The organism is Halobellus clavatus (assembly GCF_900107195.1).
Lineage (GTDB): Archaea > Halobacteriota > Halobacteria > Halobacteriales > Haloferacaceae > Haloquadratum > Haloquadratum clavatum.
Genome location: NZ_FNPB01000010.1, coordinates 1 through 111,705 on the forward strand (window position 1 = coordinate 1; position 111,705 = coordinate 111,705).

Annotated in this window: 116 protein-coding genes and 1 tRNA gene (1 of these 117 only partly in view); 57 read left to right on the top strand and 60 right to left on the bottom strand. The window is 65.7% G+C overall.

Annotation, left to right across the window (positions count from 1 at the left end; translation table 11 throughout):
• Positions 1-927 (top strand): iron-containing alcohol dehydrogenase (locus tag BLU74_RS13440; protein ID WP_139175777.1); only part of this gene is annotated, 927 nt, incomplete at its 5' end.
• 69 nt (positions 928-996) lie between these two features.
• Here BLU74_RS13440 and BLU74_RS13445 read toward each other — a convergent pair.
• Positions 997-1,311: a hypothetical protein gene (locus BLU74_RS13445; RefSeq protein WP_089768194.1), complete on the bottom strand. Its 315-nt coding sequence runs from the start codon at positions 1,309-1,311 to the stop codon at positions 997-999.
• 162 nt (positions 1,312-1,473) lie between these two features.
• Here BLU74_RS13445 and BLU74_RS13450 point away from each other — a divergent pair, with 162 nt between their 5' ends.
• From BLU74_RS13450 to BLU74_RS13485, 8 genes are all read left to right on the top strand, one after another.
• Entirely contained in the window at positions 1,474-2,547 is a 1,074-nt protein-coding gene (locus BLU74_RS13450) for an amidohydrolase family protein (protein WP_089768197.1), read from the top strand.
• A 19-nt stretch (positions 2,548-2,566) separates the two neighbouring features.
• Positions 2,567-2,932: a Rieske (2Fe-2S) protein gene (locus BLU74_RS13455; RefSeq protein WP_089768200.1), complete on the top strand. Its 366-nt coding sequence runs from the start codon at positions 2,567-2,569 to the stop codon at positions 2,930-2,932.
• 138 nt (positions 2,933-3,070) lie between these two features.
• On the top strand, positions 3,071-4,024 hold the full coding sequence (locus tag BLU74_RS13460; RefSeq protein WP_089768202.1) for a glycine betaine ABC transporter substrate-binding protein: 954 nt from the start codon (positions 3,071-3,073) through the stop codon (positions 4,022-4,024).
• A gap of 3 nt (positions 4,025-4,027) precedes the next feature.
• Positions 4,028-4,744 carry an ABC transporter permease gene (locus BLU74_RS13465; RefSeq protein ID WP_089768205.1) on the top strand — a complete coding sequence of 239 codons (717 nt, stop codon included), beginning with the start codon at positions 4,028-4,030 and terminating at the stop codon, positions 4,742-4,744.
• A complete protein-coding gene (locus tag BLU74_RS13470) occupies positions 4,744-5,727 on the top strand; it encodes an ABC transporter ATP-binding protein (protein WP_089768207.1) in 984 nt (327 codons plus the stop codon). Before BLU74_RS13465 ends, BLU74_RS13470 begins: the two co-directional genes overlap by 1 nt.
• Before the next feature lies 1 nt (position 5,728).
• Positions 5,729-6,403 carry an ABC transporter permease gene (locus tag BLU74_RS13475; RefSeq protein WP_089768209.1) on the top strand — a complete coding sequence of 225 codons (675 nt, stop codon included), beginning with the start codon at positions 5,729-5,731 and terminating at the stop codon, positions 6,401-6,403.
• Between the two features lie 816 nt (positions 6,404-7,219).
• Positions 7,220-8,065, top strand: coding sequence for a hypothetical protein (locus BLU74_RS13480; RefSeq protein WP_089768212.1), 846 nt, complete (start codon positions 7,220-7,222; stop codon positions 8,063-8,065).
• A gap of 269 nt (positions 8,066-8,334) precedes the next feature.
• Complete coding sequence (locus tag BLU74_RS13485; RefSeq protein WP_175454656.1) at positions 8,335-9,873, top strand: ATP-binding protein; 1,539 nt, start codon at positions 8,335-8,337, stop codon at positions 9,871-9,873.
• 213 nt (positions 9,874-10,086) lie between these two features.
• Here BLU74_RS13485 and BLU74_RS13490 read toward each other — a convergent pair whose 3' ends face one another.
• Both BLU74_RS13490 and BLU74_RS13495 read right to left on the bottom strand, forming a co-directional pair.
• On the bottom strand, positions 10,087-10,791 hold the full coding sequence (locus tag BLU74_RS13490; protein WP_089768217.1) for a methyltransferase domain-containing protein: 705 nt from the start codon (positions 10,789-10,791) through the stop codon (positions 10,087-10,089).
• On the bottom strand, positions 10,791-12,278 hold the full coding sequence (locus BLU74_RS13495; protein WP_245705805.1) for a radical SAM protein: 1,488 nt from the start codon (positions 12,276-12,278) through the stop codon (positions 10,791-10,793). The genes BLU74_RS13490 and BLU74_RS13495 overlap by 1 nt, the downstream gene beginning before the upstream one ends.
• A 133-nt stretch (positions 12,279-12,411) precedes the next feature.
• Between BLU74_RS13495 and BLU74_RS13500 the strand changes: the two genes are divergently transcribed.
• Both BLU74_RS13500 and BLU74_RS13505 read left to right on the top strand, forming a co-directional pair.
• Complete coding sequence (locus BLU74_RS13500; RefSeq protein WP_089768429.1) at positions 12,412-13,158, top strand: DUF547 domain-containing protein; 747 nt, start codon at positions 12,412-12,414, stop codon at positions 13,156-13,158.
• Positions 13,159-13,199: 41 nt separating this feature from the next.
• Positions 13,200-13,697, top strand: a complete 498-nt coding sequence (locus BLU74_RS13505) for a peroxiredoxin family protein (protein ID WP_089768219.1) — start codon at positions 13,200-13,202, stop codon at positions 13,695-13,697.
• A gap of 173 nt (positions 13,698-13,870) precedes the next feature.
• Here the strand turns inward: BLU74_RS13505 and BLU74_RS13510 are convergent, their stop codons facing one another.
• Entirely contained in the window at positions 13,871-14,134 is a 264-nt protein-coding gene (locus BLU74_RS13510) for a MarR family winged helix-turn-helix transcriptional regulator (RefSeq protein ID WP_245705806.1), read from the bottom strand.
• A 276-nt stretch (positions 14,135-14,410) separates the two neighbouring features.
• On the opposite strand from BLU74_RS13510, the gene BLU74_RS13515 reads away from it, so the two are divergent.
• The 3 genes from BLU74_RS13515 to BLU74_RS13525 all read left to right on the top strand — a co-directional run bounded on the left by BLU74_RS13515 (position 14,411) and on the right by BLU74_RS13525 (position 17,003).
• Positions 14,411-14,818 carry a hypothetical protein gene (locus tag BLU74_RS13515; RefSeq protein ID WP_089768224.1) on the top strand — a complete coding sequence of 136 codons (408 nt, stop codon included), beginning with the start codon at positions 14,411-14,413 and terminating at the stop codon, positions 14,816-14,818.
• Between the two features lie 307 nt (positions 14,819-15,125).
• Positions 15,126-15,449 carry a hypothetical protein gene (locus BLU74_RS13520; RefSeq protein ID WP_089768227.1) on the top strand — a complete coding sequence of 108 codons (324 nt, stop codon included), beginning with the start codon at positions 15,126-15,128 and terminating at the stop codon, positions 15,447-15,449.
• Positions 15,450-15,452: 3 nt separating this feature from the next.
• A complete protein-coding gene (locus tag BLU74_RS13525) occupies positions 15,453-17,003 on the top strand; it encodes a methyl-accepting chemotaxis protein (protein WP_089768229.1) in 1,551 nt (516 codons plus the stop codon).
• A gap of 179 nt (positions 17,004-17,182) precedes the next feature.
• Here the strand turns inward: BLU74_RS13525 and BLU74_RS13530 are convergent, their stop codons facing one another.
• Positions 17,183-17,557 (bottom strand): ArsR/SmtB family transcription factor, encoded by a 375-nt coding sequence (locus tag BLU74_RS13530; RefSeq protein WP_089768231.1) that lies wholly within the window; start codon positions 17,555-17,557, stop codon positions 17,183-17,185.
• Between the two features lie 136 nt (positions 17,558-17,693).
• Between BLU74_RS13530 and BLU74_RS13535 the strand changes: the two genes are divergently transcribed.
• The gene (locus BLU74_RS13535; RefSeq protein WP_089768234.1) at positions 17,694-18,200 is read left to right on the top strand and encodes a GbsR/MarR family transcriptional regulator; all 507 of its coding nucleotides are present in this window, start codon (positions 17,694-17,696) and stop codon (positions 18,198-18,200) included.
• A gap of 55 nt (positions 18,201-18,255) precedes the next feature.
• On the opposite strand, the gene BLU74_RS13540 is transcribed toward BLU74_RS13535, so the two are convergent.
• Both BLU74_RS13540 and BLU74_RS13545 read right to left on the bottom strand, forming a co-directional pair.
• A complete protein-coding gene (locus tag BLU74_RS13540; protein WP_089768236.1) occupies positions 18,256-18,807 on the bottom strand; it encodes a hypothetical protein in 552 nt (183 codons plus the stop codon).
• A gap of 390 nt (positions 18,808-19,197) precedes the next feature.
• Positions 19,198-19,647, bottom strand: coding sequence for a DUF5518 domain-containing protein (locus BLU74_RS13545; protein WP_089768239.1), 450 nt, complete (start codon positions 19,645-19,647; stop codon positions 19,198-19,200).
• 235 nt (positions 19,648-19,882) lie between these two features.
• Between BLU74_RS13545 and BLU74_RS13550 the strand changes: the two genes are divergently transcribed.
• From BLU74_RS13550 to BLU74_RS13585, 8 genes are all read left to right on the top strand, one after another.
• Positions 19,883-20,206 (top strand): hypothetical protein, encoded by a 324-nt coding sequence (locus tag BLU74_RS13550; RefSeq protein ID WP_245705807.1) that lies wholly within the window; start codon positions 19,883-19,885, stop codon positions 20,204-20,206.
• A gap of 380 nt (positions 20,207-20,586) precedes the next feature.
• Positions 20,587-21,240 carry a helix-turn-helix domain-containing protein gene (locus tag BLU74_RS13555; RefSeq protein WP_139175779.1) on the top strand — a complete coding sequence of 218 codons (654 nt, stop codon included), beginning with the start codon at positions 20,587-20,589 and terminating at the stop codon, positions 21,238-21,240.
• 267 nt (positions 21,241-21,507) lie between these two features.
• Positions 21,508-22,089 carry a response regulator transcription factor gene (locus BLU74_RS13560; protein WP_089768244.1) on the top strand — a complete coding sequence of 194 codons (582 nt, stop codon included), beginning with the start codon at positions 21,508-21,510 and terminating at the stop codon, positions 22,087-22,089.
• Between the two features lie 172 nt (positions 22,090-22,261).
• Positions 22,262-22,849, top strand: a complete 588-nt coding sequence (locus BLU74_RS13565; protein ID WP_089768246.1) for a thymidine kinase — start codon at positions 22,262-22,264, stop codon at positions 22,847-22,849.
• A gap of 12 nt (positions 22,850-22,861) precedes the next feature.
• The gene (locus tag BLU74_RS13570) at positions 22,862-23,464 is read left to right on the top strand and encodes a YIP1 family protein (RefSeq protein ID WP_089768248.1); all 603 of its coding nucleotides are present in this window, start codon (positions 22,862-22,864) and stop codon (positions 23,462-23,464) included.
• 142 nt (positions 23,465-23,606) lie between these two features.
• Entirely contained in the window at positions 23,607-25,793 is a 2,187-nt protein-coding gene (locus BLU74_RS13575; RefSeq protein ID WP_089768250.1) for an OB-fold nucleic acid binding domain-containing protein, read from the top strand.
• A gap of 158 nt (positions 25,794-25,951) precedes the next feature.
• Positions 25,952-27,640 (top strand): tRNA uridine(34) 5-carboxymethylaminomethyl modification radical SAM/GNAT enzyme Elp3, encoded by a 1,689-nt coding sequence (locus BLU74_RS13580; RefSeq protein ID WP_089768252.1) that lies wholly within the window; start codon positions 25,952-25,954, stop codon positions 27,638-27,640.
• A 111-nt stretch (positions 27,641-27,751) separates the two neighbouring features.
• Positions 27,752-28,867, top strand: coding sequence for a hypothetical protein (locus BLU74_RS13585; RefSeq protein WP_089768254.1), 1,116 nt, complete (start codon positions 27,752-27,754; stop codon positions 28,865-28,867).
• Between the two features lie 213 nt (positions 28,868-29,080).
• Here BLU74_RS13585 and BLU74_RS13590 read toward each other — a convergent pair whose 3' ends face one another.
• The 3 genes from BLU74_RS13590 to sod form a co-directional block, all read right to left on the bottom strand.
• Positions 29,081-29,617 carry a GNAT family N-acetyltransferase gene (locus BLU74_RS13590; RefSeq protein ID WP_089768431.1) on the bottom strand — a complete coding sequence of 179 codons (537 nt, stop codon included), beginning with the start codon at positions 29,615-29,617 and terminating at the stop codon, positions 29,081-29,083.
• 68 nt (positions 29,618-29,685) lie between these two features.
• Positions 29,686-30,471 carry a DUF7847 domain-containing protein gene (locus BLU74_RS13595; protein WP_089768256.1) on the bottom strand — a complete coding sequence of 262 codons (786 nt, stop codon included), beginning with the start codon at positions 30,469-30,471 and terminating at the stop codon, positions 29,686-29,688.
• A gap of 113 nt (positions 30,472-30,584) precedes the next feature.
• The gene (gene sod, locus BLU74_RS13600; RefSeq protein ID WP_089768258.1) at positions 30,585-31,184 is read right to left on the bottom strand and encodes a superoxide dismutase; all 600 of its coding nucleotides are present in this window, start codon (positions 31,182-31,184) and stop codon (positions 30,585-30,587) included.
• Between the two features lie 148 nt (positions 31,185-31,332).
• On the opposite strand from sod, the gene BLU74_RS13605 reads away from it, so the two are divergent.
• Positions 31,333-31,731 (top strand): DUF2237 family protein, encoded by a 399-nt coding sequence (locus BLU74_RS13605; protein WP_089768260.1) that lies wholly within the window; start codon positions 31,333-31,335, stop codon positions 31,729-31,731.
• Between the two features lie 43 nt (positions 31,732-31,774).
• On the opposite strand, the gene BLU74_RS13610 is transcribed toward BLU74_RS13605, so the two are convergent.
• The 3 genes from BLU74_RS13610 to folP form a co-directional block, all read right to left on the bottom strand.
• Positions 31,775-33,229: a cryptochrome/photolyase family protein gene (locus BLU74_RS13610; RefSeq protein ID WP_089768261.1), complete on the bottom strand. Its 1,455-nt coding sequence runs from the start codon at positions 33,227-33,229 to the stop codon at positions 31,775-31,777.
• Positions 33,230-33,346: 117 nt separating this feature from the next.
• Positions 33,347-34,030 (bottom strand): 6-hydroxymethylpterin diphosphokinase MptE-like protein, encoded by a 684-nt coding sequence (locus tag BLU74_RS13615; RefSeq protein ID WP_089768264.1) that lies wholly within the window; start codon positions 34,028-34,030, stop codon positions 33,347-33,349.
• Between the two features lie 240 nt (positions 34,031-34,270).
• Positions 34,271-35,497, bottom strand: coding sequence for a dihydropteroate synthase (gene folP / locus BLU74_RS13620; protein WP_089768266.1), 1,227 nt, complete (start codon positions 35,495-35,497; stop codon positions 34,271-34,273).
• A gap of 118 nt (positions 35,498-35,615) precedes the next feature.
• On the opposite strand from folP, the gene BLU74_RS13625 reads away from it, so the two are divergent.
• On the top strand, positions 35,616-35,921 hold the full coding sequence (locus BLU74_RS13625; protein WP_089768267.1) for a DUF5827 family protein: 306 nt from the start codon (positions 35,616-35,618) through the stop codon (positions 35,919-35,921).
• Positions 35,922-35,993: 72 nt separating this feature from the next.
• Here BLU74_RS13625 and BLU74_RS13630 read toward each other — a convergent pair whose 3' ends face one another.
• Entirely contained in the window at positions 35,994-36,572 is a 579-nt protein-coding gene (locus tag BLU74_RS13630; protein ID WP_089768433.1) for an MBL fold metallo-hydrolase, read from the bottom strand.
• Between the two features lie 114 nt (positions 36,573-36,686).
• On the opposite strand from BLU74_RS13630, the gene BLU74_RS13635 reads away from it, so the two are divergent.
• Together BLU74_RS13635 and BLU74_RS13640 are read left to right on the top strand one after the other, a co-directional pair.
• Positions 36,687-37,196 (top strand): metal-dependent hydrolase, encoded by a 510-nt coding sequence (locus tag BLU74_RS13635; RefSeq protein ID WP_089768436.1) that lies wholly within the window; start codon positions 36,687-36,689, stop codon positions 37,194-37,196.
• Between the two features lie 63 nt (positions 37,197-37,259).
• On the top strand, positions 37,260-37,454 hold the full coding sequence (locus BLU74_RS13640; RefSeq protein WP_011571141.1) for a cold-shock protein: 195 nt from the start codon (positions 37,260-37,262) through the stop codon (positions 37,452-37,454).
• 99 nt (positions 37,455-37,553) lie between these two features.
• On the opposite strand, the gene BLU74_RS13645 is transcribed toward BLU74_RS13640, so the two are convergent.
• Entirely contained in the window at positions 37,554-39,080 is a 1,527-nt protein-coding gene (locus BLU74_RS13645) for a cryptochrome/photolyase family protein (protein ID WP_089768269.1), read from the bottom strand.
• A 240-nt stretch (positions 39,081-39,320) separates the two neighbouring features.
• Here BLU74_RS13645 and BLU74_RS13650 point away from each other — a divergent pair, with 240 nt between their 5' ends.
• A complete protein-coding gene (locus BLU74_RS13650; protein ID WP_089768271.1) occupies positions 39,321-39,932 on the top strand; it encodes a HalX domain-containing protein in 612 nt (203 codons plus the stop codon).
• Positions 39,933-40,001: 69 nt separating this feature from the next.
• On the opposite strand, the gene BLU74_RS13655 is transcribed toward BLU74_RS13650, so the two are convergent.
• Complete coding sequence (locus BLU74_RS13655; protein WP_089768273.1) at positions 40,002-40,799, bottom strand: creatininase family protein; 798 nt, start codon at positions 40,797-40,799, stop codon at positions 40,002-40,004.
• A 145-nt stretch (positions 40,800-40,944) separates the two neighbouring features.
• A complete protein-coding gene (locus tag BLU74_RS13660; RefSeq protein ID WP_089768275.1) occupies positions 40,945-42,075 on the bottom strand; it encodes a bactofilin family protein in 1,131 nt (376 codons plus the stop codon).
• A gap of 154 nt (positions 42,076-42,229) precedes the next feature.
• Here BLU74_RS13660 and BLU74_RS13665 point away from each other — a divergent pair, with 154 nt between their 5' ends.
• Positions 42,230-43,207, top strand: coding sequence for an aldo/keto reductase (locus BLU74_RS13665; protein ID WP_089768277.1), 978 nt, complete (start codon positions 42,230-42,232; stop codon positions 43,205-43,207).
• 60 nt (positions 43,208-43,267) lie between these two features.
• Here BLU74_RS13665 and BLU74_RS13670 read toward each other — a convergent pair whose 3' ends face one another.
• Complete coding sequence (locus BLU74_RS13670) at positions 43,268-44,485, bottom strand: MFS transporter (protein ID WP_394327877.1); 1,218 nt, start codon at positions 44,483-44,485, stop codon at positions 43,268-43,270.
• 160 nt (positions 44,486-44,645) lie between these two features.
• Between BLU74_RS13670 and BLU74_RS13675 the strand changes: the two genes are divergently transcribed.
• Positions 44,646-45,947 (top strand): DUF7405 family protein, encoded by a 1,302-nt coding sequence (locus tag BLU74_RS13675; protein WP_089768281.1) that lies wholly within the window; start codon positions 44,646-44,648, stop codon positions 45,945-45,947.
• 60 nt (positions 45,948-46,007) lie between these two features.
• Here the strand turns inward: BLU74_RS13675 and BLU74_RS13680 are convergent, their stop codons facing one another.
• The gene (locus BLU74_RS13680) at positions 46,008-46,694 is read right to left on the bottom strand and encodes a DsbA family protein (protein ID WP_089768283.1); all 687 of its coding nucleotides are present in this window, start codon (positions 46,692-46,694) and stop codon (positions 46,008-46,010) included.
• Positions 46,695-46,789: 95 nt separating this feature from the next.
• Here BLU74_RS13680 and BLU74_RS13685 point away from each other — a divergent pair, with 95 nt between their 5' ends.
• From BLU74_RS13685 to BLU74_RS13695, 3 genes are all read left to right on the top strand, one after another.
• Positions 46,790-46,996 (top strand): DUF1918 domain-containing protein, encoded by a 207-nt coding sequence (locus BLU74_RS13685; RefSeq protein WP_089768285.1) that lies wholly within the window; start codon positions 46,790-46,792, stop codon positions 46,994-46,996.
• A gap of 36 nt (positions 46,997-47,032) precedes the next feature.
• Positions 47,033-47,482, top strand: coding sequence for an RNA-binding protein (locus BLU74_RS13690; RefSeq protein WP_089768287.1), 450 nt, complete (start codon positions 47,033-47,035; stop codon positions 47,480-47,482).
• A 125-nt stretch (positions 47,483-47,607) separates the two neighbouring features.
• Positions 47,608-48,261: a hypothetical protein gene (locus BLU74_RS13695; RefSeq protein ID WP_089768289.1), complete on the top strand. Its 654-nt coding sequence runs from the start codon at positions 47,608-47,610 to the stop codon at positions 48,259-48,261.
• 8 nt (positions 48,262-48,269) lie between these two features.
• Here BLU74_RS13695 and BLU74_RS13700 read toward each other — a convergent pair whose 3' ends face one another.
• The 10 genes from BLU74_RS13700 to BLU74_RS13745 form a co-directional block, all read right to left on the bottom strand.
• Positions 48,270-50,582, bottom strand: coding sequence for a methyl-accepting chemotaxis protein (locus BLU74_RS13700; protein WP_175454657.1), 2,313 nt, complete (start codon positions 50,580-50,582; stop codon positions 48,270-48,272).
• 238 nt (positions 50,583-50,820) lie between these two features.
• Positions 50,821-51,228 (bottom strand): DUF7522 family protein, encoded by a 408-nt coding sequence (locus BLU74_RS13705; RefSeq protein WP_089768292.1) that lies wholly within the window; start codon positions 51,226-51,228, stop codon positions 50,821-50,823.
• Positions 51,229-51,345: 117 nt separating this feature from the next.
• The gene (locus tag BLU74_RS13710; protein WP_089768294.1) at positions 51,346-51,909 is read right to left on the bottom strand and encodes a thioredoxin family protein; all 564 of its coding nucleotides are present in this window, start codon (positions 51,907-51,909) and stop codon (positions 51,346-51,348) included.
• A 98-nt stretch (positions 51,910-52,007) separates the two neighbouring features.
• The gene (locus tag BLU74_RS13715; protein WP_245705808.1) at positions 52,008-53,261 is read right to left on the bottom strand and encodes an MFS transporter; all 1,254 of its coding nucleotides are present in this window, start codon (positions 53,259-53,261) and stop codon (positions 52,008-52,010) included.
• Positions 53,262-53,378: 117 nt separating this feature from the next.
• Positions 53,379-54,272 carry a DUF58 domain-containing protein gene (locus BLU74_RS13720; protein WP_089768296.1) on the bottom strand — a complete coding sequence of 298 codons (894 nt, stop codon included), beginning with the start codon at positions 54,270-54,272 and terminating at the stop codon, positions 53,379-53,381.
• Positions 54,262-55,215, bottom strand: coding sequence for an AAA family ATPase (locus BLU74_RS13725; RefSeq protein WP_089768298.1), 954 nt, complete (start codon positions 55,213-55,215; stop codon positions 54,262-54,264). The genes BLU74_RS13720 and BLU74_RS13725 overlap by 11 nt, the downstream gene beginning before the upstream one ends.
• Positions 55,216-55,227: 12 nt before the next feature.
• Positions 55,228-56,199 (bottom strand): DUF7502 family protein, encoded by a 972-nt coding sequence (locus tag BLU74_RS13730; RefSeq protein WP_089768299.1) that lies wholly within the window; start codon positions 56,197-56,199, stop codon positions 55,228-55,230.
• Positions 56,189-56,548: a hypothetical protein gene (locus BLU74_RS13735; protein WP_089768301.1), complete on the bottom strand. Its 360-nt coding sequence runs from the start codon at positions 56,546-56,548 to the stop codon at positions 56,189-56,191. Before BLU74_RS13735 ends, BLU74_RS13730 begins: the two co-directional genes overlap by 11 nt.
• A complete protein-coding gene (locus tag BLU74_RS13740) occupies positions 56,545-58,902 on the bottom strand; it encodes a vWA domain-containing protein (RefSeq protein WP_089768303.1) in 2,358 nt (785 codons plus the stop codon). Before BLU74_RS13740 ends, BLU74_RS13735 begins: the two co-directional genes overlap by 4 nt.
• Positions 58,902-60,719, bottom strand: a complete 1,818-nt coding sequence (locus BLU74_RS13745) for a vWA domain-containing protein (protein ID WP_089768305.1) — start codon at positions 60,717-60,719, stop codon at positions 58,902-58,904. Before BLU74_RS13745 ends, BLU74_RS13740 begins: the two co-directional genes overlap by 1 nt.
• Positions 60,720-60,851: 132 nt before the next feature.
• Here BLU74_RS13745 and BLU74_RS13750 point away from each other — a divergent pair, with 132 nt between their 5' ends.
• Genes BLU74_RS13750 through BLU74_RS13765 form a run of 4 tightly spaced genes read left to right on the top strand, consistent with a single transcriptional unit; the run spans position 60,852 to position 65,613 of the window.
• A complete protein-coding gene (locus BLU74_RS13750; protein WP_089768307.1) occupies positions 60,852-61,340 on the top strand; it encodes an Lrp/AsnC family transcriptional regulator in 489 nt (162 codons plus the stop codon).
• Entirely contained in the window at positions 61,337-62,503 is a 1,167-nt protein-coding gene (locus BLU74_RS13755) for a pyridoxal phosphate-dependent aminotransferase (protein WP_089768309.1), read from the top strand. Before BLU74_RS13750 ends, BLU74_RS13755 begins: the two co-directional genes overlap by 4 nt.
• 56 nt (positions 62,504-62,559) lie before the next feature.
• Positions 62,560-63,342, top strand: coding sequence for a DUF7504 family protein (locus BLU74_RS13760; RefSeq protein WP_089768311.1), 783 nt, complete (start codon positions 62,560-62,562; stop codon positions 63,340-63,342).
• Positions 63,343-63,399: 57 nt separating this feature from the next.
• On the top strand, positions 63,400-65,613 hold the full coding sequence (locus BLU74_RS13765; RefSeq protein ID WP_245705809.1) for a hypothetical protein: 2,214 nt from the start codon (positions 63,400-63,402) through the stop codon (positions 65,611-65,613).
• A 1-nt stretch (position 65,614) separates the two neighbouring features.
• Here BLU74_RS13765 and BLU74_RS19010 read toward each other — a convergent pair whose 3' ends face one another.
• From BLU74_RS19010 to guaB, 3 genes are all read right to left on the bottom strand, one after another.
• Positions 65,615-65,758 (bottom strand): DUF7503 family protein, encoded by a 144-nt coding sequence (locus BLU74_RS19010; RefSeq protein ID WP_175454658.1) that lies wholly within the window; start codon positions 65,756-65,758, stop codon positions 65,615-65,617.
• A gap of 185 nt (positions 65,759-65,943) precedes the next feature.
• Positions 65,944-66,543 carry a HalX domain-containing protein gene (locus BLU74_RS13770; protein WP_089768313.1) on the bottom strand — a complete coding sequence of 200 codons (600 nt, stop codon included), beginning with the start codon at positions 66,541-66,543 and terminating at the stop codon, positions 65,944-65,946.
• A 192-nt stretch (positions 66,544-66,735) separates the two neighbouring features.
• Positions 66,736-68,235, bottom strand: a complete 1,500-nt coding sequence (guaB, locus tag BLU74_RS13775) for an IMP dehydrogenase (RefSeq protein WP_089768315.1) — start codon at positions 68,233-68,235, stop codon at positions 66,736-66,738.
• 365 nt (positions 68,236-68,600) lie between these two features.
• Between guaB and BLU74_RS13780 the strand changes: the two genes are divergently transcribed.
• The 7 genes from BLU74_RS13780 (at position 68,601) to BLU74_RS13815 (ending at position 74,390) form a co-directional block, all read left to right on the top strand.
• Positions 68,601-68,813 (top strand): DUF8099 family protein, encoded by a 213-nt coding sequence (locus BLU74_RS13780; protein ID WP_089768317.1) that lies wholly within the window; start codon positions 68,601-68,603, stop codon positions 68,811-68,813.
• 6 nt (positions 68,814-68,819) lie between these two features.
• Positions 68,820-69,770: a DUF5794 domain-containing protein gene (locus tag BLU74_RS13785; protein ID WP_089768319.1), complete on the top strand. Its 951-nt coding sequence runs from the start codon at positions 68,820-68,822 to the stop codon at positions 69,768-69,770.
• 60 nt (positions 69,771-69,830) lie between these two features.
• Positions 69,831-70,052: a DUF5795 family protein gene (locus BLU74_RS13790; RefSeq protein ID WP_089768322.1), complete on the top strand. Its 222-nt coding sequence runs from the start codon at positions 69,831-69,833 to the stop codon at positions 70,050-70,052.
• Between the two features lie 91 nt (positions 70,053-70,143).
• Positions 70,144-70,322, top strand: a tRNA-Trp gene (locus BLU74_RS19015).
• An 869-nt stretch (positions 70,323-71,191) separates the two neighbouring features.
• The gene (locus tag BLU74_RS13800; RefSeq protein WP_089768324.1) at positions 71,192-71,422 is read left to right on the top strand and encodes a DUF8028 family protein; all 231 of its coding nucleotides are present in this window, start codon (positions 71,192-71,194) and stop codon (positions 71,420-71,422) included.
• A gap of 791 nt (positions 71,423-72,213) precedes the next feature.
• Entirely contained in the window at positions 72,214-72,450 is a 237-nt protein-coding gene (locus BLU74_RS13810) for a PRC-barrel domain-containing protein (protein WP_089768328.1), read from the top strand.
• Between the two features lie 545 nt (positions 72,451-72,995).
• On the top strand, positions 72,996-74,390 hold the full coding sequence (locus BLU74_RS13815; RefSeq protein WP_089768330.1) for a sensor histidine kinase: 1,395 nt from the start codon (positions 72,996-72,998) through the stop codon (positions 74,388-74,390).
• 65 nt (positions 74,391-74,455) lie between these two features.
• Here the strand turns inward: BLU74_RS13815 and BLU74_RS13820 are convergent, their stop codons facing one another.
• Complete coding sequence (locus tag BLU74_RS13820) at positions 74,456-75,682, bottom strand: outer membrane lipoprotein-sorting protein (RefSeq protein WP_089768332.1); 1,227 nt, start codon at positions 75,680-75,682, stop codon at positions 74,456-74,458.
• Positions 75,683-75,992: 310 nt separating this feature from the next.
• On the opposite strand from BLU74_RS13820, the gene BLU74_RS13825 reads away from it, so the two are divergent.
• Entirely contained in the window at positions 75,993-76,289 is a 297-nt protein-coding gene (locus BLU74_RS13825) for a hypothetical protein (protein ID WP_089768334.1), read from the top strand.
• A 278-nt stretch (positions 76,290-76,567) separates the two neighbouring features.
• Here BLU74_RS13825 and BLU74_RS18530 read toward each other — a convergent pair whose 3' ends face one another.
• The 17 genes from BLU74_RS18530 to BLU74_RS13900 all read right to left on the bottom strand — a co-directional run bounded on the left by BLU74_RS18530 (position 76,568) and on the right by BLU74_RS13900 (position 92,014).
• Positions 76,568-76,948: a hypothetical protein gene (locus tag BLU74_RS18530; RefSeq protein WP_139175783.1), complete on the bottom strand. Its 381-nt coding sequence runs from the start codon at positions 76,946-76,948 to the stop codon at positions 76,568-76,570.
• 117 nt (positions 76,949-77,065) lie between these two features.
• Positions 77,066-77,269 (bottom strand): hypothetical protein, encoded by a 204-nt coding sequence (locus BLU74_RS13830; protein ID WP_089768336.1) that lies wholly within the window; start codon positions 77,267-77,269, stop codon positions 77,066-77,068.
• A complete protein-coding gene (locus BLU74_RS19020; RefSeq protein WP_175454659.1) occupies positions 77,266-77,439 on the bottom strand; it encodes a hypothetical protein in 174 nt (57 codons plus the stop codon). Before BLU74_RS19020 ends, BLU74_RS13830 begins: the two co-directional genes overlap by 4 nt.
• Positions 77,440-77,531: 92 nt before the next feature.
• Positions 77,532-79,052, bottom strand: coding sequence for an NADH-quinone oxidoreductase subunit N (locus BLU74_RS13835; RefSeq protein ID WP_089768338.1), 1,521 nt, complete (start codon positions 79,050-79,052; stop codon positions 77,532-77,534).
• Positions 79,052-80,578, bottom strand: a complete 1,527-nt coding sequence (locus tag BLU74_RS13840) for a complex I subunit 4 family protein (protein WP_089768340.1) — start codon at positions 80,576-80,578, stop codon at positions 79,052-79,054. Before BLU74_RS13840 ends, BLU74_RS13835 begins: the two co-directional genes overlap by 1 nt.
• Complete coding sequence (nuoL, locus tag BLU74_RS13845; protein ID WP_089768342.1) at positions 80,575-82,596, bottom strand: NADH-quinone oxidoreductase subunit L; 2,022 nt, start codon at positions 82,594-82,596, stop codon at positions 80,575-80,577. Before nuoL ends, BLU74_RS13840 begins: the two co-directional genes overlap by 4 nt.
• 1 nt (position 82,597) lies before the next feature.
• Positions 82,598-82,900: an NADH-quinone oxidoreductase subunit NuoK gene (gene nuoK / locus BLU74_RS13850; RefSeq protein WP_089768344.1), complete on the bottom strand. Its 303-nt coding sequence runs from the start codon at positions 82,898-82,900 to the stop codon at positions 82,598-82,600.
• On the bottom strand, positions 82,900-83,253 hold the full coding sequence (locus tag BLU74_RS13855) for a proton-conducting membrane transporter (RefSeq protein WP_089768346.1): 354 nt from the start codon (positions 83,251-83,253) through the stop codon (positions 82,900-82,902). Before BLU74_RS13855 ends, nuoK begins: the two co-directional genes overlap by 1 nt.
• The gene (locus BLU74_RS13860; protein ID WP_089768442.1) at positions 83,250-83,510 is read right to left on the bottom strand and encodes an NADH-quinone oxidoreductase subunit J; all 261 of its coding nucleotides are present in this window, start codon (positions 83,508-83,510) and stop codon (positions 83,250-83,252) included. The genes BLU74_RS13855 and BLU74_RS13860 overlap by 4 nt, the downstream gene beginning before the upstream one ends.
• Positions 83,511-83,617: 107 nt before the next feature.
• Positions 83,618-84,079: a NuoI/complex I 23 kDa subunit family protein gene (locus BLU74_RS13865; RefSeq protein WP_089768348.1), complete on the bottom strand. Its 462-nt coding sequence runs from the start codon at positions 84,077-84,079 to the stop codon at positions 83,618-83,620.
• Entirely contained in the window at positions 84,076-85,137 is a 1,062-nt protein-coding gene (locus tag BLU74_RS13870) for a complex I subunit 1/NuoH family protein (RefSeq protein WP_089768350.1), read from the bottom strand. Before BLU74_RS13870 ends, BLU74_RS13865 begins: the two co-directional genes overlap by 4 nt.
• Positions 85,137-86,807 carry an NADH-quinone oxidoreductase subunit D gene (locus BLU74_RS13875; protein ID WP_089768352.1) on the bottom strand — a complete coding sequence of 557 codons (1,671 nt, stop codon included), beginning with the start codon at positions 86,805-86,807 and terminating at the stop codon, positions 85,137-85,139. Before BLU74_RS13875 ends, BLU74_RS13870 begins: the two co-directional genes overlap by 1 nt.
• Entirely contained in the window at positions 86,804-87,514 is a 711-nt protein-coding gene (locus BLU74_RS13880) for an NADH-quinone oxidoreductase subunit B (protein ID WP_089768353.1), read from the bottom strand. The genes BLU74_RS13875 and BLU74_RS13880 overlap by 4 nt, the downstream gene beginning before the upstream one ends.
• On the bottom strand, positions 87,511-87,924 hold the full coding sequence (locus tag BLU74_RS13885; protein ID WP_089768355.1) for an NADH-quinone oxidoreductase subunit A: 414 nt from the start codon (positions 87,922-87,924) through the stop codon (positions 87,511-87,513). Before BLU74_RS13885 ends, BLU74_RS13880 begins: the two co-directional genes overlap by 4 nt.
• A 154-nt stretch (positions 87,925-88,078) precedes the next feature.
• On the bottom strand, positions 88,079-88,729 hold the full coding sequence (gene purE / locus BLU74_RS13890) for a 5-(carboxyamino)imidazole ribonucleotide mutase (protein WP_089768444.1): 651 nt from the start codon (positions 88,727-88,729) through the stop codon (positions 88,079-88,081).
• 27 nt (positions 88,730-88,756) lie between these two features.
• Positions 88,757-89,908, bottom strand: a complete 1,152-nt coding sequence (locus tag BLU74_RS13895; RefSeq protein WP_089768357.1) for a 5-(carboxyamino)imidazole ribonucleotide synthase — start codon at positions 89,906-89,908, stop codon at positions 88,757-88,759.
• A gap of 132 nt (positions 89,909-90,040) precedes the next feature.
• Positions 90,041-92,014, bottom strand: coding sequence for a flippase activity-associated protein Agl23 (locus tag BLU74_RS13900; protein WP_089768359.1), 1,974 nt, complete (start codon positions 92,012-92,014; stop codon positions 90,041-90,043).
• 150 nt (positions 92,015-92,164) lie between these two features.
• Here BLU74_RS13900 and ribH point away from each other — a divergent pair, with 150 nt between their 5' ends.
• Positions 92,165-92,569 carry a 6,7-dimethyl-8-ribityllumazine synthase gene (gene ribH / locus BLU74_RS13905; RefSeq protein ID WP_089768361.1) on the top strand — a complete coding sequence of 135 codons (405 nt, stop codon included), beginning with the start codon at positions 92,165-92,167 and terminating at the stop codon, positions 92,567-92,569.
• A complete protein-coding gene (locus tag BLU74_RS13910; RefSeq protein ID WP_089768362.1) occupies positions 92,566-93,714 on the top strand; it encodes a pyridoxal phosphate-dependent aminotransferase in 1,149 nt (382 codons plus the stop codon). Before ribH ends, BLU74_RS13910 begins: the two co-directional genes overlap by 4 nt.
• Positions 93,715-93,848: 134 nt before the next feature.
• On the opposite strand, the gene BLU74_RS13915 is transcribed toward BLU74_RS13910, so the two are convergent.
• A complete protein-coding gene (locus tag BLU74_RS13915) occupies positions 93,849-95,528 on the bottom strand; it encodes an aldehyde ferredoxin oxidoreductase family protein (protein ID WP_089768364.1) in 1,680 nt (559 codons plus the stop codon).
• Positions 95,529-95,583: 55 nt separating this feature from the next.
• Positions 95,584-96,216, bottom strand: coding sequence for a cyclase family protein (locus BLU74_RS13920; RefSeq protein ID WP_089768366.1), 633 nt, complete (start codon positions 96,214-96,216; stop codon positions 95,584-95,586).
• Between the two features lie 148 nt (positions 96,217-96,364).
• Between BLU74_RS13920 and BLU74_RS13925 the strand changes: the two genes are divergently transcribed.
• Positions 96,365-97,873 (top strand): sodium:solute symporter family protein, encoded by a 1,509-nt coding sequence (locus BLU74_RS13925; protein ID WP_089768368.1) that lies wholly within the window; start codon positions 96,365-96,367, stop codon positions 97,871-97,873.
• Entirely contained in the window at positions 97,873-98,100 is a 228-nt protein-coding gene (locus BLU74_RS13930; protein WP_089768370.1) for a hypothetical protein, read from the top strand. The genes BLU74_RS13925 and BLU74_RS13930 overlap by 1 nt, the downstream gene beginning before the upstream one ends.
• On the opposite strand, the gene BLU74_RS13935 is transcribed toward BLU74_RS13930, so the two are convergent.
• Positions 98,101-99,063: an NrpR regulatory domain-containing protein gene (locus BLU74_RS13935; RefSeq protein WP_089768372.1), complete on the bottom strand. Its 963-nt coding sequence runs from the start codon at positions 99,061-99,063 to the stop codon at positions 98,101-98,103.
• Between the two features lie 212 nt (positions 99,064-99,275).
• On the opposite strand from BLU74_RS13935, the gene BLU74_RS13940 reads away from it, so the two are divergent.
• From BLU74_RS13940 to rbcL, 4 genes are all read left to right on the top strand, one after another.
• Positions 99,276-100,610 carry an aspartate aminotransferase family protein gene (locus tag BLU74_RS13940; RefSeq protein ID WP_089768374.1) on the top strand — a complete coding sequence of 445 codons (1,335 nt, stop codon included), beginning with the start codon at positions 99,276-99,278 and terminating at the stop codon, positions 100,608-100,610.
• 1 nt (position 100,611) lies between these two features.
• Positions 100,612-101,628 (top strand): agmatinase, encoded by a 1,017-nt coding sequence (gene speB / locus BLU74_RS13945; RefSeq protein WP_089768376.1) that lies wholly within the window; start codon positions 100,612-100,614, stop codon positions 101,626-101,628.
• 204 nt (positions 101,629-101,832) lie between these two features.
• Positions 101,833-103,833 (top strand): DEAD/DEAH box helicase, encoded by a 2,001-nt coding sequence (locus BLU74_RS13950; protein ID WP_089768378.1) that lies wholly within the window; start codon positions 101,833-101,835, stop codon positions 103,831-103,833.
• Positions 103,834-103,919: 86 nt separating this feature from the next.
• On the top strand, positions 103,920-105,197 hold the full coding sequence (rbcL, locus tag BLU74_RS13955) for a type III ribulose-bisphosphate carboxylase (protein ID WP_089768380.1): 1,278 nt from the start codon (positions 103,920-103,922) through the stop codon (positions 105,195-105,197).
• Between the two features lie 72 nt (positions 105,198-105,269).
• On the opposite strand, the gene BLU74_RS13960 is transcribed toward rbcL, so the two are convergent.
• The 7 genes from BLU74_RS13960 to BLU74_RS13990 all read right to left on the bottom strand — a co-directional run bounded on the left by BLU74_RS13960 (position 105,270) and on the right by BLU74_RS13990 (position 109,081).
• Entirely contained in the window at positions 105,270-105,938 is a 669-nt protein-coding gene (locus tag BLU74_RS13960) for a DUF2238 domain-containing protein (RefSeq protein WP_175454660.1), read from the bottom strand.
• A 52-nt stretch (positions 105,939-105,990) separates the two neighbouring features.
• Positions 105,991-106,956, bottom strand: a complete 966-nt coding sequence (locus BLU74_RS13965) for a ribose 1,5-bisphosphate isomerase (protein WP_089768382.1) — start codon at positions 106,954-106,956, stop codon at positions 105,991-105,993.
• 129 nt (positions 106,957-107,085) lie between these two features.
• Positions 107,086-107,511: a thioredoxin gene (gene trxA, locus BLU74_RS13970; protein WP_089768447.1), complete on the bottom strand. Its 426-nt coding sequence runs from the start codon at positions 107,509-107,511 to the stop codon at positions 107,086-107,088.
• 70 nt (positions 107,512-107,581) lie between these two features.
• Complete coding sequence (locus BLU74_RS13975) at positions 107,582-107,875, bottom strand: DUF7521 family protein (protein WP_089768384.1); 294 nt, start codon at positions 107,873-107,875, stop codon at positions 107,582-107,584.
• Positions 107,875-108,249 (bottom strand): winged helix-turn-helix domain-containing protein, encoded by a 375-nt coding sequence (locus BLU74_RS13980; protein WP_089768385.1) that lies wholly within the window; start codon positions 108,247-108,249, stop codon positions 107,875-107,877. Before BLU74_RS13980 ends, BLU74_RS13975 begins: the two co-directional genes overlap by 1 nt.
• 99 nt (positions 108,250-108,348) lie before the next feature.
• Positions 108,349-108,576 (bottom strand): DUF8145 family protein, encoded by a 228-nt coding sequence (locus tag BLU74_RS13985; RefSeq protein ID WP_245705810.1) that lies wholly within the window; start codon positions 108,574-108,576, stop codon positions 108,349-108,351.
• Positions 108,566-109,081: a macro domain-containing protein gene (locus tag BLU74_RS13990; protein WP_089768387.1), complete on the bottom strand. Its 516-nt coding sequence runs from the start codon at positions 109,079-109,081 to the stop codon at positions 108,566-108,568. Before BLU74_RS13990 ends, BLU74_RS13985 begins: the two co-directional genes overlap by 11 nt.
• Positions 109,082-109,189: 108 nt before the next feature.
• Here BLU74_RS13990 and BLU74_RS13995 point away from each other — a divergent pair, with 108 nt between their 5' ends.
• The 4 genes from BLU74_RS13995 to BLU74_RS14010 all read left to right on the top strand — a co-directional run.
• Positions 109,190-110,014, top strand: a complete 825-nt coding sequence (locus BLU74_RS13995; RefSeq protein WP_089768389.1) for an inositol monophosphatase family protein — start codon at positions 109,190-109,192, stop codon at positions 110,012-110,014.
• A gap of 73 nt (positions 110,015-110,087) precedes the next feature.
• On the top strand, positions 110,088-110,783 hold the full coding sequence (locus BLU74_RS14000; protein ID WP_089768392.1) for a YqjF family protein: 696 nt from the start codon (positions 110,088-110,090) through the stop codon (positions 110,781-110,783).
• Positions 110,784-110,869: 86 nt separating this feature from the next.
• The gene (locus tag BLU74_RS14005; protein ID WP_089768394.1) at positions 110,870-111,328 is read left to right on the top strand and encodes a CopD family protein; all 459 of its coding nucleotides are present in this window, start codon (positions 110,870-110,872) and stop codon (positions 111,326-111,328) included.
• 6 nt (positions 111,329-111,334) lie between these two features.
• Positions 111,335-111,705: the 5' portion of a PH domain-containing protein gene (locus BLU74_RS14010; protein ID WP_089768395.1), read on the top strand. Its footprint extends 97 nt past the window's final position; 371 of the gene's 468 nt are visible here — the first part of the coding sequence; its start codon is at positions 111,335-111,337; its stop codon lies off the right edge, out of view.

Genomic DNA, 111,705 nt, shown 5'->3' on the forward strand with positions numbered 1-111,705 from the left:
GACGTCGTCGTCGCGGTCGGCGGGGGCAGCGTCATCGACACGGCGAAGTGCGCGACGCTGCTGAAGACGAACGACGGGCCCCTTCCGGAGTACGAGGTGAACACGCCTGAAGACGTGACAGCCGGCAGTATCGAGAACCACACCCATCCGCTGATCACGATTCCGACGACGGCCGGGACCGGGAGCGAGGTGGACTACTGGGCGGTGATCACCGCTCCGGACCGTGAGTTCAAGATGGCGATCGGCCAACCGCCCCTGTACCCGGACGGCCCGTATCTCGGTGCCGACGTATCGCTCGTCGATCCGGAACTGACGGCGTCGCTCCCGCCGCGACAGACCGCCGCCACGGGATTCGACGCGTTCTCACACGCCCTGGAAAACCACGTCGCGGCGGGCGCGCCCGAACTGGTCAAGCCCTACACGCGGCACGTGATGGGGCTCGTCCCGGAGCACCTCCCAGACGCCTACGAAACGGGCGCGATGGAGGCCCGCGAACAGCTCCTGTTCGGGTCGCATATGGCGGGCTTCTGTGAGAACTTCGCCGGATTCGGAGCGATCCACTCGCTGGCGGAGGTGACCGGGGGAATGTATCCGGAGATTCCGCACGGCGAGGCGATCGCCGTGTTCACGCCGCCGGTGATGCGGTACAACCTCGAAGAATACCCCGCTCGGCACGCGGAGGTGGCCGAGGCGATGGGCGTCGACGTGTCTGGACGCTCCGACGTCGAGGCCGCGCACGCGGCGGTCGAGGCCGTCGAGGCCCTCATCGACGAGGTCGATCTCCCGACGAGCCTCGAAGAACTCGGCGTCGATCGGGGCGACCTCCCCGCGATCGCCGAAAAATCACTCGACACGATCGAGATCCACGACAACCCGCGTGCGGCTGACGCCGAGGACCTCCTCGAAGTCGCAGAGGACGCGTACTGACCGGCTCTCGCACCAGGGTGTCCGTCTTGGCACCCGGTTCGGCTGCCGACTCCCGGTGCACACCCGTGGTCAGGCGAGCTCGCTGTCGATCTGCTGCCGAAGTTCCTCGGCGGTAATCTGATACACGTTGTTCCCGCGGTCGTCACGACGGCGAATCGCACTCGCACACTCGACCCCGTCGATCACGAACGCCCACGTGCTGGGATGACTCGGCTCCTCGCTGACCAGTTCCACCGTCACGCCGTACTCGGACTCGACCGCGGCGAGGACTTCGTGAACGTACGTCCCGTCCAGAAGGCGCGACGGCTCGTACTCCGGCAGCCCCAGTTCGTCCCGGAGTTCGGCGTTTTTTTGCCACCAGTCGGGTCTCTCGGAGGAACCCATACGCCGCGATTACGGATCCGGTCAGGTAGTCTTTACGACGGTGGGGGACCCACTCGCGCCAGCGAAGCGGACCCGACGAGAGTGAAGCAGCCTGCCGCAGCGGCGAATCGTCACCAGTGCAGAAAAAGCGTTATATAATCCCTCGTCGAAACGTGCAACTGGATGTCACAGAGAGCCGCCCACGCGTTAGCGGAGACCACGGTCGTGGACACAGACGTTCACATCACTGTCCCCGAAGAAACGATCGCAACGTACCTCGAGGAGCCGTACCGTTCGAGCATCACCGACTCGCCGCACCCGATGTTCCCCTCAAGCAGTTGGGATCAACGGATGGGCGGCAAGATCGACGACTACTTCTCGACGTTCACTGGGCCCGAAGACGTCAGAGAGTTCCAGGCGGACTTCGAGATCGAGTATCCGATCATCAACACCTTCGAACCGCTCGGAAAGTTCTCCCAGCCAGACTTGGCGATGAGTCTGATGCGGGCGTACAACGACCTCCTGCTCGACAAGTTCCTCGACGACTACGACTTTCTCGGGTTGGCGGCCGTGGCGACACAGCGGCCGAGAGAGGCCGCCGAGGAGATCGAACGGATCGGTGACAACGACCAGATCGTCGGTCTCTATCTCGGGACGAGCGGCGAGTACCCGCCCCTCGGCGATCCGTCGAACGATCCCATTTACAGAGCCGCCGAAGACCACGACCTGCCCATCGTGTTCCACGGGAACGGGGAAGAGTTCATGTTCGACTTCCCGTTGCACAACAAGGGGTTCAACAACTACTTTGAGGTCCAGTCGCTCGGCCACCCGTGGCAGCAGATGGCGACGATGGCCAGCGTTATCGGCGAAGGCGTCCCGGCGAAGTTCCCCGATCTCAACTTCGTCTTCCTGGAGGCGGGGATCGGGTGGGTGCCGTATATGATGCATCGGATGAACAAGATCTATCGGATGCGTCGGAGCGAGGTCCCGCTCCTCGAGCAGTCCCCCGAGGAGTACATCCGCGATCAGTTCTACATCGGGTCACAGCCGCTCGGTGAGCCCAACCGGTCCGAGGATATGAAACGCATCATCGAGACGCTCGGAGCGGATATGCTGATGTTCGCGACCGATTACCCACACTGGGACTTCGATCACCTCGAAGAGCTAGATAAGTACTTACAGCACTACTTCACCGAAACGGAACGGCAGCAGATCCTCTACGAGACGCCGGCCGAAGCGTTCGGGCTGTCGATCTAATCAGCAGGGGAGACACTATATGAGTGAACACACCGTCGCAACGGTCGGTGAACTGAACGATGGCGACAGAAAACTGGTCGAAGTCGAGGGACGAGAGATCGCCCTGTTTCGGACTGATGGCGAGTTCCGAGCCTACACCAACTGGTGTATCCACCAAGGAGGGCCTGCTTGTGAGGGCAGCGTCACGGGGACTAGCGACGCGGAGTTCGATCGCGAGGAACTGGAAACCGAACTCCAGTGGTGTAAGGAAGGAGAGGTGCTGAACTGTCCGTGGCACGGCTGGGAGTACGACATACCGACGGGCGAGTGCCTCTCGAAGGAGGGAGCGAAACTTCCCGCACATCCGGTACGAGTCGAAGACGAGGAAGTCGTCGTCTCACTGTAGCGGAACGAAGGGTATCGGATTCGCGGCAGCGGTTCCGCAGCAACTCGATTCGCTGTCCGGCACACGACTGGTGCTCAGCCCCCAATCATCAGCCATATAGAAAAAGAATTAAATAGTGTTATCAGTATTTCCGAGTGTATGGCTAACACACGCCGAGATGTCCTCAAGCGAGGCCTTGCCGCGTCCGGAGCGACCGTCCTTGGATCCCTGGCCGGGTGTACAGGAACGCTCACCGGCGGGGGGTCGACCACGACTGTGACCGCCGCATCGATGCAGTGGACCGAAGCCGAACTGATGGGATATCTCGGGTTCGAGTCGATCAAAGCGAACACCGAGGCAGAGATCGAAGACGAACTGTCCCTCGGGGGGTCGATGCAGTGCTTCCAGGCGCTCAACAACGGGGAGATCGGGTTTTATCACCTCTACACGGCCGGTGCGTACGCGACGATTCCCCCGAAGCACGACGAGATTCCGAGCGATCCCGAGGAAGTATACCAGCAAGCGAAGCAGGAGATGCAGGAGGAACACGACCTCCGGTACCTGCAGCGCGCCAACTTCAACAACACGTACGCCCTCGCTGTCCGTCCGGGCTGGCAGGAGGAGACGGGCGTCGAGACGATCAGTGACCTCGCAGACTATCTCAACAGCGGAAACACCGACATTACCGTCGTGCTGGGTCCAGAGTTCGCCGAACGTGAAGACGGCTGGCCGGGAGTCACCGACTCGTACGGATTCACCGGGGCGGCCGAGGAACTGAACATCAGAAAAATCGGGGCGAATCTCACGTATCAGGTCCTCGGCGAGGGCGAAGCGGACGTCGGGATGGTCTTCACGACGAACCCAAAGATCCAGCAGTACGACCTGGTCGTCCTGGAGGACGACCAGAACTTCTTCGCCCCGTACAACCCGGCGCCGCTCGCCAGTCCGGACGCCGTGCCGTCAGGGTCCGCCGTCGAAGAGGCGCTCAACGCGCCGATGGCCGCACTCAGCAGCGAAGAGAAGGTAATCGAGCTGAACGCTCGAATCGCTCTCGATGGAGAGGACGTCCAAGACGTGGCTGTCGACTTCTTAGAGAGCGAGGGGATCATCTAACTGATGAGCGCAGCGCACCTGGGCGTGGTGCCGTTGTTCATATCGCCGTACCTCGAGTTCGTGGTCCAGAACGTCGATCAGTTGTTCGCCCGACTGATCGAACACATCCTGATCACGGCCGAGACGGTGCTGATCGCGGTGCCGATCGGGGTCAGCCTCGGGGTGCTGATCACGTACAACGACCGGGCAGCGACGGCGGTGCTGTGGCTAGCCGGTATCGCAATGACGATTCCGAGTCTGGCGGCGTTCGGACTGCTCGTCCCGTTCTTGGGGATCGGGAGCGATCCGGTCGTGTTCACACTGATACTCTACTCACAACTGCCGGTCATCAGGAACACGTACGTCGGCCTGACGGGTGTCGAGGAGGCGACCAAGGAGGCCGGCAAGGGACTCGGGATGACCCGCCAACAGCGCCTCAGGCGGATCCAGATTCCGATGGCGCTGCCGATTATCCTCGCTGGGGTCCGCAACGCCGTGGTCATCGTGGTCGGCGTCGCCGCAGTCGGAGCGTACATCGGCGCCGGCGGCCTCGGAGAGTTCATCTTCAATGGCATCAGGCAAGGTGATTCGGTGATGATCGTCGTCGCGACGATCATCGTCTCGCTGTTGGCACTCGTTGCCGACTACGGGATCGCCACTGTCGAACAACTGCTCCGGATCCGCAACGGCGAACAGGTCGAACAGCGGGCCAGCACACAGCTCATACAGAAGGCACGATAATGATCGAATTCGAAGACGTTACGAAGGTATACGCGGACGGGACCGAAGCCATAGACGGGATCAACTTCACTGTCGAGGAGGGCACCACGACCGTACTCGTCGGCCCATCCGGTTGCGGGAAGACCACCAGTATGAAACTGGTGAACAGGCTCGAAGAGCCCACCGAAGGGACGGTGTACGTCAACGGAACCGATAATCAGGAACTCGACAAGATCGACCTCCGGCGGGGGATCGGGTACGTTATCCAGGAGATCGGCCTGTTCGATCATTTGACCGTCGGTGAAAACATCGCGACGGTTCCGGAACTGGTCGGCTGGGACCAATCGAGGATCGACGACCGCGTCGACGAGCTGCTGGAACTGATGGATCTCTCGCCGGAGTACCGAGACCAGTATCCGCGCGAACTCTCGGGTGGGCAGCGGCAACGAATCGGTGTCGCCCGAGCCCTCGCCGCCGATCCGGATATCCTGCTGATGGACGAACCGTTCGGTGCACTCGATCCCATCACCCGGGAGAATCTGCAAGACGAGTTCCTCCAGATTCAAGACCGGATCAACACGACCATCCTGTTCGTCACCCACAGCATCGACGAGGCGCTCAAGATGGGCGATCGGATCGCCATCTTCGACGTCGGCGAAGTCGTCCAGTACGACACGCCGGCGGAGATCCTCTCCAATCCGAAAAACGAATTCGTCGAGAACTTCATCGGAGAGAATCAGACGTTCAAGCAGCTCTCGATCACACCCGTCCGCGAAGTAATGGACGACCCACAAGCCTACGAGTCGGCCGAATCAGAGGTGGCACCCGCAGCCGACGGTGGAGAGTACTACAGCATCTCACCCGATAGCTCACTGCAGGTCGGCTTGACGCGGTTGTTGAGTATCGAGCACACCACACTTCCGGTCGTCGACGGTGGTGAGGTCGTCGGCTTCCTCACCGAGGACCACGTCCGGTCGTACTTCGATTCTGCGGGGGAGCCGTAGTATGGCTGGCGTGATCTCTACCTCACTCAGTGGAATCCGGTACCTGCTGGACAATCTCCCGGAGTTCTGGCAGCTACTGGCGGAACATCTGGTCCTGGTGGTAGCGTCGGAAATCATCGCCATCTCGATCGCTGTGCCGCTGGGAGTCATTGCTGCCCGGCACGAGAAGCTGAAGAGTCCGATCCTCTCGGTTGGCAACGTGGCGCAGACAGTGCCACCGCTGGCCATCATTGCGCTGATGTTTCCGATTCTCGGCCTCGGGTTTCTGCCATCGTTCGTCGCCCTGTTCATTTATGCGCTGCTCCCGGTCCTCGTTAACACGATTACGGGGCTAGAGAGCGTGGACGAGGGGACGATCGACGCGGCGAAAGGAATGGGGATGACACAGAACGAGCGCCTGACCAAGATCCGCTTTCCGCTGGCGCTGCCGATCATCTTCGCGGGAATCCGCACGAGCACCGTGATCAACGTCGGGACGGCCTATCTGGCCTTCTTCATCGGCGGCGGCGGCCTGGGTGCCTGGGTCATCAGTGGCATCAACCTATTCAATATGCCGCAGGTGTTCGCCGGTGCGATCTCCGGTGCGGTACTCGCTATCTCTCTCGACCTGTTGTTGGCGGCGGTCGAGAGCCGCCTGGGCAACTCGGGCCCGGCCTCTGCACAGGTGGCAGCGTAAGTTCGGCCGGACCCGCCTTCGGAGCCACGAACTGCTGACTCGCTGGACGCTCTGGTTTCCTCCGCTTCACGCTCGATAGATTGTTTGTTCGGGATCCCGAGAGTGTCTAGAGATGAGCAAATTTTCTATCAGTCTGCAGTATATATTTAGAATGTGTAATAAATGTACATACGGACTCGTATAGGGGATTTGTCGCTGACGGTCTGCGCGTCGAACTACCGCCATCGATCACTGACTAGCCGCCTTACGAGTACGGGATGAACGCTCACTAAGGGTTCACGGATCGCTCGTCACGATGCGAAGTCAGTGAAGAAAATATTTCCCGCTTGACCCAAAATAAACCGGAAAGATACTCGTGTTTCACAGTACAATTATGTAGTTTAGTTCGACTCGCCGTCAGCCGCAGCCAGGGGAAGACTGCCGGACGATAGCGGCGGTTGATACGACGTCTGCGCGTCGTCTGTGGCCGCCGCGCGGCCGGCGCTCTCAGATTCGACAGTGGTGTGGCTTCCCGCGTCGGTTTCCACGCCACGACTCCCGGAGCCGCCTCGTTGGTTGCGACTCGATACTAATAGCGGGTATCCGCGGTGTCGTTCGCAAGCCGCAATGGGACGCGGATCCCCGAGTGGTCCCGAGTGGTCCGGAGGTCCCCTCAGGGTGTCACATCCGGATGGGTCGCCCGAATCGAACGGTCTGAGTCGGAGCGTGCTCCCCGCCGTGACACGGTCGGCTGCGCTCGGCGCATCATCGGGTTCCCTTTGTGAGTACCCGGCGTGCGGCGGAACCCTTACCGCCCCGGCGACCACTGCTGGTGGTATGCAGGCGGTCCCAGAGACACCGGAGTTGACGCTGTCATCTGATCTGACAGGACACCTCTGGATCCAGGAACTTCCCACGGGTGGGTGGCTCCGGTTTCAGGTGACGGCTGGCGGCGGACTCGAGTTCGGCACGCCGGAGGGGACAGGTGTGACCGCTACAGCGGTACCTCCCCCGTATCGTCGGGCCGCCTTGCAGGTCCGCGGCGCGATCGACCGGGAGGCGATGCGAACCGCGACTGATGACCCCGCCGCGATCACGTTCGTCGGCCGCGCCACGTGGAACGACGGCATCGCGTACCCGTGGCAGGAACTTCCGGCGTTTCTCGGCACGGACGTCTGGACCGACGAGCGGGCGCAGTATCTGTCGCCGGATATGGCGACGAGTGCGTTCGACCGACTTGGCCTCCCGACGCCCCCCGCAATCGTGAAGGAACAGCCCGCCGCCCACACCGATATCGCCCGGTACACGGAGGCCGAGGAGTTTCCCTCGTCGGCTTGGCGCGACGGCCGCGCGGCCGGCGTGCTCATCCGCGATAAGACCGGGACCCGTGCGCAGGCGTGGCGTCCCAGAGTGACCGAGGCGGGATCGGCGCACGATGCCCAGTCGGCCGAGTCGCTGGCCGAACAGTACGCGACGGAAGCTCGCCTCGCGGCTGTGGTCGACCGCCTGCAGAACGCCGGAGAGGCCCCGTCGGTCGAGACCGTGCGTGACCGGGTCGTCGCCGACATCGCCCGAGAGCACTACCCCGTGTTGTACCACGACGGTGCTCCCGTGGTGTCGATGCGGGCGTTCGAGTCTGCGGTCGCCGAGACCGTCCACCGATACCTCGCAAGTGAATCGTAAATGAGGGACCTGTGGGGAACGCGGTGGCGACGACCGATCTCGGGCGAAATCACGAGGAGGGTCCCACAGAGCTACGCGTGTGGATCTTGGCCGGGGGAACTGACCGTCCGAGAAACAGCCCGGGCGTTTCCGAAATATAAATCCGCCAGACGGCGTATGGCCAACCGTGACCCAACTGTGAACCGACCGTCGTGTCGATGTCGTCCGCAGCAGCGATCGGGCAACGACCGCGGGCAGTTGTGGCGTCCGCGCCGGAACCTGAGGCCGAGATGAGTTTTCGGAATCGGCTGGAACCGGAGGCCCTGCTCGTCGCGATTTCCGGCTTCGGCATCACGCGGTTGTTCGTCGCGGAGACGCTTCGCATCGACGCGGCTCTCCCGTTTTTGATCGCGGGACTGCTCCCGCTCGTCGTGGGACTCGGCCTGTGTCTCTACGGCGTCGCCCTCGCCGTCGGGCCATTCGCTCCGGCGTACGTACGCACCGTCGCACGCTGGCACCTCCTCGGCGTCGCGACGATGGCGGCCATCTTCGGGATCACGGCTGTCGATCAACTGCTTCGAACCGGGGTCGTCACTGTCGGTCAGGACGCGCCGCTCCTCTTCGCAAACGTGCTTCTCGGGGGCGCGGTCGGCGGGACCCTCACCGGCATCCAGTCGGGACGATCCCTCCGGCAGCAGCGGGAGATCCGACGGTCGGCGAACCGCGCGTTGCTCGTCAACCGACTGCTGCAACACGAAGTCATCAACTCGATCACCATCATCGGCGGGCACGCCGACGTGCTGCAGAACACCGACGGCGACCGCCCGGAGTCGACAGCGGCGATCAGGCGGGCCGTCGATCGGATTCGTGAGACGGTCGACGAAGTCGGCATCGTCGCACGAGATGCCGAGGGCTCGGACCGAAGCGACCTCGAACAGATCATCAGGACCGAAGTGGCGGCGCTCCGGGAGGAACACGACGTCGACCCCGACATCGTCATCGACGCGGAGGACACGACCACCGTCGGCGACGATCGGCTCTCGCTCGTCGTTCGGGAGTTGCTGACGAACGCCGTTACACACGGCGCGTCGCCGACCGTCACGGTTCGCGAGCGGGCCAACGCGCTGGAACTCACGGTTGGCAACGACGGGCCGGGGCTCCCACCGGGACAGCGGACGTTGCTCGAGTCGGGAGAGTTCCCCGAGTTCGACGACCCCTCGGCGGGGTTCGGTCTCCAGATCATCCGCTTGCTCGTGACGCAGTTCGGCGGCGACATCCGAGTGGCGTCGGGAGACGACGGGACCGATCGCACGCGGATCACCGTCGCGCTGCCGCGTACCGAACGAGAGCAGTTGCGTCCGGAGACGATCGGACTCGGGATCTCGACTGTCATCGGAGCCATCGTGGCCGGCGTCCTCGGCGGCATCGCGATGGGGGCGTACTTTCAGTCCGCGACGGGGGTGCTGCCGGTCATCGGGTCGCTGTACGGGATCGAGAGTCCACTGGTGGGATGGATCACCCACCTCTTTCACAGCGCCATCTTCGGGCTGTTTTTCGCCGCCGGGACTGCGACGCCTGCAATCAGACGGTTCGCGTCCGGACCACTCAGGTCCGCAGCGCTGGGTGTCCTCTGGGGTGTGGTACTCTGGTTCGTCGCCGCAGGAGTTCTGATGCCGCTCTGGCTCGGCGTGCTCGGGATTCCGGCCCCCGTCCCGAACCTCTCAGTCAACGGGTTCGTCGCCCACGTACTCTGGGGAGCGGTGATGGGGTTCTCCTATCGCGTGGTGAGTGCGGCCAGCCCCGGACGACTCGTGCCGCAGAAGACGTGAGGGCACCTGGTGTCGGTATCGACCGGCGAGTCGTGAGGGCGGTCGGCGTCGGTATCGACCGGCGAGTCGTGACCCGGCGGTGCGGCAGGCCACCCAGCCGCGGTCGCCGCCGTCGTCAGGTTCGCTCCGAATCTCTCAGTATTCCCGAAGAACGGCTCGAATAGCTCGGCGGTTTTCGCACGGACGGGGAGTCGGGCCGGCGTCGCTGTGCGGTCAGACGCTCGCGACGATCGAGACGTAGCTCACCTGTCCGGCCTCGACCGCGGCTTCGAGTTCCTCGATGGCGTCCAGCGCGCGCTGCCCCCGCTCGCCCAGCAGGCCGAGGATTCCCTCGTAGTCGACGCGGTCAGTCACCCGGTCGCGCAGTGCGAGGAGTTCGTCGTGGTGGTCGTCCACTGTCTCGACGTCGAACCCGGCGTCGCGGAGTCGGGCCAGGAATCGGTCGCGACTCCGCGTCCCGGTCAGACAGAGGGCCTCGGCCATCCGGTCGGGGATCGCTGGCCCCTCGCCGTCGACCACGACGTCCGAGAGGGCGAGGCGACCGCCGGAGTCCAGCACGCGGTGAGCCTCCTCGAGCGCCGCCGGCAGCTCAGTGAGACAGAGGACACACTCCGCGAGGAGGACGTCCACCGACTCATCCGCGACGGGGAGCGCCGTGGCGTCGCCCCCGATCGTTCGGTCAGCACTCCGCGAGGGGTCGGGGTCGACGCCGACCGCGGTAGCCCCGCGCTGGCGTGCGACCGTTAGCGCGTGACCGGCACCGCAGCCGACGTCCAGCAGGCGTGTCTCGGAATCGACGTGGGCTCGATCGAGCAACTGCGCCGTCGCCTCGATGCCGCCGGGATGCAGGGGGCCATCGAGGACGGTGTCGAGTGTACCCCACGGGTTCGCGAGCGCGGCGTCGAGCAGTCCGTCCATCAGTCACACCCGTCGCCGCACCCGTCGGTGGGACACCCGCCGTCGGGAGCCGTCTCCCCGCCCCGATAGGCCGCAGCGTCGCCACGCGCTGTGAGCGAGTCGTCGACGGCGTCCTTTCCGCCCCAGTCGTTGCGATTCCGGAGCGCGTACACCCCGTCCTCGGTCGTCATATTGTGTCCGCAGAAGGGGACTAGCTCCCCATCGGTGGTGGGAACGGAGAGACAACAGTTGCTCAGTCGGTCGAGGTCGGCCGCGTCCGCGTCCATAAATCCGGTAAACGACACGGGAACGACCTCGTCGAACAGTCCCTCGACGCCGCCGGGCACGTCGACGCCACAGCACCCGGCGGTCTTGCACGCCCACTCCTCTCCCGCGGCGGTGCCGGCGAGTAACTCCATATAATCGCCTTCGTCGACCATCCCCGACAGGGCGTCCCAGAGGTGGTCGTCGACGTACTGCGTGAGTGGCACGAACTCGTCGACGTCGGCGGACGTCTCCGCACAGCCACAGGTAGCCGAGTCCTCGGCAGCGTCGGCAGTCCCTGTCGGGTCCGTCTCGCGCGGAACGAACGCGGTTCCGATCTGACAGTACGCCGAACAACAGGGGGCAGGTAACAGGTCCCGGGGATCGAGCGTCTCGATCTGTGTGGCCAGCAGTCGGGTCGCCTCGTCGAGGGCGAATCGGCCCTCGTCCTGGTCGTAGCGGCCGAAGTGCGCCACCGGCTGGAAGTTGACAGAGCGAACGACGTCGCGGTTCTCCAGCGCGAATCTGACGATGTCGCCCATCTCGTGGTCGTTGACCCCGGGGACGACCGTCGGGACCAACACCACCGGTAGGTCGGCGGCGCGACAGGCGTCGATGGCGGCGTGCTTCTCCTCGACGAGGTCGACCTCGCGAATCTGCTCGTACGTCTCACTCGTCAGGCCGTCGAACTGCAGGTAGATCGCCGTCACGCCGGCGTCCGCGAGTCGTTCGGCGTAGCCGTCCGCTGTCGCCAACCGGATCCCGTTGGTGTTCACTTCGACGTGATCGATGCCTTTGCTCTGAGCGCGCTCGACGAGTTCGGGGAGGTCGTCTCTGACGGTGGGTTCGCCACCGGAGAACTGAATCGGGCGACCGCCGGCAGCGGCCACCGTCTCGAGGAGCGCGTCGATGTCCTCGTCGGACCGGTGCGCGCCGCCGGGACCGGAACTGGCGAAGCAGTACGAGCACGAGAGGTTACAATCCTCGGTCACCTCGACGACGGCCAGGCACGCGTGGTCGGGATCGACGGTCAGGTCACCGTCGTACTCCGGGTTCGGCCCGAACTCCGCGGCCCACTCCCAGTGATCCAGTGACCCCCAGACCTGTCGGGTGGCCGTCCCGTGCTCGGGGCACTCGCGGGTGAGAAAGACCCCGTCGCCGCGCGTCTCGTACTGGCCGGGGACCGCCTCGAGACAGTCCGGGCAGAGACTCGTCGTCGTCGCAAGCGTGTCACTCTCTTGCACGTTGGTCAGGAGGGTTGCGGTATAATAATCGTGCCGGGGGTGTGCAGCGGGCAGACGATACCGGGTATCGCTGCCGGGTCCCGTCGGTACCACAGCGCCCAACCCTTATTTCGAGTGGGTCCGGACAGGCCGTATGCCCCGCACAGAAGCGCGCTCGCAGCCATCTGCGCCACCAGATGAGTCGCCGACGGCGCTCGCTCGGGGGCTGCTCGTCGCCTGCAAGCGCGGCGACGCGACCGACCGATATCGGAGTGCGCTCGCGGCGCTCACCGAGGACGAACTCGGCCGGGTCAGGACCGACCGACAGACCGCGCTGGCGTTCTGGCTCAACTGTTACAACGCCGGCACGCAACTCTTGCTGGCGGAACGGCCCGACCGCTACGAGAGTCCGTTCCGGTTCGTTCGGTTCTTCCACGCGCCGGCCCTAACCGTCGGGGGGTCCTCGTTGCCGCTGGATCGTATCGAGAACGGGATTCTCCGCGGGGGTCGATCGAAGTACGGCCTGGGCTACCTCCCGAAACTGTACGTCACTTCCGTCGAGCGGCGGTATCGGCTGGACGAGTGCGACCCCCGGATCCACTTCGCGCTGAACTGTGGCGCGGAGAGTTGCCCGGCCATCCGCGAATACGAGCCGGATCGAGTCGACGAACAACTCGACCGGGCGACTCGCCACTACCTCGATTCGGAGGTGACGTACGATCCGGACTCGGGTGTCGTCTCCGTCCCTCGCGTGTTCCTGTGGTTCCGCGGCGACTTCGGTGGACGGTCGGGAATCCGGTCGTTCCTCCGCTCGTACGGGGCGCTTCCGGACGGCGCTCGACCGAAGATCCGCTATCAGTCGTGGGACTGGTCGAAAGCGGCCGGCGCGTACGCCGAGTAGCCACCTGCACGGTTTTCACCGTCGGATGTTACTATTGCTGTATGGCCACGCACGTGCGAGACTTCACGCTCCCGAACGTCTCCGTCGGTCCGGACCCGTTCTCGCTCGCTGGGCTCTCCGACGACGTCTCCTTCGTCGTCCTCTTCTTTCAGCGGGATCACTACTGTACCAACTGTCGGAAGCAAGTCCAAGCCCTCGCTGCGCGGATCGACGAGTTCAGAGAGCGCGACGCCGAGATCGTCTCGATCGTTCCGGAACCCGTCGATCGCGTCGAGTCCTGGCAGGAGACGTACGATCTCCCGTACCCGCTGTTGGCCGATCCGCAAGCGGAAGCGGGGGACGCGTACGACCAGCCCGTCCGGTTCGGGATTCTGGGGAAAGTTTCCGACTTCTTCGGTCGGATGCCGGCGGTCGTCATCGTCGACAGACGCGGGGCCGACCCCGAGATCGCGTACGTTCACAAGGGATCCTCGACGTTCGACAGGCCCGAGATCGACGACCTGCTCGCGGAACTCGAAGCGCTCCGGACCGCCGAGTGATGGCCCCGCGGCCTCGACGCCGCCCGGCCACTTCGGCGTCATCGGGGGAAAACATCTCTGGGCCGGTGCTAGCGAAGGGGCCCGCAGGTTCCTCGTCGTGGCGCTTCGCACCGTCGTCGACTTCCGTCTGGTCGGCGGCGGATTCGGCGGACGATGAGCACCGACCGAGCGGCTCAGGTGTCAGACAGATCGAGCGAGTAGATGCGTTGTCTGGCGTCGACAAAGGAAATCTGTGACGTGACGAGGTCGTGTTCTTCCAGTTGGGTGAGCGCGTATCGAACGGTGCGCGGCGGGAGGAGCGTCAGTTCGGCGAGTTCCGACTGTGTGCTGTCGCCCTCGTATTCGAGCGTCTTCACGACCAGTTTCGCGCTCGGGGGCAGGTCGCGGAGGACGCTCGAGGCGTCCTGAGCCGCGAGGGGTCCTTGATCCTGGATCATTATCATTCCCCACGGACGGAACCGTCTTAATACACTATTGCCCGTGCGATTCGATCACACAACCGTCGGACTCCCCGCCAGCGCTCTACGCCCGACAGGGTGAGTGTTCTGCGGCGGTGGGTGAGACGGCGACAGGTTCGGTCACCGTGAGGCCGTCGTGCGACTCTCGGGATGCGCGGTCAGTGACGGACGATCATCCCCGTCGCATAGACCCATATTTCAGTTGTGATAATGGATAAGTAGTATTTTGAGGGTCTGTTCGTATTTCGACAATGTATGGCAGAGACTGTACTCGAAGAAGCTGACGCATACACCGCAAAATGGGACCCGGAACTCGAGATTCCGATCTTCAAGTGGGAGGGGTTCGTCGCCGGAGACGAATTCCGGGAGAACGCCCGTCGGTGGGAAGAGATTATGGCGGATCGTGGTGTCGAAAGGTACATCGTCGACACGCGGGAAATTGACGCGCACGATGACGCTGACAAGCAGTGGCTTGCGGAGACCTGGGTGCCTGCGCTCGTCGATATCGGAATTCGCCGCGGTGCTGGTGTCTACGGTGAATCGACGCTCGCCAGTATGGAGATGGAACAGGTAGAAGAGGAACTGAGCGCGATCCATCCGGAGTACGAATTCCGTGTGTTCCCGACTGCGGAGGAAGCGAAAGACTGGTTGGCCTCCCAGTAACGCGGTCACAATCGCTCACGCTCCAGTGCTCCGTCGTGACACGCCAACGGGCCACGTCGTCGCCGCTCGGGTATTCACTGTTGACTGTCGTCGAGTCGCCCGAATTGGTCACGAGGAGCCCATTGAAGACAACGCCCTGAGCCAGGCGTACGATATCCACTGCCCGCTTGCCAACCGTTTCCATTTCCCGCCACTTTTTGTGTCGAAACTTCGATACGTATGGGCCTGACTATCGGTTATCGGTCTTCGAATATCAAATTTGAGTATCAGGGGTAATGTTTATCACGGTCTCTTCTAACTAGCGGGTATGGTAACACTGGGGGCACTCGAACCCGGAGAACTAGTACTGTTGACCGTCGCACTCGTCGGGGTAATCCCGGTGGCCCTCAGATACAGTGACGAGGCCAAGTGGTTCACCGTCGGATACTGCTGTCTGGTCATCGGCGCCATCGCGACGAACGCGGAGGCGCTTTTCCTCGGTGACCTGCTGAACTTCGTCGAACACGGCGTCGGGTTGCTCGGATCGGGGCTGGCGTTCGCCTACGCAGCCTACGAGCGTCGGGAGTCGCTCCTCGGTGCGGGAAGCGCGGGGAGTGAGACCCCAGAGGCGACGGAGGTCGCGGAGGGATAACCGATGGTTTCGATCGTTGCCCTCATAGACGTCGTGGCGGTCGCCGCCTTCGGAGCCGCCGTGGTGATTTCGATTCGCAATTACCGTGACTTCGAGCTGGAGGCCGGGTTCTGGTCGAACGTCGCCTTCGGGAGTCTCCTGGGGGCGATGTGGACCGGCGTCGTCGCGCTGGAGTGGCTCGGCATCAGCGGGTCCTTCTGGGACCTGCTGAGTCTGCTCCTGTTGTCGATCACGATTGGCGTGTTCGCGATCACCTCGACCGGGTCGCTGTCGTCGGTCGTCGAGCTGAAGACGGAGCGACAGCGCGTCGAGCGCGAGCGGCAGAAGGCGCAGGGAGCGAAAGAGGACGCACAGGACCTGAACCGGGCGCTCGAATCGAAGGCGACCGCGTTCGGCAGGACGATGTCGGCGGCTGCGGACGGCGATCTGACCCAGCGGATGGATCGGGAGAGCCAGAGCGAAGCGATGACCGAGATCGCCGAATCGTTCAACGCGATGATGGCGGACTTCGAGTCGACGATGGCAGGGATCCGGGAGTTCTCCACTGAGGTCGTCGACGAGGCCGGGAACGTCGGTAACAGCGCCCGCGAGGTCGAATCGGCCAGTCAACTGGTCAGCGAATCCGTGCAGGACATCGCCACGAACAATTCCAGACAGACCGAGAGCCTCGAGACGGTTTCCAACGAGATGAACGACCTCTCGGCGACCGTCGAAGAGGTCGCGTCCTCGGCCGACGAGGTCGCGACGACGGCCGAAGAGGCGACGAGACGCGGCGAGAACGGCCGCGAAAATGCGACCGAAGCGATCGAAGCGATGACTGAGATCGAAGCGACGAGCGAGCGGACCGTCGAAGAGATCGAGTCGCTTGAATCGCAGATGACCGCCATCGGCGACATCGTGGACCTGATCGACGACATCGCCGAACAGACGAACCTCCTGGCGCTGAACGCGTCGATCGAGGCCGCTCGTGCGGGCGAGGCCGGCGAGGGCTTCGCCGTCGTCGCCGACGAGATCAAAGATCTCGCGATGGAGGTCGGCGAGGCAACTCGGAAGATCGAAGAGCGGATCGGGGACGTCGAAGCATCGACTTCGGATGCGGTCGACGAAATTCAGGAGATGCGCTCGGAGGTGACCGGGGGCGCGGACACGATCGAAGAGACCGTCGAGGCGCTCGGCGACATCACCGAGTACGTCGAATCGATCAACGACAGCATCCAGGAGGTCAGTCGGGCGACTGACGAACAGGCCGCCTCGGCACAGGAAGTCGTCGCGATGGTCGACGAGGTCGTCGAGGACAGCCAACAGACCGTCGAGAAGACCGAAAATGTCTCTGCTGCCGCCGAGGAGCAGGCGGCATCCCTCAGCGAGGTCTCGACCGGCGTCGACGTCCTCGCCGATCGAGCCTCGACCCTCGAAGACGAACTTGCGACGTTCGAGATCGAAGCCGGTGCCGACGAGGACGACTCGCTGACGGTCGATGCGGGGAGCGCCGACAGCACGCGTGCCGCGGCCGACGGTGGAGATTGGACCTTCGACAACGCCAATTCGTCCTGACCCGTCGGCCGTTCAGCCACTGGGTGAGGCACCGGGTGCGGCGTTTGGGTGTGCTTCCGTGTCTCCGCATCGTGGAGGAGCAAGAGTGTCGTATCCGGACAGCGGTGTTTCCTTGATCGTGCCGTCGGTTAGGACGCGAGATCGGCCGACTGCTGGAGCCACTCTTCGCGAGGCGGGCCTCAGTGACGATTCGGCGTGTCGCTCGTGGCCTGGTCGGGAGAGTCGCTGAACCGCACGACCAGTTCCTCCGTCGTAACTGCGTAGACGGTCATCTCTTTGCCTTTTTCTGAGTACCACGTCCCGACTGGCGCGACGAGATCGACCTCGTGGAGCCGATCTAGGTGGTACGTGACGTTCTGAATCGACTGCCCGATCGCGGTGGCGACGTCCGAAGCCGTCCCCGGTTCGTCCTCGAGCGTGTTCAGGATCTCCTGGGCAGTGTCCGATGAGAGCACCTGTAGCAGATCGGAGTGTGTCTCTCCGTCGAGGACGACGTCGGTCTGTTTCTGCGGGGCGTGTTCGACTGTCGGTTCGTGGGGGAATGCGCTGGACATTGGTTGCAGGGCTCTATCGTTCTGTTTGTTCGGTCCAGTCCGAACAAACGAATCAAACGATTTAATACTTACGGAGCCCTTACCAGAGATATGACCCAAGAGAGAACTCATCACGTCGGGAACCAAGGGGCCTCATATGAGTGAAGGGAACCGTCCGCTCGCACGTGAACGCGTCATCGAATCGCTGGAACAATCGGCCGAGGTGTACGGATTGAGTCGGAGCGCTGGACGGATCTACGGGGTTCTTTATTTCGCCACCGATCCGCTCTCGATCCCTGAACTCGTCGAAGAGACCGGGTACGCGAAATCGACAGTGAGCAACGTGACGCGGACGCTCACACGGATCGGACTGATCCACCGTCGCTCTTCGGAGGGCGGTGGCCGGCGCGTCCGCTTCAGCGCCGAACAGGAGATCTGGTTCATTCTACAGGACGTCTTTCAGCAGTACATCCAGCGCGAAATTCAGACGACGCTGCGGACCATCAAACGAGCCGAAGCGCAACTGTCGGAACCGGAGTCGCACGAAGGGGAGCGAATCAGGGAGCTCCGTGCGACGTACGAAGACCTCGAAGAGATCACCCGACTGGCCACGGATCTCTCCGCCGCGGAACTTCGAGCGGCACTCGAAGCGTACGAGCGGTGACCGACCTCGACGGTGGGGGTCGGGCCGTCCCGTCGGCGCTCGCCCGCGCCGTCGGTCACCAGTAGACGGTGTACGTACAGCGGTCGTCCCCGTTCCGCCGGCAGCCGGATCCGGTCTCCTCGATGAACACGAACGAGTCCATCGACGCGTACTGTTTTGCCACCCCTCTGATGAGCCCACGATCGAACGGACAGGGATACGGATTGTGGCACGTCATCGTGCCGGCCTGGTCGTCCGTCTGCTCGAAGCGATACCACCCGATCGCTCCGCCTCGATGGTTCCGCTGATACGCCTCGTCGATCGACTGCAGCCCGGCTGGAACCGTATCGAAGTCGTTCGGCCACTCGGCGACCTCGGGAATCTGTTCGCCGAGCCGATCCAAGACGTGTGGCTGCAACTCGTCGGCGATCGCCTCGAACGCATTCAACCACGCCTGTTGGGGATACCACTCGTCGGGTGCTGGGTCCGTGATCCCCTCCTCAGCGAGGGCACGCAACGCGCGCTCCTGATACGACGCGGAGAACTTCCCCATCCCTTCTTTCACGATTGTCAGGACCGTTTGCCCGTTGATTTCGACGTCCGGGTCAAACGCTTCGTACGAGGCCATTACACCAGAATTTCAGGCGGCCCGACATAAATCCGGCAGGTATAGTAGCGTGTGCAAGTCTTCACTCGCACGATCGCACAACGGCATGCGATCGGCTGCGCAATCAGTTGCAAACGCTACTAGATGCTCCCTGTGCCCTCTCGGGAACCCACGGTCCGTCTTAATCGAAGTCACGTTCTCTCACTATTCCGGGATTACCCGTGATAGTTCATATGTTCGATACTTACTGTCAGCCCCTAGATGATCTAATAATTCCCGATCAAAGACACCAGATAGCCGATATCTGAGAGGAAATTTGCGTATCGTATCGAACCAGTGAATAGATATATTTCTCGTTATATCGCGTCTGTACCGGACACCTGAACACACACGTGCCGGGATGGTCAGCCCTCAGCACTCGGCACCCCCACGCGAGTCGCCGGGGCGGTTGCTGGCGAGCCACGCACCGATTCGACTACCGAGTTCGCCGACGAGCGCCGCGAGGCCGAATCCCAGCGCGCCGACGGCGATGACGAATCCACCAGTGAGTAGCGTCGCGCTCGTCAGGAACCACGCCGGTCCGGCCAACCCCGCAGTCGCCGCGACGATGTCGAAGACGACCCACAGCACCGGGAGGCCGCCGATCACGCCGACCTTGGCTCCGACGCCGGTCGGGGTGCAGTCCGCCCGCACGGTGAGGTATCCGGCGAGAATTCCACCAAACACCAGTGCGTTTAACGAGAGTTCGGACCCCGTCTGCCAGTAACTGAGAGTGGTGAACGGGAGCGAAGCGAGTCCGCCGACGAGCGCGTACCGCCACTGGTCGGCGTCACGGAGGGAGGGGAGACCGTTGTCGAACATCGGATGATTCCCGCTTCGGTAGCGAAGCGGATAATGCACCTGATGAATACAATATGTATTTGACCGTTCACTCGGTGTCGAGGGGTCTCTCTCCGTGTTTCTCGACGAACAGCGGCTGACTGGATGTACATAACTCCGGCGGCGAGTGTGCGATCAACCCTCCATATGACTCACGTTTCACCCCACTGGCGGGCCGCGCTGCTCGGCGCGATCGCCTCCCTCCCCCGTGACGGCTGTGCTGAACGGGCTGCCGAACGCTGAAGCGACCGTCGTCGGTAGCGTGATGATCTTCGGCGCGTTCGTCGCCGGCGCCATCGCCGCGCGCCGCTCGATAGACCCGGGTGCCGTCGGCCTGCGGACCGGATTCCTGGGTGGCATCGTCGCAATAGGGGTCTTTCTCGGCACCAGCGGGATAGCGGCGACCTGGTCGCCCGCGCGGACCGCCTTCTTCGTCGTCGCGGGCGGGGTGGTGCTCTGCGTCGCTCCGATATTCGGGCTCGGTTGCGGTCGCGTCGGTGGCTGGGTGGCGAGCCTCGGTACCTCGTATCGGACGGCATAGCGGACCCATCACTCCGGTCAGTGGGAAGTATGCCTGAGACCGTTCGATCTCTCCACGCGGCGCAGGCCCTCTGAGCCGACGGTCTCGCGGCCCTCGCGACATCGTCTCGTCACGGTGATGAGTTCTCCGTCGCCCGGGGGGTGACGCAGCCCCCGCGAGCCCCTCGGTCACCCTCTGCGGAGTGGACGCCCAGCGCCGTCAGAGATGACCACTCGCGGGGACGGCGGACAGCCGTCAGCGACAGTGGCACCCGGTCCTGCGCGTGAGACGGATCGTCAGAGAACAGGTGAACGAAGGGGTGCCCGCGCGTCTGACCGGATTACGACACGACCCAAATCCATATATTTGGTGAGTTGGAAGTGGACGACACTATCGAACGTATGCCGATCATCGCGAAGGTGTATTTCTCACACCCAGATATGGCGTTGGCAAACGTCATCTCGTCATTCCCGGACACGAACATCCGTGTGCTACAGGAAGTGAGCACGGATCCGGTGAGTGACAACTCCTTCTTCGTCGTCGAAACCGAGCAGACCGAGGCCCTCGAACGTGAACTCTCCGCGGATCACACCGTCGAAGAGGCACAGCGCGTGTCGAGTTACGAGGACTGGCCCGTCTACAGCATCAGGTTCACGCCCGAGACGCTACTTCTCGGGTCGGTCGTGACCGAGCAGAACGGCTTCGCGCTCGATGCGTACCAGTACGAGGGCGGGTGGATCGAACGGTGGCAACTGCCCGACAGAGAGTCCTTGCAGTCCGTCTGGGAGTACGCGAACGATCAGTCGTTCGACTTCGATATTCACAAGGTTTACCAGATCTCTGAGAGCAACGGGCAGGACGACACCACCATCACGGACAAACAGCGAACTGCACTGCTATACGCCTACGACAACGGCTACTTCGAGAAGCCCCGCGGCACGACGCTCGAAGAGATCGCAGACGCCCTGGATATCTCCACCACGGCAGCCAGCGGACGGATCTATCGCGGGATGAAGAACCTGATCGAGTCCTCGATGAAGGATCTCTCCTCGTGACGCGACTCAAGTTACCCGTCAGGTGATCACCCCAGTCGGCCGAGCGGTCGCCGAGCCGGCGCCGCCGACGCGTTCGGACCGGGACGCGAACTTTCTTGCGGACGCGGGATGAACCGTCGTGATGAATGGTATCACGCACGCTGAACGTCCGGACGGGGAGGCGTCTGCCGACGTCACGTCGCGCCTGGGGGAGATGGTGAGGACCGCTCGACCCAGTCGTCGGTGCGACGCGCAGTGCCGACCCAGCGAGAACGCCTGTGGCCCCCAATGAGTGAGGACGGGCGGCCCCGCGTCCTCGCCGTCGACGACGAACCGAACGTCGCGAAGGCGTACGCGATCTACCTGAAAGAAGCGTACGACGTCGAGACGGCAACCGACGGCGAGTCTGCGCTGGCGGCGGTCGACGACTCGATCGACGTCGTCCTCCTTGACCGGCGGATGCCGGACCTGACTGGTGACGAGGTGCTCCGGCGGCTCCGAGACCGCGGATACGACGGGCAGGTCGCACTGATCACCGCAGTCGACCCACAGCTCGACGTACTCGAGCTCGACTGTGATCTGTACCTGACGAAACCGGTCACCAAGGCCGACCTCGTCGATGCGGTCGACCAGTTGGTGCAGGTCGGCCAATACGATGGACGCGTCCGGGAGCAGTTCAGACTCGCGCAGATCCGAGTGGCGGTCGAAGCGGGCGTCGACCCATCGAAACTCGCAACCAGCGAGGAGTACGACGCGCTCCTCGAGCGGCTTGCGGAACTGAGCGAGCAGACCGAGGCGGTCGCAGAACTGATGCACGAGGAGACGTTCGCGGCGGCCTTCCGCGATCTCCCGGACCCCTCGGGAACGTAGCGATCACGTCCCGGGGGCACCCCGGCGGGTTCCATAGGGGTGTTCTCGCGAGGGTCGACCTCCGAAGAACGGTGGTCGAGACGCTTCGACGGGAGAGGAAACTCCAGCCGTGGGTCGGCCAGCCAGCGCCAATCAACAACGGTTTTGCCTCTCGATGGCGCTTCGGAGAGGTATGCACGCGATCACCAACAGCGGGTGGATCGAGGTCGTCACGGGGTCGATGTTCTCGGGCAAGACCGAGGAGATCCTCCGACGGCTCAGGCGGGCAGAGATCGCGGGCCAGGAGATCGCGGCGTTCAAACCCGCTGTCGACGACCGCTACGGTGAGGCGACCGTCGGTTCGCACGTCGGACGGCAGTGGGACGCGACGGTCGTTCCGGGCGAGGACGAGGGCGTCTGGGAGATCCGTGAGGCGCTCGACGGCGAGGACGTCGTCGCGATCGACGAGGCGAACTTCTTCGACGCGGAACTCGTCGAGGTCTGTCAGCGGCTGGCCGACGAAGGACGGCGCGTACTGATCTCCGGCATCGATCAGACGTACCGCGGCGAGCCGTTCGAGCCCCTCCCGCAGTTGATGGCCGTCGCCGAGTACGTCGACAAACTGCAAGCGATCTGTGCGCAGTGTGGCGAGCCGGCGACGCGGAATCAACGGCTCGTCGACGGGCAACCTGCGCACGTGGACGACCCGACGATCGTCGTCGGCGCCGAGGAGTCCTACGAGGCCCGCTGCCGGAACTGTCATACCCTTCGGCGCGACTAACTGAGGTATACTGTGACGACCTGGGTAGCCGATCCGGAGGGCGGACGGGACAGAGGACCGCGGGGGATCGCACGCGCGTGGGTGGAAGTACTCGTCCGCCCCCGACAGTTCTTCACGAACGGGGTCGCCCCCGGGGATCAGGCACCCGGACTGGTCTTCGCCGTCACCGTCGCCGTGGCGTATACGATCGGATTGTTCTGGTTCGTGCCCGAGCGGATTCCGAGCCTCGCTGGTGGTCCCGGCGTCTCAGCCGCCATCGCGATCGCGGCAGTGACGCTCGTGATCGCGCCCGCGACGCTTCACCTGACGGCCGCGCTGCAGACCGTGATACTCATCCTGCTCGTCGACGACCGGGCCGGCGTGAGTGAGACGGTACAGGTGATCGGGTACGCGGCCGCGCCGTGCGTCGTCGCCGGCGTCGACGTCCCAGCGGTCCGGTTCGTCAGCGTGCTCTACGCCGCGGCGCTACTCGTGATCGGCCTCCGGGAAGTCCACGAGACGACAACGGCCCGCGCGCTGCTCGCAGGCGCGATTCCCGCCGTGTTGCTCTTCGGAACGGCCTTCGGCGGTATCCCGGCCGGCGAGGCGCTGCTCCGCGCGGCCGGACTGATCTGATCGGTCGCCCGGGGAGCGATGACCGTTCGATAGCCGTCGAGCGGTCGAACGGTCTTCCCGCGACGCTCGGGACGAGTCGGATCGGGGGTTCGGCAGCCGTGATTCGACAATCGTTTTAGTCGTGGCATATTTGATGCTCATAATGGATTGGATTACGCACGACGAGGACGTTTGGTTCGAGTTCAGGGGCAATTCGCCCGAGCAGCTCACTCCGGGACGGTTCTACAAGGGAACGGTCGACGGGTTCGCCGACTTCGGCGTGTTCGTCGACCTCGCGCCGGGCGTCACCGGCCTGCTGCACCGCAGTGAACTCGACCGTCGGCTCGAGAGTCTCGATTGGGAATCCGGAGACACGGTCTTCGTACAGGTGAAGAACGTCCGGAGTAACGGAAACATCGACCTCGGCTGGTCGATCCGCCAGTCCGAGTCGGAGTTCCGCGGGGCCCGCGTCCACGACCCCGACGGCGACGAGGACGGACAGCCCATCGAGGCCGACGACGGCGGCCCCGAGCCGGTGAAGAAGACGCCGAAGGGGGTCTCGACGAAGTCGCGGGCGACGAACGGCACGGAGTCCGGCGACGAACTCGGAGCCGACACGACGACCGAATCGGACGCGGGAGCGACCGAGACCGACGACGTCGACTCCGCGAGCGGTGAAACTGCGCCGGCGAGCGACGAAACCGAGCCGGCCGGTGGCGAGACTGACTCCACGGGCGACGAGGCCGACCCCGTCGAAACGGATGCAGAGGCGTCGGCGGAGGCCGACGACACCGTGAGCGACGGGAGCCACGACGACCACGAGGAAGCGGACGAGCGCGAGGACGAACCCGAACCGGAGCCTGAACGCGTCGCCGTCGAATCGCTCGGCGACCGCGTCGGTGACCGCGTCCGCATCGAGGGCGAGGTCGTCGGCGCGCGCCAGACTGGCGGCCCGACGATCTTCGAGGTCCGCGACGAGACCGCCGTCGTCGACTGCGCCGCGTTCGTCGAGGCCGGCGTCCGCGCGTACCCCGAGGTCGAGGAGGGCGACGTCGTCCGACTCGACGGCGAGGTCGAACTCCGCCGCGGCGAGCTCCAGATCGAGACCGAGGACCTGACCGAACTCACAGACGAGGAGGCCGACGCGGTCGAACAGCGCCTCGTCGACGCACTCTCGGAGAAGGCCCGCCCCGAGACGGTCGAACCGCTCGCCGACCACGAGGCGGTCGCAGCAGTGACCGAACAATTGACCGACGCCGCCGAAGCGGTCCGCACGGCCGTGTTGCAGTCCCGACCGATCGTCGTCAGGCACGCCGCCACCGCCGACGGCTACGTCGCCGGCGCGGCCATCGAGCGGGCGGTGCTCCCGCTCATCCGTGAGGAGCACGCGCGCGCCGACGCCGAGTACCACTTCTTCACCCGGCGACCCCTCGACGACCCGGTGTACGGGATGGACGCCGCGACGAACGACGTGACGCGGATGCTGCAGGACAACGAGCGCCACGACGAGAAACTCCCCCTCGTCGTCCTCGTCGGCGTCGGCGGGACGACCGACTCTCTCGACGGACTCGGCCTCCTCGGCGTCTACGGGGCCTCGCGCGTCGTCGTCGACGCTGACACCGTCGACAGCGAAGTCGTCGACGAGGCGAGCGTTCTGGTCTCGCCGAACCTTACCGACACCGACGTGGCCGACCTCTCGACCGGCGCACTCGGCGCGAACCTCGCGGCCGCAGTCAACGCCGACGTCACGGACGACCTCTCGCACCTGCCAGCCGTGAGCTACTGGGAAGGAACCCCCGACGCGTACCTCGATCTGGCTGACGAGGCTGGCTACGACCGCACCCGCACGCGCGAACTCCGCGAAGCCGTCGCGCTCGAAGCCTACTACCAGTCCTACCAGGACAAGCGCGAACTCATCACTGATCTCCTGTTCGAGGACGATGGTGGACTCGCCGGCCACGTCTCCGAGCAGTTCCGGAAGAAACTCGACGACGAGGTCGCCACCGCCAAGGCCAATGTCGAGTCCCGAGCGGTCGAGGGCGTCGACGTCGCCGTCCTCGACGCGGATTCCTACAGTCACCGCTTCGACTTCCCGCCGACGTCGCTGCTCGCGGACACGCTCTCCCGGCGTGACGACGCGGCCGCGACGGTGGTCTACGCCACCGACGAACTGTTCGTCCGAACCGACGCCGACATCGACGTGCGCGCGGTCGCGGCATCCGCCAGCGAGGCCGTCCCCGAGGGCGGCGTCACCGCGGTCGGCGTCCGCCAGAACCGCATCGAGTTCCTCTCAGGGGCCCGCGACGATGTCGTCGACGCCGTCGTCGACGCCGTCGTCGCCCAGCTCTGAGGCTCCCGCAGTCCCGCTCCGGATTCGCGCGCATCGCCTGAGAGCCACCGCTGTTCGTCTCTCGCCCGATTCCCGGGAGCGACACGCTTAACCCCGAAACAGGTCGATAGACGCGTAATGAATCGTCGCTCGTCGCCACTGCCGGCGGTGATCGTCGCGTGAGCACGGACACTGATTCGGAGTCCGACGTCGAGGAGTCCGATCCCACCGAGAGCGCGGCGTTCCGCCGGACCTGTGAAGACCTCGTCCAGCGGATTCTCGACGGCGACGTCGGCCGCGACGACCTGGAATCGGCGAAACTCGACGCCTGTTCGACGCACTCGTCGCCGAAGGTACCGAAGAACGCCGAGATTCTCCAGCACGCGCCGCAGGGTCGTCGCGAGGAGGTGAAAGAGGTCGTCCAGCGGAAGCCCGTCCGGACGGCCTCGGGCGTCTCGCCGGTGGCCATCATGACGTCGCCGCATATGTGCCCGCACGGGAAGTGCCTGTATTGCCCCGGGGGGCCGGCGTCGGAGTTCGACTCCTCGCAGTCGTACACCGGCCACGAACCCGCGGCCGCTCGCGGCGAACAGAACGATTACGACCCCTACGGGCAGGTGACGCTCCGGCTCGAACAACTGCGACACATCGGCCACCCCGTCGACAAGGTCGAACTCATCCTGATGGGGGGGACGATGACCGCGCGGAGTCACGACTACCAGGAGTGGTTCGTCAAGCGCGCCCTCGAGGCGCTCAACGACTACGATCTCGACGCCCAGCCGAATCCCGCCGAGGGGAAGTCGTTCAAACCCGATCCCGAGGACGTCGAGTTCCGCTACCTCGAGGACGTGATCGCCGAGAACGAGACCGCTGACATCCGAAACATCGGGACGACCTTCGAGACGAAGCCCGACTGGTGCGACCCCGAACAGATCGACCGGATGCTCGACCTGGGGGCGACCAAGGTCGAGGTCGGCGTCCAGACGACGTACGAGCGCGTCAACAGAGAGATGCACCGTGGTCACGGCGTGCAGGCATCGATCGACGCGAACCGCCGGCTCCGCGACGCCGGGTTCAAAGTCGGCTTCCATATGATGCCGGGCCAGCCGGGAATGACCAAAGAGATGATCCTCGAAGACTTCCGCCAGCTCTTCGAGCGCGAGGCGTACCGCCCCGATTACCTCAAGATCTACCCGACGCTCGTCGTCCGCGGGACGCGCGTCTACGACCAGTGGCGGCGCGACGAGTTCGAACCGCTCGACAACGAGGCGGCCGCCGAGATCATCGCGGAAGTGATGGGCATGATCCCCGAGTACACGCGCCTCCAGCGCGTCCAGCGCGACATCCCCGCAGACTTCATCGACGCCGGCGTCTGGAAGTCGAACCTCCGGCAGTTGGCCCAACAGCGAGCCGATGAGAAGGGCATCGACGTCCGCGACATCCGCGCTCGCGAGGCGGGGATGAACGAGGCCGATCCCGATCCCGAGCGGGTGGAACTGAGCGAGACGACCTACCAGGTCGCCGGCGGGACCGAGCACTTTCTCGCCTTCGAGGACCCCGTCGCAGATCTCTTGGTGGGGTTCTGCCGACTCCGGTTCCCGAACGAGCCGATCCGTCGCGAACTCGACGACGCCGCGATCGTCCGCGAACTCCACGTCTACGGCAGCGAGGCGGGCATCGGCAGCGGCGAGGGCGAGTGGCAGCACAAGGGCTACGGCCGCCGTCTGATCAGGCGCGCCGAAGAACTCGCCGCCGACGCCGGCTACGACGAACTCGCGATCATCTCGGGTATCGGGGCGCGAGCGTACTACCGGGACAAACTCGGCTATCACCAGGACGGGCCGTACGTCTCGAAGTCCATCCGGTGATCGACCGGTGGGATCGGGCGGGACCCACAGGGTGGTCGACGGACCGACAGTCGTCGAATCACCGACTCCGAAAGAGATTCCCCGACGTACTGCGTCGCCGCCGGTAGACCGATGAGCAAGCCGCCACTCAGTGAGGTGATCAGCGCTCGGACTGTGACCGAGGCGGCGGCTATCGTCGAGCGGGTCTGGGAGGCCAGAGGGTACGACGCTCGGATCCGGTTCAGTGGCCCCGACGTTCACGTCGAAGCGGCAGGCGAAACGCCCGACGGCACCGCTCGCGAGGTCCGTGTCTGGGTCACCGCCGGCGGACGAATCGCGGCACACCAGACGCGGGCGTACGCTCAGCAGTGCGACCGCGCGGACGTCGAGCCGTATCTAGTGGTCATCGGCGACGCACGGCTCGCAGGCGACGCACATCGACCCGAGATCGTCGAACTCGACGCGTCGTCGCTGGCGGCGAGAGTCCGCGAGGCGGGTGTCGAGTCGTCCGTCTACGACTTCGTAGAGAGGGCTGCCGACGCGGGGGATGACGTGGCACGGGACTGGTTGGGCGATCCGATCGACGAGACGGCTGAAGCGACAGCCACGGACGACGACTCCTCGGCAGACGGCGACGACGAGGACCGGCTCGGACGCCGTGCTGCGATCAAGCGCGGGAGCAAGTACGTCGTCGCGAGTTTCCTGACGTACCTCGCCGTGGAGCGGCTCTCAGAGGAACTCCGCCGATCGCCGGGTCTCCGGAGCGACATCGACCGACGCATCGCGTGGCTCGGGGCACGGGTACCCGACCTCGAGGCGCCGATCTCCGAGAGCACGCCCGAACCCACTGAGGCTCCCGAGACACCCGCCAACGGGAGCATCCCGAGCGTCCCGAACGGATCGGCGCAGGGGACGCCGCCCGCGGACACGACAGCGCTCTCGTTCGAGTCACTGCGGTCGGATCCGGCCGCCTTCGTCGGGACGACGGTTCGATACAGCGGTGAAGTCGCCGAGACCACTGAACGTCGCTCGAAACGGTTCGTCGTCATCCGGGTCGAAGAGGGCGGCGCGTGGCGCGGCGATCTCGTCGGACGCTGGCCGGCCGGGCGCTTCTTCGACGGCAGTCTCGGGTTTCGGTTGCTGGACGGATCGACGGTCACCGTCTGGGGCGACGTCCTCGGAACGTCGTCGGTGATCGTCGGCGAGACCCTTCCGGCCATCGAGGTCGTCGCGTTCGAGCGAGTCTGAGCAGCGTCGAGGCCCTGGTCGGCTGCTGAGGGTGCCACCCAGAGCGACATAGTCGCATCACAGGGGGCGAACAGTCGACACGGTTCGAATCGAATCGCGCCCCGTGCCGCCGTGTCGAGCAACCGCGAGACGGCAGGGGCGTGGCGTGAGGCACGCGGGGACTGGCCGCGGTTCTGGATATAAACCTTCGGCCCTGCGTCGACGACCGAATCGCTAGGTGTCGTCCGGGAGCGCCGTTTCCATCGCGATGTGTGGGATCCCGGCCTCCTCGAACTCCGCACCGTGCGCCTCGTAGCCGAGTTTGTCGTAAAACGCCCGAACGCGGGTCTGTGCGTGCAGCGCGAGCCGATCGAACCCCTCGGTCCGAGCGTGGTCTTCGACCGCCCGCATAATCCGGCGGCCCCAGCCCTCGTCGCGTCTCTCGGCGGCGACCGCGACGCGTTCAGCCTTCGCCGTGTCGGACTCGCCGCCGTCTCCGTGCGCGTCGCTCGCGGCGGGTCGAAGTCTGGCCGCGCCCACGGGCTCGCCGTCGTCGTACGCGACGAAGTGTGTCGCCTCGGCGCTGGGGTCGTCGTACTCGTCGTACTCGATGGCCTCGTCGACGCCCTGCTCGTCGACGAAGACCGTTCGGCGGACCGAGAAGGCGTCCCGCCGCTGTGCGTCAGTCTCGACGACAAATACGCCCGTCGGGTCGTCGGCGGACGCAGGCGGGTCGCCCGGTCCGTCACCGGAGTCGTCTGTCGGAGTCACGGTCGACGCCACGGACTGAGCGACGCTGAGCGTTTCGGTCTCGGAGGAGTGCCCGACGGAGAACAGATTCAGGGCTGCTCGACGGCGACGCCGCCGTCGACGGGGCTGCTGTCACCCGTGCCGCCGAGGCCACCGCTGTTGTCGCCGCTGAGTTGTACGTAGGCGTCGGCCATAATGCCGTACAGGAGGATGAATAGCGTGCTGTTGAGCAGGGTGACAATGACTTCGCCGACGAGGGCCGAGCCGACGAGATCGAAGATGGTCCCGACGGTGCCGACGACCGCGCCGACGACACCGGCGAGCAGGATGATCACTGACAGTTTCAGTCGGCTTCCCTTCGTCTGGCCCCAACTGCGCTTGATCGCGGCGAACGCACGCTGGTCGTCGACGGCGACCTCGAAGAGGAAAAAGAGCAGCGCTGCGCCGAGGTAGATGCCCGGGAGGACCAGAAGCGTCAGTCCGATCGACACCGCAATCCCGACGACGAGTCCGCCGCCGATCAGCGACAGCGTCGCGCGGCCGATCCGTCGGCGATAGAGCTCCGGGGGGAACGTCGAGAGTTCGCTCATCGGCCGCGTGAGCGCTCGCGCGAGCGCGACGAAGAACGCCGAACTGAGCACCAGCACGACGAGGAAGAGGATGCTCGCGACCGACCCGGAGACGGGCAGCGTCAGCCCGAACATCTGGCCGGTCTGCGGAGCCGCGCCCGCGGGGATGAAACCGAGCACGGCCGTATTGACCGTCGCCTGAATCGAAAACTGGATGAGTAACAGGGCGACGAACAGGATGCCACCACTTCGGGTGAGAACCCGTCTGATACCGTCACCGAACGCTTGACCGAGTCGGAGGGCCATACCCGTAGTCGTGTTTCGACCACTATAAGCCCCGCTGAGACTCACACGCAGATTTCAGCTATCGCTCTGGGACTAGTCGGCGCGAAAAAATATCGGGGTGTGCGAGTCGTCGCTTACTCGAAGAGTTCGACAGCCTGCTCGTAGCGGGCGCTGGGTTCCTCCCAGTCGACGACCTCGAAGAAGTTGTCCACGAAGTCGCCGCGAGCCGGACCGTAGTCGTGGTAGTAGGAGTGCTCCCAGACGTCCAGTGCGAGGACCGGGTGGCCGCCCCAGACCGCGCCTTCGTCGTGGTTGTCGACGACCACGTTGCGCAGCTGGTTCGAGAAGGAATCGTAGACCAGGAGGGCCCATCCGCTCGCGTCGGACGCGGCGGCTTCGAATTCGCCCTTCCAGGCCTCATAAGACCCGAAGTCAGCTTCGATGCGGTCGGCGAGGGCACCCGTCGGCTCGTCGCCGCCCTCCGGCGACATCGAGTTCCAGAAGAGGTCGTGGAGGATGTGACCGCTGCTGTTGTGGGTCACGTTCCGGATCGCACCCGCAGAGGAGGAGAAGTCGTGCGCCTCGCGGTTCTCTTCGAGCGTCTCCTCGGCCGCGTTCCAGCCGTTCACGTAGCCCTGATGGTGCGTGTCGTGATGCCACGTGAGGACTTGTTCAGAAATGTGCGGTTCGAGGGCGTCGTAATCGTATGGTAGGGGATCGAGTTCGTAGCTCATAGTTTGAACCTCCGTTACATCACACGTTCGGAACGCTGTTAAATATTGAGGGAGAAGTGGTAACAAGGTACGTCCCTCGGTATCTGTAACCAGAATCAATTTCACCTCGCGGACGGACGTTTTTGTCTCTCTGTCCCCTCGCTCCCATATGTCCACGCCCGACGACGGACCGACTGCCGCAGACGACACCAACGTGTTCGGCGACCCGCTGGAACCGTGTGGCCGCGACCCGGAGACGGGCTACCTGCGCGACGGGCACTGCCGACACCTCCGACGCGACCCCGGGCGACACGAGGTGTGCGCCGTGGTCACGGAAGCGTTCCTCGAGTTCAGCAGACAACGCGGGAACGACCTGATCACCCCGCGGCCGGAGTTGAATTTCCCCGGACTCGACCCCGGCGACCGGTGGTGCCTCTGCGTCCCGCGCTGGATCGAGGCCGAGGAGGCGGGGTGTGCGCCCCCGGTAGTGTTGGAGGCGACGAGCGAGGCCGTCCTCGAAGACGTCTCGCTGGCGACGCTCGAATCCCACGCCGCCGAGCAGACGTAGCCACGCAATCACCGGATCAGCTGCGCCCGGGCGAACCCGCGATTCAATCGTCGCCGCGGGCGGCCTCGAACATCGCGAGCGCGGCCTCCCGTCGCTCGCTGTGGTCGACGATCGGTTCCGGGTACTCGGTCTCGATACTGGCTCGCTGCGTCGGCGAGAGTTCGTGCCACTCGTGGATCAGGTCGGCCTCGACGCCGCGGAGTTCCGGGACGTACTCTTTGATGTACTCCGCGTCCGGGTCGTAGCGCTCGCCCTGCGTCATCGGATTGAAGATCCGGAAGTACGGCTGGGCGTCCGTGCCCGTCGAGGCCGCCCACTGCCACCCGCCGTTGTCGTTGGCGGTGTCGTGATCCGCCAGGTACTCCCGGAAGTGCGCGTAGCCCTCCCGCCAGTCGATCTGGAGGTCCTTCGTGAGGAACGAGGCGACGATCATCCGCACGCGGTTGTGCATATACGCCTCGTCTTTCAGCTGTCGCATCCCCGCGTCGACGATCGGATAGCCCGTCTCGCCGGCCTTCCAGGCCGCCAACTCCTCGGCGTCGTCGCGCCAGTCGATCTCGTGTTCGTACTCGCGGAAGTTTTCGGAGACCACCTCGGGATTGAAAAAGAGCACGTGGGTGTAGAACTCCCGCCACGCGAGTTGGGACTGGTACTCCTCGACGGACTCACGTGCGGCCTCGTCGTCGGCCCGCTCGAGCGCGTCGGCGGTGGCCTCGTACACCTCGCGTATGCCGATCGTGCCGAACTTCAGATCGGTCGAGAGGTGCGAGACCGCGTTCCGGGTCGGATAGTCGCGGTCCTCCTCGTAGCGGAAGATGCCGTCCGCACAGAAGTCGGCCAGGCGCTCACGGGCTGCGGCCGTACCGGCCGGCTGCACGTCAGCACCGGGCGCTTCGAATCCCAGCTCCTCGATCGACGGCAGCGCGTCGCCCTCGACGGCGGCGAGGGCTTCCTCCTCGGGGGCGGCGAACGGGTCGGGTTTCGGTCGGTCGCGCCACTTCTTCCAGAAGTACGTGAACACCGAATAGGGATCCCCGTCGTTGGTGGTGATCGACCCCGGCTTGTGGAAGATCGCGTCGTGAACCGAGGCCCTGGCGATATCGCGCTCGTTCAGAGCCCGGCGGACGCGGGCGTCCCGCTCGCGAGCGAGGCCGGAGTAATCCTTGTTCCAGACGACGCGTTCGGCGTCGTACTCGACAGCGAGGTCGGGCAGGATGTCGGCGGGGTCGCCGCGGGCGACGAGGAGATCCGACCCGCGATCGCGGTACCACGCCCGGAGCGTCGAGAGGGCGTCGAGCATGTACCGAACCCGCGGCGCGCCGGCGTGGTCGAGGACCGCATCGTCGAAGACGAACACCGGAACCACGGGGCCGCTTGCTGCGTCGCCGTCGGCCGCCCCGCCGTCGCGCTCCCTGTCGCCGCCCGCTGCGTCGGCAGCCATCGCGAGCCCCCGGTTGTCGGCCGCTCTGAGGTCCCGCCGGTGCCAGTGGAGTTGCATACCGATCGGTGGGCCGCCCTTCCCGTGAACGTGTCGGCAGATCCGTCCGACTCCGAGTCGACGGGATCGATGTCTTCCCGTTTCACTCGGGAGTGGTTAGATCGATGTCTTCCCGTTTCACTCCGGGTCGACTGGATCGATAGCCTCCCGCCTCCCGTCGAGGACACCGAACCGCTCGTCGCGGCGGCGCTCCAGGTACTGAAGGAGTCGTTCGGCCCAGCGGAGTTTGGCCGCCTTCGCGTCGTCGACGGTCGGGTCGTCGAAGTCCCAGCCGACGAAGCGGAGGGCAGCCGCGCCGAACTCGTCGGCCAGGAACGCCGCCCGGTCGCCGTCGGTGAAGCCGCCGAAGTTGTAGACGGTCGGAATCGGCTCGGCTTGCGTGGTCGCGAGAACGTGCGCCTGGTCACAGCGCGGCGTCCACTCCTCGACCAGGGCGAGGTTGTCCCCGTGGGCGTGTGCCGCGACGGGCGTCCCCTCCTGGGAGAGGGTCACGGCCGTCTCGGGGTTCTTGTCGAGATCCGTCACCAGGAGGTCGAGATCGTAGCCCGCCTCGCGGACGACGTCGCCGGCAGTCGAGGCCGCGAAGATCAGGTCGGCGTCGGCGACGCGGTCGATTTCGGCTTCGAGGCTTGGGGCGGCACCGACGATCGCGACTGTCGATCCGGCGCAATCGAGACGGTCGAGGTCGAAGGGGGTCGCGTACTGCGCGATGGCGTCGCGGGCGCGCTCGTCGCCGTCGCGGGGGTACCCGAACGCTGCGAGAATCGACTCGTAGATCGGTTCCCACGCTTCGAAGCGCATCGTTACCACTCTCCGGCATAACGGTGCGAGTCGGAATGGCACCAAGTACCCCTACCCGCGTGCCCTTCCGACTTCCAGTGCGTCGATTCCGATGGGTTCATCATAAGTTTTCCCGTGTTCTGATGGCGCTGACACGGCGACACGGGTCGTCAGATGCCCGTTCGTGACACGAACGTTCATATTCTCGTCTGTCGTCGGCGACGGACGCCCGGGTCGCACTGCGACGCCGCAGGCTGTCTCTCATTCGACGTGGGCGGTGATCGTTTCGAGCGCGTTCGCCACGCCGGCGGAGCACTGACGCTCGTCCGCGTCGAGTGCCGCGAGTGCCCGCGGGGTCCCGAAGAGCAGGGCCGCGCGGCCCCCGTCGGCGTCGACCTGCCCGCCGTCGCTGCGAGGCGCTGCATTCGCCGCGCCGTCGGTGGGCTCGACGGCCTCGCCCGTCACGACGGTTGCACCCGCAGCGGCGGCGGCCGTCGACAGCGCGCCGACGTCGCCGTCCGAGAGTCCCCCGAGTTCGAACACCCGCACGACGGCCTCGGTGCCGAGGCGCTCGTCGTCGGTAGCGCCGATTCGTGCGAGGTGACGCTCGGCCTCCCGCGGCGTGGTCACGTCGAGTTCTTCGACCGCGACGTCGCCGCTGCCGCGTTCGCGGATCCGCGAGCGGGCGAACTCGTGGCCGATCAGGGCCGCGTCTCTCGTCTCGGCGACGTCGTGCGTCCGGATCACGTGCGCCCCGCGTTCGACCGCCATCGAGGTCGCCGCCAGCGAGACCGGGAGTGCCTCCTCGGTATCGCGACCGGCGACCGCTCGGAGGAAGTTCTTCCGATTGATCGAGACGAGAATGGGATAGCCGAGTCCGCGGAACTCCCGCAGCCGCCGGAACGTCTCTCGATCGTCCGCGAGCGTCTTCTCTTCGGACCAGCCGCCGAAGGCCGGATCGACGAGGGTCTTGTCGGTGAACCCGTTGAGCGAGAGCGCGTCATAAATATCGTCGACGTCCTCGATCGCGCCCGGGCGTGTCAGATCCGGCGGTGACGCCATCTTCGCGACCGCCACGTCGCGCTCCGCACAGACCCGTGGCATCTCCGGATCCGCGAATCCGCAGATGTCGTTGACCATGTCGAAGCCGCGATCGAGGGCCGCCTCCGCGACCTCGTGGTACCGCGTCTCGATCGAGAAGACGGCGTCGCCGGAGACGCTTTCGAGGGTCTCGACGGCGGTATCGAGCCGCTCGAGTTCGCCCTCGGCGGAGAGAACCTCGAAGCGCTTGTTCGCGGATTCGAGGCCGACATCGACGATGTCTGCGCCCTGTTCGATGAGTTCCTCGTCGACGTAGGCGGCGGCCTCGCCCGGGTCGTCGAAGACGCTCGGATCGTACGGCGACTCCTTCGAGACGTTCAGTACGCCCATAATCCGCGGCGGGTGTTCGTCACCGATCGGCAGTCCGGCGGCGTCGACAGTTCGCATATACGTTGCTTGGGCGGCGGACACATATACTGACTGGCAGCGGCGGGGGGTCGCGGTCGATTCGACGACGCCGGATCGACCCCGGCGCATTTTAGCCGTGCGACAACAACCGCCGCGTATGCCGAAGCCCAAAACCGAGTTCGAGACGCTCTATCCGTACCGGCTCTACGAGCCCGAAGACCTCCTCGATCCCGAGTTGATGTACACCGTGCCCGAGATCGCGCGCCTCCTCCAGGGGCTCGATCCGGACGCCGAACTCGATCCCGACACCGAGGCGCAACTCATCCGGTGGACGGTCCCGTGGCTGATGGCACATACCGACGATCTGGTGATCAACGATCCCGTCGGCGACGAACCGGGCTACTTCGGACTCGTCCACGACGAGCATCCGCCCGAGGAGATTCCCGAGGACGCCGACGAGTAGGTATCGACGTAGCAGAGCGTCCTCACAGCCCTCCACAGCGCGTCCGCCGCGGCGACTGTCGTGGCCGACACCTCATCCCATCCGGGCTGCCTGTCGGGCCAGTTCGACGTCGGCGAGCGGGTCTTCGACGATGCTCGGGCCGTGCCCGACGTGCAGCGCCGTCAGATTCGCCTCGACGGCCTCGTACAGCGCGTCGATGCTCTCGATGATCGTCTCGCGGTCGCCGCCCTCGAGATCGGTCCGGCCGAAGCCGCCGTTCTCGAAGACCAGGTCGCCGGCGAAACAGACGCCGGACGCCGGCGAATAAAAGCAGAGGTGGTCGGGCTTGTGTCCGGGCGTGTGCAGCGCCTCGTAGTCGTCGTCGCCGAGCGGAACGCGGTCCCCGTCGTCGACGACCGTGTCGACGTGTTCGTTCGTGGGGTCGAACCCCCAGGTCTCCACGTCGAACGCCGAGCGGATCGCCGGGAGGTTTTCGACGTGGTCCGGGTGCGTGTGCGTGAGGTAGATCCGATCTAGGTCGTCGACGTGCTCGTCGATGCGGCTGACGACGTCGAAGTTCGACCCGGCATCGACGAGCGCCGTCGTCTCACCGGTCACCAGGAACACGTTCGAGGTAAACGCGCGGACGCTCCGAGCGAGGTTGTGAATCACGCCCGTCACTACTCGCGTGCCCGACTTCGCTCTTTCCTCTTTCCTCTTTCTGCGCGACGGGTGCCGTCTTCGCCGGTCCGTGTGCTTTTGTGTGCTCGCAGCGACGACACCGACGTGTACCGGAAGGGTCACTACGGCGTCTCGTTGCTGGTCTTTGCGCCCATCGCCTTCGTGCTGCTGTCGTTCGAGCAGGTCGACCTCGCCGTCATCACCGGGGCGGTGATGCTCTGGCTGGCGATGCTGCCCGACGTCGACCACCGGGTGCCGGGGATCGCCCATCGCGGGCCGACTCACTCGCTGGCGTTCGCCGCGCTCGTCGGAGCGGCCTTCGGCGGCGCTGGCGTCGTCCTCTCGGGCGCACTGGGTGATCCACTCACCGGCGTCGCGTTCGTCGGAGGAGTCTCGGTCGGCGTCCTCGGGTTTTCGATCGGCGCGCTCACCGTCGTCGCACACCTCCTCGGCGACGCACTCACTCCCGCGGGGGTGAACTTTCTGTGGCCGCTGTCGGGGCGAACGTACTCGCTCTCACTCTGGACTGCCGACAACACCGTCGCCAACTACGGGCTGTTTGCGGTCGGCATCTTCGCGACGGGCGCGGGCGCGTATCTCGGAGTCGCGCTGTGACCGGCCTCCGGGGTCGATAACGTCACAAGGCTTATTTACCATCTTCTCGTTGGGGCAAGTGCAATGGCGAAAGGTACGGTTGCGTTCTTTAACGACACAGGCGGATACGGTTTCATCGAAAGCGAGGACTCTGAGGAGGACGTCTTCTTCCACATGGAGGACGTCGGCGGCCCGGACCTCGAAGAAGGACAGGAAGTGGAGTTCGACATCGAGCAGGCCGACAAGGGCCCGCGCGCGACGAACCTCCAGCGCCTGTAAGGACGCACCACGGAAGCGGTACTGCAGTCGGCGATCCAGTCGAGTCTCACCACGATTCTACATTTCTCACGCTCTGAGCGGAGGCCACGTCCAGCGCGATCACAACGTACCCGAATCAGCGCGCTCGCGCAGTTCCGCCGCGCGCTCCCGGATCTCGGCCCATTCCGCGTCGTCCTTTCGGTCGACGTGTGAGTACATCAGTCCCATCCGTCCTGTGCCGCGGAGGGTCTCCTCGTTGCGGTCGAGGAAGTCCCAGTACAGCGCGTTGAATGGACAGGCGTTCTCCCCAGTCGTCTTCGTCTTCGCGTACGCGCAGTTCGCACAGTGATCGCTCATTCCGTCGATGTAGTTCGCCGAGGCGGCGTAGGGTTTCGACGAGAGCACGTCGGTACCGAACGACCCCATCCCGACGACGTTCGGTGTCGTCACCCAGTGGTAGGCGTCGACGAAGCCGAGGTGGAACCACTCGTTGAGTTCGGCGGGTTCGACGCCGTACAGCAGTGCGAAGTTCGAAAGCACCATCAGCCGCTCGATGTGGTGAGCGTACCCTCGCTGGCGGACGTGCCCGACGGCTTCCGAGAGGCACTCCATCTCGGTGTCGGCGTCCCAGTACAGCGGCGGCAGCGACGCCGTCTGCTCGAGTTGATTCGCCGTCGCCAACTCGGGCATCGACCGGCGGTAGACGTGCCGCATAAACTCCCGCCAGCCGATCACCTGCCGGACGAACCCCTCGACACTGTTGAGCGGCGCGTCGCCCGATTCGTAGGCCTCGAGGACCGGCTCGACGACCGCCTCCGCGCGGAGGAGCCCGAGATTCATCGCGGCCGAGAGCAGCGAGTGGCTCATCGCCCACTCGTCGGTGCGCATCGCGTCCTGGTACGCGCCGAACTCAGAGAGCCGTTCGGAGACGAAGTGATCGAGCGCGCGCTCGGCGGCCGCGCGGGTGACCGGCCAGACGAACGGCTCCGGTTCGCCCCAGTGGTCGTCGTAGCGTTCGGTGACGAACTCCTGGACGTCTTCGGTGATTCCATCGGGCTCGAACCGCGGGACGCTGGGCGGCGTCCAGTCGGAGGGCGGCGTCTCCCTGTTCTCGTCGTCGTAGTTCCACTCGCCGCCGACCGGATCGGCTCCCTCCATCAGGATCCCCGTCTCCCGGCGAACGTGGCGGTACCACGCCTCTTGCCGATAGCTCCCGATGTCGTCCCCCTCGGTCCCCGAATCGGCCCGACCGTCGGCCCACTCGTCGAAGAACGCGCGATCGGTCAGAAACAGGTCGTTCTCGACAAGCGTGAGGGTCCCCCCACGCTCCTCGACGAGGCGGCGGCGTCGCTCGTCGGCGCCGTGGCTCGGAGACCGGATCCCGACGAGATCGTCCTCTGGGTTCGCCGCGAAGTACCGATCTAGCCCTTCACCGAACGTCTCGGCTTCGAGGTAAGTGACCTCGTACCCGCGTTCGCGGAGCGCATCGCGGAAGTGGCGCATCGCGCTGAACACCAGCGTGAGCTTCTGCGGGTGGTAGCGCTTCCGTTCTGCGAACGCGTGCGCCTCGATGAGCAGGACGTGGTCCGCCGATGCGAGCGCCGCGGTCTCAGGGTGCAGTTGATCGCCCAGGAGCCAGACGGTCATCGTATCAGTGTCTGACGCTGGAGACAAAACCGCCACGGCCGTCGGGCCTCGCGGGACCGCAGAGTTCGAGTGGTGGAGCCGCCCGCTTTCCCCGTGGTGATGCGTGTCACCCCGCGGTGCTGAGATCGGCAGCAAACGCGCCGGTGCGCCCCGTTCGTTGCTGATAAGCGTGACCGGTCACTCACGCTGCCGTAGGGCAAGAATTTAGATGGCTGGCCCCGAGACCTACAATAGATCGATATGGACGGCGCTACTCCCCGAATCCTCGTCGTCGAAGACGAGCCTGACTTGGCAGAACTCTACGCCATCTATCTCTCGGACACATACGATGTGGAGACGGCGACCGACGGCACGACCGCACTCGACGTGGTCGACGACGACGTCGACATCGTGTTGCTCGACCGTCGGATGCCTGATCTGACTGGCGACGAAGTCCTCGAGGAGATCCGCGCTCGCGGGATCGACGCGCAGGTGGCGATGATCACCGCGGTCGAACCCGACACAGACATTGTCGAGATGCCGTTCGACGACTACCTCGTCAAGCCCGTCACCCAAGAGGACCTCCACAGCCTCGTCGAGGTGCTCCTCCGCCGAGCGAACTACGACGACCGTTCCCAAGAGTTCTTTCGCCTCGCCTCGAAGAAGGCCGCGCTCGAATCCGCCCCGGACGTCTCAGTCGAGGAGGAAGACGAGTATCAGGAACTCACCGATCGGATGGAAGAGATCCGCGACGAACTCGACGATACCCTCGCGGACCTGAGCGACGACGACTTCCGCGACGCGTTCGCCTCGTTCCCCGACGGCGAGGCCGACGCCGATTTCGACGACCTGGATTCGGATCCCTCGTTCTGACGCCATCTCATCGCGGCCGCGCCCGCTATCCGCTGAGCCGCCTCGCACCTCACGGCCGAGCGGCCCCGGTCACCGACGACTGCCCGGTTGCGGATCGACGTGCGCGGGGGCGAGCAGATCCTCGATGCGCTGTTCGTCGAGCCACTCGAGGAGGTGTGCTAACTGTGTCGCGGCGGCATCGAAGAGCTCCGCCCCGATCTCGGGGGTCGCGTCCGTCTGATCGCCGAAGACGCCGCTCTCTGAGTTCTCGACCGCGTCGTAGAACGTCCGCGCGCCGTGTCGGTTCAGATGCTCGGCGTTTTCGACGTCGACGATGCCGCCGTCGCGGGCGGCCTCGAACTCCTCCTCGCGGACTAACTCGGGCGCGAGGTGCTGGATCATCGCGGTCTCTTTCGGTCCCCCGTGCGGGCCGTTGTGCTCGAAGGCCTCGTCGACGAGTTCGGGGATCGACTCGTCCCACATCCACTCGACGGCGTAGATCGTGCCGTCGTCGCGGAGGCGCCGACCGACCTCCCGCAGGTGTTCGACGTTGCCGCCGTGGGCGTTGACGAAGACGACGCGGTCGATGCCGTGGTACGCGAGGTTCCGCGTGAACGACTCGACGTAGTCGCGGAACGCCGGCGGATCGACCCACATCGTGCCGTGGAACTGCCGGTGGTGCGGGCTGACACCGACGTTCACCGTCGGCGTACAGAGGTAGCCGGTCCGGTCAGCGGCCTCACGGGCGAGTCCCTCCGCGATGAGGTGATCCGTCGCGAGCGGGAGGTGCGGGCCGTGCTGTTCGGTCGACCCCAGCGGCACAATCGCGACCGATTCCTCGGCGACGTAGTCTCCGAGTTCGGGCCACGTCTGGTCTGCGACGTACATACCGAGCGGTAGACGTGAAGCCTCAAGAAGGTACGCCACCCGGCGGATCGCAGGTCGGGTCGACGCAGTCTGGGGTTATTCGATCGCGATCGGACCGGTGCAATCCGAAGTTATCCGGTCGGGGTCGAGTCGGCGCAGTCCGGAGTTATTCGACCGCGGTCGGACCGGCCGCCGTCCCCACGTCGCCGGTGTCGCCAACGTCGCGAACCGCAGCGACGAAGGCGCCGAGTCCTAACAGCACTACCGCGAACTGGATTAGCCCGCCAACGACGGGAACCGCGGCGAGTATCGTCACGACGGCGACGCCGACCAGCAGCGCCACCCAGCGATTCGCATAATCGGCCAGCGACAGCGTCCAGCTGCCGATCGCGACGGCGCCGTACACGCTGGCGACCCACAACAGCACGCCGAAGACGAGGAAGCCAGCCAGCGAGAGCGGGATGCCGACGATCGTGATGAGCAGTATCAGGAGGGCGATCGGCGTCGCGATCAGCGCGAGCAGACCGACGCCGAGGCTCCGGAGCGTCCGCGTCGTGCCCTCGGTGACCACCCGGCGACCGAACGCCGGGGCGGCGAACAGGAGGACGGCTCCGAGGAGGAGGTTCGTGACGGCGCCATAGAGCGTGCCGACCCAACTGGGAATCGTCGGCAGCGACGCCCCGCCGCCACCGCCGCCGGAGCCGAACACGTCAGGGCCGGCGACCGACAGATTCTCGTCGCGAGTGACCTCGCCCGCGACGGTCGCGCCGTCGGCGATCGTTGCGGTCTCGGCGTCGTACGTTAGCGACCCGCCGATGGAGGCGTTCGGTCCGACGGCGAACGTCTCCGCGCCGACGGTCGCGTCGCCGTCGACTGTCCCGTCGAGTCGGACGTCAGCCGACCCCGCTTCGAGCGCGCCCCCGATCCGGGCGCCCTCGCGGAGTTCGAATGCGGCCGAACCGGCGGTGACGTCGCCCTCGACGACGCCTTCGACGATGACGCTCCCCGCGGCCGCGTCCACGGAGCCTGTCACGCGGCCGGTCTCGGTGATCAGGACCGACCCGGCCGCGGCCTCGACGTCGCCATCGACCGTCCCGGCGATGATGACGCTCCCGGCAGCCACTTCGAGGGGTCCGTCGCGCGTCTCTTCGGCGTCAACGCGGACGACGCCGCCGAAGGATCCGTCTCCGCCCGGCCCGCTCGGGCCGGTCGACTGTGCGCTTGCGAGTGCTGGCACTCCGCCGAGGACGACGAGCGCGGCGAGGAGGAGTGCCAGGTGTGGATGGAGGTGTGACATCGTGCTCACGAGAGGGGGACCTCTCAGGTGAGGCTACGATGGAACGTGAGTAAAAACTTATCATCTATCTAATTGGTATCCGGCCGTGGACGCCGGTCGGTCCCTCGGCTGCCGGCGCGCGGAGGTTTTTGACGCCCCGGTTCGTGGCACCGCTATGGAGTACACGACACTCGGTAACACGGGCGTAACGGTCTCGAAGATCTGTCTCGGCTGTATGAGCTTCGGGGACATCGGCTGGCGCGATTGGGTCCTCGACGAGGAGGCGGGGACCGAACTGGTCGACCGGGCGATCGACCTCGGTGTGAACTTCTTCGACACGGCGAATATGTACTCCGAGGGCGGCTCAGAGCGCGTCCTCGGTAACGCCCTCGCGGAGTACGACCGCGAGGAGTTCGTCGTCGCCTCGAAGGTCTACTTCCAGATGGACGAAGACGACCCCAACTCCGGCGGGCTCTCGAAGAAAGCCATCGAGCGTGAACTCGACAACTCGCTCGATCGTCTCGGGATGGACACACTGGACCTGCTGCAGATCCACCGCTGGGACTACGACACTCCGATCGAACAGACGATGCGTGCGCTGGACGACGCTGTCCAGCGAGGCAAGGCCCGATACGTCGGCGCGTCGTCGATGTGGGCACACCAGTTCGCCGAGGCGCAGCACGTCGCCGAACGCGAGGGCTTGACGCCGTTCTCGACGATGCAGAACCACTACAATCTCCTCTATCGGGAGGAAGAGCGCGAGATGCTGCCGCTCTGTGACAAACAGGACGTCGGCGTCATCCCGTGGTCGCCGCTGGCTCGCGGGTGGCTGACCCGCCCCCACGAGGAGGCCCGTTCGACGACGCGCGGGGAGAGCGACGACTACGCGCACCAGCATCCGTACCTGGAGGGCGGCGGCCGCGAAGTCAACGAGCGCGTCCAGGAGCTCGCCGAGGAGAAGGGCGTGAAGATGGCACAGATCGGCCTCGCGTGGCTGTTCGAGGACGACCGCGTCGACGCGCCGATCGTCGGGACGACGAGCGTCGAACACCTCGAAGACGCGGTCGAAGCGCTGTCGATCGATCTCTCGCAGTCGGACATCGAGTACCTCGAGGAGCCGTACGAACCCGTCCGCGTCTCGGGCCACGAGTGAGAGCACGAGTGAGCCTGCGAGCGAGGAACTGGATCGACCGCGAGAGCGGCTGACCCGAGGCTACGACGACCCGTCGACGGCGACCTCGCGGTCCTCGTTCGGTCCGCCGCTCTCAGATGCGGTGATCCGAACGACCGCGCGGGCGGCGACGAGTGCGATGGCCACCTCCGAGAGGCCGACGACGAGGAACGACGTCAGATAGCCCGCGGCCGCCGTGGTGACGCCCCCCAGCAGGAAGCCCGCGAGAAAGCCGAGACTCCCGAAGACATTGAATCCGCCCAGCGCCGCCCCGCGCGTCTCCGGGGTGGCGACGTCGGTGACGAGCGCCATCGTCGCGGGTGAGACGAGCGCCCCGAGCGCGCCGACAGCGATCATCCCGGCGATGGCGAGCGCGACGGTCGGCGCGATGCCCACGGCGACGATGCCGAGTCCATAGCAGATGGAGCCGACGACGACCGGGGCCGCTCGGCCGATCCGATCCGAGAGGATTCCCGCGGGATACTGCAACAGCGCGAACGGGACGAAGAACGCCGCGAGAGCGAGCCCCGCACCCGCCGCGCTCAGTCCGAACGCGTCGCGGAAGTAGTAGACTCCGACCAGCGCGAAGAACCCCGCAGTCATCCGGTCGATGAACCCAAACGCGTACGGGACGCCGAGTTGCGGCCGGCGTCTGAGCCGCCGGAGCGCGTCGCCGACGCGGAGGCCCTCGGCACCCGGGAGGTCCTCGGAGATGGTCACGAAAAGCACCGCGACGACGAGGAGCGTCGTTGCGGCCGCGTACAGCGGATAGATAGGGTCTGCGTCGGCCAGTCGGCCGCCGACGACCGAACCGATCGCGGCCCCCAGTCCGATCGCGATCCCGGCCGCCCCCATGTTCTGGCCGTTGCCGCCGGCGAGATCCGCGAGCGCGGTGATCGCCAGCGAGAACGCGCCGATCGTCATCGCGCCGCCGAAGAGTCGAATGACGAGCACAGCACTGAACGAGAGCCCCAGTCCCGGGGCGGCCGCCAGCAGAAGATAACTGGACGCGCCGCCGACGGCACCGGCCGCTGCGAGCGGCGTTCGTCGGCCGAGCGCGTCGCTCGCGGCCCCCCAGACGCTCGCGAAGATCACGAAGGCGGCGAACTCCGCGACCAAGAACCACATTCCCGCCCGGATCGCCCCGTCGCCGCCCAGCGCCGAGATGATGTCCTCGACGCCCGGGTACAGAAAGACCTGCGAGACGAGGACGCCCCAGACGGCTACCGCCAGCCGGATCCGGGTTCCACGACGAGTCACAGTCTCCATAGCCGGCCAGAACAGATATTCACGTCGTTTTCCGCTCTCCCCAGTTCGACGCTCCGGGTACCCGGACTCGTCGTCCAGCCGTCATCGCCGGGCGTCCGGCGGTTCACCGTCCCAACAGAACCCACTTTGCCGTCAGTCTCCTACGGCGTGTATGGCTGATGGACCCGACGAGTGGACGCGGCGGGCAGCGATGAAGGCCGCCGTCGCGGCCGGCGGCGCGGCGGCCCTGTCGGCGTGTCTCGATCGGTCCTCGGAGCCGGCCCCGTCGGGCCCGGACGACCCCTCGTCGCTCCCGGCGCGACAGCACGCGTGGAACGACCGCGTTCGAACCGACGACTACGGGAACAGGCTCCTGCCCCGACACCAGACGCTCATCTATCTTCGGCTTCCCGGCGAGGGGCCGCCGGAACCCGCCGCCCGGAGCGCCGTCGAGAGAGCCCTCAGGACGCTCGATCGAGCCTACGAGCGGAGCCACGATGGATTGCTCCACTCACTCGCGTACTCGCCGCGGTACTTCGATCGCTTCGACGACGCCCTCCCGGCGGATATCGATCTCCCCGAACCGCGCACGCTCTCGCCGTTCGAGACGCCGACGTTCGATCGGCAGGACGCGCTCTTACATCTCGCGTCTGATCGGCCGGACGTCGTCCTCGCGGCCGAGGAGGCGCTGCGGGGACGCGAATCGACGGTGAACGGTGTCGAGGTCGAAACCGCCCTGACCGACGCGTTCGTCGTCGCAGACCGCCGAACCGGGTTCGTCGGTGCCGGGCTGCCGGCCGAGAGACAGGACGGGCTCAAGGGGATCCCGAATTCGAACCCCGTTCCGGAGGCATCCCCGCTGTTTATGGGGTTCAAAGCGGGGTTCAGGAAGAACCAGGCCACCGAGGACACCGTCACCATACCGGATGGCCCCTTCGCCGGTGCAACCACGAAACACGTCTCGAACCTCCGGATGCGCCTCGACGACTGGTACGGGGAGCAGTCGTTCGACGAGCGTGTCGCGGAGATGTTTTCGCCCGCACACGCTGAACGCGGGGTTGTCGACGGTGTCGGCGAGAACCTCGGCGCGAGCAACGGCATCACGCCGGAGATACTGGATCGCATCCCCGAAGACGTTCGCGAGCACGCTCGCGTCGGCCACGCGCAGAAGGCGGCACGGGCGAACCGGAGGGACGACGGAACGGTCCGGACCCTCAGACGGCACTTCGAGTCGACCGACGACAACGAGGCCAGCCTCCACTTCCCGAGCCTCCAGCGGGAGATCTCGACGTTCGAGGAGGTCCGAGCCGCGATGAACGGAACGGACCTGACGGAACTCCCCACGATCCGGCAGCGAGCGAACAACGGGATCCTCGAATACGTGTTCGTGAAGCGGCGCGGCAATTTCCTCGTGCCTCCGCGCTCGCTCCGAGCGCTGCCGACGCCCGCGGGTGACACACCCGGGCTCGACTGAGCAGTGTGGGGTGGGCAACAGGGACGGTTCGACGCTCGTCCGAATAGTGGAACCCGACCGTTAGAGCTGGCTGTCGATCGCGCTACGAACCGTGTCCAAGCCGTATCCGTCGAGTAGTTCGCCGTCGACGTAGACCGCCGGCGTCCCGGGGATCTCCCGTTCGACGCCCTCCTCGCGGTCCGCCTCGACGACGGGCCGGTAGGCTTCCTGATCGGCGGCCCCGGCCACCGCACACCCGTCGACGCCGAGGTCGTCAGCGAGGTCGTGGACGACCTGGTAGCCCTCGCCGGGCAGTCGATCCTGATTCTCGTAGACGCCCTTCGCGAACTCGAAGAAGGTCTCCTGATCGCTGCGGTCCTGTACTGCCCGGGCGGCCGAGGCGGCGAGCCACGACCAGTCGCTCACCGGGATCGGGAAGTCGAAGAAGCGGTAGTGCACGTCGCCGGCGTCGACGTAGGTCGATTTGATCTCCGGATACACCGACTGGGTGAAGTCCCGGCAATGCGGACAGGTGAAGTCCTCGAACACGTCGACGGTGACGGGGGCGTCGCTGGGGCCGAGTGCCGGACGGGGGAGCGAGGAGACGGATTCGAGCGTGCCGACGTCACACCCCTCCGGGAGCGCGGCGCTGGCGGTCTGCGTACTCCCACTCTCACCACCGCCGCCACCGCCGAGACAGCCCGCGATCGATCCGAGCGCGGTCGCGCCGCCCAGCGCGGCGAGGTACGACCGTCGTGTGGTTCGCATACCCGAATTGTGGAACCGAACCCATATAATCGCGTTCGTCCCGGAACGCCGGGCGGAACCAGTCTATTTTTCACCGCCGCGCGCGCTCTGTCGGTATGGAGTTCGACGAAGACGACAGCGTGGTACTGCACGACAAACACAGCGAGTTCGACGGCGAGGTCGGCACCATCACGCAGGTCGTCGAGACGATGTTCGGCGACGCGACGTACACCATCAGCTTCGACGAGGGCCAGGAGGTCGGCGTGTCGGCCGATCAACTCGAGGTCGCAGACGACGCGGACGACGCGGACGACGAAGAGTAGCGGGAGTTTTTCACGCCCCAACGCGAAGCGTTCTCGATGCCCCGAATCCCGTTTCACTACGTCGATCTGCGGACCTTCTGCTACGAGACCGAGGACGACAAGCGCGTAGAGAGTGCGCTGCGGACGTTCCTCCCCGAGGACTTCGCGGTGAGCCGCACCGAGAGCGAGGGCCACCACGGCGATCGGATCGTCGTCCTCTCGGCGCGCGTCGAGAACGCTGACGACGTCCGGCACGTCCTCCGGCGACTCGCGTCGCTTCCGGAGTTCGAGACCCTGCTCTCGGAGTTGGACGACCGCGTCACCGACAACACCGAACTGTTCCTTCGCCTCGACAAACAGGCGGCGTTCGGCGGCACGGTCCGTCGCGGCGACGGCATCACCCTCCGAGCGAAGGTCGAGGCCTACCCGGCGTCGAAGGAGGCGGCCGTCGAGAACGCCCGCGAGGCGCTCGAACGCGCAGCGACGCTCGATGCCGACCCCGAGTAGGGCGACCGGCTCTCCGATTCGCTGTCGGCGTCGGACGCGCCGTTCAGAGCCGGTCGTGCCGCACACCAGCGACAGATACTGGCCATTGCAATAAATATATCATCCGACCGAAAGAACGGTCGACGATGCCCTCCACCCGTCAGGACGTCGATCGGCCGTCGGACGCGGTCGCCGTGGCGAATCGGTATCTCAGACGTGAACGCCCGCTGAGTGCCCTCGTCGCCCTGATCGTCGTCGCGATATTCGTCGGAACGTTCCTCGCGACCTCGCTCGTTCCAGCGCTCGTGATCGGGGCCGCGCTCGTGCTCCTCACCCGGGCACCGATCATCCGGTCCCGCGGATCAGTTCGGCTCCAGACCGACGCCGACGTAGAGAGCGTCGTCGACTCGTTCACCGGCGCGACGCCTCCAGTGCTGGCGTTTCAGTGGGGAATCGCAGATCGGATCTCCACGGAAGACGGGCGGGTCCGCTACCACATCTCGTATCTCTTCGGGTTGCGATCGGTCGCGGTGACTGTCGAGACCGAGACCGAGACCGCAGCGAACGGAACCCAACACCTCGAGTTGACAGTCACCGCGAACGAACGACCCTGGTCGACGTATGCTGTGCGGATCTCTCGAACGGCCGATCGGACCGTGATCGAGTACGAATACGAGGCTGACCGGCGGTTCGGCCTCCGACGGATCCCGCAACGTCTCGTCGCCGTGCGGTATCGCGACGAGGCGCTCTCGGCGCAGGGGTACACGGTCGTCGACCGCGACGAACACTTCGGGGTGTAGCGACTCGCTCAGTCGAGCGAGCCGCCGTCGGCGGCGGTTTCCGATCGGGTCAGGCCGCCTGACTGCGGCTCAGGCGTCGGCGACTCCGTCTCGGAGACGGTGAAGGCCGCCAACTGCGCCTGTAGTTCGTCGGCCTGGTCGGCGAGCGTTTCGGCACTCTGTGCGACCTGCGTGAGCGACGCGGTTTGCTCTTGAGCGGCCGCCGACACGGTGTCGGACTCCTCGTTCACCCGCTCGGCCTTCGTAGAGACCTGGTCGACCATACTGGCCACTTCCTCGGTCGAACTCGCCTGTGCGTCCGTCGCATCGCTGATCTCCTGGATGCTCTGGTTCGACGCCTCGACGTTGTCGGCGATCGCTCTGAGTGCCGCCGAGGCGTCCTCGGTCGTCGCCGCCCCGTCCTCGACTCGCTCACCCATCTCGCGGATGCTGCCCACGACTTCGTCCGTCGACGCCTGGATGTCGGTGATGAGTCCCTCGATCTCGTCTGTCGAATCCGCGACTTCCTGTGCGAGTTCTTTGATCTCGTCGGCGATGACGGCGAACCCCTCGCCCCCGTTGTTGGCCTGAGTAGCTTCGATCGAGGCGTTCAGCGCGAGCATATTTGTCTGCTCGGCGATGTCCGTGATCACCTCGACGATCTCGCCGATCTCGTCCATCTCGCCCGCGAGCGACTCGACCTCCGTGATCGTCTGCTCGGCCTGACTCTCGATAGCGTCCATCTCTTCGAGCGCCGCGGTAGCCGATTCGCGGCCCTCCTCGCCGAGCGTCGCGGTCTGCTGTGATTTCGTCGCCATCTCGTCCACCGAGGAGGCGACTTCCTCGATGGTTCCCGAGAGGTCCTGCATCTCCGCGGCGACCTCTTGGAGGTTCGCCGACTGTGACTCGGCGTCCGCGGCGATGTCCTGGATCGAGGCGTTCATCTGTTCGCTCGCGGACTGGCTTTCGGCCGTGCCGGCGGTGACTTCCTCGCTGGCGACCGCGACGCGGTCGGCGAACGAACGAATCTCGACGACCGTCTCCTCGATGTTCCCGACCATCGCGTTGAACGCCTCGCCGATCTGTGTCATCGCCGCGTTCTCGCTTTCAGGATCGACGCGGACGGTGAGTTCCCCGTCGGCGGCGCGTTCCATTCCCGAGCTGTACGCGTCGGCCTTGGCTTCGAGGTGGTCGACGAGCTCCGCCGAGCGCTGCTTTTCGCGCTCGGCCTCCCGGATCCGCTCGCGGAGGGCGTCACGCATCCCGCCGAACGCGCCGTAGAGTTGTCCGATCTCGTCGACCCGGGCTGATTCGAACGCGACATCGAGGTCACCGTCTTCGAGGGCCTGCGCCTTCGAGGTCAGCCGGTTGAGTTCCGAAATGGTGTTGCGACCGATCGTCACGCCTAGCACAGCGAAGCCCAACAACGCCCCGCCGAGGAGGATCAACAAGTTCTGCGAAATCTGTTGTTGGAGGGCGAAGAGCGTGCTCGTCGGCGAGTGGATCATCACGACCCAGTCCGTGCCCGCGACCGGCGCGTAGCCCATCGCCATCTCCGTACCGCTCATCTCCATCTCCATATACCCGGACTGTCCGTCCAGCCCGTTCTTGACGGCCATCGAGTCGACCGATTCCGTGTCCGAAGCGCCCATATTCTGCGTCAGGATCTCGTCGGTTCGGTGGCTGAGGACGGTGGTTCCGTCGGAGTCGACGACCTTCGTGAACGAATCCTGAAGCGGCCGAGGCAGGCCAGCGGCGTAGCTCTCGAGATCGATCACCATCACGAGGACGCGATTCTCCTGATTCGGCACGGCGGCGATGACTGCGGCTGCGGCCGTCTGGGTGTTCGGGTCCTCGTACGGTTCCGAGACGCGAACGCCGTTCTCGCCCAGGTCGAGCGAGCGCTGCATCCACGGGATACCGCGAACGGCGGCGTTGGCTCCGACCGCTTCCGACTCGGAACTGGCCCGATAGATGCCCGTCTGGGTGTCAAGATAGTGAACGACGACGACGTCACTCGGGAGTTTGCCGTCTTCGAGTTGCTGACTGAGATACGCGGAGATCTGCGGTGAATCGCCGCTCTGGACGGGTGCCGAGTACGCCAGCGTCTGGGCGGCCGTTCTCATTTGCTGGACCCACTCGCTGAGTGACACCGACTGCGTCTCCGCGGCCGTCTCCAGTCGAATTTGGGCGTCTTGTGACAGTTCCTCGTTGGTCTCGACGTACGTTACGGCGCCGACGCTGCCGATGAACAGCAGGATGACGAAGATCGCGATGCCGGATTTGACCGCCCATCGCTTCCGGATCATCGCAGGGATCACTATCTCGCGTAGTGGGCGCATTATCACGCTGTGGGAAGGGTACCCAATTAAGTGATAGGTCGTGACTATCACGGTTGAAAATAGCCTCGGAACGACCGGCCAGTCGGGCCGTACCGGGGGTCGAGTCGGGCCGGGTGAATCCGTGCCGGGATCGGACCGGTCGACGGGAGGGGCCGCAGCCAGCGTGAAGAGTAACGGCCGTCGTCGGAGAGAACCACTCGCGGAGAGAGATCCGCTCGGACGGGGCCGAGAAACCGGGCTACTGTGCGTCCTCGATCTGCGGCGAGACATCTTCAGAGAGGTAGTCGATGCACCACTCGATATCGGCCATCGAGGCGGCCGTTCCGTCGCGCTGAATCGAGATCAGGATGCCCGACTTCGTCGTCAGGTTGTCCGGCCACTGCAAGATCCACGCCTCCTCGAAGATGTGGATGACCGACTGGAGGTCGCCTGTCTTGAATGCGTCTTCCGTCCCTCCGAGGTTCAGTTGACTGAGAACGGCTTCGTCGACCAGTTCGCGGTCCTCGGCGTTCGAGTACGACGCGCGAACGTCCGCTCGGAGTTTCATCTCGAAGTCCAGCCCGTTGTATCGGGTCACACCCCGGAGCTCGTCACCGACGCGTTCGGAGACGGCGTCCCAGATCGTCTCTACGAGCGGTTCAGTCATATGTGATTGTGGTGGGGAGATGTGTTAACTATTGTTGCAGATAGCCCAACGGCGGCCGCCTGACGGTGAGAGCCCGTTCAGTCGTCGTGGGAGGTCGGGACGTTCGTTCGGACCGGCTCAGGCATCTATCCACTTGATCGAGCAGCCCTGTGACGGGGTCGACTCGACGGGAATCTCCTCGCCTGCGAGCAGGGCTTCGACGGCGTCGCGCATCTCGTAGCGCTCGGGCTCGGCGTCGGGGTTCATCGCGTCGTCGATCCGCGAGTGGAACGCCAGCCGGAACGCGTCGCCGTCGCGTTCGAACAGGAACGGATCCGGGGTACAGACCGCCCCGTACTCCCGGGCGACCGCTTGCGACTCGTCGCGCAGGTACGCGGTGTACTGCACGTCGCCGTTTTCGACCCGTTCTTCCATCCGTTCGAGTGAGTCGTCGGGGTACTCCTCGGCGTCGTTCGGGTTGATCCCGACGACCGCGAGATCACCGTACGCGTGAGCCAGGTGATTCAGTTCCTCGACCTTCGCCTCCGCATACGGACAGTGATTGCAGGTGAAGACCACGAGCAGGGCGTCGTAATCGGCGAATTCCGACAGCGAGTACGTCTTACCGTCCGCCCCGGGAAGCTCGAAGGCCGGGGCTTCGTCGCCACGCGACAGTTCGGAGTCGGATTCGACAAGGACCATATCCGATGGACGGTCCCGTGGGTAAAAGACGTGTCCGTTCCAGGAGGGACGGCGTCTGCGCCCGCTGGCGGTCCGCGGCCGGTGCCCGCGCCGCCGACTCAGTCGCTCTCGACGCCGGTCGCTGTGCGGAGCACGTCGCTGTCGGCATCGCGGACGATCCGCCACGCGAGCCCGAGCGATGCGAGGCCGATCCCCGCCACGAGGCCGAACGAGACGCCGAGGCCAGCCGTGTCGATCAGATACCCGAACACTGGCGGGGCGACGACGCCGCCGAGTGAGATGCCGATCGTCACGAGCGCGAAGTTCTTTCCCAGATCGGCACGCGCAGAGAGCCGGTCGGCGAGCGTCGAGCGCGCCGGGCGGGAGAAACTGATGCTCCCGCTCAGGAGCAACACCAAGACGAGCCCCGCCAGTGGGAGCGAGAGCGTCGCCAGCAACGCCGACAGGACGACGAGCGCAGCGTAGCCGGCGACGACGATTGGCCCTGCCCCGATCCGATCGGTGAGGCCCCCGCCCGCGAGGATCAGCCCGGCCCCGACCGCGAGCATCGCGGAGGTGAGCGCGCTCGCGGTGCCGTCCGCGAGGCCGTACCCCCCAGCGAGCAGACTGGGCGTGTAGGTCCGGATCGTCCACGCGGCGATCGACGTGAGGAACGCGAGCACGGTGAGCCCGAGGATCCCCTCCGAGGCGGTCAGGGTCCGGACCAGCGACTGGAGTCGACCCGGGATCGAGCGCAGGGTGGGACGCTCCTCGGGGCGTTCGGCCAGCCCCGGCCGCGTGATCTCGTCGTCGACCGTTCGGAACCTGAGGAGGCAGTACGCGCTGTAGACGGCCCCGATCGCGGTGAGCACCCACAGTGCGGTCCGCCAAGAGAGCCCGAGCGCCGTCGTCGCTGCCACCACGGCGAAGGGGGCCGCGAGTCCGACCGCGCCGCCGAACGCGTGGACGCTGTAGGCCCGCCCGCGGGTGTCGTCCGTCGAGGCCGATGCCAACAGCGGATAGTGCGCCGGGTGGTGGCCGGCGACGCCGACCCCGACGACGAACTGCGCGGCCAGGAGCCACGCGTAGGAGGTCGCGGTCGCCGTGAGCACCGCTCCCAGCGTGCCGAGCACGAGCGAGATGCCGAGCACGAGCGTCCGGCTGTACGCATCAGAGAGGTAGCCCAGCGGGAGCTGCAAGAGGAGGATGACCGCGTTCTGGACGCCGATCGCCAATCCGATGGCCGCGATGCTGACGTCGAAGCGAGCGGCGAGAACGCCGACGAGCGGCGCGAGCATCACGATGTAGGAGTGATTGACGAAGTGCGACCCTGTCACGAGCGCAACGACGCTCCGGTTCCCTGCAGCCGTCACAGGTGGTGGTCGTCACCGAAGGGGAATATACTCGCCGAAACCGTCCCGCGACTCGTCCGCGACGACGGGAAGAGAAACCGAGACACAGCGGACGGCGAACGCGCCGCCCTGACCGGTTCACCCGCGGCTGCGACGCCGCTCGCGGTCGCCCTGGCGTCGCCAAACCTGCGCGAACGACTCGAAGAAGTCCGCATCGGTGTCCACGACGACGTGCTCGGCGCGGAGGCGCCGCGCTCGGGCGGCGACGTCGTCGATGTGGGCCGACAGCCTGTTTCGGTACGACTCCGCCGTCGAGCCCGCGAAGTACGTCCGCTGGGTGGCTCCGGTCTCTGGGTCCTCGAAGACGGTGTCGCCGGCGACGTCGGGGTCCCGTTCGTCGGGGGCGACGACGTGGAGCAAGAGCACGTCGTTGTCGCCGAGCGCCGCGAGTCCGTTCTCGATCGCGTCGGGATCGGCCAAGAAGTCGCTCACGACCACGACCAGCGAGCGCGAGTGAATCGTCCCGGCGTAGGCCGCGAGCGCGTCGGCGAACGCGGTCCGGTCGTCGGGGTCGATGTCGTTCACCCGATCGAGGAGTCGGAGCAGTTCGCCCCGGTTCGACTGGCGACGGTCGAGCCGTTCGACGTCGGTCCCGATCGTCGCGAACCGGAACGCGTCGTGCCCCGCCGCGGCGAAGTACGCGAACGCGAGTCCGAACCGGGCGCCGAACTCGAATTTGTGCGCGTCGCCCTCGCCGAAGTCCATCGAGGCAGAGGTGTCTAAGAGCACGTGGACCGTGAGGTTCCGCTCGGCCTCGTACTGCTTGATGAAGTACTGGTCCGTTCGCGCGTAGACCCGCCAATCGATGCGCCGGACGTCGTCGCCCGGCGCGTACCGCCGGTAATCGCTGAACGTGAGCCCCTCGCCGACGTTCGGCGACTGCTGTTCGCCCTGTCGAGGCGAGTCGGTCTCCCGCGTCAGCGACGTCTCGAGGGCGGCGAGTTCGTCGAGGAACGACGGCTCAATCGGCATCGTCGAGCAGCGTCGCGACGACGTCGTCGGCGGTCGTGCCCTCGCGCTCGGCACGGAAGTCGACGATAAGTCGGTGTCTGAGTACCGGATTGGCCATCGCCGCGACGTCGTCCCAGGTGACGTGTGATCGGCCTTCGAGGAACGCGCGCGCTTTCGCGGCCACGACGAGCCCCATACTGGCCCGCGGACTCGCCCCGAACTCGACGTTCTCTGCAGTCCGGGTCGCCCGCACGAGATCGATCACCCTGTCGCGGATGTCGTCGGCGATCGGTAGTTCCCGCACCAGTTGCTGGGCGCGCTGGAGTCCCTCGCGGGAGAGCACCCGGTCGACCGCTGGGTCGGGTGCGCCCGTCGTGTAGCGATCCACGATCTCGCGCTCCTCGCCGCGGCTCGGATAGTCGACGAGGATCTTGAGGAGGAACCGGTCGGTCTGGGCCTCCGGGAGCGGGTAGGTGCCCTCCTGATCGATGGGGTTCTGCGTGGCCAGGACGAAGAAGGGCCGCGGGAGGTCCCGCGTCTCACCCGCCGTCGTCACCTGTTTCTCCTGCATTGCCTCCAGGAGCGCAGCCTGGGTCTTCGGCGTCGCGCGGTTGATCTCGTCGGCGAGGACGAGGTTCGCGAACACCGGGCCACGCTCGAAGACGAACTCCCGATCACCGCCGGCCTCGCGGATGATCTCCGTGCCGGTGATGTCGGCCGGCATCAGATCGGGCGTGTTCTGGATGCGCGAGAACGAGAGGTTCGTGGCCTCGGCGATCGTCCGCACGAGCGTCGTCTTCCCCAGTCCGGGGTTGCTCTCGATCAGGGCGTTGCCGTCACAGAGCAAACAGACGAGCAGTTGCTCGACCACGTCGGACTGCCCGACGATTCGTTTGCCGACCTCCGTGCGGAGGGCTGTGAGTCTGCGCTGAATCCGGTCGATGTCGTCGTTTGAGCCGTTCATCGGTTCGTATCGCTATTGGGTCGTCGCCGTCGTCTCGTCGTCTTCGATCTCTCTGATTCGCAGGTTGTACTCGCGGACGAGGGCGGCGTCCTCGATCCGTTCTTCACCCCTGAATCCGGCCTGCTGACTGTCGAACTCGCCGCTTCCGCCGCCGACGTCGCCGTAGTTGTCACCGCCGCCGGCCCCGCCTTCGTCGATCACCTCGCCGCTGCCCGTGACGCTGATGTTCTCAAGTTCCTCGCCCGCCTGGACGTCCTCGCGGTCGCCGAGTACTTGGTCGCCGTCCTGGAGCCCGTCGTCGTCCGGCTGCTCGACGGTCGGGCCGCCGTCGGGCCCGAACAGCCCCCCGAGATCCGGATCGACGACAGCGACCTGGATGCTCGCGATGCTGATGAGGACGATCAGCACGGCCGTGACGGCGACGCGGCGCAGCGCGACGAGCTCGAACGTCGACGTCTCGCCGAGCGTCTCGATCACGTCGTCGTAGAGCCGCCGCGCCATCGTTCCGTCGTGTCCGTCCTCGATGGCGTCGCGAGCCGTCCGCAACGCCGCGCGGAGCGTCGGGTTCGCGGCCTCGAACTGCTCGACGAGGGGCCGTCGCATCCGGAACAGAAACCCGGCGGCGAACGCGACGACACCGAGTGCGACGGCGACGAGCGAGGGCGCGCCGACCGTCTGGGGCGCTGCGGTTCCCAGGACGGGCACGCCGCGGAGCGCTGTGACCAGAGCACTCGGGAGTCGGACGTGGACCGCCAGAGCGCCGGGCTCGAAGAGCGCCAAGAGGAGGTTCGCCGCGAGTGCGACGAGCGCCGCCTCGACGGCTGCGTGGATGACCGCGGCCTTCCGGACCTCACGGCGGACCTCGTCGAGCGCCGCGCGTATCTGCGCGGTCGGGGCACCGGACGCCGCCGACGCTGCCTCCGTCGATGGGGATCCACTCGCTGCGTTCCTTCCGTCGGGATCTGGATCCGGGTCACTCGACATTATCACACGCTTCCGGGACGCTCTCGTTCTCTTGCGGCCACTGCTCACAGACCGTCTGCAGGTCCTCGCGGGCGGCGTCCCGGTCGGACCGCACCTGTTCGAGTTGGCTCTCCAGCGATTCGATCTCCGATTCGAGTTGCGACACCTGCGACTCGAGCGAACTGACCCGATCGCGGGCGGTCTGTAGGTCCTCCCGCAACTGTTCGTTCTGTTCGCGGAGCTGGCTGTTCTGTGTCTCGACTGCCGAGACGCTCGACTGGTAGAGGACCGTCACCCCGACGGTCCCGGCGGCGAGGACCAGCAGGGCGACGACGAACACCACGTTGGGGCGACGGCCGACGAACGTCACGGGAGGCCTCCGTCCGAGGTGGTCGTTTGGCGACGAACTTGAAGCCGCCGGTAGCTCACTTCGGCGGTGAATACGAGCAGTCCGGCGAGGAGGAAGAGCCAGGTCCAGTCGGTCTGGACCGGACGGACGCCGCTGGCCCTGTCGGCGGCGAACCGGGCGATCGCTGCACCCTGGCCGGCGGTGAACTCGCGACCGCCCGTCTCCTCGACGAGCGAGTCGAGGCCTGGTGCCGGGCCGAACGAGGCGTACTCCGCGGGGTAGTTCGCGGCGTAGGTCGCGTTCGCGACCCGGAAGTAGCCCGTCTCCTCGGGAGTGACCGTCGCCCGATACGTCTCCTCGCCGGCCCGTCGGAACGAGAGGCTCTCGATCTCCGGGCGCGCGGTCCCCCGGTACGTCACCGTCGTCGGGACGCCGACGCGGGTGTCCGGCAGGCCGACGATCCCCGTCGCTTTCCGCTCGGGGTCGCCGATGGCGTAGTTCGTCGTCCGCGTCAGGAGAAGCGAATCGGGCTCACGGAGCAGGCCGTCGAGGGTCCCGTCTTCGCTGTAGGCCGAGACCGTCGCGACGCGCCCCAGCCCGTAGCGCCACGTCGCGACCGCCGGCTGCCCGTCGCTGCCGGCGACGAGGAAGTTCGCGCCCGGGCGGACCGAGACCGCGTTGAACGCCGCTGGCGACGACGTCAGCGTGACTCCCGAGGTGACGAATGCGCTCCGGTCGAGCACGACGAGGCCGGACCCGCCCGGCGCGCCAGCGCCGCCGAAGAGGATGCCCAGCCGAGTCGTCTCCGTCGCGCGGAAGTAGCTGCCGCCGCCCGCGCCGGCGATCGTCCGGAGCGTGCCCTCGTTGACGCGCTCGCCCGCACCGACGGTGATGACTCGGATGCCCCGCTCGGAGAGCCGCGCGGCGATCTCCGCCGCGCGCTCGGGGTTGTCGCCGCCGTCGCTGACGAGGATGATCGTCCCGGTCCGATCGCCGAGCAGTTCGGCAGCGCCGTTCACGCCGGCCGCGATGTCCGTTGCACCGCCGGCGCGGAGCCGCCGGATCTTGTCCTGTAGTTCGCCGCGGTTCCGCGAGAGCGGTTCGACATCGCTCACTCGGTAGGCCTGATAGTTGAAGCCGACCAGACCCACCTCGTTCTCGTCGCCGAGTTGGTCGAGGACCGACAGCGCGGCGGACTTCTGGATCCGCATCCCGCCCTCGGCGCTGCCGGAGACGTCCACGGAGAGGACGATGTTCGTCGCGCGCCGCTGGCCTTCGCCGACCGAGACCGGGAGCATCGACGCGATCTCCGACCCGCGGTAGTTGCCGCCGGCGAAGGCGTTGGGCCCGCCGACGACCAGCAGGCCCCCGCCGTCGATGACGAACGCCTGCAGTCGATCGACGTTCCCGATCGAGTCCGCCGGTGCGTCCTGCACCACGACGGCGTAGTACGAGGAGAGGTTCTCCGGGACCTGTTCGGCGGTCGTGACGTCGTAGAGTTCGCCGAGGTACTCGCGGAACGGGTACTCGCCCGGCGAGACGTAGAGGACTTCGGGCCGCTCGACGACCCGCACCGTCTTCCGGGAGACGTCGTTCGCCGCGAAGCGGTCGGTCACGTCGATCTCGGCGGTGATCGTGTGGCTCCCCGTCGACTGGAACGTGTGATTGAACGGAACCGTCGTCGGCACGTCGTTCGCCGTGCGTTCCAGCACCCGCTCGCCGTCGACCCGCACGGTGACCGTCGCCGAGGTGTTCGGGCCGACGCCGTCGATACGAGCAGCGAAGCGGTTTTCGACGCCGAGGCTGGCCTTTTCGGGCCCCGAAACCGTTACCGAGCGCTCTCTCGTCCGCGGCTCCGGGGAGACGGTCGAGACCGACGCGTTGACCGAGCGTGCGAGCGCCGCCGCCTCCCGGAGCGACTGCCCGCTCGTGACGCGTCCGTCGCTGACGAGGATGAGGCTGCCGTTCTCTCGGACGTTCGCGGCCACCGCGTCGCCGATCGGCGAGGACGCGTTCGCGCCCACCGGAACCCGCCGGACCGAGACGCCCGCGGATTCGATAGATTCGGACAGCCGACCGGCGACGTTCGGTGTGACGGCGACGCTGTCGGAGCGGTCGACGAGCATCGTCACGCTCGGGTCGCCGGCCGTCTCCCGCGACTGGACGGTGTACGGCCCGGCGGCACCGACGACGACGAGCGCGACGACAGCGACGCGCGCGGCCAGGAGCCAGCGACGGGAGGTCATCGACGCCGCCCCCGAGGCGGCCCGATAGATCAGCGCCCACGCCGCCGCTGCGCCGAGCGGCAGCGCCAGGAGGAACAGCGGGCGGGCGAGTCCGACCGAGAGCGCGTCGGTGAGTTCGACGCTCACCATCAGAGATCACCTCGCCGTCGGAGCACCGCGAGTTCCCCGATCGCGACCGCAACGAGGCCGAGCGCGAGATACTCAGTCAGCGGATCCGGGGCGGTCCGCTCCTCGGTGCGCGACGTCGCGCCACCGCTCGCCGTCTGATCGACCGGTGCTGCCACGACGTCGGACTCGCTCGGGCTGAGGAGCGTCGCACTGTATCGGCGGTCGTCGGTGGCGTAGAACCCCGCCTCGCGGGTCACCACGCTCGACGCAGTCACCTCGCCAGCCGGCGTCTGGATCGCTGTGCGGTTTCCGAACCGGATCCGTGCGCCGGTCTCGCGGTTCAGTTCCGCGAGCGACTCGCGTCCGGCGAGCCCGTAGACAGCCCGTTTCCAGAAGATCGGGTACTCGTAGTCGTATTTGAACGACGAGGCCGATTCCAGATAGCCGTAGTAGAGGACCCGACCGCCGTCGCGCGAGTCGGTCGCCACGATCGGCGTCCCGTCGGTCGTCGATACGAGCGCCTGCCCCGCCCGGAGGTCACCGCGAACGTGTCGCTCCGGCGGCGGGAAGGTGAGACCGCGCGTGAGATCGGCGTCTGCGGGGGTCCCGAGCGTCGGGTTCGACCCCATCGTCGTCGGCTCGACGAGCAGGAGGTCGCCGTAGTCCTCGACCGGCATCGACGAGAGCGACTGCGCCTGGATTCCGACGCCGCCGCCCGCCGAGAGCGCCTCGCGGCCGGCCGTGAGGTGCGTTTGCCCGAGCGAATCGGCGTCGGCGTTGCTGTAGAGGACCGCGTCGTAGGCCTCGCCGGGCGGGTTCGGGGGCCGATCCGGCGGCCTGACGGTGGTCAGTTCGACCGGTTCGAGCACCGACAGTGCCGCGGTCAGATAGCGGTTCTCGTCGTTCGTGACGAGTAAGACGTCGACAGTCGCGTCCGCGGGCGCGGCCACGTAGGCGACGTCGTCGGTCGGGAACGAATCTCCCGGCGAGAGGCGGAGTTCACCGCCGCCGTCGGGCACCGGGAGCGTGACGCTCCGGACGTCGCCGGCGTCGAGCGAGACCGTCGTGGACTCCTCGCCGAGTGAGACCTCCCGGTCGACGGCGTCTGCGCCGAAGTTCTGGATCGAGACCGTGACTTCCTCGCCGGAGAACTCCCGATCGACGATGCCGACGTTGCCCGCGCCGCCCCCGGCGAACTGCCGGAGATCGACCGTCAATCCGCGTGCGCGGGCCGCCTGCACGGCCGGTCGCCAGTCGTCGTCGCCGGCGAAGTCGCTGAGAACGACGATCCTGGCGTTCTCGCCGGCGATGCTCGTCGCTCGTGAAATCGCCGTGCGCAGGTTCCCGGGAGCGGCCGTCGGGCGGAGCGACGACAGCGTCGTCTCGGCGTCCGACGCGGTACCGCCGCGGAGCGCGATCCTCGCGCTCCCGTCGGCGACGACGACGGACGTGGTGGGGGTGACGTCGGTGCGGGCGGCCGCGACTGCCTGATCGAACCGCGTCCCGTCTCCGGTCTCGACGTTCATACTGGCGCTGGCGTCGACGATCAGTACTGTCTCCTCGACTGTCTCGGACTGTGGCGCGGCGACGTACGGGCTCGCGAGCGCGAGCGCGAACAGGAGTATCGCCAGCAGATGGAGCGCCAAGAGCGCGTTGCGCTTGAGTCGTTCGAGCAGCGGCGTCGACGACGAGGTCCCCGAGGCGTCCGACAGGAATCGGACCGTCGGGAGCGTCACCCGTCGCGGATCCGGCCGGATCAGATAGAGGATGAGCACGGGAACGGCCGCCAGCAGGGCGGCGAGACCGAGCGGAGAGAGGAAAACGTCGGAGAGGGCCATCGTGATGGTGGGGGACCCCCGGGATATTGGGCCTTTCCCACTGCCGTCGGCCGACAGTTCGCCCGCAGCCGATGCGTGCCGTTCGATGGCGGGAGAGCAAATCATTTCAACAGGGCACCCCTCGCCTCAGGTATGGAAGCGAAGCGGGAACTGCTCGACCTGTTGCTGAGCGACGCTCGACAGAGCACTGAGGACATCGCGCGACAACTCGGCGTCGACGCAGCAACGGTCGAGGAGCTGGTCGACGAGCTAGAGGCCGAGGGGGCAGTCCGCGGGTACCAGGCCGTCGTCGACTGGGACAGCGTGGACGAAGGACACGTCCGCGCGGAAGTCGAGTTGAACGTCGAACTCGACCGCGAGACCGGCTACGAGGACATCGCCCAGCGGATCGCGAAGTTCTCTCAGGTCGCGTCGCTGCGGCTCATCTCAGGCGACTACGACTTCGCTGTCGACGTCGAAGGCGACTCGATGCACGACGTCTCGAACTTCGTCTCAGAACAGATCGCGCCGATTCCCGAAGTCACCCAGACGGTGACGCACTTCGTGATGCGGACCTACAAGGAACGCGGCGTCTACTTCGGCGACGGCGACGACGACGACCGACTGGCCGTCTCACCATGAGCGAGGAGCTCACGAGCCCGCTCTCGAAGCGAGCGCGACAGACGCCGCCGTCGGGAATCCGCCGGTTCTTCGAACTCGCCGAGGAGATGGACGACCTCGTCTCCCTCGGCGTCGGCGAACCCGACTTCTCGGCGCCGTGGGCCGCTCGCACGGCCGCGATCGACTCCCTGGAGAAGGGACGGACTTCCTACACCGCGAACCGCGGCCGTCGCGACCTCAGAGAGCGGATCGCCGAACACGTCTCCCGGTACGACCTCCACTACGACCCCGACGAGGAGGTCCTCGTCACCACGGGCGCGTCAGAGGGGGTCGATCTCGCGATGCGCGCGCTGGTGGATCCCGGCGACGTGGTGGCGGTCCCCGAACCGTCGTACATCTCCTACGGGCCGACGGTGACGTTCGCCGGCGGCGAACCGCTCTCGGTTCGGACTCGCGCCGAGACCGACTTCGTGCTCACCTACGACGACCTCGAACGCGCCGGGGCCGCCGAGGCGTCGGTGCTGGTCCTCTGCTATCCGAACAACCCGACCGGCGCGGTGATGAGTCGCGACGAACTCGCCGAGGTCGCCGAGTTCGCCCGCGAGCACGATATCTTCGTCCTCTCGGACGAGATCTACGCGGCGCTCCGGTACGAAGACGACCACGTCTCGATCGCGACGCTTCCGGGGATGCGCGAGCGGACGGTCGTGTTCAACGGCTTCTCGAAGGCCTACGCCATGACGGGGCTGCGTCTGGGCTACGCGCTCGGCCCCCCGGAAGTGATCGACGGGATGAATCGAATCCACCAGTACACGATGCTGTCGTCGCCGACCACGGCACAGTACGCCGCCATCGAAGCGCTCGAATCCTGTGACGACGCCGTCGCGGAGATGCGAACGGAGTTCGATCGCCGGCGACAGTTCGTCATCTCGCGGTTCAACGAACTCGGGATGGACTGCTTCGAGGCGAAGGGCGCGTTCTACGTGTTCCCGCAGTGTCCGCCCGGGTGGGAGAACGACGAGGAGTTCGCAGAAGCCCTGATCCGAGAGGAACGCGTCGCACTCGTACCGGGACGGGTCTTCGGGGCCGGCGGAGAGGGCCACCTGCGCGTCTCCTACGCGTCCGGAATGCGTGATCTGAGGACGGCACTCGATCGGATCGAGTCCTTCGTCGAGTCGCGCTGAGGGAGACGTTTCAGTTCACAAAGTATTATTTGGGAGGCCAACCTGAGTGAAAACGAATGCACGCAGGACGCGGCTCCGACGACGCAGCCGTTGGTGCCACTGTGGGCGTTGCGACGGCCCTCGAGGACCTGAAGTCGCGCGGAAGCGCGCTGCTGGTCGTCGGGTCGGTGCCGGAGACGGAGTACGCACGCGTTTCGGGGTGTATGCTCGGTGACGCCTCCGAAGATCGGCGGCGATTGATCGTCGAACGGGGACGAAGTCCGGACGTTCGCTTCGCTGACATCGATCGCTGGACGCCCGAGTGGACGCGGATCCTTCACTGCGATGTCGACGCCAGAGGGTCGACGGACGTAGACGCCTCGGGAGCAGCGACTCCCGAATTCGGAACCGACGGCCCCGAATCAGGACCGACTGGCCCGTCGTCCGAGGGAATGCCGACGAATGGTCCCAAGCGATCGCTCGACGTCAGGACGTCGGTGTCGGGGTCGGTCACCGAACTGGGTATCGAAGTCAGCACCGCAATCGATCAGTTGAACACGATCGCGGGAGGACTCGACCCGGCGGAACTACGAATCGCGTTCGACTGCACCACGTCGCTCCTCTCGAGGTACGACGAACAGACCGTCTTTCGCTTCCTCCACCTCCTCGCCAACGACGTGCGACGCGTCGAGGCGATGGGCCACGTCAGGCTCCAGAAGCCGTACGACGCGGAGATCGTCAGGCTGCTAGAACCGCTCTTCGACGCGGTCGTCGAACTGCGTCTCGAGGGGACGGTGACGCAGCAGCGATGGCACTTCCGCGACGCGGGGGTGACCTCGGAGTGGCTGTCGATCGACTGACTGCGGCGAGCACACCGACCAGTACGTTTTTTATTATGTGCGTGAATCCGTAACACGATGGAACGCTTCGATCGCCGTGAGCACTCGGCTTCCGACCCGATCCCGGCGACCGGGGACGATCACCTCCAGATCGAGTTCGAGACGCTCCCGGATCGAAGCGGAGTCGTCGTCTCCGACCCGATCGAACGGAGCCAGTTCGCGCTTTCGACGCCCGGACCGGGCCGCATTCGACAGGCCGATCCGACGGCGTTCCAGTTCCCCGCCGACGCCGCGGTGAGCCTGCGGACCGACCAACTCGACCTCGAAACTGCTGTCTCCGTCTGTGTTCGCGACGGCGACGGCCAGATGCTGGCCCAGACCGAACACTTCGCAGACCAGACGTTCCCCGAGGGTCGATACAGCATCGAACTCTTCGCGCCGATCAAACTCTACCTCCGGGTCGACTCCTCGCTTCGGGTCGTCTCGGACGCGATGCAAACCAGACTCGAGTTCGGTGACGACACCGACGTGCTCGTGGGCGCGCGTTCGCACCACAAACGCCCCGCAGCGACGATCCAGACCACCGATCGACCGCGGGACGCGATGCGTGCGGTCTCGCTCCTCGGGTCAGCCCTGAAGACGACCAGCGTCGAGCGCTCGTACCCGTCGCTGCGTGGCCACCCGCCGTCGATCGAGCGCGGGGCGACGTTCGACGCGCCCGACGGACTCGAACCGCCGGAGACGGGCGTCTCGATCGTTCTGCCGGAGACCCGACGGCACACGTACGTGGCCGCACCGCTCGCGTACTACCTCGGGGCCGAGGTCGTCCCCGGTGAGGCGGCACGGATCGTCACCGACGACGGCTTCGAATACGATCTCGATGGTCCGACCGGGTTCGAAGAGACAGTGTCTCGCGTGCTGAAGCAGACGTTCTTCCTCGATTGTCTTACCAGGACGGAGGGCTACTACGAGGTCGACCTCCACGAGCGAGCGGCGCTGGAATCGGATCTGGGACTGGACTTCGGCGACCTCTACGGCCGCTCGCTCGGCGCACAACTCGATGCGTACCTCGACGTGCCGTACGAGCTGGTCGAACCGCACGTTCCCGAGTGGAAGCTCACCACCCACGTCGCTCCGACCGGGTCGAATATCGAACTGTTGCCGTTCGTCGCTAACGATCTCGCCGTTGTCCGGACGCCGGAGCGCAACCCCAGCGATGGATCGGCCGTGCAGACGGACGCGGTGAACGAGTTCCTCCGCGGGGCATCGACACCGGTACCGGCGGGCCCGACACCGTCCGGCGACGACTTCACCCGGAGCGTCGGCACCCGGAGCCGAAGCCGGAGCCAGAGTGTCGGCTCGGGCGAGCGCACCGACGCACAGCAGACATACGTCAGGCCACCAGACTCCGACTCGCTCGAACAGTCGTGGGTCGGCGACGGGATCCCGATCGGCGCGAGCAAGGCCTCGCTTCAGGCGTACCGGAATCGGCTCGACAGAGAACCGATCGAGGGCGACATCGGCATCACCGTGGTCTGTAACGACCCGCGGATGGCCGAGGAGCGAGACGCCGTCGAGTCGGTGTACGGTTCCCGGGAGGAACTGCCGTTCGACGTGCGGACGCACTACGAACTCTCCGTCGGGGAACTCAGAGACGTCCTCACGGAGGAGACCGAGTTCCTGCACTACATCGGCCACATCGACGACGACGGGTTTCAGTGCCCCGACGGCGCACTCGATGTGACCTCAGTGGACTCGATCGGCGTCGACTCGTTCCTCCTCAACGCGTGCCAGTCGTACGAACAGGGAATGGAGTTGATCGAGCGCGGGGCGATCGCCGGGATCGTCACGCTCAACGACGTGATCAACAGCGGGGCGGTCGACATTGGACGGGATCTAGCACGCTTGTTGAACTATGGTTTCCCGATCCGAGTATCGTTGGACTTGGCCAAACAGGATAATGTAATCGGTCAAAACTATATTCTCGTCGGCGATGGCGGATTTTCCGTCACACAGGTACAGGCATTGCTCCCTAATATGTGCAAGATTGAACGGCAGAATGAAATATATGCCGTAGAGTACCGGACATATCCATCTGGCGAGTACGAGTTAGGGAGTCTCGTGGTCCCCTATATCCCCGGAAACGAAACGTACTATCTCTCTTCAGGGACTGCTACAGTGTTTGATTTGTCACGGTCCGAACTCGAGGATTTCCTCTCGTTAGAGAACATACCGGTGATGGTCGACAGTTCGTTACAGTGGAGCGACGAACTCTGTATCGACTCGATTTAATCTAAGGCCCAGAGATCGCGCCGTGATTTCCGGCAGCGACCGTCCCCGCCTGCGAGAGCAGGAGGAGCGCGGTGAACAGGACGCCCATCGCACGGGGGTGATTGGACAGGTACTCCGCCACAGCGTTGGTGTCATCTTCGGACATGACGATTGGTACATAGCGTCGATTTAATAAGAATTTTTCTGACACTTTCTGATATAATATAACTTTATTTTAAACAGAAAGTAGCCTCACAAAAAGTGGGACGGCGACGAGATGCGCTCTCGGGGCTAGCGCTCCGTTCACTGGAGAAAATTCGAATAGAACTGTTCAGCTCAGCTGATAGGTCGTTACTTCGAGGAGATATCTTCGCTGTCGGCGGCCTGATCGATGTCGCGGTACATTCCGGCGAACTCGTCGCCTCCGCCGAACTGACCGAGCGTCTCGTCGAGTTCACCTCGAAGCTCTGCGACGCGTTCAGAGAGTTCTTGGTACTCCTCGTTGTTCTCGAGCGAGACGGAGTCCTTCTCCGATTCGAGGAGGGCTTTTTTCGAGGCCAGTGAGAACAGCTCTTGGATTCCTTCGTCGTAGGTATCCCGCAGGAGGAGGTTCTCGGCGGTCTCTTTGAGCGCGTCGCGAGAGACGGGTTTGACGAGGTAGTCGTCGAACCCCATCTCGACGATGTCGTAGTCGGGTTCGACGGCGGTGACCATCGCGACGCGGCAGTCGACGCCGCGCTCGCGAATCGCCTCGAGCGCCTCGTCACCGGAGAGATCCGGCATCCGCCGGTCGAGGAGGGCTACGTCGACTTCGTCGTCGAGTTTCTCGAGTGCCTCACGACCGCCGTAGGCGACTCTGACGCGATAGTCGTCTCGCAGCCACGTTGCATACAGGTCAGCGAGATCCGGTTCGTCTTCGACGACGAGGACCAGTGGCGGGTCAGCACTCATTGGTAGATTCGCGGTGTTTCTGAAACACCGATACAATGTGATTGAACTCCGTGGGCATATCAATATATCCCTTATGCGATGTGATCCCACACGGGTCCGGATCGGCTGCCTCATACTGTCGGACAGAACTATGTGAAAATCATCGGCACCTCGTGGGTGCCAAAATGATTCACGAACTTCTGTCCGACAGTATCAGTTCCCGTCGGGGCTGTAGTTCGGCGCTTCGTCGGTGATCATCACGTCGTGCGGGTGGCCCTCGGTCTGGCCCGCGCTCGAAACGCGGACGAACTCCGCGCGCTCTTTGAAGCCCGGAATCGTTTCTGCGCCGACGTAGCCCATCCCCGAGCGCATCCCGCCGACGAGCTGGTGGAGCTCCGAGGCCAGGGTACCCTTGTAAGGCGTCGCGGCCTCGACGCCTTCGGGGACGAACTCCTCGTCTTCGGCATCCTCTTTGAGGTACCGCTCGCCGCCGCCGGACTTCATCGCGCCGACCGAGCCCATTCCGCGGTACTGCTTGTACTTCTTCCCGTTCATCGTGATGACGCGGCCCGGTGCCTCGTCGGTGCCGGCGAAGTACGACCCCAGCATCACGGCGTCTGCACCGGCAGCGATCGCTTTGATCGCGTCACCGGAGTACCGAATGCCTCCGTCCGCGATTACGGGCACGCCCTCCGGCGCGGCGACGTCGGCGACCTCCGCGATGGCCGTGATCTGCGGCATCCCTGCCCCGGAGACGACGCGGGTGGTGCAGATCGAACCGGGACCGATGCCGACTTTCAGGCCGTCTGCGAAGTCGACGGCGGCCTCCGCCGCCTCGCGCGTACCGACGTTGCCGACGACGACGTCCGCACTGACGGACTCCTTAATCTCGCGGGCGCTGTCGAGGACGTTGAGGTTGTGCGCGTGGGCGCAATCGATGAAGATCACGTCTGCGCCCGCTTCGTCGGCCGCAGCGGCGCGTTCGTCGTCGAATGGCCCGACGGCGGCCCCGACGCGGAGGCGTCCGTCGTCGTCGCGGGCGGCGTTCTCGTGCTCGCGTCGCTGGAGGATACCCTGCATCGTGACGAGTCCCACGAGTCGCTCGTCGTCGTCCACGATGGGGACGCGCTCGATCTTGTGGTCATACATCAGTTCGAGCGCGTCGCGCGCGACCACGTCGCGATCCGCGGTGATGACCTCGTCGGTCATCGCTTCTCTGACCTCGTCGAACTCACCGACCTCGAGGTACGGGCGGATGTCGGTGCCGGAGATAATGCCCAGGACGGTGTCGTCTTCGGCAACGACGGGTGCCCCCGAGATCCCCTCGCGCTCCATCATTTTGTCAACCTCACGGACCGTCTGGTCAGGCCGGGCGGTCACCACGTCCTCGCGACGAATGACCAGTTCGTCCGCACGCTTGACGCGCTCGATCTCGGTGACCATCTGGTCGGTGTTCATATTCTGGTGGAGGACGCCGAGTCCGCCCTCGCGTGCCATCCCGATGGCCATCGCGCTCTCGGTGACGGTGTCCATCGCCGCCGAGAGGATCGGGATGTTGAGTTCGACGGTCTTCGAGACGCGCGTGGAGACGTCGGCGGCGTCGGGTTCGACCCGACTCTCCATCGGTCGAAGCAGCACGTCGTCGAACGTCAGCGCTTCCGGTACCTGGAGTTTCTCCGAGAATGAACCGCGTTCGGAAACGTCGTTCGCCATATAAACGGTCCGCAGGCGACCGACAAAAACGTTGTGAGATGCCAGGGGCGTGCAGATCGTTGCCACGTGTGTGAGCGAAATATGCACGCCTGTGGATAAGGCGTTCACAGTGCGGGGGGAATGCTCGCAGTCGCTGTCGCGGGGACGCAGCTCGGTTCACCCGTCGAAGCCCCACTGTCCCACCCAAATGGCGGGAGAACGGCGCAATATCTGCGACGGGGTCCGAGGACGCCGTCGATTCGTCGGGAGTCGGCTGGTATTTTCTCACAATCGGTAGCTCATCGTGCTCGTTCCTGAAAGAGGCCCAGATCCGTGAGCACACCTCCCACACAACGTTTAATATCCCACTGCGATTATCCTCGTGTATGGACTCCGAGTGTCCCTCTGCATCGCGCATCGCGGGTCAGCCGATCGACCGCTTCGATGCCGCCTTTACATTTACAGCGATGCAGAATTTCAAACGCGGGAACTGGACGCTCCCCGCGCTCGACTCGCTCGGAGTGCTCGGTCGGGCCCGCGCCGCGTCGGCGTCGGGCTTGCGCCCGTATCGCCGTTTGGCCGATGGGTACGGCCGCTAGTCTCGAATGAGCGTCTCTCGGCACCCAGTCGCGCTCCGACTCGAGCAGCAGGTCGGCGGTGCAACCCGACTCCTGGCGACGGTAATGGCGTTGCCGCTCATCGACGGGATCTTCCCGGCACTCATCATTGCAGGGACTCTCAACAGTCCGCTCGGGATCGTCGAGACCGGGCTGTTGATCTTCGGTGGTTCGGCGACCGTCGCAGTCATCCTCGCGGAGATGGATGGCTCCCGTCGTGAGCAGATCACGTCCGTGCTCATCCTCGGCGCGATCCTCCTCCCGATCGCCGGGCTGGAGGCCCTCTTCGCAGAAACGCTGAAGACGGTGCTGGACTTCCAGGTCTTCCACCGCTTCGCCGGACTGGTGATCCTCGCGGTCGCCGCGAAGACGGCGTCTGCGAAGATCGGCGAGTACCTTCCCTCGCCGAGCATCATCATTGGGCTGGGGCTGGTCGCCAGCATCAACATCAGCGGCGCGGCGCTGGTCGTCAACCCCAACCCCGGGATGATCCTCCGCGCGGTCGCGGCCGCCGGTGTCGGCGTCGGCTTCGCCCTCGCCGTGGCCGTTTTCGCCCCCCGGCTTCGCGGAGCGGTCGACCTCGACCTCTTCCGCTTCGGGAGTTCGGTCGCACTCGGGATGCTGGCGATCGACGTGTTGGGACTTCTCCCCACGGAAGCGCCCGTGGCACTGGGCGTCTTAGGCGTCACGGCGCTGTTCTCGTATGATCCCGGCACCGAGGTCGGACCGGCCCGAGACGACGGGACGGCAGACGACCCCGAAGGTCCGGCCGAAGCCGACGACAGCGCGGCTCCCGAATCACCGGCTCCCGCGCCGGGAGCGGTCGCCGACGGCGGCGACTGGAACGACGACGAGACGATCGAGAGCGACGACGAGGACGGCGGCGACGTCGGATACGGCTACCCCGACTCCGACGGCTCACGCGCTCCGTGGCTCTGAGCGGTACCCTGCCGCCGACCGCACGACGGATTTACCACACTCGGTTCCGTGAGTGGTGGTATGAGCAACCGAGTCGTCGAGGGACGGATGGTGACGCCGGAACGGTTGGCAGAACTCGTCGAGGGCGATCGGCCGATGGAAGCCGAGGCGATCGAGGACGCCGAGATGGATTGCCCCGAGTGCGGTTCCAACGTCCTCTCGGTGGGCTATATGCCGAGCGTGACAGAGTTCGTGACGGCTTACAAGTGCCAGGAGTGTTCGTGGTCCGATACGGACCGCTGAATCCAGGGAAGATCCGCGGACTGAGCCGGCACGGTATCGACCGATCGTAATTCCTTTAAGCAGTATTGCCATACCCGTATATGCACATCACGGGGCCGTGGCCAAGCCCGGCATGGCGACTGACTCCAGAGGCTTGCGCCCGGTGACGAGACTCCAGACTGATATACCGAGCGACCGACTGATCATCGGCTCGCGTTGACGACCCTCTGGAGTACCGAGGCGCGTACCGGAGATATCAGTCGATCGGGGGTTCAAATCCCTCCGGCCCCATTTTCTGACCTGACGATCACTACCGCAGGACTGGCGCGCGTTGCGTAGAAAAGCGTCCGTCATTCCGATTTTGATTGTATCATTGGGCTCGGGTGGGGCCGGGCAAGCCGAGCGCGGACGCTCGCACAAATCGTCACACAGTCCCCTGCCGAGGAATCCGCTCCAAAGTTTCCGACTGGTGCACTGAAACTTCACCTACTTGAAATCCACAAGGGGGTCGCCTCGGGCCCGACTGTGGCCGAACTCGCTGACAGCGAGACGCCTCACCCAGACAGGCAGCACCCATCCGGGGATAGTGTGTCTCCCATTGGCGAAAAAGATCCGGAGGAACTGTCCGCCGAAGGCCTGTTCCACCACGCGGCGGCAGCTCGCGTCGTGACACTCTGGATGATCACGCCGGTGCTGTCGCTCGTGCGATCCTATGGCGTGTTTTCACTCCTCGGCTAAGAGACCCACCTCGGCTGTCCACCGGCCTCAGTCGTGGTCAGAGGCACAACCCATCGACGAGAATCGGATGTGAGTGGGAGAGTTGGGTCTTTGACACCGATACCGATGTGCTGACTTGCTCCTCTGTATCGGGCACTTCTCGACCTCTGATACGCTGAATAGATCGATCCACGGCGTGCAAGATGGAGGGCGCGTATCTTGCACAGAATCATCTCCAGGTTCGGTTAGCTCGAATCGCTCCGTACAGTAGCGCAGTCATACGATCATATCCAATACGAAAGTATCGTTAACAACAGTTCAGGCCAGCAATTACGTGTCGAAAGGAAAGTTGATGACTGACAGTCAGTTCGTCTCGGACCTCCGAAACGGCGAGTTCTCGTCACGCCGGTCTTGTACCGCAATCGTCGGGTGATAATCCAACGATGTTGGACTTCTCTGTACGCATCGGCGCTGACGGGCGGCTCGGATACGGATGGCGTACTGCCGGTAGCGCAGCCCGTGCGACCGCGTTCTGGTCGGCAGTGACCTTCCGGTTACTCTATCTCCCGATGTTGGTTGTTGGCCTGCAGAGTACCACGTGGTGGCTCGTCTTCACTGCCCTGCTCGTGGCCCACGTGATCACACTGCTTGCTGGACGGACCCACAAACAGTAATCGTCTACCAGAGGATTTCACCGACAGCCGAAATAAAATCCCCGAACAGCGTGCTAATCCTGAGAAAACTATATACGAACATATACTACCCGTTCCAGTCAATTATTATATGCTGCAATCCTAGGTTGGCGCCACTATCAGACTCTTCAGAGTACTAATCAAGGTTGGGAGAGACATTCAAATAATACTCCCAGAGCTCTGCTGTGGAGTTCCAAATCCAAGCGGCTAGGGTTCCGATGCGACCATTTACAAGATGGACGTTCTATATCCAGCACCTCGTTCCTGACAGTCTTCGAGTAGTTGGCCGCCTGCGGCGATACAACGTGCGTCTGCACTGAGCGGTTCCTACTTCTGGTGAGCAATTCTCCTGCGAGACTCTCAGCTACAATCTATCCAGCATTTGCTTCCGGTTCGGTGCCGGATCGGCTTCGAAGACGTCGCCGGCGCTGGGACGCAGGCCCAATTGAGCGGTGAGGAAATGGGTGAGTTCGCGAGTCAGTCCGCGGTCGGCCTCGAGCTCGTCGATGGCCGCCGAGTGGAGTTCACTTGGAGTGATCCGAAGACGCTGCTGCTTCGGCACGCGCAACAATTCAGCACTCCAGTCGAAGCTCGGTCACTGTATCAAGAACTGTTGGTCCCTCACAGAATCGCTGAGTACACTGATCGTTTTATGCGTGAATTGGCCTGCGTCCGGTAGGTCCAGCCAGTTCAGGGACGACGGTCGGCGACGTTGCTGAAGTGGTGGTTTCAGTTATCTTGCAGATTAAGGCGTCTGCGACGAACGGGTGCGTATGGTCCTCGCATCCTCCCTCAGTGGGTATGAAGTGATGACCACCGAGGGTACGGAACTCGGCGTCGTCGAAAGCATCACGATAAACCCCAAGACTGGTGACCTCCAGCACCTCCGACTGGAGGGACACGATGGCGGTGGTGGTGGCTATCAGCGGATCGAAAACGGGCAGTTGTTGATTCCAGCCACTCGCATCGAGGCGAAACAGGATTACTTGCTCGTCCGCCCACCGCGATAAGAGAACGTTCCCCAACGGCTTGTGCCGCGGTAACAGTCCAGCCGTGTCTGCGATTTGGACGACGACACCGACTCGCTCGTCGTCGTCCCCGATGTAGAAACTCCCCCGGTTCGGCCCGGCCTCATCCGACGGCAACCCGTTCTTACCGAGTCGCATTCCGACGGAGGCGATCGTCTCGTGGGTGGCTTCCAAAGGCCGGCGGGTCGGGCTACGCGTTTGATCCATCGCGACAGCGAGCAACTCCTTGCGCCTCGAGTATCACTGCACAGGACGTTTTGGTGGCTGGCCTGGCTAGCTGTTTCGAGCGTGCGTTGCGTGATCCACTGCGCCGGCGACCACCGTCGGATTGCAGTGGATTCGTCGTCTCTCTGAACGCTTGGGGCGTTTTTGACGAGGACGATAACGACCCATCCGCCGTTGGAGAGCGGAGCGCCCGGTACCGCCTCGATCAATCCGTTCGGTCCCTCCTCAATCAGTCCGTTCGGTACTCCCTCGATTCGTCCGTTCGGTACCCTACTTATGTACTACCCACTCGTAGCCCTCGTATGACCGGAACGTTGCATCGAAAGCTGCTCGAAGAACTCTCCGATATGGCGACAATCATCGCATCGGACGGGACGATCACGTACGTGAGTCCCGCAGTCGAACAGACGCTCGGGTACGAACCCGAGGACTTAGAGGGCGAAGTCGGATTCGAGTATCAGCATCCAGAAGACCGTGAGCACGTTGCTGACGCCATCGAGACCCTCCAGACGAATCCGGATGAGCCGCAGATAATCGAGACACGGTTTCGCCGCGCAGACGGCTCGTGGTGTTGGATTGAGTCGACACTGCAGAACCGGCTGGACGATCCCGAAATCGATGGGATTCTCGTGAACAGCCGGGACATATCCGAGCGGAAGCGACAGGAACAGCGGTACCAGAAGCTCGCCGAGGAGTACAAGACGCTACTCGAAACTGTCGACGACAGTATCTTCTTCCTCACTGTCGAGTCGAGTGATCAGGAGTACGAGTTCCGCTTCGAGCGCCTGAATCGCGCCTACGAGGAGCAGACCGGGATCACCACCGACGAGGTGCGCGAGAAGACGCCCAGAGAAGTGTTCGGCGACGACATCGGCGCAGACCTCCACGCGAACTACCGCCGATGCGTCCGGGCCCGAGAATCCATCTCCTACGAGGAGGAACTCCCCGTGGAGACGGGCGCACGGTTCTGGCAGACGATTCTGACACCCGTTATGACGAATGGCGACGTGACCCAGATCATCGGCATCACACGGAACATCACCGAGCGGGTCAAACGAGAACGACAGCTCCAGAATCAGAAGGAGCAGCTCGACGAGTTCGCGAGCGTCGTCTCACACGACCTGCGAAACCCCCTCAACGTCGCACAGGGCCGGACGGAGCTACTGAACAACGACTGCGAGAGCGAGCATCTCACCCCACTCGTCGACTCGCTCGACCGGATGGACGAGATCATCACGGATACGCTCACGCTGGCCAGACAGGGGCAGGCCGTGTCGGATCCGGAACCGATAGAGCTAGTCAACCTCGTCGGCTCCTGCTGGAAGAACGTCCAAACGGGGGAGGCAACCATCGAGATCGAAGACGAGGTCACGATCAGGGCCGATCGGAGTCGGCTCCAGCACGTCTTCGAGAACCTCTTTCGGAATGCACTCGAACACGGCGGGGCGAACGTGACGGTCCGCGTCGGCCGAATCGGTGACCACGGCATCTACGTCGAAGACACGGGATCGGGAATCCCCGAAGAAGATCGAGAGACCGTCTTCGAGCCCGGGCACACCTCGATACCTGGCGGGACCGGGTTTGGGCTGACGATCGTCAAGCGGATCGCTGAGGCCCACGGCTGGCAGGTCGCGGTCGTCAGTGGCACTGAGGGCGGCGCCCGCTTCGAATTCACTGACATCGATCTCGAGTACTGAGCGCGAGCGCTGTGCACACGGCGGACGCTGCGAGAACCGACGGGGACCGCCCCGATCGTCTCCGGTCAGGTAGTGTCGACGACTGACCGTGCGACGCGGGTGAGGGTGTCGACGTCGACCTGGCCCTCCACGCGGAACGTGTAGCCGTCGGCGACCCACTCGATGCTCGTCGTGTCGTTCGTCTGTGAGCGTCGTGCCTCGTAGGGGCCGATGTCGACCGGCGTTCCCGACGTGTCGTTGGTGGCCGATCCGAACACGAAGATGCGAATCGTGTCGTCGCCGTTCGGGCGTTCGTATCGGAGGCTGACGAGTTCCGGGTTCGCCGTGCGGTGCGTGGCCGATTCGAGGCTGAACCCTTCGGGAACGGTCGGCCTGGGGACCGGAACGTCGACCGCGTCGGCCATCGCCGCCGCCGAGTCGTACGCGCTGAACTGTACCTCACGGGCGCTCGCCGGGACCTCATCGGCGTCGACGCGGAAGGTCCCGGGCTCGAACGATGGATTGAACGTGACGTTCCGGAACGTAACCGTGTACTCATAGTCGTCGCCGTGGGCCGTGAACCTCGTGTGCCGCTTCACCGGATACAGATACTCGGTATCGAGCCAGAGCGTCTGCGACTCCAGCGACATTTCGGCCGAGTTCGGCGTCAACTCCAGCCGGTAGGCCGCCCGGCCGTCGACCATCTCGGTCCCGGTGTAGGTAACCGAGACGGTGCCCTCACGGTAGGACGTCGATCCGTTGCCGTCCTCCTCGGAACCGCTCTCTACGGGGACTCGTGGCAGCGAGGAGACGCCCGGAGTCGTCGTGGGGCGGGTGACGGGCTGGCCGCTGCGGGCCGCGTTCACGAGGCGCGGAAACGGCGATTCCTCGGAGTCCGTGCTGCCGCGGATCGTGGCCCTGGTCACCTGTTCGGAGGCCGGATCGAAGTACACGAACCGCGACTCGTTGACGACGACGAATCCACCCTCGGACACGAGCGGCTCGCGCGCGCCCTCTGTGCGCTGGACCGCGAGGACTCGGTCGCGGTAGGCCCACGGATCGAGACGGAGTCGTTTCTGCGCCACGGTGGTCATCGTGTTGTTGTTTCGCGTCTGGACGGTGGTCACCGTGGCATTGAGCGTCTCGAGTGAGGCATACCGATCTGCCGCCTCCGCTTGTGACGGCAGCGCGCTGTCGGCTTCCGATGGGGCCCCGTACGTACTGCACCCGCTCGCCGCGAGAAGCGCGGCCACGACGAGTATCGGGAGCAGTCGCGATCGAATAGCCGGACGACCGTCATCGGGCCCACTCATCGGTCCGTGCGGGAAGCGTGGAACTGCGACCAGTTGAAAGACGCGGTGTGACAGGGAGCTATCACTTCTGCGGCGCGGAGCAGCAGCCGGTCGGTCCGGTTCCAGCGGGTATCGAACAGAGTGGAACCGCGCCCGCTCGACAGCAACGGGAGGGCGATTCACGCCACGAGGCCGGCGCTCGCGAGGTGGAGAGAATCGCGCCGTGACCGGAGCCACCGACGAGTCCCGGTCCGCCCCCGACGGGTCCGGTGGGGGCACACCCGCTCGCGCCCATCGGATCCTTAATACGTCGGGCACCGCTGTTACTGGCGTGTCCTGGCTTCCAACGGTCTTCTACTCGATCGCGGCCCTCGTTCCGATGGTCTGGCTGTTGATGGACGATGCGCACGAGGCGGCGGCGACACAGGCGATCGGGGTGGTCGTCGTGATGCTCGTCGTGGGGGGCGTGGCGACTGTGCTCCTCCTCGCGGGTCTCGGAGGCGCGAGCGTGCTCCAGTTCGGGGGTGCGGTGCTCTCGCTGACTGGCTTCCTGGGCGTGCTCGGATACTTCGGACGCCGCGTCGGGATCCTCTCGGTCGTCACGGCCATCTTCGATCCGATTCGCTGAGGCGGGCCTGCCCCCCGTAGAGCGGAATGACGGACGGTCGGTGCGAACCGACACGACGGACCTGAGCGTCCCGACCAGTACACACATAGTGTCGAATTGTTCTACGGCTCACTGAGATGAGAGTCCCCGTCGGGATCACGACCCTCCACCTCTCACAGCGGAGCCTCCTCCGCTTGCTCGTCGCCAGCGGTCTCCTCGGTGTCGACGTCGCCGCGCTGTCGGGACTGAGAGCACAGCGTCCCGGCCGACAGGTGGGACGGCCGGCGAGCGAGGTCCAGTCACCACTGCGTCGGTCCTGGGTCGACCGCAACGGAGCGACCATCACTCGGGTCTCGAACCGGCTGTTTGCCGGCCGCTTCGTAGCCTTCTGGCTCTCGATGCTCGGACTGCTCGTCGGCCTGGTGCGCGCGTCCGATGGACTCGGCAGCCCCGGAGGGACCATCCAGGCAGCTCCCGCCAGCCCGGTCGGGCTTGCACTGCTCCCGGGATTCGGATGGTGGATCGGGATGAGTCTCTGCTCTGTACGGCGTCTGGTCGCTCGCCGAGTACCGAGCGCTCGGACGGAGGCTCGAAAACCCGAAGCCACCGAGTCCGTTCGCCCACCCGAGCCGACTCGTCAGCATCCTCGGGACGAAGGGCGACGAGTTGCGCGAGTACACGGGCGTCGCGTCCGGCTGACGGGGTTGGCACTCGTCGCGATCGTACTGATGGGAGGAGTCCTGATTCAGCTCCGCTCTGCCGCCGTCTCACTGTCACCCCAATCCACGCTCGGCGGATTAGGACTGCTCGCCGAGGTCGAACCAGTAGGCGAACGCGGTCGTCGAGATTCCCATCGTGATCGTCTCGACGAGCAGCGACCGATCGAGGAACGCGCTAACGACGATCAGCAGCCCCGCCGCGACGCCGCCGGTAAGCAGAGCGGTCCGCAACCGAGAGCGGCCTCCGAGTGTCCCGACGACGGAGCGTGGCGATCGGCTCATTGGTGGCCTCTTTCGGGCAGACGCTCGTGGATCACCGTTGGAACGGCAATGTCGACACCGAGGGGGATCAGCCGCGACAGCCACGCTTCGATACGACCGAGCGCGAGACCCCAGAGTCGCGGCGCGTCGAGGACGAACGGGAAGGTTCGCTTCGTATTCGCAGCGACCATACGTTCGATTGTCGAAACGGCGTCAAGAGCCTGCTGTTGCAGACGCGAACCGAGTCTCCGCCATCGTCAGCGACAGAGCAGACGGGGCGGCGTTAGAACAGCGCCGCCGCGACAGTCTGGGCCGTCTCGATGACCGGACCGAAGGCGGGGAGCAAGAGCAGCGTCCCCAGTCCGGCGAAGAGCACGGCCGCGTAGAGGCCGACCGGTCGGCTCTGGATCTCGAAGGTTCCGCTGGGCTCTTCGATCCACATCGCCTTCACGACGCGGCTGTAGTAGAACAGCGACAGCGCGCTGTTGACCGCGCCGACGGCGGCGAGCCACCAGAACCCGGACTCGATGGCCGAGTAGAATAGGGCGTACTTCGAGAGGAAGCCGCCGAACGGCGGGAGCCCCGCGAGGCTGAACATGAACACCGTCATCGCCACTGCGGCGACGGGGGCGGCCGAGGCGAGGCCGTTGTAGTCCTCGAACGTCCGACCGACACCCCAGTGCTCGACCAGTGCGATGAACAGGAACGCGCCCGTGTTCATAAAGCCGTAGACGAGCAGGTGTGCCATCGAGGCCCCGAGCACGTCGCCGTTGGGACCGCCTGCGGTCAGCGCCGCGAGACCGATCAGCGCATAGCCCGCGTGGCCGATCGAGGAGTACGCGAGCATCCGCTTGACATTCTCCTGTGTCGCGGCCGCGAAGTTACCGAGCGTCATCGTGACGACGGCCAGCACCTGGAAGGCGAGCACCCAGTCGACGCCCGCCGGGATCGCCCCGAGCGGGAACGCCTCGACGAAGACGCGGAACGCGAGCGCGAAGCCCGCCGCCTTCGAGGCCGAGGAGAGGAACGCGGAGATCGGCGCGGGCGCGCCCTCGTACGCCTCCGGCGCCCAGAAGTGGAACGGCACGGAGGCCGTCTTGAACGCCATCCCGCCGACGATCATCAGCACGCCGAGTCCCACGACGCCGGTCATCTCGGAGACGCCGGACCCGAGCGCCGACGCGACGTCGGCGAAGATGAGCGAACCCGACGCGGCGTAGATCAGGCTGATACCGAAGACGAACACCGCCGAGGAGACCGATCCGATCAGCAGGTACTTCAGCCCCGCCTCGACGCTGCCGCGGTTCTTCCGGAGGTACGCGACGAGTGCGTACGACGGGAGTGACGCGAGCTCTAAGCTGACGAACGCCGTCGCCAGGGAGTTCGCCGTCGCCATCGTCGCCATCCCGGTCGCAGCGAAGAGCACCATCGAGTAGAACTCCGCGCGGTGCTCGTGTCCGTCGAGATAGTCGTAGGCGGCGACGGCCACCATCGCCGTGACGATCGTCGTGATGAGCGTGAAGAAGAGGCTCATCCCGTCGACGACGAGCGACTCGCCGTACAGCGAGATCGCACCGCCGGTCTGTGGCTGACCCGTCCCGGCGACGAGGAACCAGGCGGTGATCCCGAACGCCAGCAGCGAGCCGCCAGCAGCGGTCCCGGCCAGGACCGTGTTGTTCGGATCGTCGCTCCACACCGTATCGATCCCGAGGAGCACGAGCCCCGTCAGCGCGAGGACGATCGCGGGCGCGAGCGCCGACCACATCGGCGTGGTGGCCTCCGCCGTCTGGAGGAGGACGGACATCACAGCCCACCTCCCGTCAGGATCGGATTAACCGCATCTTGGATCATCCCGAAGAAGAGGTCGGGGGCGACCCCGAGGACGATCACGAGGAGCAGGAGCACCGCGAGCGGCGCGACGTCCTGCATCGGTGCGGTGGTGATCTCGTAGTCACCGTCGAAACTGAACGGACCGAACAGCGTCCGCTGCATCGCGAACAGCAGGTAGCCCGCGACGATCACGATGCCGAACATCGCCGCCGCGGTGAACAGCGGCATTCCCGAGTGGACCGTCGAGGCGAACGAGCCCTTGAAGATGAAGAACTCGCCCGCGAAGCCGGCCATCAGCGGCAGGCCCATATACCCGAACGCGCCGGCGACGAAGATGCCGGCGGTGACGGGCATCCGGTCTGCGATCCCGGACATATCGCCCACCATCCGCGTGTGGGTCGTGTTGTAAATGACGCCGACCGCCATAAACATCAGTCCGGAGATGAGTCCGTGCGCGATCATCTGGAACGTCGCGCCGCCGACGCCGTAGGTGGTGTACGCGACGAGTCCCAGGATCACGTACCCCATCGACGAGACCGACGAGTACGCGACGATGCGCTTGAGGTCCTGCTGTGCGAGCGCCAGGAGCGCGCCGTAGATGACGCTGATGACGGCGATCCCCGCGATGGGGACGACGAGCGCCGTCGCCACGTCGGGCATCATCGTGAAGTTGAACCGCAGCAGGGCGTAGGTCCCCATCTTCAGGAGGACGCCCGCCAGCATCACCGACACCGGCGTCGGGGCCTCGACGTGGGCGTCGGGCAGCCACGTGTGCAGCGGCGCGACAGGCACTTTCACCGCGAAGCCGAGGAACATCGCCACGAAGGCGACGGTCTTCAGCATCCCGGCATTCAGCCCCGCGAAGCCGGCGAGTTCACCCGCTCGGAGCGCCTGGGCGATCTCCGGGAGTCGCATCGACGACACCGAGTCGCCGAGGCCGAAGACCAGCGCGATGAACCCGATGAACATCACGAGCGACGCCACGTTCGTGTATACGAAGAACTTGATCGCGGCGTAGCGCCGGTTCGGACCGCCCCAGACGCCGATGAGGAAGTACATCGGGACGAGGACGGCCTCCCAGAAGACGAACCACGCGAAGAAGTCGAGCGCAGTGAAGACGCCCAGGAGGTTCGCCTCCATAAACAGCATCAGTCCGTAGAACTGCGACTGGCGCTCGGAGATGGGCGTCCACGCGCTGATGATCGCCAGCGTCGAGAGGATCGTCGTGAGGACGACCAGCGGCAGGCTGATGCCGTCGACGCCGACGAACCAGTGCAGATCGAGACTGCCGAGCGTCAGCCAGACGAAGTCCGTCTCGAACGCGATCGACCCGCCCAGGAGGGCGTTGCCGCTCGCGTCGTACTGTGCCCACATCCAGAGGCTCCCGAGCACCGGGAGCGCGCTGAGTGCCGCCGCGAGTCGACCGGCGTACTCGTCGGGGGCGACGAACACGACCAGCGCGGCGAGGAACGTGACAGCGATGAGCGCTTCAATGATCATACGAACCACCCTCCGAGGAGACCGAAGGCGACGAGAAGTGCGGTCAGGCCGAGCGTGAGCAGCGCCGCGTAGTTACTCACCACACCCGTCTGGATGCGGCGAATGCGACTGCCCGAGAACAGGCTGACGCTCGAGACGCCGTTGACCACGCCGTCGACGATGCCGCCGTCGAACTTGTTGGCGGCACGCGCGACCGGCCGCGTCACACCGTTGGCCAGCCAGACCTGGTACTCGTCCTGGTAGTAGTTGTTGTACAGCAGCGTCTTGATGCGCCCGAGCCGGTCGGTGTGTCGGATCGGTTCGGGGACGTCGTACAGGAGGTACGCGAGCCCCGCCCCAGCCAGTGCCAGGCCGAGCGAGATTCCGGCACCGAGTGCCACCGTCGTGGCCTCGCTGCCGATGTACGACGAACTGTACGGGATGAGTTCGCCGTAGTGGTGCGCGGTCAGAGACGCGTAGCCGCCGTCGAGCCACTGGTGCAGGAAGTCGATGCCCTTGATCCCGAGCAGTTTCTCCACCGGCACCATGTTCACCAGTCCGGCCGTCGCGGCCAGGACGCCGAGCACGACGAGCGGAGCCTTCACGTTCCAGCCGACCCCGTGCGGATCGCGCGCCGTCTGCGAGCGCGGGTTGCCGTGGAACGTGAGGAACACCATCCGGAAGGTGTAGAACCCGGTGAAGAACACGGCGAGGAGACCCATCGCGTACGCGCCGAGCAGAATCGGGTTCCCGCCGAGGCCGTGGATGAGCGTCTCATACAGGACCTCGTCCTTCGACCAGAAGCCGGCGAAGGGGACGATGCCCGCGAGCGCGAGCGACCCCGAGAGGAAGGTGTAGTAGGTCACGGGCATCTTGTCTTTGAGGCCGCCCATGTCCCACATATTCTCGTTGTGATGCATCGCGATGATGACCGATCCCGCACCCAGGAAGAGCAGCGCCTTGAAGAACGCGTGCGTCATCAGGTGGAAGGTCGCGGCGACGTAGCCGCCGCCACCGAGGCCGAGCATCATATAGCCGTACTGCGAGATGGTCGAGTACGCAAGCACCTGCTTGATCTCGCGCTTGACGACGCCCATCGTGGCGGCGAACAGCGCGGTGAAGCCGCCGACGAACGCGATGATCGCCAGGGCGTTCGGTGAGAGCGCGTAGAAGCCGTACATCCGCGCGACGAGGTAGACCCCGGCAGCGACCATCGTCGCCGCGTGGATGAGCGCCGAGACCGGCGTCGGGCCTTCCATCGCGTCCGGCAGCCACGTGTGCAGCGGGAACTGCGCGGACTTGCCGATCACGCCGCCGAGGATAAGCAGGCCGACGATGGTGAACCACGTCTGCGGCGCGAAGCCGAAGGTGGTGACCGAACCGGCCTCACCGTTGAGCGCGGCTTCGGCGAGGACCGGGAACGAGCCGTCGCCGGCGAACGCCGCCGTGCCGAACGTCGCGAAGACCGCGACGACGCCGACGAGGAAGAAGTAGTCCCCAAACCGCGTGACGAGGAACGCCTTCTTCGCGGCGCTCGGCGGACCGGGCTCCCGGAAGTGGAAGCCGATGAGCAGGTACGAGCAGAGCCCGACCAGCTCGAAGAACATAAACGCCATCAGGAGGTTGTTCGCCACGACGAATCCGAGCATCGACGCGGTGAACAGGCCGAGGCCGGCGTAGTACCGTGGGAGTCCGGTCTCGCCCTCGTCGTTCATATAGCCGAGACTGAAAACGTGGACCAGGAAGGCGATGAGCGTCACGATGAGCAGCATCATCGCCGACAGCGGGTCGATCAGAAGGCCGAAACTCAGATCGACCGCATTGAGTCCCTCGGCCCACGTGTAGATCGTCGCGTTGTACGTCTGCCCGCCGGAGACCGTCAGGAACGTCGCGGCGGCCAGGAGTAGCGAGCCGGCCGTCGCGGCGATCCCGGCCAGCGCGCCGCCCTTCGGCAGGCGGTCGCCGACCGCGAGCGCGACGAGGAACGAGACGAACGGCAACAACACGATCGCGGGTGCGAAGTCGAGTATTCCTGCCATCTTACCACCTCATCGTTGTCGCTTCAGTGACGTCGACGCCGTCGAAGTTGCGGTACAGCACCAGGACGATCCCGATCCCGATCGCGACTTCGGCGGCGGCGAGTGCCATCACGAACAGCCCGAACGTCTGTCCCGTGACGTTCCCCCAGACGTAGGAGAACGCGACGAGGTTGATGTTCGCGGCGTTCATCATCAGTTCGACCGACATCAGGATCAACAGCGCGTTCCGGCGCGTGAGGATCCCGAACAGCCCGATACAGAAGACGGCGGCCGAGAGGAGCAGATAGTACTCCGGTGGGACCATCAGTCCTCACCTCCGAAGAGCGTCTGTTTGAGCTTCGTCCCGCCGTCGGTCAGCAGCGCCCGGTCCTCGTCGTCGCTCCGCCGTGCGAGGTGCACCGCCCCGTCGAGGGCGACGTCCAGCGCGACGGCGATCAGGAGGAACGCCGCGAGGAAACTCTCACCCGGCACGTCGCCGAGGTCGAGATTGAACATCGCATATCCGATGCTCGCGGTGATGTTCGATCCCTCGGCGAACCCCTGTGGGTCGGGGAACGACGCCGTGAGGAACGTCGTGGCCATCACGACGAACAGCGCCGCGGCCGCGAGGCCGGGCAGTAGGTGCGATCCGAGCTTCAGTTCAGGCTTCGTGGTCATGTGCTACTCACCTCCGGTTGTGTGCGCGTCAGCATCACGGCGAACGTGATGAGGATGAGAACCCCGCCCACGTAGACGAGGATCTGCATCGCGGCCAGAAATTCGGCCTGTAACATCACGTAGTGCACCGCGACGCTCAAGAGCGCGCCCCCGAGCAGGAGTGCGGAGTGCCAGATATCCCGCACGAGGACGACGCCCAGGCTGCAGCCCACGGTCACGAGGGCGAACAGCGCGAACGCGATGGTCTCGTAAACCATTGTATGTGTCTCCTTGAGGAACCCCTTTGAAGATTTCGAGAAGTCCGCGAACATCCGAAACGAGCCGTGGACTTCACGGGCCGAACCCGTGATCGAGGGGTTTCACCTCACTGGTAGTCCACCTCGCCCTCCCCCTCGCCGATCCACGCGTCGCGATCGGGTTCCCGGGAGTTGAGCGGGTCGATGTCCTTGTACCACGGGACGTTCTTCAACTGCTCTTTGTTGTACACGAAGTCGTCCTTCGTGTCGGCGGTGAACTCGAAGTTCTGCGTGAGCAGGATCGCATCGACGGGGCAGACCTCCTCGCAGAGTCGGCAGTAGATGCACTGTCCGATGTGGAGGTTGTACTCCTCGCCGTTGCGCTGGTCGTCCTGTACGATCTGAATCGTGTCGTTGGGACAGACGTTCTCGCACTGGCGACACCAGATGCAGCGCTCCTGGCTGAACTTGTGGACCCCGCGGAAGCGAGGGCTCACTTCGGGTGCGACGTCCGGATACTCGACCGTGAACGTCTCGCCGTCCAGTGCGTGCTTCATCGTCGTCGCCATCGATTTGAGTACGCCAATCATGCTATCACTCCCACGATGATGGCCGTGAGTGCCAGGTTCGCGAAGGAGAGTACGAGCATCCCCTTCCAGCCGATGTCCAGGAACTGATCGATCCGAACGCGCGGAATCGCCGAGCGCGCCCACTGCGTGAACAGGTAGAACGCCCAGATCTTGATCGTGAACCACACGAAGCCCGGGAGGAACGGTCCGGCCGGGCCGCCGAGGAACAGCGTCGCGGCGATCGCGCCGCCGAGGAAGATGTGGATGAACTCACCCAGGTAGATCAGGACGAAGTACACCGAGGAGTACTCGGTCTGGAAGCCGGCGACGATCTCGGTCGGGGCCTCCGGAACGTCGAAGGGGTTCCGGCCGACCTCTGCGAGGTTCGCCACCACGAAGAGCACGAAGGCGAAGGGATTGACGATAGCGAACCACTGCGGGATCGTGACGCCAGCGATCGACAGCAGCGGTTGGGTCTGCTGGGCGACGATCTCGCTCATCTGCAGGGTGCCGGTGAACACGACCACCGACGCCGCGGTGACGACGAGCGGGATCTCGTACGCGATGTTCGACGCGATCGCGCGCAGGCCGCCCAGGAGCGAGTACTTGTTGTTCGAGCCGTAGCCCATCATCACCAGGCCGAGCGAGGCGATCGACGACGCCGCGAAGGCGAAGACGAGCCCCGTCTCCGGATCGGCGAGGTGAATGCCGTTACCCATCGGGATCACGGCGAACCCGAGCAGTGCGGAGAACGGCACCAGAAGCGGACCGAGGTCGTACGCGGGCCGGTCGACGCCCTCCGGAATCACGAGCTCCTTCGAGAGCAGGCGGACGGCGTCGGCGACGATCACGACCAGGCCGAACGGGCCGACGCGGTTGACCGCGATTCGGTCGGTGAAGGCCGCGGTAATCTTCCGCTTGGCCCACGGGCCGGCGACGGCCGTCTGGACCAAGAGGAGATTGGCGATGATGAACGCGCCGAGGAGGCCACCGACGATCTGACCGATCGTTCCGGAGAGGCCGAGGAGCCCGGCGATCCGCTCGGGCAGGAGTACCTGCGACTGGAGCGGCGTGACCATCAGCGATCCACCTCGCCGAGGACGATGTCGAGGCTACCGAGCGAGGCGACCATATCCGGGATGTATTCGCCGGTGGACATCTCGGGCAGCGTCTGAAGGTTCGAGAAGCACGGACTGCGGATCTTGAACCGGCCTGGCTTGTCGGTGCCGTCGCCGCGGATGTAGATGCCCAGTTCGCCCTTCGCGGCCTCGACGGCACGGTAGATCTCCGTGTCGTCGTCGGGCTTGAGCGTCCGCGGGACGTTCGCCTGGATCTCCCGTTCGTCTTCGGGCCAGTCCTCGAGCAGGTCCGCGCACTGTTCGATGATCTTCGCCGACTCCTCGACCTCTCGGAGCCGCACCAGCAGACGGCTGAAGTTGTCACAGCCGTCCTCGGTGATGACGTCCCACTCGAGTTCGTCGTAGTAGCCGTAGGGATCGTCGCGGCGGAGGTCGTAGTCGATGCCGGAGCCGCGGGCGACCGGTCCGGTCGCGCCGTAGGACTTCGCGACCTCCGGCGGAAGGACGCCCGTGTCGATGGTCCGAGACTGCAGGATCTCGTTGCCGGTGATGAGATCGTGGTACTCCTCGAGCGCCTGCGGGAGGTCGTCGAGGAAGTCGCGGACCGTCTCGAAGAACTCGTCACGGGGCTCGGGAAGGTCCCAGACGACCCCGCCCAGTCGGAAGTAGTTGAACATCATCCGCTGGCCGGTCAGGTCTTCGAGGATGTTCTGGGTCTTCTCGCGGTCCCGCATCGCATACATAAAGATCGCGGTGAAGTCGCCGTAGACGTCGAGCGCGAACGTGCCGACTGCGAGCATGTGTGAGGCGATCCGGCAGAGTTCCGACCCCATCGTCCGGATGATCTGTGCGTACTCCGGCACCTCGATGTCGTTGAGGTCCTCGGCCGCGCGGGCGTACGCCCACTCGTTGAGGAGTCCAGAGGAGGCGTAGTCCCAGCGGTCGGGGTACGGCATAATCTGGTGCCGGTAGGTCTTCGTCTGACACATCTGCTCCTCACAGCGGTGGAGGTAGCCGATGTCGGGGTCGACGTCTGCGACCTGCTCGCCGTCGAGGACCGTCTTCACGTGGAGGACCCCGTGGGTCGCGGGGTGGTGCGGCCCGATGTTGATGTACATCGTGTCGCCCTCGTCTTCGCGGTGGTCCTCAGCGAGCGGATTCTCCCACTCGTCGAGCGTGACGATCTGCGGCCGGTCCTGGTCGTAGTTCTGTGAGAGCGGGTGCCCCTGCCAGGTCTCGGGCAGGAGAATCCGTCGCAGATCCGGATGGTCGTCGTAGTCGATCCCGACGAGGTCGTAGGCCTCCCGCTCGTGCCAGTCAGCCGTCCGGAACACCGGCGCGGCCGATTCGCTCACGGGGTCGTCTTTGGTCGTCGGGACGATGACGCTGACCTCGCGCTGGCGGTCGTCGAAGCTCGTGAGGTGATAGATCGACTCGTAGCGGTCCTCACGCTCTTCGGCGGTGACACACGAGAGGTGATCGAATCCGGCCTCGTCGCGGAGGCGGCGGAGCGTCTCCTGGACCGTGTCCGGCCGGATCACGAATCCGGGCGCGTTGACGTGCGTTTCCGTGTCGATCACGAGGTCGCCGAGCAGTTCCGCGATCTCGTCGGCACCGGTCGGCAGCGTCTCGACAGCGCCGTCGTCGGGCGTCGGTTCCTCTAAGCTCATGGCGAATCAGCCCAGTTGTATCGCATCACCAGATCGTCTTCGTCGATCTGGTCTGCGAGCTTCTCGACGATCTCGTCCTGTTCGAGGTCGTCGAACTGTTCGAGTTCGTACGGCTTGACCGTCACCGGACTCGACTCGCCTTCGGCGATCCGCTGCTGCAATTTGGCGACGCCGTAGATCAGCGCCTCGGGGCGCGGGGGACAGCCCGGGACGTGGATGTCCACCGGGATGACCTCTTCGGCGCCCTTGATGACGTTGTAGCCCTCCTGGAACGGGCCGCCCGAGATCGTACACGAGCCCATCCCCACGACGAACTTCGGCTCGGGCATCTGGTCGTAGACCCGCTTCATCCGCGGGGCGAACTTCGAGACGATCGTCCCGGGGACGATGATCACGTCGGCCTGTCGCGGCGACGCGCGAGGGACCCCGGCCGCGAAGCGATCGAGGTCGTGCTTCACGGAGTAGGTGTGCATCATCTCGATGCTGCAGCACGCAATCCCGAACTGCAGCATAAACATCGAGGACCCGCGGACCCAGTTCATAAACTGGTCGAACTTGGTGAGGATGAACGGCGAGGAGCCGAACGCCTCCCGGAGTTTCGAGTTGAACCGGTTGTCCGCGCCGCCGCCCGTCATCCGGGCGTCTCGGGTCTCGGTCTGTACTTGCGTGTCGTCCGTGACAAATGGTCTGTCTCGTTCGCTACTCATGCGTTTCTCTCCGTCTTTCGGCGGTTCGCCAGCGGGCTCTTGACCCACTCGACCGCGCCGTTGCGCCACGCCCAGACCAGACCGACGACGAGGGCACCGATGAATGCGAGCATCGGGCCGAGGATCGTCGTGAGTCCGACTCCCTGGTCCAGCGCGGACCGGTAGATGACGGTCCACGGGAGGATGAGAACGGTCTCGACGTCGAACACGACGAACAGCAGCGCGACCATGTAGTACTGAATGTTAAACTGGACGCGCGCCGTGCCGGTCGGCACCTCACCGCTCTCGTAGGTGGCGCGTTTGCCTTGTTCGGGTACCGATGGGCGGAGCAGCGCCGAAACGGCCATCATCCCGAGCGGGATGCCGACGGCCACGAGCCCAAGGGCACCGATTGCGATCCATTCACTCATTCCTGAATCTCCTGACGTTCGGCAGTTAGCAGTGCCCCCCCATAAGCGTTGATTTATACTGTTGTGCGGGCACAAGTCCGGCGGCTCGGGGTTCGGAATCCTGCGAGAATATCGCACGCACTGGCCGATCGGCGGGTGCGCGCGCGCCGAAAGGTCACGCCCCGTCGCGTTCGTCGACGTAGGCGTCGACGCCGCGGTCGTGGAGGTCCCGCGAATCGCGCGCGACGGCCCCGACGAGCGACTCGTGGTACTCGACGAGACGCGTCTCCAGTTCGTCGTGTTCGCGCGAGAGGATCTGCACTGCCGAGAGCGCGGCGTTGAACGACTTGCCGGCATCGACTGCGACGATCGGTGCGCCGGTGGGCATCCCGATTACGCTGTCGACGGATTTCTCCTGGACCGGGACGCCGATCACCGGGACCGGATAGGCGATCGAGGCGGTCATATTCGGCAGATCTGCGGACTTCCCGCCCGCGCCGGCGACGATCACGTCGACCCCTCTGTCGGCCGCGGTCTCGCCGTAGGCGTACATCAGTTCCGGCGTGCGGTGTGCGGAGACGACGTACGTCTCGTAGGTGAACCGCGCGTCGGGGGCGTCGTGAAAGTCGGTCTGCTCGTCGAAGCCCAGTTCATCGAGCGCGTCGTGCGCGCCGCGCATTGTGTCGAGGTCCGAATCCGATCCCATAATGATGCCCACGTCGGGCGTCTCCGTCGGGTCCGCGTCGGCGTCGGCCTCGCGCTCGAGGCGGTCGATCAGGTCCTGTACGGTCACGTCGGCGTCGTCGTCTGGGGTGTAGTCAGTCATCGTCGTCACTCGGTCGTCCGCTGGTCGTCACTCGAATCGGAGCGCGTCCCGTGCTTCTCTCGCGTGCGCGAGGAGGTCACTCGGGTCCGTCTCGTCCGCGCTAGTCAGCGTCACGTGGCCCATCTTCCGAAGCGGGCGCACCTCGTCTTTCCCATACCAGTGCAGCGAGGCGTCCTCGTCTCCGAGGACAGCCTCGACGGCACCGAGGCGCGCCGGCTTCGGCTCCTCGACGGTGCCGAGCACGTTCGCCATCACGGTGGGACAGCGCAACTGGGTCGAGCCGAGCGGCCAGCCCAACACGGCGCGGACGTGCTGTTCGAACTGTGAGGTGCGCGCGCCCTCGATAGTCCAGTGCCCGGAGTTGTGCGGCCGCGGCGCGATCTCGTTCACCGAGATCGCGCCATCCGGGGTCTCGAACAGTTCGATGCCGAACACCCCGCGGCCCGAGAGCGTTTCGAGGACGTCGCGGGCGACGTCCGCCGCGCGGGCGAGCACCTCGTCGTCGGTCCGTGCGGGCAGGATCGTCTCCCGGAGGATCTCGTCCTCGTGGACGTTCTCGCCCGCGGGAAACGTCCGGACCTCGTCGTCGCCCTGAACGGCGATCACCGAGAGTTCCCGCGCGAAGTCCACGAATGTCTCGGCCATCGCGGGGCCGCCCACCGCCGCCATCGCGTCTTCGGCGTCGGCGGGATCGGTGACGGGGACGTTCCCGCGGCCGTCGTAGCCGCCGGTGCGAGCCTTCAGCATCACGCTGCCGAACTCCGCGAGCGCGTCGCGGAGGTCCGCGGCGTCGTCGACGCGCCGGAACGGCGGCACCGGGACGCCGGCCTCGCTAAGCGTGCGCTTCTGGATCAGTTTGTCCTCGATCATCGAGAGCGTCGCCGGGTCCGGGTTCACCGAGAGGTCGAACTCGTCGGCAACCGTTTCGAGGAGCGCCGAGTCCGCGAGTTCGATCTCGAAGGTCAGGGCGTCGACCCGCGAGGCCAGTTCGCGGAACGCCGCGGGATCGTCGAACTCGCCGACGATCTGATCGCGCGCGACCGGCGCGGCGGGACAGTCCGGGGTCGGATCGAGAACCACCACGTCGACACCGAGCGGGGCGGCCGCCTCGGCGAGCATCCGGCCGAGTTGGCCGCCGCCGACGACGCCGAGCGTGGGGCCGGGAACGGTGACGGTCACGGTCGAGGCTACCGAAGGACAGTGAATAAACCTTGCCGAACGGCCCGGTGAGGGAGACGGACAGACGGATCCGGGGGCGGGGCGTCGGTCACGGTGTCGCGTGGGAAGCCGGCCGCGTCTGTTGGCTGCGCGTCAGATCTGCGTGCCTTCCTCGACGCGCTCGGGAGCGACTTCGCGGAGCCGTTCGGTGTCGATGTAGACGACGACGCGATCGTTCCAGAGCCGGAAGTCGTGTTCGAAGACGGTGTATCCCGACAGTTCCTCGCTGACCTCGTCGCGGTCGTAGTCCTTCGTGATGACGACCGGGGGTGCCTCAGCGAGTGCTCGGAGTGTCTCGTCGGGCGGCGAACTGGTGACGGTGGCGTTGTGTTTCTCCAGATACCACGGGAGCGGGAGGCGGTCGTGCCAGGCGGGGCCACCGGGGGGAGCTGTCCGTAGCGACGACTCGTTGCGGACGTAGAATACCTCGTTGTCGCTCCCGGGCGCGCTCGTCCCGACGAAGAGGACGTCGGTGCCTTCGTTCGCGGCCGACACGGCACCGGCGGCCTCCATCGTAGGCTTGAGGTCGTTTGCCGGCTGCGCCCACTGCAGTACTTCTCTATTCTCTTCGGAGGCGGTATTGAAGTACGTCGCGTTGGCCGCGACGGCACCGCTGAACGCCGCGAGCACGACGACAGCGGCCAGGCCGACGCTGATGGCGTCGCGTGCGTCGAGCGCGTCGCGTGCGGACGAGACGACGAATCCGACGCCGACCGCGGCGGGGATTGCGAGCGGCACGACGACGTGGACGCCCGCCCAGGGGGCCTGGATGTCGGTGGCGATCGGATAGCCGAACAGCGACGCGATCGCCCAGTACGTCGCGAACGAGACGAGCTCGCGCTGTCCGCCCTCGCGCAGCCCGTAGCGGTCGATCACGACACCCAGCAGGCCGAAGGCGATCACCGCCGGCGCACCGTAGACGAGCGTCTCTGCGAGGTCCCCGAGATAGGGCAGGTACGGGTGGTCCTGATGGCTGCCGCCGGCCCACGTGTCGGTGAACTTCTCGGCCGCACCGACCGTCCCCGCGTCGAGGACGCCCGGGATCTGCGAGGGCGCGGCGAACATCTGCCAGAGGTCGGGCCGGGGCGCGTAGAAGAACAACACGACGCCGACGAACAGCGCCAGCGAGCCGACGGCGACGCCGAGGACGCGGCCGAGCGACGCGCGCGGCGTCGGGCCGTGGGCGAGGAGGCGTGTCCTGATCGCGGCGCGCCAGCGGCCCACGACGCTTCGAGCGGCCTCGCCGCGGGCCCGCGCCGCGAGCAGCCGATGGTCCGCCAGTACTGCACCCGCACCGAGGAAACAGAGGACGTAGAGGATAGCGTTCTCTTTGGTCGTGAAGCCCAGGCCGAGCGAGAGCGCTGCGGGGAACGCATAACGGAGTCGGCCGGTGTCGAAGCCGCGCACGACGAAGCCGAGCGCGGCGAACGCGAAGACGGCCACGAGGACGTCGTTGCGCATGAACCGCGAGTAGTAGACGGCGAGGGGGTTCAGCGCGAACAGCGCGGCCAGCGCGACGAGTTCCACGTTGCGGAGTCGCTCGCGGAACAGCCACACCGACAGCGGCAGCAACCCGCCGACGACGGCGACGGGGAAGCGCGCGAGGAAGTCAGAGACGGGCGCGAGCGCGAACAGCCAGTCGTTGACGATCGGGAGGAACGGGCCGTGGACGATCGGGCGGTACTCGTGGATGCCCGTCTCGTGATACCGGAGGATCCAGTAGCCGACGCGGCCCTCGTCCCAGTGGAAGATCCGGCCGCCGAGCGCGACGAGTCTGAGCGCCAGTGCCACGACGGTGAACGCAGCGACGCCGGCGAACGCGTGTCGGCGGGAGAGGAGACCGCGCTCGCGGCTGGCGACGGCGGTTCCCTCGGGACTTCTGGTCGTGTCGACGGCGGACTCTCCGGGGGGAGTCTCACCGATGCCGAGTCCGGGGTCGGGATCCTCTTCGACGGGGGCGTCGCCGACTGCGACGGGGTCGCCGAACGGATCGTCGCCGCCGGCGTCCGCTGGAGGGCTGCTGGAGGTCGTCTCGTCGGTTTCGCGGGGGCCCTCATCAGGGCTCATTGCCAGTGTTTGGCGACCACGCCGTTACAACTCTTGTGTTTGGTCAGTGCGCGCCGTGACCCTATCTGGCAGTCCGTGGAGTCGCCCGCGGGGCGGGTTCCCGCGTGGCCACCCGATACCTCTTTGAGGACCCCGTGGGACCGGACCAGTATGGCAACGCTCGGACTGGTGGTGACCGAATTCAACGCCTCGGTCACCGAAGAGATGGCGACGGCGGCGAAGGAAGCGGCCGTCGAACGCGACGCGACGATCACGGAGACGCTTCGGGTGCCGGGAGTGTACGACGCACCGCTGGCGGCGGATCGACTCGCTCGGCGCGAGGAGGTCGACGCGGTCGCGGTCGTCGGCGCGGTCGTCACCGGCGACACCGATCACGATCAGGTCATCGCGGACGCCGCGGCGCACTCGCTCACGGAGATCAGCCTCGATCGGGACGTGCCGGTCACGCTCGGCGTCTCGGGCCCCGGCCAGAGCGGGGCCGAAGCGCGAGAGCGAGTCGACAAAGGTGCGGAAGCGGTAAACGCTGCGGTCGATATGGTGGAGACGTTGGCATGAGTTTCGACTTCGCAGCCCGCGTCGAACGGGTGGAACCGAGCGCGACCCTGGCGATCAGCAACAAGGCGAGCGAACTGGAGTCAGACGGCGTCGACGTCGTCGACCTCTCGGTCGGCGAACCGGACTTCCCGACCCCGGAGAACGTCGTCTCGGCGGGGCAGGACGCGATGGCCGCCGGACACACTGGCTATACGCCCTCGAACGGCATTCCCGAACTCCGGGAGGCGATCGCGAGCAAACTCCGCGACGACGGCATCGACGCCGAGAGCGACGAGGTGATCGTCACGCCCGGCGGAAAGCAAGCGCTCTTCGAGACGTTCCAGACGCTGATCGACGACGGGGACGAGGTCGTCTTACTCGACCCCGCGTGGGTCTCCTACGAGGCGATGGCGAAGCTCTCGGGCGGGACGCTGAACCGCGTCGACACCGCGCCGTACGACTTCCAGCTCGAGCCCGCCCTCGAGGACCTCGAGGCGGCGGTTTCCGACGAGACCGAACTGCTCGTGATCAACTCGCCGTCGAACCCGACGGGCGCAGTCTACTCCGACGCGGCGCTGGCGGGCGTCCGCGACCTCGCAGTGGAGCACGACGTCACCGTCATCTCCGATGAGATCTACCAGCAGATCACCTACGGCGTCGAACCGACGAGCCTCGCGACGCTTCAGGGGATGGGCGAGCGGACCGTCACGATCAACGGCTTCTCGAAGGCGTACTCGATGACGGGCTGGCGGCTCGGTTACCTCCACGCGCCCGAGTCGCTCGTCTCGCAGGCGGCGAAACTGCACTCGCATTCGGTGTCCTGCGCGGTGAACTTCGTCCAGCACGCCGGCCTCGAGGCCTTAGAGCACACCGACGAAGCCGTCCTGGAGATGCGCGATGCGTTCCGCGAGCGGCGAGACATGCTCGCCGATCTCTTCGCCGAACACGACGTCGACGTCCCGGTCGGCGACGGCGCGTTCTATATGATGCTGCCCGTGGCTGAGGACGATCAGGAGTGGTGTGCGGGCGCGATCGAGGACGCACACGTCGCGACCGTCCCCGGATCGGCGTTCGGATCGCCCGGCTACGCGCGGATCTCGTACGCAGCCAGCGAGGAACGGCTCCGCGAGGCCGTCGATCGTCTCGCCGAGCACGGCTACATCTGAGCGTGAGAACGGAGGACGGGGGCTGAGAACAGCGAACGGAAACGGAGAGCGGAGAACGGAGAACGAAGCGCTGGGTCGCACGACCGAGACAGACGCGCCCGAACGGCAGCGGGGACGCGAGCGAGGACCGGGGTTCAGTCGGCCGCCGTCGACGCCGGCCCGCCGACGTCTGAGACGACGCCCTCCTCGGACCACCCGCGAACGTCGTAGTAGGCGTCGAGTGCGGCCTCGAACCCGTCGACGTCGTAGGGGAGGCGGTCGTCGCTGCGGTCGAAGCCGCGCTGATTGTTGAAGTGTCGTTCGAGTTCGACGACGCGCCCACCGACCGCCAGGAGGTCGTCGTAGTCGGCGCCGAACAGCCCCTCGAAGCGCTCGGGCGTCATAAAGTCGCGCGAGAACCGACAGACGACGCCGCAGTCTTCGAGCGCGCGCGTGTTTTCGAGTTCGACGAGCTTTGCGGCCTTCTCGTCGCTGAGGCCATCGGGGTCGAACGCGTGCTCTCGGGGCACGAGCGGGTACTCGTAGGCGTAGAAGGTGGCGTACATGTGATCCGCGCCGCGGTTGGCCGTCGCGAAGGAGAGGCCCTGCCCGTTGAGCGCGCGGCCGTCGTGGGCCGGGAACTCCATTCCTTTGACCGTCCAGTTCTCGACGCCCAGTTCCTCGTGGGCGCGGTCGATTCCCTCCGCGAGCGTGTCACCGACGCCCTCGCGGTGTGCGATCTGCTCGACGGTCTCTCTGACGAGGGCCGCGTCGCCGAAACGGTCCTCGCTCGCGAGGTACCCGGCGACGACGTCGCCGGCGGAGATCACGTCCAGTCCGAGGCGATCGCACAGTTCGTTCGCGCGCATCACGTCGACGATGTCGTCGACGCCACAGTTGCTGCCGAACGACATCACGGTCTCGAACTCGGGGCCCTCCGTCTCGACCCCGGTCGCCTCGTCGCGCGTCGGCAGTTTGCACGCGAACGCGCACTGCGAGCAGGTGCCCTTCTTGTACTTCTTTTCCTCGACGCGGTCGCCGTTGATGCCCTCGGCTCCCTCGAACGACTGGTCGGCGAAGTAGTACGCCGGGAGCGCGTCGGACTCGTTCGCGAGATCCGTCACCGAGGTCGTGCCCTGCCGCTTCATGATGTGGTCGTCGGTGGCGGCCTCCTGGTGGACCTCCATCTGCATCGGTGGGATCTCGACGGGCGGTTCGGCCTCGCCATCGAACGTCAGCAGTTTGATGTTCTTCGCACCGAGGACGGCTCCCAGTCCACCGCGACCGAAGGCCCGCGACTCCGTCGTCATAATCGATGCGAAGCGGACCTCGTTCTCGCCGGCCGGCCCGATGCACGCGGTGTGTTCGGGGTCGAGGTCGTGTTCCGCCGCCGCGTATTCGACCGTCTCGGGGACCTCTGCGCCGGCCAGTTCCGGCACGGGCTCGAAGGTGACCCCGTCTTCGCGAACGTGGACCGCGAGGAGTTCGTCGGCTTTGCCGGTGATCTCGACGGCGGCGTTGCCGGCGCCGACGAAGTTCCGCGAGAGGAAGCCGCCGGCGTTCGACGAAAAGAGCCCGTCCGTCAGCGGCGAGATGCCCGTGCAGTTCATCCGCCCGGTGAACGACATCCGCGAAGCCTGCATCGGGCCGGTGGTGAAGTACAGTTTGTTCTCCGCACCGAGCGGGTCGGCGTCGAAGGGGATTCGATCGTGTGCGAGCGCCGTCGCGACTCCCCGTCCGCCGATGAAGTCGACGAGGATGTCGTCGATCGATTCGGTGGTGGTGTCGCGCGCACCCACGTCGATCGATCGGAGCGGTCCCTGGGTGTGCAGCATATCGGATATCAGGCCGTCCCCGGTAATAAATGGTGGCACACCTGTGCCAGGCAGATCAGACGACGCCAACGGCGCGGACCGGCGCACCGTCGCCACCGAGTGCCAGCGGATACGCCCGAAGCTCAAACCGATCCGCGGCCGCGCCGAGGTTCGTGAGGTTCTCCAGAACCAGACAGTCGGCTTCCAGAAGCGCGTGATGAGCCGCGAACCCCTCGGGCTCGCCGTCCGCGGCCGACGGCGTCGGCGTCGGATCCGGATTCAGCGTGTCGGAGGCGACGGCCAGTCCCCGTTCGGCACACCGACGGGCCGCTTCCGGTGAGAGATACGGGTGATCCAGATAGCGATCCGTTCCCCAGTGCTCGTCCCACCCGGTCCAGAGGACGAGACAGTCCGCAGCTGTCTCGGGGACGCGCTCGGGGGGAATCGGATCGCGGGGGCCGAGATCGCGGCAGTCGACCCGGACGGCATCGAACGCGAAGCGGTCCACCGGGTACGCCGAGAGCGTCTTCCCGTCCGGAATCACGTGTGCGGGTGCGTCGACGTGCGTCCCCGTGTGACTCCCCAGTTCGAGCGCCTCGACCCGGTAGCCGTCGGCGTCGTGTGACGCGTGGTCCTGTACTTCCACCGTGGGGTCGTCGGGGTACGTCTGCATTCCCGTCTCGATCGAGTGCGTCAGATCGACGGACATTCTGGTGGGAGTTTGTGACACGTGTAGGTAAGCCATGCTACTTGGCTGCACAAATTTTATGTACATCCTCACACACTGGTTCTCTTGATATGGTAATCCATTACCACCCTCGTCGGTCGGGGACGGGGGCGATCGGAGGTGAACGGGCGTGGTAACACAACTCACCGGTGCCGGCCTACTCGCGTTCTGGGGACTGGCGATGATCGCGCTGAGTTACTACATCTACCGGCGCCAATCGGTGACGGACACCGAGGAGTTCATCACAGCCGGCGGCCGGGCCCAGGTCGGATTGACGACCGCGTCATTCGCCGTGACGTGGATGTGGGCGGGCGACATCCTCGGTGTCCCGCAGTACGTCGGCATCACCGGCGTCGCGGGGCTGTGGATGTACGCCGCACCGGCGGTGCTCTCCTCGTTCGTGGTCATCCCCTTCGCACTCCGAATGCGGAAGCTGTTCCCGCAGGGGTTGACCTACAGCGAGTACTTCATCGAACGGTTCGGTGACTGGGCGCACCTCGCCGTCATCCTCGTCATCCTGTACACAATGGTCCTCGGCGGCGTGATCCAGCTGTTCGTCGGGGGCACCGTCATCGGCGGACTGACCGGGATCGACCCCAACGTCGTGATGGCGGTCCTGATGGGCGTCATCGGGATCTACATCCTCCTCGGTGGGCTCTGGGGATCGATGACGACGGACTTCGTGCAGTTCGTCAGTGCACTCGCGCTGACGCTGATCTTCGTCCCGCTCCTCCTCGTGGAGGCCGGCGGGCCGGGGCAGGTGTACGAACAGATGGCCGCGAATCTCGGATCGCAGGCCTCGTCGTTCCTCTCGATGGCGAATCTGAACGCGATCGAGGGGCTGTTCCTGCCGTACGCGCTCGGCCTCGGCGTGTGGGGCGTCGTCTCGCTAGCGACGTGGCAGCGGGTGTTCGCGGTCCGGCGCGATAAGACCTCGCGGTTCCTGACCATCGGCGGCATCGGCGTGTTCACGACGATCGCGATGTACTCCGTCATCGGGTTCGTCGGGCTCGCGGCGTTCACTGACGTCGCGCCCGGAAACCTCTCGATCGAGGCGCTCGGGCTGATGCCCGACTGGGCAGCGATTCTGTTCCTGCTGGTGGCGCTCATGGTATTGGGCTCCTCGGTCGACTCGTATCTCACCGCCATCGCGAGTCTCACCTCGCGCGACATCTACTACCGGCACATCAACAAGGGCGCTTCCGACGATCAGCAGCTTCGTGTCGCCCGCGCGGCGTCGATCGGCTTCGCGGTCGTCATCTTCGCCGCGACGGTGCTGGCGCTCGGCTCGATCAGCTTCGTCCAACTCCTGCTCATCGGCGGGATCGGCGCGTCGGCGCTGGTCGGCCCGTTCGCGCTCTCGCTGTTCTGGACGAAGGCGTCGCAGACCGGCTTCGTCACTGGCGTCGTGGTCTCCCAACTGGTCACGGCGTTCCTGCTCGCAGCCAGTTACGACGTCGTCGTGACCAGCCCGACGCTGAAGCTCTGGGAGATTATGGCCGTCGGGCACCTCGTCTCGACGGGGCTGACGGCGGTTGTCAGCGCGGTCTCCCCGGACGACTTCCGCTTCGAGTCCATCGCCCAAGAGGGCTCGGCAGTCGCGGCCGACGGCGGCGTCGAAGGGGGTGATGCCGAATGATGAGTCAAGGCCTCTTCACGGGAATGATCGTCCTGTTCTGGGTTGCTGAGGCGCTGTTCGGTGCGCTGGTCGTCTACTGGTTCCTCACGCAAGGGTTCGACAGTGACGCGGACACCGCCGCGGGTGGACCGGTCGAACTCGAAGACAAATCCGAGACGTTGCGTTCGCTGGGGATGTGGGCCGCGTTCTTCGGCGCGATCATTCTCGGGATCGTCGTCGGCGCGTAGTCAGAGTCTCTCGCGGACCGCGGGCGCGGGCTCGAACGCGGCCCGCGGTTCGATACCGTCGAGCGATTTCCACCCGGAGAGGAGTCCGTGTTCGTGCAGCAGCGCGAACGCGGTCTCACCCGCGCCGCCGTAGGTGAGAGAGGCGAACTCCCACCCCTGCGTCCCCGTGGGCACCTCGCCGGGCTCGCGCGGCCGACGGAACTTCACCACCCCCCCGAGCCGATCGCGGGTCGCCGTCGAGAGGTCCTGCGTCTCGTCGAATCGGGTGAGGGGAAACTCCCGGCTGTCGACGATCAGGACGCCCTCGCTGCCGTGTAGGATCGCATCCACGTCCGTCCGGTCTGCCTCGACGAGCAGGTGGACCACGTCCATCGTGGATCCCTCGCCGCTGATGGCGTCGATGTAACGGGTGATCTCCCCGTCGTACTCGACGAGTCCGGCGGCGACGAGGCGTGTGTTGATTCCCCGCGAGAGGAGCACACCATCGAGAGTGATACTGGAGGGGACCGCGAGTTCGACCCCCGAGTCTCCGTCGGTCACCGAGACGGGGATCGGACCGACGGGCGATTCGTGGAGTGCGGTCAACAGGTCGAACGCCTCGTCAACGCGGTCTGTGGGGACCTGGGCGGCCCCGGCGACGACCTCGCCACCGTCTTCGGCAGGGTCGTAGGTCACCTCGCTGGTCAGAGTGGCGATCCGTTCGCGGATCCGTTCGAGTCGGCCGCTCACGTCGCCGCGTTCGAGTTCCTCTCGGCCGTCCGACGTCAACCGTCGACCCTTGCCGGCGACCTTCTCGGTCAGGTTCTCCTCGTCCAACTCCGAGAGCATCAGTCGGATCGTCCGGTCCTTGATCGAGTACCCGCGCTGCTGCATCATATCGACGAGCCGAATGCTCCCGATCGGTTCGTTCTCGTCGATGAGACGAAGCAAGTCGTACCGGCGTCTCTTCCCCCCGGTGGCCATCGGTCACACCCACGAGTGCCCCGAATAAAAACCTCCCTAACCCCGTGTGAAGCGGAAATTGATTACCGTGTGAAATCGCCGTGTATTGTATCACTGACTGTCATTTTCGGCCGGAGAATGCCCAAATCTGTACGTTCAGGGGACGAAAGCCACCTCAAGATTTTTGAACACATCGGCACAAGTGCGTATAAGGTGGAATAGGAGTTCCATATATGTCACACCAAACGGATCCTCCAACGTCGAACGAGCGGGTCGAAGCGCAGTACGAAGAGTATCTGATGCCCATCTGGAAAAATCTGAATGTCCCGATCAAGCGGGCGTCGGGGTGCACCGTCGAGGACTTCGAGGGCAACGAGTATCTCGACGTGTTCTCCGGCATCTCGGTGACGAACGCGGGCCACAACAACGAGGCGGTCGTCGACGCCGCGAAGGAGCAACTCGACGAGTTCGTTCACGGTTGTACGTACGTCCACCCGAATCAACCGGCGGCCGAACTCGGGGAGAAACTCGCCGAGGTGACGCCCGGCGATCTCCAGAAGACGTTCTTCTGTAACTCGGGGACGGAGGCCGTCGAGGGAGCGATCAAACTCGCTCGGAAGTACACCGGGTCCAAGGAGGTCCTGGCGCTCGAGATGTCGTTCCACGGGCGGACACTGGGATCGCTGGCGCTGACGGGGAACAAATCCTACAAGTCCGAGATGGCCCCGACGATCAACGACGTGTCCCACGTCGCGCCGCCGTACGCGTACCGGTGTCAGATGTGTGACGGCGGTCCCTGTTCGTGCGCCTGCGCCGAGGACGTCGAGCACGTCATCGACACCCACACCGCCGACGACCTGGCCGCGGTCGTCGTCGAACCCGTGATGGGCGAAGGGGGGATCATCGTCCCGCCGGAAGGCTGGCTCTCGCGGGTGAAAGAGATCGCTCACGACCACGGTGCGCTCCTCATCGTCGACGAGGTGCAGGCCGGCTACGGCCGCACCGGGGAACTGTGGGCGTCAGATCACTTCGACGTCGTGCCCGACATCATGCCGCAGGCGAAGGGCATTGCCAACGGGCTTCCGCTGGGGGCGTTCACCGCGAGCGCGGAGGTCGCAGACGCCTTCGAGGCCGGCGATCACCTCTCGACGTTCGGGGGCAACCCCGTGGCGTGTGCCGCCGCGCTGGCGACCATCGAAGAGCTAGAGAACGGCATCATCGACAACGCCCGAGAGCAGGGAGCGTGGCTGCACGAGCAGTTGGCTGAGTTGGAACGCGAGTACGACGTCGTCGGCGATGCACGCGGACTGGGCCTGATGCAAGGCATCGAACTCGTCGATCCGCAGGAGACCGGCCGGATGGACGTCGCGCCCGCGCCCGATCCGAAGCTCGCGAAGGCGGTCGGCAAGCAGCTTCGCGAAGACGGGATCGTGATCGGCGTCGGCGGATTCCACAAGAACGTGATGCGGTTCCAGCCGCCGCTGACCATTTCTCGGGACCAGCTCGAACGCGCCGTCGAGGCCCTCGGAGCAGCGATCGAAGCCCATCGAGAGGATTCGGGTGCCTGAGATGAACCCGGAACAGCACGAGAGTCGCGTAACGGCGTTCCGGGAGTCCACTCCGGGGAGCGGCGTCGAGCTCCCCTACGCGGGGTTCGACACGTTCCTGAAGCGGGAGATCGCCGACGTCGAGGATGTCTCCGGAGCCGACGCTGCCGTCCTCGGCGTCCCCTACGACGGCGCGGTGAGCAACCGCCCGGGAACGCGCTACGGGCCACGCGCCGTCCGCCGAGCCAGCGGCTGGCCGGCGTATCTCTCGGGGTACAAAGGCGGCCTGACCAACATCCGCACGGGTCGACAGGTCGACTTCAGTGCCCTCGATCTGGTTGACTGCGGCGACGTGCCCGTCTTCCCGATGGATCGCGAGACGACGGCCGAGTCGATCACCGCCCACGTCGCGACCGTCGCCGAACAGGGCGTGATGCCGGTGGTCGTTGGCGGCGATCACTACTGTACGTTCCCCGCGTTCGAGGGGTTCGCCGCGGGCAGTAGCCACGACACCGTCGGCCTCGTCCAGATCGACGCCCACACCGACACGACGTCCGAGAGCGCGCTCTTCGGGGAGCACTTCCACGGCTCCTCGACGCACCACATCGCGGAGTCCCCGTACACCGACTACGAGCACGTCGCACAGGTCGGCATCCGCGGCTACGAGTCGCCCGGGTTCTTCGAGTTCGCCGAGGAGACCGGCCTGTCGGTGTTCACGATGCGCGACGTTGAACAGCGCGGCATCACCGACGTCGTGGAGGCGGCGATCGCGGCGGCCGCGGCCGACACCGACGCCGTCTACGTGACGTTCGATATCGACTCGGTCGATCCCGCAGTCGCGCCGGGGACGGGAACGCCCGAACCCGGCGGGCTCTCGGCGTCGCAGGCGCTGTCCGTGATGGAGCGACTCGGCACCCACGACGCCGTCGCGGCCGCCGATCTGATGGAGGTCGCGCCGCCCCAGGATCCGACCGACGGCACCGCGCGACTGGGGGCGTACCTGCTGACGACGCTGCTCGAACAGCGGTTCGCCCACTGAGGCGGCTGTCGCGCGGCGTGTCCGTGCCACCGAGATTGCGAACAGTCGGCACTCGTGACCGTCGCCCACGTCGGTCGTGCCGAACAACCGCGACCCGACGCAGGGCATCGCTTACGTCACAGCGTGCTTGGTTCCGTCTTCGTATATAAACGATCGCGTCGAACCCGCCGCGAGTTTTTATACGATACCGCCCCACGTACCACCGTGTACGTCCGGGATCTCCCCGTCTCCGCACCCGTCCGCGAGCACTACCGTGCGTCGGGGATCGACGAACTGTATCCGCCACAGGCCGCAGCCGTCGAAGCCGGTGTGACAGCGGGCGAGAACGTCGTCGCCGCGATCCCGACAGCGTCCGGAAAGACCCTGATCGCCGAACTAGCGATGCTGACCGCCGACGGGCCGGCGCTGTACATCGTCCCCCTCCGCGCGCTCGCCCGCGAGAAGTACGAGTCCTTCGCCGAACTCCCCGGCGTCAGCGTCGGCATCTCGACCGGCGACTTCGACTCCCCCGCCGAAGAACTGGGCGGCGAGGATATCGTCGTTGCGACCGCGGAAAAGGTCGACTCCGCGATCAGGAACGGTGCGTCGTGGGTTGCAGACCTCGCCTGTGTCGTGGTCGACGAGGTCCACCTGCTCGGTCGGCCGCGTCGGGGTCCCACGCTCGAAGTCACGCTCGCGACCCTCCAGCGCCGCGCGCCCGGCGTTCAGATCGTCGCGCTGTCGGCGACGATCGACAATCCCGGGGACGTCGCGGCGTGGCTCGACGCGGAGTTGGTGGAATCGACCTGGCGACCGGTGGACCTCCGGACAGGTGTCTATACCGACGAGCGCGTCGAATTCGACGACGAGAGCGTACTCGCCGTCGACGTTGGCCCCGTCGGCCCGGACGAGGAGCGGGACACGGAGGTGACCGCCGCGCTCGTGGACGACGTCGTCGACGGCGGTGGCCAGTGTCTCGCGTTCGTCCGCTCGCGCCGCGAGGCGGAATCGCTGGCGACGCGCCTGGCTCGGACCGCCGAGGGAGAGGCCGCCGACGTCGCCGAGTCCGTTCGCGAGGCCGGCGGGACCGAGACCGGCCGCCAACTGGCCGCGGCGATCGAGTCCGGCGTCGGTTTCCACCACGCGGGCCTCGTGAGCGAGCACCGTGCACTGGTCGAGTCGGCGTTCCGCGACCGCTCGCTGCAGGTGATCTGTGCGACACCGACGCTGGCGGCGGGCGTGAACGTCCCCGCACGCAGAGTCGTCGTCCGCGACCTGAAGCGCTACACGGGCGAGGAGATGTCGTGGCTCTCGACGCTTGAGGTCCACCAGATGTGTGGCCGTGCCGGCCGGCCGCACCTGGATCCGTACGGCGAAGCGATCCTCGTCGGCGACGAACACACGGCCGGAGAGATCGAAGCCCGCTACGTCGAGGCTGGCCCCGAAGCCGTCGAGTCGCAACTGACCGCCCGCGACGCGCTCCGGACGCACGTCCTCTCGGTCGTCGCCTCCGGCTTCGCGGACTCGATCTCCGGGGTGCTCGATCTTCTGGACGCGACCTTCTTCGCCCACCAGTCGCCGGACGTCGACTTATCGGGGTTGCTGGGCAGCGTCGTCGACGAACTGGCCGAGATGGAGCTCCTGGACGTGGACCCGAGTCGCGAGGGACATAGCGAATCGGCAGCGGACGGCGATCCCAGCCCCGAGACACTCGCGGCGACGGCCCTCGGCGAGACGGTCTCGACGCAGTACGTGCGCCCCGAGACGGGCGCGCGACTGCTGGCCGGGATCCGGACGATCGAATCGATGCCTGACGGCGACGTCACCCCCCTCACTGCGCTGGGCGTCGTCTGCGAGACGCCCGACATGCGGGGTACATACCTGGGCAACCGCGAGCGCGCCGAGATCTACCGGTACGCGACGCGGCACGCCGCGGAGTTCACCACCGGTCCCGACGAGGCCGCGGACTTCGAGGAGTGGCTCTGTGCGATCAAACTCGCGCGCATCCTGCGGGAGTGGAGCGAGGGAGCGACCATCGAGACGCTGGTCGAGCGCTACCGGATCGGCCCCGGCGACGTCGAGTCGCACGTCGAGCGTGCGGCGTGGCTGCTCGGGGCCGGCGACGCCCTCGCGGAGACACTCGGTGCCGACGTGTCGATCTTCGAGTCGGTCCGAGCCGACCTCGGCGAGTCGCTCGGGGGAGCCGCCGACCGCCGTCGGACGTAGGCGGGTGGCGTCAGCAGGACGAGACGTCGGCGAGCGGCCCCACTCGGCGTCTGTATTTATCAGCCCACGCCGTGAACCGTACGGGTATGGCTGGCATCACTTACGAGGACTTCATCGACCTGTCGTACGACCCGGCAGCCGCCGACCTCGTCTGCACCTTCCGGATCGAACCGGCGGCGGGGATGACCGTCGAGGAGGCTGCCTCCCGGGTCGCCTCAGAGTCGTCGAACGGAACGTGGGCCGCGCTCCCGACCGGCGAGGGATTCACCGATATGGGCGCGACGGCGTTCGCGATCGGCGACGACGAGTCGGGGGCGGCCGACAGTGCCGGGACCGAGATCAAGGTCGCCTACCCCGAGGGGCTGTTCGAGCCCGGCAGTATGCCACAGATCCTCTCCTGTATCGCGGGGAACATTATGGGGATGAAGGCGGTCGATTCGATCCGGTTGGCGGACTGCGAGTGGCCGGAGGGGCTGACGACGTCGTTTCCGGGGCCGCAGTTCGGCTCCGACGTGCGCGAGGAGATCTTCGGCGTCGCAGACCGTCCCATCTTGGCGACGGTCCCGAAGCCGAAGGTCGGCCTCTCGACGGAGACCCACGCCGAGGTCGGCTACGAGGCCTGGACGGGCGGCGTGGATCTCCTGAAGGACGACGAGAACCTCACCGACCAGGCGTTCAACCCCTTCCACGACCGCCTGGTGGAGAGCCTCGCCCAGCGCGACCGCGCTGCCGAGGAGACCGGCGAGCCCAAGTCCTACCTCATCAACGTCACCGCGGGCACCAACGAGATGCTCGAACGCGTCGATCAGGTCGCCAGCGAGGGCTGTGAGTACGTGATGGTCGACGTGATCACCACCGGCTGGGCGGCGGTCCAGACCGTCCGCGAGCGGTGTGAAGAGTTGGGGCTCGCGATCCACGCCCACCGGGCGATGCACGCCGCGTTCGACCGCCTGTCGCACCACGGCGTCTCGATGCGCGTGCTCGCACAGATCGCCCGCCTCGTCGGCGTCGACCAACTACACACCGGTACCGTGGGACTCGGCAAACTCGCCAACGAGGACACCGTCGGCATCAACGCGTGGCTTCGGGACGACCACTACGGGCTGAACGACGTCCTGCCGGTGGCCTCCGGCGGCCTCCACCCCGGCCTGGTTCCGGACCTACTGGACGCCACGGGGACGAACGTCTGCGTCCAGGCCGGTGGGGGGATCCACGGCCACCCCCACGGGACCCACGAGGGCGCGAAGGCGCTCCGAGCGGCCGTCGACGCCTACGCGGCGGGGAGGTCACTCGAAGCGAAGGCCGAAGAGAGTCCCGCGCTCGCGACAGCGATCGACGAGTGGGGGACCGAGACACCGAGATAACTCTCCGAGGCGGTGGCCTCGGCACTGACAGATCGGCGCGGAGCGGAGTTTCTCGTTCCGTTCGCGACGGCTTCACCGGGAGCGGTCCGGTTCGTCGGTCTCCACGGACTCCGTATCGTCGCCAGCGGGAGCGCCATCCCCGTCGGCGACGACGACGGGGTCGCCGGCAGCGGCCGAGACGGGGGCGGCGATGCGCCGTCGGTACCCCCTCGCCGCGAGTGCGAACACGACCGCTCCGCTCGTGTTGACCACGAGGTCGATGACCGTGTCTTCGATGTAGAACCCGAGCGTCCAGTGGTGCCAGAAGCGCTTGAACAGGAACTCGTAGACCTCGAAGCCCGCACCGATCGCGAGGACGGCCGGGACGACCCAGAGCGGCGCGCGGAGCGTCGACCGCCGGAACGTGAGACCGAGGAGCGCGGCGACGCCGAACCCGCCCATCGCGTGCGTGAGGAGGTCCCACCACGGGACGACCGTGTAGACGTTGTAGAGCACCCCGCCGAAGTGAAGCACCGAGACGAGCAGGGACCACCCTGCGAGCGCGCCCCACGCGGCCGTCAGCGAGTTGCGACGCGGTACCTCTCGACGAAGGCGGCCGGCCAGCACCGCGGGCCACGAGCGGAGGGCGTGCCGGTCCGGATAGCCCGACGTCCGCGCGGTCGCCCACGTCGCAGCGAGGGCGAGGAGGAGGGACCCGACGCCCACGACGAGCTTCGGGGACAGATATTGGGAAGTCGCCATCGACGCGAGATGACCGACGCGCGGGTAAAACCTTTCTGTGGTGGCGTGACCCTCAGGCGTCCCAGGGGTGGTCTGAGCCCTCACCGAACAGGTCGCGCATCAGCGTGACGATGCTCTCCGGTGGGTACTGGCCGCGTTCGGTGACGATGGCGTCGACGTAGCGCGGGGGCGTCACGTCGAACGCCGGGTTCAGGACCGTTGGATCGCCGATCTTCGCCGCCTGCTCGTCGTCGATCACCTCCGATTCCGCGCGCATCTCGATGTCGACCGTGTGGCCGGTGAGCGTTCCTGGGTGGAGTTTGATCGTCTGCGCGGCACAAACAATTGGCGTCCCGCGATCGCGGGCGTTGACCGCGAGCCCGCTCGTGCCGATCTTGTTGATCACCGACCCGTCGGCGGCGATGCTGTCGGCCCCAACGAGGACGTGGTCGACGTCGTTGAGGTAACGCCGCGCCGCGGAGTCGACGATCAGCGTGACGTCGACGCCGATGTCCGCGAGCGCGTCGGCGGTGATGTGGCCCTGGTTCCGAGGCCGTGTCTCTTTGACGTACGCCGACAGCGACTTCCCCTGCTCGACGGCGGTCTCGATGCAGGCGAGCACGTCTGTCGAGTGGCAGTGCGTCATCACCGTGTCGCCGTCGCGGAGGCGGTTCGCGCCCACCCGACCGAGGTCGTTCTGGGCCGTATCCAGTCGGTCACGGAACTCCGCGACGCTCGCGCGGACGCTCGTACGGAGTTCCTCCACCGTCGTCCCTTCCACGTCGCGGAAGACGTACCGGAGCGCGTTCGGGAGGCTCACGGCCGTCGGTCGAGTGTCGTAGAGGACGCGGGCGGCGGCGCGAAGCTGCGCGCGGAACGTCGACGGCTCGTCGGCCTCGCTCTCGGCGGCCTGAACGCCGAGCGCCCGCGCGGCAGTGTCGGCGATGGTCGCCGCGCCACGGATCTCCATCGAACCGATGTCCGCGGCGACGCCGTGGACCTCGTCGACGACTTCGGGTTCGGTCGGAGCGCCGTTCATACTGGCTCTTCGACGCGGCGGCTGAAAAACGCGACCCCGCCGGCGGGGTCCCGATCGGGGGTGGGGGAACGCTGGAGGAGGAACGTTGTGGGGCGACCGCAACCGGATCGGAACGGCGTGACCGACAGCTTACAGGTACTGTTCGATCAGCGACCGGTACGTCGACTCGTCGCGGACACCGACCAGCTGTTCGACCGCCTCGCCGTCGCTGAACAGCATCAGCGTCGGCACACCGCGGACCTGGAACTGCTGTGCGAGCTGTTGGTTCTGATCGATATCGACTTTGACCACGGCGGCGTCGGTGCTCCCCGCGAGCGACTCGACGGTGGGTTCGAGCATCTTGCACGGTCCACACCATTCCGCGTGGAAATCGACGAGGACCACGTCGTACGACGAGAGGGCCTCCTCGAACTCCGACGCGCCGTTCACGTGGATGGGCTCCGAGGGGACGGCTTCAGCACCGTCATCACCATCGTCTTCGAGTTGTGACGCCAGTTTCTTGCGTTTTTGTGCTTTGATCTCGTCGATTTCGTCGTCCGGGCTTGCTTCGCTCATCATCACGTCGTACGCGCTCTGCGAATAAAACAGTTTTGCAAACTAAGAACAATACAATCGGGGGAAGATACTACTCTGCGTACAGTGAGTAGGTGATGACAGCGAAGCCGACGAACGTGAGCGCGGCGTCGATGAGGATGCCGGTCGTGATGTCGACACCGAGGATGAAGTCGAACGTCCCGCCGAGCAGGGACCCGAGCGTGATGATCCCGAACCCGATCGCGAGCGAGCGCAGCGCTCGGGCGCCGGTGCTCCGATATGCTTTCAGCGAGAAGTACGTGATGAGTCCACCGAGGACGAGAATCCCCGTCTTCACCGCGACGATACCTGTTGCGACACTCGCTGAGAGATCTGCGTGTACCATTATGTTTCCTCCCGTACGGCGGTCCAGATGTCGGCGAGCCGGTCTTCGGGGGTCTGGTCTGTCTTGACCACCTCGACGTCGAGCGTTCTGGATTCAGTGAGCGCGATCCGGACCTCCTCGAACGCCACCGCGTAGGTGGTCGTGTGGTGGCCATCAGAGCGGATCTCGGTCCCCTCTTCGAGCAGATCCGCCTCGGTCAGGAGGTCGAGCTTTCGATACGTGGTCGACAGCGGAATGTCGCAATCCTCCGAGAGTTCGCTGGCCGTGCGTGGCTCGTCGAGCTCCCGGATGATGGCCCTCCCGTCTGCGTCGTCCAGCGCATCGAGGACTGACTGAAGATCAGCTGACTCCTCCACGGACGGCTCGCGCGCCATTACCGAATCCGACGGACACCGGATGTATTAATGTCTCGGGACGCACTCGTCTCCGTAACGATCTTTCGGACGCGAGGTGATACCCCTGAAGCGGCGCGTTCACGCCGTGTCCGCTTGCTCGTGGGTGTGGTGGTAGAAGTACACTCTGGCCTCGCCCTCGACGAGGACGGGATCGAAGCAGACCCGGCGGTACCGCTCGTTGTCCAGGAGGTTCACCATCAGTCCGGCATCGTGCGCTGAGACCGAGTCGTAGTCGGTCTCACACACCGGGCAGATGTCGGGCGCGTCGTCGGGGATCTCCATCGTCTCGGGCCGCTCACGCATCATCGGAACGGACGGCATCGGCGACGTCTGAGACGGTCTCGTAGCTGTCGTCTCCGTACGTGATGAACCGAACGTCGTCGAGGGAGTCGGGGTCGAACGCGCGGATCTCCTCGGCGATCAGCCGCGCTCCCTCTTCGAGCGGGAAGCCCGCGACGCCGCACCCGAGCGGGGGGACCACGACGGATTCACAGGCCAGTTCGTCAGCGCGCGCCAGCGCGTTGCTCGTCGCGTCGCGGATGCTCGACGCCGTCGCCTGACCGTCGCCGTAGTGCGGCATCACGGCCGCGTGGACCACGTACTCCGCATCGAGGTCGTAGGCGTCGGTGACGGCGACCGCTCCGAGGGCGATCGACCCCTTCGCGACCGCGGCGTCGTTCAGCGCCTCACCGCCGGCGCGGCGGAGTGCCCCGGCGACGCCGGAGCCCATCACGAGGCTCGTTCCGGCGGCGTTGACGAGGGCGTCTGCGGACTGCTGGGCGATGTCCCCCTTGACGACGGTAAGCTCCATACTGAATAATCGAGAGCGACGGCAAAAATACCGGCGGCGCCTCGCGAGCGGGCGGTTCCCCGAGTGGAAGACCGAACGCTCTTGTTGCGGTCGGCCCGTTGCGCAGATATGGACGACAGCGCTCCCGAGCCAGCGGTGCTCGAGGCCATCGCCGCGCGAGCAGTCCGTGCCGGCGGCGACTACCTCGCGGACGCCTTCCGTGACCGTGAGATCGAGGCCGAGTACGGCACCCACGACGTGAAGTCCGCTGCCGACGAGACTGCCGAGCGCCGGATCGTCGACGTGATCACTGATGCCTATCCGACGCACGCGATCCACGGCGAGGAGTCGGGGCGGAACGGGTCACATCGGTACGAGTGGGTCGTCGACCCGCTGGACGGGACCAACAACTTCGCCGCTGGGCTCCCGTCGTTTGCGACGGCCGCGTGTGTCCTCGAAGACGGGGAACCGCTCGTCTCGGCCATCTACGAGCCGCTTCCGGACTCGCTGTATCTCGCGCGCCGCGGCGGAGGTGCGACAGTCGACGGGGAGCGACTGCACGCCGAGAGTGACCTCTCGCTCCCGCAGGGCACGGTCTCGTTCGTCGTCGGACTCCCCGCCATCCGGGACGAGACGGATCGGGCCACTGCGACAGCGGTCGAGGACGCCCTCGGAGACGTCTGCAAACGCACGATCAACACGTGGTCTCCGTGCGTCGATTGGGGTCTCCTCGCCCGCGGCAGCATCGAAGGCCTCGTCGCCTACCGCCCGGACGTGTACGAGCAGTACGTCGGGACGCTTCTCGCAAGCGAGGCTGGGGTCGCGAACCGCGTCGTCCCGCTCGACGGCGAGGACGCCGACGAGATCGGGGTCGGACACCTCTACGTCGCCGCGCCCGAGGAGGCGAAACTCGACGCACTCGTCGAGGCCGCGACCGCGGGGATCGACGCGTAGGACCGCCTGAATCGCGTTCACGTGTGACGAACCAGCGAGGAAGGCGAAAGTACGTCGGGGCCGTATACCGAATATGAACGTACTCCGAATGCAGTGGCGCGACGCGCTCTTCGCCCACTGGCCGGTCGATCCCGACGTCGTCGCCGCAGCGCTGCCGGCCGGCCTCGACGTCGCCACCTACGACGGCGACGCGTGGCTCGGCGTCGTCGGCTTCGTGATGTCGGACATCCGTCCGCGCGGCTCGCCGGTCGGGCTCTCGTTTCCGGAACTGAACCTCCGGACGTACGTGACGCGCCCCGGGAGCGACGAGCACGGCGTCTACTTCTTCAGTCTCGACGCCGACGATCGCCTCGGCGTCTCTGTCGCTCGGACCGTGTTCGAGCTCCCGTACTACCGTGCGGAGATCCGGGTGACGCGTGAGGACCACGACGGGACGCCGGAACTGTCGATGCGGAGCCGACGCGATCACGCGGGCGTGGCCCCCGCGCGATTCGAGGCGTCGTATCGGCCCACCGGCGAGCAGTTCACGCCGGAGTCGGGGACGCTCGAAGCCTTCCTGACCGAGAACTACCGGTTCTACACCGCAGGCGACGGGAAACTCTACTACGGCGACATCGAACACCCGCCGTGGCCGCTGCAGGAAGGGAAAGCCGAGATCGAGTCGAACACGCTGTTCGCCGCGGGCGGCTTCGATGAACCCGCAGGAACGCCACTCGTCCACTACTCCCCCGGGACCGAAGTCAGTGCGGGCCCGCTCCGGCGCGCATAACTCGACGCGGCGATCCGGCGAACGGTCACGCGGTCGGTCGTCGGGGATCGCCGGGTTTCAAGCGCCGCCGGTCCATCTCGCTATTTATGGTACTCGACACCGTAATGCGGACGCTCCACACCGTCGTCGGAGGGCTGTGGGTCGGAAGCGTCGTCTTCGTCGCCGGAGCCGTGCTCCCGAGCGCCGTCGACGGCGCGATCGACGCGGCTCCCCTGGAGACGATCGCCGATCGACTCGTCTACCTCTCTCGCGGCGCCTCGGTCGTGATGCTGCTGACCGGCGGGCACCTCGCCGGCACCGGATACACTGTCGGCAGCCTCACCGGGAGCAGTCGTGGCCACCTCGTGTTGGCGATGCTCGTCCTGTGGCTCGTGTTCACCGCGCTGGTCGAGATCGGGCGGAGCCGGCTCGTCGACGGACTCCAGGAGAAGCGAGTCCGCACACCCGCCGCGGAGGTGACGACGCTCTTTCGCGTGGCTGCGGTGGTCGGCCTCCTCCTGCTCGTCGACGCCGGACTGCTCTCCTCGGGAATCGTGCTGTACTGAGTACCAATGAACCGCCTGCATCCCCGCGTTCGGCTGTTGTGGGTCGCCCGCGCCGTGCTCACCGCCGCGGTGCTCGGCGGCGTCGCCGGCGGCGTCCAGTTCGCCGTCGCACCGCCGTGGCTCCCCGGCTGGACGCCCGCAGCCGTCTTCGCCTTCCTGGCCGTCGTCGGCGTCGTGACCTCGCTCCTCCGCTATCGGGTCTGGCGCTACGAGGTCCGTGAGGACTCGCTGTATCTGGAACGCGGCGTCTTCACCCGCGTCAGGACCGTCGTGCCGTTCGTCCGTGTCCAGCACGTCGACACGTCGCGCTCGCCGACGGAGCGACTCGTCGGTCTCGCCAGTACTGTCGTCTACACCGCGGGCTCACGGGGGGCCGA

What these genes read in the sequence shown, in the direction of transcription:
- BLU74_RS13710 (WP_089768294.1), bottom strand. Translation starts at nt 51,909, where the DNA reads ATGGTCCTTGTCGAATCCGACTCCGAACTGTCGCGTGGCGACGAAGCC.
- BLU74_RS13595 (WP_089768256.1), bottom strand. Translation starts at nt 30,471, where the DNA reads ATGGCCCTCCGACTCGGTCAAGCGTTCGGTGACGGTATCAGACGGGTT.
- BLU74_RS13740 (WP_089768303.1), bottom strand. Translation starts at nt 58,902, where the DNA reads ATGGTGAGCGTCGAACTCACCGACGCGCTCTCGGTCGGACTCGCCCGC.
- sod (WP_089768258.1), bottom strand. Translation starts at nt 31,184, where the DNA reads ATGAGCTACGAACTCGATCCCCTACCATACGATTACGACGCCCTCGAA.
- BLU74_RS13510 (WP_245705806.1), bottom strand. Translation starts at nt 14,134, where the DNA reads ATGATCCAGGATCAAGGACCCCTCGCGGCTCAGGACGCCTCGAGCGTC.
- BLU74_RS13485 (WP_175454656.1), top strand. Translation starts at nt 8,335, where the DNA reads ATGAGTTTTCGGAATCGGCTGGAACCGGAGGCCCTGCTCGTCGCGATT.
- BLU74_RS13505 (WP_089768219.1), top strand. Translation starts at nt 13,200, where the DNA reads ATGGCCACGCACGTGCGAGACTTCACGCTCCCGAACGTCTCCGTCGGT.
- folP (WP_089768266.1), bottom strand. Translation starts at nt 35,497, where the DNA reads ATGCGAACTGTCGACGCCGCCGGACTGCCGATCGGTGACGAACACCCG.
- BLU74_RS13855 (WP_089768346.1), bottom strand. Translation starts at nt 83,253, where the DNA reads ATGACCACGAAGCCTGAACTGAAGCTCGGATCGCACCTACTGCCCGGC.
- trxA (WP_089768447.1), bottom strand. Translation starts at nt 107,511, where the DNA reads ATGAGCGAAGCAAGCCCGGACGACGAAATCGACGAGATCAAAGCACAA.
- BLU74_RS19020 (WP_175454659.1), bottom strand. Translation starts at nt 77,439, where the DNA reads ATGGTCGCTGCGAATACGAAGCGAACCTTCCCGTTCGTCCTCGACGCG.
- BLU74_RS13875 (WP_089768352.1), bottom strand. Translation starts at nt 86,807, where the DNA reads ATGAGCTTAGAGGAACCGACGCCCGACGACGGCGCTGTCGAGACGCTG.
- BLU74_RS13660 (WP_089768275.1), bottom strand. Translation starts at nt 42,075, where the DNA reads ATGTCACACCTCCATCCACACCTGGCACTCCTCCTCGCCGCGCTCGTC.
- BLU74_RS13490 (WP_089768217.1), bottom strand. Translation starts at nt 10,791, where the DNA reads ATGGACGGACTGCTCGACGCCGCGCTCGCGAACCCGTGGGGTACACTC.
- BLU74_RS13625 (WP_089768267.1), top strand. Translation starts at nt 35,616, where the DNA reads ATGCCGAAGCCCAAAACCGAGTTCGAGACGCTCTATCCGTACCGGCTC.
- BLU74_RS13655 (WP_089768273.1), bottom strand. Translation starts at nt 40,799, where the DNA reads ATGTACGTCGCAGACCAGACGTGGCCCGAACTCGGAGACTACGTCGCC.
- BLU74_RS13865 (WP_089768348.1), bottom strand. Translation starts at nt 84,079, where the DNA reads ATGATTGGCGTACTCAAATCGATGGCGACGACGATGAAGCACGCACTG.
- BLU74_RS13700 (WP_175454657.1), bottom strand. Translation starts at nt 50,582, where the DNA reads ATGCGCCCACTACGCGAGATAGTGATCCCTGCGATGATCCGGAAGCGA.
- BLU74_RS13680 (WP_089768283.1), bottom strand. Translation starts at nt 46,694, where the DNA reads ATGCGAACCACACGACGGTCGTACCTCGCCGCGCTGGGCGGCGCGACC.
- speB (WP_089768376.1), top strand. Translation starts at nt 100,612, where the DNA reads ATGAACCCGGAACAGCACGAGAGTCGCGTAACGGCGTTCCGGGAGTCC.
- ribH (WP_089768361.1), top strand. Translation starts at nt 92,165, where the DNA reads ATGGCAACGCTCGGACTGGTGGTGACCGAATTCAACGCCTCGGTCACC.
- BLU74_RS13915 (WP_089768364.1), bottom strand. Translation starts at nt 95,528, where the DNA reads ATGCTGCACACCCAGGGACCGCTCCGATCGATCGACGTGGGTGCGCGC.
- nuoK (WP_089768344.1), bottom strand. Translation starts at nt 82,900, where the DNA reads ATGGTCCCACCGGAGTACTATCTGCTCCTCTCGGCCGCCGTCTTCTGT.
- BLU74_RS13675 (WP_089768281.1), top strand. Translation starts at nt 44,646, where the DNA reads ATGGCTGATGGACCCGACGAGTGGACGCGGCGGGCAGCGATGAAGGCC.
- BLU74_RS13690 (WP_089768287.1), top strand. Translation starts at nt 47,033, where the DNA reads ATGCCCCGAATCCCGTTTCACTACGTCGATCTGCGGACCTTCTGCTAC.
- BLU74_RS13525 (WP_089768229.1), top strand. Translation starts at nt 15,453, where the DNA reads ATGGTTTCGATCGTTGCCCTCATAGACGTCGTGGCGGTCGCCGCCTTC.
- BLU74_RS13650 (WP_089768271.1), top strand. Translation starts at nt 39,321, where the DNA reads ATGGACGGCGCTACTCCCCGAATCCTCGTCGTCGAAGACGAGCCTGAC.
- BLU74_RS13585 (WP_089768254.1), top strand. Translation starts at nt 27,752, where the DNA reads ATGAGCAAGCCGCCACTCAGTGAGGTGATCAGCGCTCGGACTGTGACC.
- rbcL (WP_089768380.1), top strand. Translation starts at nt 103,920, where the DNA reads ATGGCTGGCATCACTTACGAGGACTTCATCGACCTGTCGTACGACCCG.
- BLU74_RS13745 (WP_089768305.1), bottom strand. Translation starts at nt 60,719, where the DNA reads ATGGCCCTCTCCGACGTTTTCCTCTCTCCGCTCGGTCTCGCCGCCCTG.
- BLU74_RS13545 (WP_089768239.1), bottom strand. Translation starts at nt 19,647, where the DNA reads ATGTTCGACAACGGTCTCCCCTCCCTCCGTGACGCCGACCAGTGGCGG.
- BLU74_RS13960 (WP_175454660.1), bottom strand. Translation starts at nt 105,938, where the DNA reads ATGGCGACTTCCCAATATCTGTCCCCGAAGCTCGTCGTGGGCGTCGGG.
- BLU74_RS13640 (WP_011571141.1), top strand. Translation starts at nt 37,260, where the DNA reads ATGGCGAAAGGTACGGTTGCGTTCTTTAACGACACAGGCGGATACGGT.
- BLU74_RS13755 (WP_089768309.1), top strand. Translation starts at nt 61,337, where the DNA reads ATGAGCGAGGAGCTCACGAGCCCGCTCTCGAAGCGAGCGCGACAGACG.
- BLU74_RS13520 (WP_089768227.1), top strand. Translation starts at nt 15,126, where the DNA reads ATGGTAACACTGGGGGCACTCGAACCCGGAGAACTAGTACTGTTGACC.
- BLU74_RS13720 (WP_089768296.1), bottom strand. Translation starts at nt 54,272, where the DNA reads ATGCCGATTGAGCCGTCGTTCCTCGACGAACTCGCCGCCCTCGAGACG.
- BLU74_RS13565 (WP_089768246.1), top strand. Translation starts at nt 22,262, where the DNA reads ATGCACGCGATCACCAACAGCGGGTGGATCGAGGTCGTCACGGGGTCG.
- BLU74_RS13920 (WP_089768366.1), bottom strand. Translation starts at nt 96,216, where the DNA reads ATGTCCGTCGATCTGACGCACTCGATCGAGACGGGAATGCAGACGTAC.
- BLU74_RS13975 (WP_089768384.1), bottom strand. Translation starts at nt 107,875, where the DNA reads ATGGTACACGCAGATCTCTCAGCGAGTGTCGCAACAGGTATCGTCGCG.
- BLU74_RS13810 (WP_089768328.1), top strand. Translation starts at nt 72,214, where the DNA reads ATGGTCCTCGCATCCTCCCTCAGTGGGTATGAAGTGATGACCACCGAG.
- BLU74_RS13870 (WP_089768350.1), bottom strand. Translation starts at nt 85,137, where the DNA reads ATGGTCACGCCGCTCCAGTCGCAGGTACTCCTGCCCGAGCGGATCGCC.
- BLU74_RS13750 (WP_089768307.1), top strand. Translation starts at nt 60,852, where the DNA reads ATGGAAGCGAAGCGGGAACTGCTCGACCTGTTGCTGAGCGACGCTCGA.
- BLU74_RS13730 (WP_089768299.1), bottom strand. Translation starts at nt 56,199, where the DNA reads ATGTCGAGTGACCCGGATCCAGATCCCGACGGAAGGAACGCAGCGAGT.
- BLU74_RS13860 (WP_089768442.1), bottom strand. Translation starts at nt 83,510, where the DNA reads ATGGTTTACGAGACCATCGCGTTCGCGCTGTTCGCCCTCGTGACCGTG.
- BLU74_RS13790 (WP_089768322.1), top strand. Translation starts at nt 69,831, where the DNA reads ATGAGCAACCGAGTCGTCGAGGGACGGATGGTGACGCCGGAACGGTTG.
- BLU74_RS13645 (WP_089768269.1), bottom strand. Translation starts at nt 39,080, where the DNA reads ATGACCGTCTGGCTCCTGGGCGATCAACTGCACCCTGAGACCGCGGCG.
- BLU74_RS13885 (WP_089768355.1), bottom strand. Translation starts at nt 87,924, where the DNA reads ATGAGTGAATGGATCGCAATCGGTGCCCTTGGGCTCGTGGCCGTCGGC.
- BLU74_RS13910 (WP_089768362.1), top strand. Translation starts at nt 92,566, where the DNA reads ATGAGTTTCGACTTCGCAGCCCGCGTCGAACGGGTGGAACCGAGCGCG.
- BLU74_RS13995 (WP_089768389.1), top strand. Translation starts at nt 109,190, where the DNA reads ATGGACGACAGCGCTCCCGAGCCAGCGGTGCTCGAGGCCATCGCCGCG.
- BLU74_RS13835 (WP_089768338.1), bottom strand. Translation starts at nt 79,052, where the DNA reads ATGTCCGTCCTCCTCCAGACGGCGGAGGCCACCACGCCGATGTGGTCG.
- BLU74_RS13780 (WP_089768317.1), top strand. Translation starts at nt 68,601, where the DNA reads ATGGACTCCGAGTGTCCCTCTGCATCGCGCATCGCGGGTCAGCCGATC.
- BLU74_RS19010 (WP_175454658.1), bottom strand. Translation starts at nt 65,758, where the DNA reads ATGTCCGAAGATGACACCAACGCTGTGGCGGAGTACCTGTCCAATCAC.
- BLU74_RS13840 (WP_089768340.1), bottom strand. Translation starts at nt 80,578, where the DNA reads ATGATCATTGAAGCGCTCATCGCTGTCACGTTCCTCGCCGCGCTGGTC.
- BLU74_RS13575 (WP_089768250.1), top strand. Translation starts at nt 23,607, where the DNA reads ATGGATTGGATTACGCACGACGAGGACGTTTGGTTCGAGTTCAGGGGC.
- BLU74_RS13555 (WP_139175779.1), top strand. Translation starts at nt 20,587, where the DNA reads ATGCCGATCATCGCGAAGGTGTATTTCTCACACCCAGATATGGCGTTG.
- BLU74_RS13540 (WP_089768236.1), bottom strand. Translation starts at nt 18,807, where the DNA reads ATGGCCTCGTACGAAGCGTTTGACCCGGACGTCGAAATCAACGGGCAA.
- BLU74_RS13500 (WP_089768429.1), top strand. Translation starts at nt 12,412, where the DNA reads ATGCCCCGCACAGAAGCGCGCTCGCAGCCATCTGCGCCACCAGATGAG.
- BLU74_RS13515 (WP_089768224.1), top strand. Translation starts at nt 14,411, where the DNA reads ATGGCAGAGACTGTACTCGAAGAAGCTGACGCATACACCGCAAAATGG.
- BLU74_RS13980 (WP_089768385.1), bottom strand. Translation starts at nt 108,249, where the DNA reads ATGGCGCGCGAGCCGTCCGTGGAGGAGTCAGCTGATCTTCAGTCAGTC.
- BLU74_RS14005 (WP_089768394.1), top strand. Translation starts at nt 110,870, where the DNA reads ATGGTACTCGACACCGTAATGCGGACGCTCCACACCGTCGTCGGAGGG.
- BLU74_RS13455 (WP_089768200.1), top strand. Translation starts at nt 2,567, where the DNA reads ATGAGTGAACACACCGTCGCAACGGTCGGTGAACTGAACGATGGCGAC.
- BLU74_RS13685 (WP_089768285.1), top strand. Translation starts at nt 46,790, where the DNA reads ATGGAGTTCGACGAAGACGACAGCGTGGTACTGCACGACAAACACAGC.
- BLU74_RS13990 (WP_089768387.1), bottom strand. Translation starts at nt 109,081, where the DNA reads ATGGAGCTTACCGTCGTCAAGGGGGACATCGCCCAGCAGTCCGCAGAC.
- BLU74_RS14000 (WP_089768392.1), top strand. Translation starts at nt 110,088, where the DNA reads ATGAACGTACTCCGAATGCAGTGGCGCGACGCGCTCTTCGCCCACTGG.
- BLU74_RS13605 (WP_089768260.1), top strand. Translation starts at nt 31,333, where the DNA reads ATGTCCACGCCCGACGACGGACCGACTGCCGCAGACGACACCAACGTG.
- BLU74_RS13965 (WP_089768382.1), bottom strand. Translation starts at nt 106,956, where the DNA reads ATGAACGGCGCTCCGACCGAACCCGAAGTCGTCGACGAGGTCCACGGC.
- BLU74_RS13815 (WP_089768330.1), top strand. Translation starts at nt 72,996, where the DNA reads ATGACCGGAACGTTGCATCGAAAGCTGCTCGAAGAACTCTCCGATATG.
- BLU74_RS13985 (WP_245705810.1), bottom strand. Translation starts at nt 108,576, where the DNA reads ATGATGCGTGAGCGGCCCGAGACGATGGAGATCCCCGACGACGCGCCC.
- BLU74_RS13820 (WP_089768332.1), bottom strand. Translation starts at nt 75,682, where the DNA reads ATGAGTGGGCCCGATGACGGTCGTCCGGCTATTCGATCGCGACTGCTC.
- BLU74_RS13450 (WP_089768197.1), top strand. Translation starts at nt 1,474, where the DNA reads ATGTCACAGAGAGCCGCCCACGCGTTAGCGGAGACCACGGTCGTGGAC.
- BLU74_RS13800 (WP_089768324.1), top strand. Translation starts at nt 71,192, where the DNA reads ATGTTGGACTTCTCTGTACGCATCGGCGCTGACGGGCGGCTCGGATAC.
- BLU74_RS13470 (WP_089768207.1), top strand. Translation starts at nt 4,744, where the DNA reads ATGATCGAATTCGAAGACGTTACGAAGGTATACGCGGACGGGACCGAA.
- BLU74_RS13900 (WP_089768359.1), bottom strand. Translation starts at nt 92,014, where the DNA reads ATGAGCCCTGATGAGGGCCCCCGCGAAACCGACGAGACGACCTCCAGC.
- BLU74_RS13705 (WP_089768292.1), bottom strand. Translation starts at nt 51,228, where the DNA reads ATGACTGAACCGCTCGTAGAGACGATCTGGGACGCCGTCTCCGAACGC.
- BLU74_RS13880 (WP_089768353.1), bottom strand. Translation starts at nt 87,514, where the DNA reads ATGAGTAGCGAACGAGACAGACCATTTGTCACGGACGACACGCAAGTA.
- BLU74_RS13465 (WP_089768205.1), top strand. Translation starts at nt 4,028, where the DNA reads ATGAGCGCAGCGCACCTGGGCGTGGTGCCGTTGTTCATATCGCCGTAC.
- BLU74_RS13785 (WP_089768319.1), top strand. Translation starts at nt 68,820, where the DNA reads ATGAGCGTCTCTCGGCACCCAGTCGCGCTCCGACTCGAGCAGCAGGTC.
- BLU74_RS13765 (WP_245705809.1), top strand. Translation starts at nt 63,400, where the DNA reads ATGGAACGCTTCGATCGCCGTGAGCACTCGGCTTCCGACCCGATCCCG.
- BLU74_RS13480 (WP_089768212.1), top strand. Translation starts at nt 7,220, where the DNA reads ATGCAGGCGGTCCCAGAGACACCGGAGTTGACGCTGTCATCTGATCTG.
- BLU74_RS13935 (WP_089768372.1), bottom strand. Translation starts at nt 99,063, where the DNA reads ATGGCCACCGGGGGGAAGAGACGCCGGTACGACTTGCTTCGTCTCATC.
- BLU74_RS13530 (WP_089768231.1), bottom strand. Translation starts at nt 17,557, where the DNA reads ATGTCCAGCGCATTCCCCCACGAACCGACAGTCGAACACGCCCCGCAG.
- BLU74_RS13665 (WP_089768277.1), top strand. Translation starts at nt 42,230, where the DNA reads ATGGAGTACACGACACTCGGTAACACGGGCGTAACGGTCTCGAAGATC.
- BLU74_RS13940 (WP_089768374.1), top strand. Translation starts at nt 99,276, where the DNA reads ATGTCACACCAAACGGATCCTCCAACGTCGAACGAGCGGGTCGAAGCG.
- guaB (WP_089768315.1), bottom strand. Translation starts at nt 68,235, where the DNA reads ATGGCGAACGACGTTTCCGAACGCGGTTCATTCTCGGAGAAACTCCAG.
- purE (WP_089768444.1), bottom strand. Translation starts at nt 88,729, where the DNA reads ATGACTGACTACACCCCAGACGACGACGCCGACGTGACCGTACAGGAC.
- BLU74_RS13695 (WP_089768289.1), top strand. Translation starts at nt 47,608, where the DNA reads ATGCCCTCCACCCGTCAGGACGTCGATCGGCCGTCGGACGCGGTCGCC.
- BLU74_RS13760 (WP_089768311.1), top strand. Translation starts at nt 62,560, where the DNA reads ATGCACGCAGGACGCGGCTCCGACGACGCAGCCGTTGGTGCCACTGTG.
- BLU74_RS13535 (WP_089768234.1), top strand. Translation starts at nt 17,694, where the DNA reads ATGAGTGAAGGGAACCGTCCGCTCGCACGTGAACGCGTCATCGAATCG.
- BLU74_RS13930 (WP_089768370.1), top strand. Translation starts at nt 97,873, where the DNA reads ATGAGTCAAGGCCTCTTCACGGGAATGATCGTCCTGTTCTGGGTTGCT.
- BLU74_RS13770 (WP_089768313.1), bottom strand. Translation starts at nt 66,543, where the DNA reads ATGAGTGCTGACCCGCCACTGGTCCTCGTCGTCGAAGACGAACCGGAT.
- BLU74_RS13615 (WP_089768264.1), bottom strand. Translation starts at nt 34,030, where the DNA reads ATGCGCTTCGAAGCGTGGGAACCGATCTACGAGTCGATTCTCGCAGCG.
- BLU74_RS13560 (WP_089768244.1), top strand. Translation starts at nt 21,508, where the DNA reads ATGAGTGAGGACGGGCGGCCCCGCGTCCTCGCCGTCGACGACGAACCG.
- BLU74_RS13610 (WP_089768261.1), bottom strand. Translation starts at nt 33,229, where the DNA reads ATGCAACTCCACTGGCACCGGCGGGACCTCAGAGCGGCCGACAACCGG.
- BLU74_RS13475 (WP_089768209.1), top strand. Translation starts at nt 5,729, where the DNA reads ATGGCTGGCGTGATCTCTACCTCACTCAGTGGAATCCGGTACCTGCTG.
- BLU74_RS13460 (WP_089768202.1), top strand. Translation starts at nt 3,071, where the DNA reads ATGGCTAACACACGCCGAGATGTCCTCAAGCGAGGCCTTGCCGCGTCC.
- BLU74_RS13445 (WP_089768194.1), bottom strand. Translation starts at nt 1,311, where the DNA reads ATGGGTTCCTCCGAGAGACCCGACTGGTGGCAAAAAAACGCCGAACTC.
- BLU74_RS13830 (WP_089768336.1), bottom strand. Translation starts at nt 77,269, where the DNA reads ATGAGCCGATCGCCACGCTCCGTCGTCGGGACACTCGGAGGCCGCTCT.
- BLU74_RS13725 (WP_089768298.1), bottom strand. Translation starts at nt 55,215, where the DNA reads ATGAACGGCTCAAACGACGACATCGACCGGATTCAGCGCAGACTCACA.
- nuoL (WP_089768342.1), bottom strand. Translation starts at nt 82,596, where the DNA reads ATGGCAGGAATACTCGACTTCGCACCCGCGATCGTGTTGTTGCCGTTC.